We start from the raw sequence: 115343 nt of genomic DNA on the forward strand, positions 1-115343 counted from the left end.
CTCGTTAGCTGTTTTTTGAAAACAGGCCTAAAACGAGGGGCTTCTTAATGTAAAAGGGTGAAGTAACTTAATTTAACACTTAGTTCTTACCCGTTGATTTGGCTTTGTTTTTAGCTTTCTGGTTTTCCTTGAATTCTTGCCCTGATCGTAAGGCATGAAACTCGCCAATCAGCGTCCGGATTTTGATTTCATCTAGCGTAGTCAGCTGGCTTTCTACCGTTGCTTTGCGGTTGCCCAACTTCTGCAGCACATAATCAGCATAATCCCAGTCGCGCGGAATCCAGTTCTGGCGCTTCACCCGTACATTTTGCATGAAGGTGATGTAGGCATCACGCATGTGGGTTGGCTTGATGTTCTGAATATTGCTGAAACCACCCAATAACTCTTTCTCCCGCAGCTTTACCTCTTCGGCCTGTAATGGAATTTCATCGTACAGGGGCTTTGATTCCATTTCCTCAAATCTGGTCTTTAGCTCCAGGAACTCGCGCTTAGAGTTGTCTGACAAATTATGAAAACCGCTTTCTATTTTACTTGCATGGCGGGCAAATTCACTCTTGATAGCAGGCCATTCGGCACGGGTAGTAGTAGATATTTTATCAGACTGCAGACGCACCCAATCCTTTAGCTGGCGCAAATCCTGCTCTACCGGCGCTTCCTGTCTTTCTGAATAACTGATAGTGTTACTCTCTGATTCCTGGGCACTTACCGATAGCTGTAAACAGAGAAAAAGAACTACCGCCAACTTTAAAATCCTCCAAATATGCATGCCAAATTGTGTTTAGGGTTTGCTGTTTGTCTTACCAAATGTAAAAAAATTATTACAACGGGTAAAGCATTGTTAACTAAGCAATTTTTAGGCCAAGGGCAAAAGAAGCCTGTTTTATATGGCTGGAGGAAGGAACATTACCTATAATTTGAAGCTAAACTTCTAATTCAAAGCAAGGCGATAGTACTTGTTTTCAGCCTGCTTTTTTGAAAACAGGCTGAAAACGAAAAGCCCCAGCCATAAGAATGGGCGGGGCTTTTCTATGTGAACAATTATTCTCTAGTTCTGCTCCAGTATCTGGAAGAGTTCGTCAAGTTTAGGAGTAAGAATTATCTCAGTACGGCGGTTTTTCTGACGCGCTTCAGCGGAGGTGGCAGGGTCTACAGGCACGTACTTTGACCTACCAGATGGGGTAACGCGTTGTGGCGACAAACCAGCATCAGTGAGAATACGAGTAATTTCTGTGGCTCTGAGTACGCTAAGATCCCAGTTGTCTTGCATACCGGCAGTACCTCTTGAAATTGGCACATCATCAGTGTGCCCTTCTACTAACACATTCACATCAGGCTGGTTTTGCAAGGCGCTGGCCAGTTTTCTAAGCGCTTCTTTCCCTTGATCGTCTACCTTGGTACTGCCCGATTTGAACAGTAACTGGTTAGAAAGCGATACATACACTTTACCGTTTCGCACGTCAACTGAAAGGTCTGACGCTTTGAACCCGAGCAGGGCGTTACTTACCACTTGCCGCAGGTTATTCACCGCCCGGTCCTTCTCATCCAGAATGCGCTGCATTTCGGCCAGACGGGCTTCACGCGCTTTCAGATCGGCGCTTAACTGGTCTACCTGCTGGTTTTTGTTGCTGAGGTTGGTTCTGAGAGAAGCTTCAGTAGAAGCCTTTTCTTTGGCTAAATCTGCCTTTTCTTGGGTAAGACGGTCTCTCTCCGTTTGCAGGCGGGCCTGCTCTGCTTCCAGCTCCGCTTTTTGGCGGTTCAGTTCATCTTGCAGCACCACCAAAGATCTGTTCTCGGCCAATGCCGCCTCGTATTTCTTAGTGGACACGCAGGAACCTAACAGTCCCAAGGTGATAAATGCGGCAAATACAGGAGTTAATATTTTTGTTTTCATAGTTGATAATAGGTTTCTAGTATTACGCAATGCGTTAACTACTGATAGTGGTACGCAGGTACCAAGGCTTGGGTTGAAAAAGCCGCTCCACACAAAAATACTCCAGTACGTTTATACGCTGTTTTAATTCTTCCTACCACAATTCTGAAGTGGGTATGACGTCACTTTAGCCAAATCTACTATCTTTGAAACGAGGCAGACTGGCTACTTCACAAACAATGCCTTTCTTCTCTTTTTTTCATCTCCTTTTACTACCTATTTTTTAAAAATGAGCGCAAAAACAAAATTAACTGTGAACAACAACGGCTCGCTACGTATTGAGGGCGAGTTTATTATAGTAGACCCACAAGGCAACGAGTATAATTTGCAAGGGCGCGAGCTTGTATCTATTTGCCGCTGCGGCCTCTCTAAAAACAAGCCGTTCTGTGATGGCTCGCACAAAGGCCACTTTGAGCACAACGCCGTAGCATTTGACCTACCTCCTAAAAAAGCATAGCTTTTTAGTTCTGAGTCGCGAGTTCTGAGTCTTGAGTCTTTTTTGGTTTCATCGCTTTGTGCCTCTTCCGCCTCAGTTAATTTTGAATTTTTTTTTAAATGGTGCTTTCAAATAACTCTTGCCCGCTACTGACGGCAAAGGGTTGTTTGAAAGCACTATTTCTTAGTTCCTAATAATTAATTCCTCATTCCCATCTGGTTGTATGTCCCAAACTTCTACGGGTTTTAAGCGCGAAATAAAACTGTTCGATGCCATTATGCTGGTGGCGGGCTCTATGATTGGCTCCGGCATATTTATAGTAAGTGCTGATATTGGCCGTTCCGTAGGCAGCAGCGGCTATCTGCTTTTGGTGTGGGGTCTGACCGGCCTTATGACCATTGCCGGTGCCCTTAGCTACGGCGAGCTCACCAGCCTCATGCCCCGCGCCGGTGGGCAATATGTGTACCTGCGCGAGTCTTACGGCAAACTAACTGCCTTTCTGTATGGCTGGACACTTTTTCTGGTGATTCAAAGCGGTACAATTGCCGCTGTGGCGGTAGCCTTTGCCCGTTTTACAGGGGTACTGGTGCCTTGGTTCTCTGAAGAAAATGTGCTGTTAGATCTGGGGGTAATTAAATTCACCACGGTACAGTTGTTGGCCATTGGCTCCATTGTCCTGCTCACTATTATCAACCAGCAAGGGGTTAAAAATGGCACCTGGATTCAGAACATCTTCGGGAGCACCAAAATAATCGCTTTGTTTGCCTTACTCGGTTTTGGTCTGCTTTTGGGCACTAACGCTGAAATGATTGCCCTGAACTTCTCCAACCTTTGGGACGCCCAATCTGTTTCGGTAGACGCTGAATCTGGCGCTATTACCCGCACCACGTTGTCTGGCTGGGCTTTAATGGTGGGCATTGGCACTGCCATGATCGGGTCGCTGTTTTCTTCAGACGCCTGGAACAACATTGGTTTCTCCGGAGATGAGATTGTAAACCCTAAGCGTACCATTGTCATGAGCATGGTTATTGGCACCGCTTTGGTGACCATACTATACATTTTGATAAACGTGGTGTACCTGACCATTCTGCCGCTACAGGGTGATCCCGCTGGTACTGATGCCTTGAGCAGGGGAATTCAGTTTGCCAGCAATGACCGTATTGGTACCGCTGTGGCCGAAGTGATGGGAGGCGCTATTGCCACCGGTGGCATTGCTATTCTGATCATGATTTCCACCTTTGGGTGTAACAACGGCGTAATTTTATCAGCTCCCCGTGTGTATTACGCCATGGCCAAAGATGGTCTGTTCTTCCCGAACATGGCTAGACTGAATAAGAACGGAGTACCCGGTGCTGCTTTGACCATTCAATGCGTTTGGGCTAGCTTGCTTTGCCTTTCCGGCCAGTATTCTGACCTGCTGGACTACGTGATTTTTGCCGTGCTTCTGTTTTACATCTTAACCATTGGCGGAATCTTCATTCTGCGCCGTACCATGCCAGATGCCCCACGACCTTATAAAGCAGTAGGCTATCCGTTTATTCCGGCCCTGTACATGACCATGGCTTCTTTTATTTGCCTTATACTGCTCATTTACAAGCCTAATTATTCGTGGCCAGGGCTAATTATTGTTGGAATAGGTGTGCCCGTCTATTACTTTTTCGGGAAGCAATTCAGAAAGATTCAAGACCCAGAGGAGCAAGAACTGTAGTTTCTGTTTCTGTCCTCCATCTTCTAAACTTCCGCTGTTTTCGAGCTGCTTTCTGAAAAACAGCTCGAAAACAGCGGAAAATATCATCGCCCCTTCAAATCACCTAAACCCTTTGCTGTATGAAAAAAGCTTTACTTTTAGTAGCCACAGTGGTGGCAACGGTTTTCTCCGGTTTACAGGCCGTGGCTCAAAAGACCTATTTGCATTGCGGAGTATTGATTGACGGCAAAAAAGATCAACCACAACGCGAAATGACCGTGGTGGTGGATGGTAATACAATAGTAGCGGTAGAGAAAGGTTACTCAACGCCTGCCGCCGGTGCAAATGTGATTGATTTAAAGAATTTAACCGTCATGCCTGGCCTTATAGACATGCACGTGCATTTTGAAAGCGAAACCAGCCCTACCGCATACTCAGAGGAAATCTCCCTGAACCCTGGCACTATTGCTTTTAGATCAGTGAACTATGCTGAACGCACGCTTATGGCAGGCTTTACCACCGTACGTGATTTGGGAGGCAGCGGAGTGAATGTTCAGTTGCGAAATGCTATCAAACAAGGGCTTGTCAAAGGTCCAAGAATGTATGTGGTACGCAAGGCAATTTCAGGCACCGGAGGCCACATGTACCCCACCAACGGCTACCGTTCCGATTTGCAGGGCGACCCCGGACCAGCCCAAGGCGTGGCCAACGGACCTGATGAAGGCCGAAAGGCTGTGCGGTACCAGTACAAAAACGGCGCAGACTTAATTAAAATAGCCGCTACGGGGGGTGTATTGAGCGTGGCCAAAGACGGATCTGCCCCCCAGTTTACGGAAGAAGAGATTAGAGCCATTGTAGAAACCGCCCATGACTTAGGCCTTAAAGTGGCGGTGCACGCCCACGGCGCCGAAGGTATGAAACGGGCAATACGGGCAGGCGTGAACTCCATTGAGCACGGCACCCTGATGGATGAGGAGACCATGGCCCTGATGAAGAAACATGGCACCTGGTACGTGCCCACTATTACAGCCGGTAAATCAGTCGCAGATTCAGCTAAGATTCCGGGGTACTACCCACCGCTGGTTACTCCCAAAGCCTTGGCTATTGGTCCTCAGCTACAAGGTACATTCTCAAAAGCATACAAAGCCGGGGTGAAGATTGCCTTCGGCACCGATGCCGGGGTGTTCATGCACGGGAAAAACGCCAAAGAATTTGAATACATGGTGGAAGCCGGAATGCCACCCATGCAGGCCATAAAGTCGGCTACGGTACATGCTGCAGAACTTCTTGGCGCGTCAGACCAGCTGGGGTCGGTGGAAAAAGGCAAATTTGCTGATTTAGTAGCCGTGAGCGGTAACCCGCTGCAAGACATAAAAGTGCTGCAACAAGTTAGTTTTGTCATGAAGGATGGCGTGGTGTACAAGCAGGCAAAGTAAAAAGAGCATTAAATTTATTGCCCCTTTTTATATTAAACCCCTTTTGCTGTATCTTTCTGATCAGTTTTAAATGATTTATGAAAAAGTTAATTATTGCCGGAGCTATCATGCTCCTGAGTTCAGCAGGAGCATTTGCCCAGACAAGTTATGGTTTGAAAGGGGGCTTGAACATCTCATCTGTAAGAATACCAGACAGTAATGTAAAATCGTTGCTAGGGTTTCACGTGGGGGGCTTTACTACAACACAAATTTCTGATCGCTTTGCGTTACAACCAGAGCTGCTGTACTCACAACAGGGGTACAAAGACGCTAAATATGACTATCGGTTCCACTATCTGAACGTTCCGCTTATTTTCAAAGGAACCATTGCCGGTGGCTTACATGCCCAGGTAGGTCCTCAGTTTGGCATTTTACTTAATGCCACCCGCAAAGAAGGCAAAGTATCTGAAGATATCACCAAAAAGAAATTTGACAGCGCTGTAGGTCTGGGGTTTGGCTATGACATGTCAGTTCTGCAATTCTCTGCCCGTTATAACTTAGGCTTGACTGATACGAATGACAATGGCTTAGGCTTCAATGGTTTCACCAATAACGTTTTCCAGCTTTCAGTAGGGGTAAGCCTGTAGGCCAACCTACCGGAACAACTAAAAAGCCCTGTAGAAACAGGGCTTTTTAGTTGTTATAAATTCTTGGGCTACTGCTTTATTACAACATGATTATTTGGCTCAGAGGGAAATTAGTAAGCTTTACAACGTTTACCCGTCAGGGCACTAACCTGACAATCCTCTACCCCCGGAATGGGCACTGTATACCCGTTAGATAGAATAAACTGGTAGAGCGAAGTATGCACAGCCGGATTGGGAAATTGAAAGAAAGAGACAAGGTTATGACTATGCAAAAGTGCGCTCCTTGTGCCTAAGACGAAGTACAGCGGTCGTTCTATTGGCGTCTCATACCGCACCAGATAATTCGATTCGCCCCCTTCCGAGTAGTTGAACACTTCCCCTCCTTCCCAATTCCTCACTTCCTGGATGGACGTGTTCTGAGCAGAAAAATCTTTACTTGTAATCATGTCAGCCCTACCCAATAGTAGAATTGACATAAATAAACAAAGTACCAGAATAGATTGCAGCACTGATAAGGTTCTCTCCATACAACAACTTGTTTTATGTACCTAATCCTACTTAATCAATGGTTGCAATACTAGATAAATTATATGCTTTATCCAAAATATTCAATTTTAAATAAATTTACCAACCTTGCCTACTTTGCTAAATTTGTACTTTAATTACTTGCTTCACTAATGGCTCAAATAAATAAATCAGGTGTAGAGGTTCAGATAGAAGAAACTACCAGCATGGCAGTTATACATGACTTAGCTCATGCCATTTGGTACCCAACCTACCAAAGCATTTTGTCCAAAGAACAGATAGAGTATATGCTGGAGCAAATCTATGCCGTACCGTCGCTTGAAAAGCAGTTAGTCGAAGGACAGGTGTTCCTACTGCTAGAGGAAAATAGACAGCCGGTAGCCTTTGCAGCCTTCTCACTTTTAGAACAGGATGAGAAAGTTTACAAGCTCAACAAAATCTATATTCATCCCGCTAAACAAGGCAATGGCTATGGGGAGCTCTTGCTGGCAGAAGTAATAAAACGCTGCATTGCAGAAGGGGGAAAAATTTTGGAGCTGAATGTACACAGGGAAAATCCTGCGCGGCATTTTTACCAGAAAAAAGGGTTCACCATTCACCAAACTGTTGACATTCCCTTCGGCCCATTTACGTTGAATGACTATGTCATGCGCCGCCCGCTTTGATATCTATCATATAAGAGAAGCAGACACTTGAATTTCATATCCTGATTAGAAGTAGTTATATTTTCATTTGTAGCACTGAAACAGAGTCGTTTACCATATACAAACAGATGCGTAAAACTTTACTGATACTTGCTTTTACCCTAGGCTGCTCCGCCCTAAGTTTCGGCTGGGGCTTTCTGGGGCACAAGGTTATACAGCAGTTGGCAATTTATGCCTTGCCAAAGCAAATGCAGGGCTTCTACCACCGGCACATGGCCTACCTGGTAGACAATTCAGTACGGCCAGATGAGCGACGTAACTCTGACCCCGATGAGGCACCTCTCCATTTTATTGACGTAGATGTGTATGGCCCAAACGCGGTGAATGAAATGCCGGAAAGTTGGGCCGCCGCCAGTGCCCAGTATCCTATTGATACATTAACGAAATACGGGCTGGTGCCCTGGCATGTGGTGGAAATGAAGAAACACCTCACCCGGGCGTTTCAAATGAAAAATTCTGACAGTATCTTGTTCTATTCTGCTGATCTGGCCCATTACATTCAAGATGCCCACGTGCCCCTGCACACTACAGTTAACTATGACGGACAATTATCTGGGCAGCCCGGGCTGCATAGCCTTTGGGAATCAAAGTTGCCGGAACTCCACCTGAACCAGTACTGTCTACAAACCAAAAAAGCCAGCTATTTACAAAACCCTGAACACCAGATCTGGGAAGTGGTGCGGGCTTCACATAAGCTATTGCCAGAGCTGCTGGCCCAGGAAAGAATTGTCTCTGGTGATTTTACGGACCAAACTAAATTCAATGTGACTGAGCGCAATGGCCGCACCCGCAAATATTACTCAGATGAATTCGCCAAGGCCTATCAAAAAGCTTTAGGCAATACAGTACAGAGTCGCATGCAGGCTGCCGCAGCACAAACGGCCTCATTCTGGTACACTTGCTGGGTAGACGGCGGCAAGCCAGACTTAGAGGCACTTCTCTCCTCTCCGCGCACCAAAGCTGAAGAAAAGCAACTCAAGAGAGAACGCAAAGCATGGAAAAAAGGAAGCCTGCAGTCCGAAGATCTGCTCCTGACAAAGCCCCGCTCCTAGCCTTGCTATTTCATTCTGTTTTAGCGCTGTTTTTCCAAAAACAGCGCTAAAACGATTACACTATTTCTCAGCTGCCTCAGAGGTTCCTGCCTATAATGTGGTGATTATCCCGTACTTTTGCCGTCCGCTGAAAAATCATCATAAAGAGAAGACATGCATATCGCGATTGTTGGAAATATTGGAGCTGGTAAAACTACGTTAGCCACTAAACTGGCGCAGCACTTTAAATGGGAAGTGTTTCTAGAAGCTGTTGACGATAACCCTTACCTCAAGGACTTTTATGAGGACATGCCCCGCTGGGCGTTTCATCTGCAGGTTTTCTTTCTGAACAGCCGCTTTAACCAGGTTCTTCAAATCAACGAGAACAAAACTGGGGTGGTACAAGACCGTACCATTTATGAAGATGCCTATATCTTCGCTAAGAACCTGCACCAGTCAGGTATGATGAGCGACCGCGATTATCAGAACTATTTCAACCTTTTCCAGTCAATGACCAGAATGGTGAAGGCGCCTGATTTGCTGGTGTACCTGCGGGCAGATTTACCTAAACTAATTGGGCAGATTCAGAAGCGGGGCCGTGACTACGAAGACAATATTTCTTTGTCTTACCTCAAAAACCTGAACGAGCACTATGAGCAGTGGATCAACGGCTACAACCACGGCAAACTGCTGGTGATTGACGTGAACAACATGGACTTCGTGAAAAACCCTGAAGATCTGGGCACTATCATCGAGCGAATCAATATTGAATTGTTCGGTCTGTTTTAACAACTACTTCCTCATTCAATAAAGAAGCCTGTTTTGAGCTGTTTTTTGTAAAACAGCTCCAAAACAGGCTTCTTCGCTTCACTGCGTACACATATAGATGTTAAGGATTAAGCAAAAAGAGGTGTATAGAGATTACAACAGAATTACTTGGTGAAGGCTACACACTCTCTAACCACTCCTTAGCCTGGGTAAGATCTCGAAAAAGCTTGACTTCACAGTCAGGGGAAAACCTTTTTTGCAGATCCTGGGCAGGGGCCAGATCGTGTAGGTCACGGGAAACCACCATTGAAAAGTACCGAAGCCCCGCCGCCACTGCCAACGGGAGCCATTCATACTCCAGCCAATCGTTGGCCTCTGCCCAATCACCGGTTACGTCGCTTTTGTCGTTTAATATTTTAGGGCAGTGAAAACTTTGCTGCAGCTCAAGATACTTCTTGGCAACGGCAATGGTATCTTCAGAATTGATATGGCCACACCATTTAATGTAAAAGAAATCTTTGTGAGGGTAATGCTCAATTCTAATTTGCGCATGTAAATTCTTAATTTCCCAGGTAGCGGCCATAAACCTTTGTGTCTTAACTACTGCACTTACACCAATTTTATAGTAATAGTAATCTCTCATTCCTGGCTAGACCTAGACAGGAATGAGAGAATAGCTTTCACAACTATGCAGACAGAAATTAGGGGGAGCACTATTCTGAACAGCGTTTTTACTACCAGCTCTCTTTGCTTTAAAAACTAAACTGATTTCTTCTTTTGTTTATAAAAAAAGGATCTTCATCAGTTAGTATTATAACTTTTTGGCTTATAAGTATTTATACGGGTTTGTTCATTACATGTTGTTGCCCTATCTGCCAATAACAGCCTTATTGTAATGCCGCATTTGCCACCCACCCTGTTTCTCCGGCTGGGTTCTTTACAAGCAAATGATCTTGGTATCTTGCTAATACACGCACAGTAGTATCAACGGGCAGTGTTAATTTGGTGGCCGCTAAAGAATCTGAGGCATCTAGCAAAGGAGTCTGTTGCCGCAAGCGCACTGTTTGCAAAGGTTTGTCAAGGGGCTCCACCAGACTTCCCGACACATACCCCAGTTGGCCATCTGGCAGTTCTACTTTAAACCAATTACCGGAACCAGCCAAAACCTTTACCGGTGCATGTTGTGGCAGTGTACCTAACGCAGTAGCCGAGGTGCTGGGCGCCTGCCTTAGGGTTACATTTGATCTGGCCACCCGTGTCCAGTTTCCGAAGTGGCGCTCATCTACCTGAAGCTCGCTGGGCTTTGCCCTGTCCTGGTGTACATACGGGTAAGGATCTACCGCACCCTGACCAAACCTGTAAATACCAAAGTGCAGATGCGGCGGTGTGGTACGGGCGTTGCCGGTGTTGCCTAACAAGCCCAAAGTGTCACCTACCTGTACGCGTTGTCCCGGCTGTACCAACTGACTGTCTAAATGGGCATAATAAAGGCTTTGCCTTCGCTTATTGTCTGAAAGCCACACCACTTTACCGCCAATGGGCGTGGTGTTCACTCTGGTTACGGTGCCGTCTACTGAGGCTACTACCGGGGTGCGGCGCGGCGCGAAAATATCTATGCCTTCATGCCTACGGGCTCCGGCGTCACGGTCTGCCCCCCAAAAGCTCTGTATGGCACGGCTGTCGCGCCCCTGCACCGGGAAAGCCAGCACTGGCATGGTTTCAATGGTTACGGTGTACTGCCCACTGCGCAGTAATTCAGGCTGCACTCTTAAAATATGCGGCAGTTCCTCCTCTATTTCATAGTCAAACCCAGATCCGGTTGTGTCTGCGTTGGCTACATGGTTGGGCTTGGCTGGGTCAGAAGCATTGGCTTCAAACAAATCTACAAACAACTGTGGCGCTTCTTTACCTTGTGACTGTACCCGTACCGCTACTTTCTGCCCCCGCTTCACAGTGAATTGGTAGCTTGTAGCCTTTGGTTCGGCGGCCGGGAAATAGCCTGTTTCTTTAAAGGGCAAGGTAATAGTGGCGGGAGTTTGCAAGGCTCGTTCGCCGGCAGATATCCATTGCTGCCCCATGGCGGTTTGGTCTAGCTTGGCATCTTTCAGGCGGCTCAGGTACCGCTCATAAGGCGTCTGTTTCTTCAATATGCCTCGCAAGGTTTTCTCGGGGCTACACCCCGACATGAGTAAAAGGAAAAGAAAAAGGGTACAGCAAACAGACGTAACTTTAGCGTGATGGTAATTCAGAAACATGGCTCCTTCTTTTAAAACAGATAACCCGGCCAAGCAGCATTAGGCTACCTAACCGGGTTATCTTTACGCAAATAGTTTGTAGAAGTGCCGCTTTTCTATTCTTCCTCCACCAAACGCTGGTGCGGGTGCTGGTAATTGCGCGCCTCCTGCTCTTCAATCACTTCATAGGTATCTAGCATCAGGTTAGGGTTGTCTGAGTTAGATCCTTTCACATAAACACCTTCCGGGGTGCGGTAAATGGCATAGTTGTGCAGGCCAAACGGAAACAGGTTATTGCTTCTTATTTCTTTGGCATACGTCAGGTCAAGCTCCTGTCCTCCGGTAGCGGTCACCAGGTAGCGGCTATGGTCAGTCATATGTATACTTTGTATCGGAATTAATGAGAAGGCACTACCTGCGGCTGTTGCGCCAACCACAACTTAGCCTCTTGCTCTGAGGCAAAATGCCGGTTCAGGCAAATACCTACCTGGTTTGACATATCTTCTACTGTCTCTACTGCCAGCTGGGTAAACACATTTTCTGGCACCACAAGTGCAATGTAGACAAATTGACCTGGCGAATTTTGGGCTAGCTGAGGAATGATGGAAGTAGCCACCCATTTTTGATCTTCTGGCGCCACAATACCCATTTCCCGTACATCTACATGTACACGGTGCGTAGGGGTTTTACGCATACTGGCCACTATTCTTTCATTAGCATCTCTGAACTCAGCGGAGCTACCTTTGCGCTTATAACGCAGAAACACTGCCTCCAGCACCTGGTCATAACCGGTAGCGGCATAATCATCTTCAGTGTGAACAATTTTTGCCATAATAAGAGATAGAGAAAAGTGTCTGATTTCTTAGCTGTAAAATAACCAGTGCTACTAGTCATTTTCAGCTTGTTTTCTTAAAAACAGGCCGAAAACTCAAGTCAATAATGAATTTGTAAAGTAGCTGATTTTTAGTGAATCTGACAATTTAATCTTCGTCAGCGAAGTTCGCGGCTTCCATGACTGTTATAAGGTCTCCTATTTTCACACTACCCGCTGACAAGCTAATCAGGTGCATTCCAAAAATCACTTTACTTCCTTTTTTCTGGTAAGTGCTAAGGGTTTGCAGGGGCTCAGGTCCAGACTGGGCAGTAGACTGGTCAATAGTAGTAACATGGCAACGGCCGCAGGGCTTGGCCCCGTAAAACAGCACGTCTCCTATTCTCACGGTTTTCCAGTTTTCCTCATTATGGGACTGGCCACCGGTAAACACAAAATTAGGCCGGAACCTGTTCATGGGCACCGGCTTCTCGAGCCTGCTGTTCAGGTCATTTAAAGACTCCTGCCCAATGACCAGGTACGGGTACCCATCTGCGAAGCTTACTTTTTCATTGTGCTTGGCGTAGTTAGGGTCTATCATCCGGATGGAATTGTCAGGCATGTACACCAACCGGCAGCTTACCCCCAATGCCTCGGTAAACCAGGCATTGGCCTCATGGCTCACCATAAACGCGAAGCAAATATCATCCCACACGGTTACCAAAGTAGAGCGGGTGCTAGCAGTTTCATAAGGCACCTTTAACGGTGGCAAATCCTTGGTTTTATGGGTCACCACCAAGCCCTGCTCATCTAACGCCACTTGCAGCAACGCCATTTCTGGCAACTTACGCTGGGTCATGAACAAGCCGCTGTCGTCAATCAGCATCCATCTACGGTCATACTTCAGCCCCCGCTCCTCCACCTCTGCCGAGGTAAGGGAAATTCCGCCTAAAGACTTGATCGGATAAATGTAGATTTCGCTGAGTACTAACGTTGACATACTGCTGCTGCAATTAAAGTATTGGTAGCCAAAGGTAGGAATTGATTCTTTGACCGTAGAAAATTTTAATGTTAAGTAACTTGTTTTCTTGATAAGGCAATGCTGCTTTTAAAACGTGAACAAGCCGCTTTAGGATTTGTACTTTGGGCACAAATTAAGACGAATCTGCCACCGCTCCATGATTTTTTTGCTAAGATGATTGGCAAAACTGGCAAAAGCTGTAATTTAGGAGACGGAAAACAAGAGGAGCGCACGGCATGGGGATTCGTTATCAGAGTTATCAGGAAGAGATTTCGTTTACGGTTAGCACTAACCGGCCACTTACCCTGTTTGAGTTTAACCGCCGCCTGCGCGAGGAAATTGAAAACGCCCTGCCGCACCGGTACTGGATTATTGCGGAAATCTCTGAGTGCCGGGTACATCACCAAAGCGGACACTGCTACCTCACACTCACCGACAAAGAGCCCGGCTCTAAAAGTACCCTTACCGCCCAGGCCCGCGGCACTATCTGGAAAAGACAATACTCAGAAATTGCCTCATATTTTGAGGCCCAGACGGGGCACCCGCTTAAAAGCGGCTTGAAGATCTTGTTCAACGCCAGCCCAAGGTTTCATGAACTGTATGGCTTCAGCCTTGATATTCATGACATTGACCCCACCTATACCTTAGGTGACTTGGCCCGGCAGCGGCAGGAAACCATTGACCGCCTGCAGAAAGAGGGCCTGATAGAGCTAAACCAGAAGCAGTCCTTACCCTTGGTTCCGCAGCGCCTGGCCATCATCTCCTCGCCCACTGCCGCCGGCTACCAAGACTTTGTTGCCCAGCTGGAGAAGAATCCTTTTGGCTACGCCTTCAGGCTTACCCTTTTTGAAGCCAGCGTGCAAGGCGCAGAGGCGGTATCTTCTATCAAAGCAGCCTTGCACCGGGTCTCTATGCAGCGGCAAGCGTTTGATGCGGTGGTGGTGATACGGGGCGGTGGCTCCCAAACCGATTTGCTGTGCTTTGACCATTACGAGTTAGCCGCCACTGTGGCTCAAATGCCGCTGCCTGTTTTAACGGGTATAGGCCATGAGCGTGACGAATCTATTACCGACTTGGTAGCCCATACAGCTTTAAAAACACCAACTGCCGTAGCTGCCTTTTTGATTGACCGCCTAAACGAGTTTGAGGCCACGGTAGAGGAATTCTTTCTGCGCATAAGAGAGGCAGCCTCTGCCCTAACCGTTGCCGAAGAAAGACGAATAGGCCAGGTAGCCACCCAAATCCAGCAGCGCACCAACGTGTACCTGCAGGCACGGCAGTACCAGCTAGAATGCCAGACCCGTACCCTTTCTGATAAGCCCCAGAAGTTCTTAACCGAAGAGCAACGGCATATCATGTGTGAGGAGATGAGACTAACCAACTCAGTGCAGCAGAGCCTGCGGGCCAAGGAGGCCAGGCAGCAGCAATATGCCCAAGCCCTGGAAAGCAGCAGCCAGAAGAAAGTGAACTCTGGTCAGCGGCACCTCACCCACCTGGAGCATTGCCTGCAGCATGCCGCCGAACAAAAACTGCAAAAGGCGCGCCTGGCGTTCCAGACACGGCAGCAAAGGCTGCTGTACGGCGCCAAAGACCAGCTCCAGATCAAAGGGCATCAATTGCAGTTATTGGAAATGGATGTACGCTCCCATGACCCCGAGATCATGCTCATGCGTGGCTACACCCTTACCTACGTAAATGGCAAGCTGCTCAAATCTATTGACCAGATAAAACCCGGAGACAAGTTAGAAACACGCCTGCTAGCCGGTTCAGTTGAAAGTAAAGTAACCAAAGTAAAACAACCAGACCTTTTTGATGGAATTAAAAATTAGAAATTATGAATTAGAAATCCTTCAAGAGGCAAGGATCACCTAATCTAAATTCCCAACATTTTTAATTTCTAATTTTGAATTTTTAATTTACCGCTATGACCGCCCCAACTTATAAAGAAGCCACTCAGGAATTGGAAGCCATTTTGAAGGCCATTGAAAACGACGATGTAGATGTAGACGAGCTCACCCAGAAGGTGCAGCGCTCCTCTGAGCTGATCAAGCTTTGCAAGCAGAAGCTGCGCACCGCTGAAGACGCCATTAATCAGGTATTCAAAGACATTAACTGCGAAGACCCTAAAGCAGAATAACAGTACCACCTGTTTTAGACCTGTTTTGGCCAAAACAGGCCTAAAACAGAAAAGGCAGCCTTTGCAGGCTGCCTTTTCTGTTACATTAAGACCCTAGTGAGGTTACAGGTGAATGATTGGATCTGGATTGCCATCCGGATCATTTTTCACGAAACCGCTGGTGTTTGGTTTGCCACCTGTAATAAGCATCACGCCCGCTGCATGCGGAGTTGCCATAGAAGTACCAGAGATGGTGTTATATCCGCCGCTCTTCCAGGTAGACTTAATGCTGGAACCTGGTGCGCAGAAATCAACTGGTGGGTTGCCATAGTTTGAGTAAGAAGCCCAGGTGTCAGTATTGTTCATGGCCGAAATGGTATACACATTCACCCCGTTGGCACGGGCCGGAGAGTGATTGTTCGCATTGTCAGACTCATTACCGGCAGCCAGACAGAAGATCACGCCACCTTTAGCTGCATTGATCACGGCATTGTCAAGCGTGGTAGAAACACCACCGCCAAGGCTCATGTTGGCTACGTCGCCGGCTTTCCCGTTTGCGGCCACATAGTCAATACCTGCCACTACGCCAGAGGTAGAACCGCTTCCGCGTGAGTCAAGCACTTTTACACCAACTACAGTAGCGTTATACGCCACTCCGATCACTCCAATAGAGTTGTTTTTAGCGGCTATAGTACCTGCCACGTGGGTTCCGTGTCCGTTACCGTCTTCAGCGGTACCGGCATCTCTGCCAGAGGTAAAGACAGAAATACTACGGGCCACATCTACATTCAGGTCTGGGTGATCCAGGTCAACACCCGTGTCAATTACCCAGGCGGTTTTGCCGGTACCGTCAGCGTAGCCTACACGGGCAATGCCATAAGGAATTTCCTGGGTTGGTTGTGTCGTTCCGCCGCTGCCTGGTTTGGCTAAGGCAATTACCTTGTCCTGCTCAATATAAGACACCCGGCTATCGCGGCGTAGTTTGTCTACTTCAGAATCGGTTAACTCTGCCGTGAAACCTTGCAGCGCCTTGCCGTAAGACTGATCAATTTTCTCTGGGCTAATGCCTCGCTCACGCAGAATCTGCTGACCAAAATTACGGACCTTGTTTAGTCTTTCTGCATACGGAAGGCTTTGCGCCAGGCGCAACTCGCTTTCGTTTTTCAACACAACAATGTAACGGCCGGCAATTAAAGAACCGCTGTTGGACTGGCCAATCAGTTCTTCTGGTTGTGCGGCATCTTCTACCTGCTCACAGCTTTGGAAGGTAAGAGAAGAGGCAATTACAGCAGCTCCTAGCAGGAACTTGAAGGGGGGGATTTGAAAGTATTTTTTCTGCATACTAAAGAGGATTGTTTGAAAGGTTGGTAATTGATTTTTGCAGGGTCAAATGTTATCCAATTTAGAAATTACTTTTAACAGAAGCAACAGCAAATCTTCATATCTTTCAATTATTTCACACGTATAAAGCCCTCATATATAGAATTTTTATATATTCCCCCTCACCATTCAACACTCTTTTTATTAAAAATTACAAAGTCTGAAATGTTAACTCTTTTTGCGCCGCGCATAACAGTGGCGCGGCTTCTTTGTGTTTTAAAGTGTTAGCCTTTAGTTTTACATGACAACCTACTCTTACTACTATGCCTGTATTGCCTGCCTCAAAGTATGCTTCGGTCACTTATATATTAGCACTGGCTCTGTGTTTTTTTGGTTGCCAGCAGGAAAAGTCAGACCAGACTACGGCAGCCACCTCTACTCCGGCTCCAGCACCTACTCCAGCCCTATTGACTCAGGAAACGGCCCCAGATACCTTGGCCGCCTATGCGCAGGCGCACCCCAATGACACCTTAGTTCTCATTAGTACCCCGAAAGGCGACATCAAAATCAGACTCTATAAAGACACGCCGCTGCACCGCGCTAATTTTGTGCGCTTGGCCAAGTATGGCTTCTTTGATAAGACAGTCTTCTTTAGGGTAGAGAAAGACTTTATGATTCAGGGCGGCCGCTCAGATTTTCAGACCATGCAGATTGGAGGCTATAAAATACCCGCCGAGATCAGACCCCACCATTTCCACAAGCGGGGCGCGGTTGGCATGGCCCGTTATGATGACGAACAAAACCCAGAGAAAATGTCGTCTAGCCGAGACTTTTACATTGTACAGGGCCAGAAATACAAACCTTACGAAGTAAAAGGGTATATGCAGGAATTCAACCTGAACCTCACTCCGGCTCAGCAGCGCGTGTACCAAACCGAGGGCGGCGCCCCAAGCCTTGATCAGCAGTTCACGGTATTTGGCGAAGTGATAGAAGGAATAGAAGTGGTGGATAGTATTGCCGCTGTAGAAGTAGACGAGGTGAAATGGCCACTAAAGGATATTGGCATGAAGGTAAAGGTGATTAAGTGATTGGTATTTCACATCAAAGGCAGTGAAAGGGAATGTTTATACAGGAGTGTCCACGCATTCCTAATTCTCCCCTTATCTGAGGGGCTGGGGTGGGCTCTTTGAATTCTACATCTTCAACGGTCATCCTGAGCGCTAGCCAAAGGATCTAACGAAGACGTTCTGTAGCAGGCGATAATGCTTCTGCCACCGCAGTTGGACAGGTCGCGACCTGTCCGTACATCATCTTTTTTCCCGCTGCCGAGCTGGCGTGGGTTATGCATACCCAAGGCCTCACAAGACAGCCCTCTCCGTCTCTTTGGCTCCGTGCGCTCACGGCCGCGAGGCCCCGCCCTGTGGATTCGCACTGCCCTTTTCACTAGACCTTCGATCTTGCCTAAAGGCACCGCTCAAAGCGAGGCGCTCATCCCCACGGCTGGTATTAGTTCCAATTCTGCTGCCTGTGTTGCTCTTGAATTTCGATTGTTGGTTTTCTGCAGCTGTAGTTCCTGGGTAGAGTCACTCGCGCTCCGCGCATCTCTTTTTCTTTTGGTTATAGAGAACTTATTGCCTTTTTCCCCACACTTTCTAGAATCTGTGCTTACTATCAATCAGATAAAAGGCAAATTCTTTAAGGCTGTTGTTGATTTCTGCTATTATAGCCCCAATGAAGCACAAAACGCACCTCATGGCTGAGGTGCGTTTTGTGCTTGTTTTTGAAAAAACAGGTCTAAAAGAGACTACCAAATATGGATTCGTTCTGCTTCGGGGCGGTACATTTTATTGCCGGGGCCACAGCCGAAAGCCTCATAAAACTGCGGCATGTTAGACAGTGGGCCGTTAATGCGGAACTGCGCCGGTGAGTGCGGATCTGTTAACACTTGCTGGCGCAGATAGCTGGCGGTGGCGTTGGTGCGCCAGATTTGTGCCCACGCCAAAAAGAAGCGTTGCGCAGGCGTAAAGCCATCTATTTTACCTACGTTCTTATTTGCTATAGCTTTCTGCAGGGCAGTGTAGGCAATGTTTAACCCTCCAATATCGGCTATGTTCTCGCCCATGGTTAATTTACCGTTTACATACACACTGTCCAGCGGCTGGAAAGCACTGTACTGCCGGTCTACCAGGTCGGTTCTTTCTTTGAACTTCGCTTTGTCTTCGGCGGTCCACCAGTCGCGCAGGTTGCCTTGGTGATCAAACTGGCTGCCTTGGTCGTCAAAGCCGTGGGTTAGCTCGTGGCCTATCACAGCACCCATGCCCCCATAGTTCACGGCGTCATCGGCGTTGGGGTCAAAGAAGGGCGGCTGCAGAATTCCGGCCGGAAACACAATTTCGTTCATGCTAGGGCTATAGTAGGCATTCACGGTAGGTGGCGTCATGCCCCACTCGGTGCGGTCAACCGGCTGCCCCAGCTTGCTTACGTTTTTGTTATAGTTCCAGAGAGCGGCGCTCAACATGTTTTTGGCATAAGAACTCCGGCTGATCTCCAGACCAGTGTAGTCTTTCCACTTATCTGGGTAGCCAATTTTCACGGCAAAGGAATTCAACTTGGTCAGAGCCTGCTGCTTGGTTTCCTCGCTCATCCAGTCTAGGTTTTTCACGTGTTCCTGGAAAGCAGTACGCAGGTTGTTCACCATTTCCAGCGCTTTTGCTTTGGCCTCAGGCGAGAATGTTTTGTCTACGTAGGCCTGACCTAAGGCTTCGCCAATGGTGTTGTCAGTGGTGCCCAGCACCCTTTTCCAGCGGGGCTGCATTTCTTTGGTGCCGTTCAGGAACTTGCTGTAGAAGTTAAAGCTCTCCTGCACAAAAGCCTGAGGCAGGTAGTTGGCGTAACTGCGTACCAAATGCCAGCGCAGGTATGTTTTCCAGTCAGAGACCGGCACTGAGGCAATCATGGCGTTGGCTTCTTTGAAAAACTCGGGCTGGGCTACAATCAGCTCATCTACGGCGCGGGTGTTGAGGTTCCGCAGCATGGTAGACCAGTTAAAGTTAGGAGCCAGCTTCTGCAGCTCTGAAAGCATCATTTTATTGTAAGTGGCATACGGGTCACGCTGCTGCACACGGCTCATGGAGGCCTTGGCTAGTCTGGTTTCCATTTCCACCACTTTAGCGGCGTTACGTTTGGCAACGGCCTCTGCATCGCCGAGCAGCTGGAACATACGCGCCACGTGCTGCTGGTACTCCTCTTTCACGTTCTGTGAACGGGCATCTGACTTCAGATAATAATCGCGGTCAGGCAGACCCAGCCCCGCCTGCCGAATGGTGGCAATGTGCTGAGTGCTGTTTTTGCGGTCTTGGCCCACGCTAAAGCTAAACAGGGCGGCGCTGCCAATTCTTTTTTGCCGGGCAATGGTTTGTAATAAGGTGGTGCGGTCTTTTACGGAATTAATGAGCTCCAACTCCGGCTTAAGGGGTGTTAACCCTGACCGCTCAATGGCTACGGTGTCCATTCCGGCGGCATAGAAGTCGCCTACCAGTTGCGTTGTAGAACCTTGGGGGGCATTGGTTTGGGCTGTGGCAGCCTCTACTACTGCGCGCAGCGTGGCGTTGTTGTTATCACGTAGCTCGTTAAAGCTTCCCCAGCGGCTCTCAGAAGGCGGAACGGGGTTGTTTTTCAACCAGCCGCCGTTGGCAAACAGGTTAAAGTCTTCACAGGGAGACACGCTGCGGTCAAGGTTGTTCATGTCTAGCCCCACGCCCTTCACCAAAGGCTCAGAGGGACTGGCGGCTACTGTTTGGGTGGCTGTCTGCTGAACAGACGGTTGGCTGCAGCCCACCAGCATTGCGCCGGCTACTGCGTTGGCCAACCATGTCATTCTGCTTTTCTTCATCAATAGGTTAGAGTTTTGTGAAGGGTAAAAATAAAGATAAAAGAAGGGAGTTCCTTCTAAGAAACAACTAATACTTCTCTGCATTTCTATACAAACAGAGCAAGAGGCACCATGTATACCTGCGCTTATACGAGCAGCGGAAACATCAAGATTTCGGCTACCTGGCAAATTATGCTGACCAAGTGCCAAGTACTAATTGCGCGGGTAAGATATGCCCCTGAATAGCCAACGGTACCATATGAGCTGTTTTAGCCCTCTTTTTCAGAAAAGAGCGCTAAAACGGAGATTTATCTGTCTCTCTGCATTCATAGAACGTGGCGAAGGGCTTCAGCTCTGGCTTTTCCTCAATGGCTTTGGCATAAACCAACGTAAAGCTGGCCCCAAAAAAGAAAATCATAGCCGAGTAAAAGATAAACAGCAGCAGCACCACTACTGACCCTGAGGTGGCATACAGGGTGCTCAGATCACTGTTTACGAGCAGGCGCACCATGGCTAATTTCCCTATCAAGAACAAAAATGCCGTTAGTCCCGCCCCTACCCAAATAGCCTTAGCCGGCATGTTGGCAAAGGGCAAAAAACGGAGAATGATGGCAAACCAGGTTGCCTCTACACAAAAACCAAACACTCGGTTGAGCAAGTGAATCAGGTGCAGCTGAAAATCTACGCTCCAGATGGTGTAGCGGTCATTGATGAAAGCAAACGTGGTTTCCAGTACCAGAGAAGCCAGAAACAGCAATCCGCTGGAGAAGATAATCAGCAGCGCCCTGAAACGCTCCCGCAGCGCCCGTTTGATATGCTCATCTTTTTTAAGCCGGATGCTCCAGAGCTGGTTAACGGATTTCTGAATAACAGAAAACAGTGTGGTGGCTACAAATGTCAGAAATACAAAACTGAGGGCGGCCAATCCGTTGCCTTGCAGGCTCACAAAATTAGTGAGGATTAACTCCACCTGGCTCGCCACGTTCTCCCCTACCAACTTTGCCAGCCGCTCAAATAGCTCGCCGGTGATCAAGGCATCAGAGAATAACGTGCCGAACACTGAGATAAGCAGAATGAAAATGGGGGGCAGGGAAAAGAGCGTGAAAAAAGCCGCCGATGAGGCCAACCGAAGCGGGTCATTGTGTTTAAACAATACAAACGCCTCTTTCAATAACTGAAGAAAAGCCGGAATTCTTGACCAGAATTTTGTGGACAGGGTAACAAGCATCAGGCACAATACGCAAAATCTTGTTTTCTGGCTGAAATTTAAAAAACAGATCAAAAACAGCAAATGCCACTCATAGAGCTTCTGTAGCCGAATAATTAACCGTTAGCTAAACGGTTAAAACGTTTATAAACGTTTAGTAAACGGCTACGTACTTGCTTCCCTCAAGCACCTTTCTGCTTATTAGTAAATTTTTACGAGTAACAAAGCTAGTTTTTTAAGCTTTAAAAGGCATTTTCTATATTCTGTTGCGAACCTGCTGCCTAATATGTATATTGAATAAGTAAAGGCGGGACGCCCTTGAAAAAGAAACCGGATCCTAACGGACGGCACCACCTTCACCTAAATTGCAGATAGTGGGAGTCCGACTCCTTTTAGCCGGTAGTTGTATGGTATTGAAAAATTAAAAATGAAATTAGCTCCGCTCAAATCTGAAATTCTTAGGGCTAGATTCGACACTTCGTTTACTGATGAAGAATATAGAAAAAGGTTCGGTTTGGTAATCCAACAACAGGACAGTAGATTAAAAAGTAGCGGTGCCTCAATGCCTGAAGATGTAATTCTGGAATGGGACGACTTTGTAAAAGAATTGGAGGACGGCTACCATGACTGCCCACCAGAATACGATAATGACCTTGACTTAGCCCGTAGTTGGATAGATGTCCTATATTCTTCAGCAGAGTTAGCCAATTTCAATGAACACCAATCTTTCAAAAGAATTATCGACAGGATTGACGAGAAGTTTTTAGAATTAACGCAAGAAATGCCACATATACCGAGTGACTGGCATTGGACACATAGACGAGCATTGAAAAGAGCTGGACGCGAATATGCAGACTTCATAAATATCCATTGGGAGCAACGGCATGGAGTAAGAGTTGAAGTAATTGATTAAAAACAACACCATACAACATTGTATAAAAATCATGCTTCGGCCGACGGCCTAGCACGTTTTTTATACTAACCGTTGTATGGTATTTAAATTATGAAAAAGCCTTTTCTTTTGTTCAGCTTCCTTTTCATTTCTTTAGTGGCTTTTGGTCAAAGAACTGACTATGGCAAATTATTAGAGCAAGCAAAGACAGGAGAAAGTATAACTACAAAAACGAAGGATTCTGAATCGACAATCACTTACCTAGGGACTATCAAGAATGAAAAGGGGAAAGTGGTTTTCTTTGTTGTAAAAGAGTTTATTAGGATTCAGGCAGCTAAACAAAAGCATGGACGCAGCACAATCCTATTTTTCGACAATCAAAAGAATAAAATTGCTGAATATCGAGTAAACCTTCCTGACGAACTGCCAAAAAAACTAATAAAGAACATTCTTTACTTTACAGCGAAGGATAGTAAAGGCAATAGGATAGAACATCAACAAGAAATTAGCATAACTCTACCAGAATATATTTGTGTTAGTTCAGAAGAGTGTTTCAACAAAAGTTAGAAAGAAAAACACCATACAACAACACCTAAACGTCAGTCTCGGCCGACTGCCTCGCCCGTCGTTTAGCTTAGTCCGTTGTGAGTAATGAAATCTAGAGACAAATAATGAAGGCTTTCTTAATATTCATTTTTATTATATTTCTATATGCCTGTTCGGACAACTCTGACCAAAAGGTTAATGGAAATATAAAAGAACCATCTACGGAATCAGATGAAAGAAAAGACGAACCTGAAATTGCTAAAGGTTTGATTACCTTTAATTCTGTGGACAAGGCATTTGTTGGAATGGATATCAAAGACCTTTTGGAGACTTATAAAAATTACCAACTTCTTGATACTCCAGCATATTATTTTGAGATTGATAGTGAAGAAAGAGAATTAGTCATTGCAAAGGACAATAAGCCATTAATGTTTGTTTGGTCTAAGGATGATGAGGTAGTAGAACTTTGTGCAATATCACCTTCATTAAGAACAAAAAGCAATCTTAGGCCTGGAATGACTATTAAGGAAATCAAAGAAATTTATTCAGATATAAAAATGTCGCAAGATATAGTTACAGGAAATACTGAATCCATTTATATTCCACAGGAAAAGGTGGCATTATGCTTTTTTACTGAACAAAAAACGATTGGAATCTATAAAGACTCTGATGAAACAGGGCCAATGACCAGCGAATTTAAGAGTGACACTTTTAGAGTAAACTATATCCAAACAAGGAAATAAAAATCACTTCTCACAACAAGGTGCATAACCCATGCTACGGCCGACGGCCTTGCACGCCTCATGCACTATACGTTATGGGTAATCAATAAAATATGAAATCGTTTCTATTAAGCTTCATTATCCTTATTCTAACTGCAATTTCTGCAACTGGACAGAATAACCCTTTTTTGGCTTTAGCTTATGATTCTTTAGTTATTTACGACTTTAGCAGTAGTGACGGAGTAACCGAATTCATAAATATCATCGACAAAGATGGAAAGCTGGCAAGTACGGTGACAAAATCTGTAAAACTAAACAAGCAGTCCGCTAAAGAGCTTTCAAAAATGTTGGGTTCCAAAGCATCTTACGGTCAAGGTACTGCCTCATGCTTTGACCCACATTTAGGAATAGTCTACTATAAAAAGGGCAGGCCAGTAGCGCACGTTGACGTTTGCGTGAGTTGCAACAAGTTAAGGTCCAACTTAAGAATTCCTGCAATGGAGCAGGGAAAGCAGGGCGAAGGAAAAGAAATATATTACATCAGGAACGGATTGAGCAAAGCATTCCGAAAGTATATAAATGCTTTACTATTAAAACACGGATTTTCTAACCAAATTAAAGAAGGCTCGGCTTTTAACTAAAAAATGACAACCCATAACAACAGCTAAACGCCAGCCTCGGCCGACGGCCTCCGCCGCCGTTTAGCTTAACCGTTATGGGCAATAAATAAAAAATGGAATCTATAGAACTAAGAGAAAGACTTAATATTTACTTTAAAAACTTAAAGCACTATGTTTTAGGGACTATTCTGTTTTTCATTTTCTTAGTTGCATATTCCTATTTAGCCGAAATAACACATGAGACAAATAGTTACTTAGGCTTACCTGAACTTGCTCTAAACTTTTTCAAAGTCATTCTTATATTAGTTCCCCTCTACTTGATAGGAAAGATTCATATACAAATCGGGAAAAGTTTATTTAGAAATAACAGAAAAGAATTTCTACTAACCCTACCTATTTTAACAGTGTGGACATTTACACTAGCTTTCAAGCTTTATGTGAATGAAGCTATTTTCAGTGAATTTGGCGGATACGGAAGAGGGATTTCGAAAGGTTATAAAGTCCTAAATTATTTCCTGTTTTCTTTATGGACTACGATATTTTGGTGGGAAGTTTACTATAGAGTAATAACCTTTTTTCAAAGAATTAACCTTATTCGCACAAAATAAAAAAATTACAGCCCATAACAAGGTGTAAATGGCAGCTATCGGCCGACGGCCTTCGCCGCCGCTTATACTGACCGTTGGCATTAACCTTATATAAAGGGATCAAATATAAATGGCAACAAGGATAAGCATTCGACTTACAATAGTCTTTTTTGTCATTTATTCACTAATAATGACTTTCGGATCTATATTTCTTTTGACATTTGGAGAAACAAATAGAGTTAAAGAATTTATTCTTTTTATGTCTAGCATACCCTTCGATTGGAACGAACTAATAGTTAAATCAGGAATAATTTGGCTTTTTATACATATACTGTTCTGGACTATTTTGTTCTTTATCTTCTCATGTACAGTGGAAACATTACTAAAGAAATGGAATAGCAATCTTAAAAATAGATAAATTGAAAAACGGCAAAAGCCAACAACACCTAAACGCCAGACATCGGCCGACGGCCTTCAGCCGCCGTTTAGCCCAGTCCGTTAGCAAAAATATTATGAAACAAATTGCACTTATAATAACATTATTGATTTTAGGTCTAAACCTTAATGCCCAAGACTTTAAATTTAGAGATAACATAAACAGAGATTCTTTATTTGATGCCTCAGTTAAAGGGTTACCTGAAGAAAAGAAAAAGGAATTCAGAAGAATGTATAAGAATGGGAATGATGAGGAAAAAGAGTTTTTGTTATTTATGATTTCAATGCCTATTAGCAGTAAAAATAAATTAATAGAAAACTATGAAAAGCACAAGGTTGAAATTGGAAAAATTAAAGAAGAATATTCAAAGCTTGTACCTGAAAAGCACATTGTTTATATAGAATTCGAACCTGCCAGCAAAATATTAACAATACCTGAACAAATTACAATAAAGATATACAAAGCTAAAGATGATACGGCTAAAACTCACACGTACGATGGTCAAAGGAATGACAAATTAAAAGTGGTGTCACAGAATTATAATTTAAAACCAGATTCAAAAGAACTTGAATATATAATAACATCACTAGGTTGGACCAAACAAACCTTAGTCAAAATAAAGGAATTGCTGGATAGGGTAAATTGTGTTTCAATAGAAAACGGAGAGGTATCAACTATTGGATTTGCTAGAAGTGGAATGGGAAAATATTCTTATAAATTATTTGACAGTCAACTGACAGAAAATCAAAAACAAAGATATAATAATGGTTGTGAGTACATTTTTTACAAGGACAATGTTGTTTTAGAATATGGTGGTGGAGCCATTGGGCCTCAATGTTTTGAAAAAGAGTAAAAAAAATACTTTTGCTAACATTGAGTGAACATCATGTCACGGCCAACGGCCTCGCACGTTGATTACACGAGGAAGTAAGGCATTTAAATTATGTCTAGAAATACTTTAATTAAAAATCAAAATACATGAAACTGTTATCATTCCTCCTTTTTATTATTTTTTCGACAACTTCACTAAATGCTCAAGAGACTTTAGATGTCACTAAACATACAGATTGTGAAATATTTCCTGAAAAAGGAAAGTTTGATGCGGAAGAACGGCTGAAAAAAATTAAAGAACTTGGCGGTCAGCTTGTAACGGTTTACTCCGTTAGAGGCAAGGACAACAAAATTAAGACTAAATATACAGGAAGAGTAGATCTAAGATCAATAGATGATAGCAAGTTGTCTTTAGACACACGCACTAAGGTCTTGGTGGTGGCCATCGATCATGAGGACGGAAGGAAGGCCTGGTTTTTCCCTCTTACTTATGACAAAAATTTTAGAATCTATTTGGCAGAATGTCTCGAAAAATAAAATGCCCTACAACATCAGCTAAACGACAGCCTTCGGCCGACGGCCTCGCCCGCCGCTTACACTAGACGTTAGGGGTAAAATCAAAAATGATAGTTTGGAATCTCTTAGAACCTTTCTTACAGTTTTATTATTCCTATCCAGCATTTCATATGTGTTTGGGCAAAAAACTGTCAAAGGGAGAACAATAGATGAAAATTTAGATGAACTTCCAGGTGTCCAGATATACAGCAAGGATACTGTCCTTTTAGGAGAAACTGACAATGATGGATATTTTGAAATCAGTATTCCCAAAGAAACAATAAACCTGAGTTTTGGCTTCATTGGATACGAAACCGCTATTGCATCAATTCCCGACACCTGCAATTACCTTGAGGTTATTTTACTTCAAGGCACCACCTACCACTACAAGTCCAGTAAAAAAATAGACCGTCTTCGTAAAAAAGAATTCGACAAACTTCCTGAACTGCATAGGGCAGCAAAGAGCAAGGGCCTCTTCGTAAGAGAGTATCCATGTTACCGAAAAGAATTTGAACCAATCAAACCAAGACTTGATGAAATTAGCAAGCACCTAAAGGCAAAAAGGCAAGAAAACAGAAGACGTTTCAAAGCCTTGGCAATTGGAGATACTATAAGGATTCCGTTTAGTGGCAGCTTCCGTTCTGACGGGACAAACAGAACCGCTTTGACCGTTTTCTCATATGTAGTAGGTGATAGTGATTTCAAGTGTTTGATAGAGGCAGTTGTTCTAGATAAAAACAAGCGTAAGAATGGGTACAACCTAGTTTACAAAGTTACAGGCACCAATCTATGTAAATACGATTCAATAATTTACAACGGAAAGGATGTAGTTCCAGGAGAAGTACTTACTCACAACATGAAGTATTTCAAAATCTTAACTAAATAAATACAATTGCCAAAACTGTGTAAAAGTCATGTTACGGCCGAGGGCCTCGCTCGCTGTTGATACTAACCAGTAGGCGTAATACCAAAAGCTCTTTAGGATTGAATGTATATTGAAAAGTCTAATGAGAAATACGATAAAAATTCTGCCTATAATATTTTTTTGCTCTCACTTCTCTTTTGGACAACATGTTCAATTGAAAAGGCTTGACGGTAGAAAGATAACATCAGTTGAAATTGACAGCACAATTCTTCAGCTAATGGATAAAGCTGATGTTACTGGGTTGGCATTAACAATTATCAATAACAATAAAATCGGTTACACTAAAGCCTACGGTTTCAAAAATAATACTACAAAAGCACTGTTAGATACCTCTACCGTTTTATATGGAGCGTCTTTTAGTAAAGCTGTTTTTGCCTATTTGAGCCTGTTACTTGTTCAGGAAGGCCTATTAGACTTAGATAAGCCGCTTTATCAGTACCTCGACAAACCCTTGACACAGTATGAAAACTACATGGAGCTTTCAGGTGACGACCGATGGAAACTGATAACGGCACGTATGTGCCTCAGTCATACGACAGGTTTTCCGAACTGGAGATTCCTAAATGCAAAAACCGGCGAATTTGATTCTGATGGAAAACTAGCTATTTATTTTACCCCTGGCACTAGGTACGCCTATTCAGGAGAAGGTTTTGCATTACTTCAATTGGCAATTGAAAAAATCACTGGACGGGGCCTGGATGAATTGGCAGAAGAAAAGGTGTTCAAGCCTTTAGGGATGCGAAGAACCAGCTATGTATGGCAGCCGCATTTTGAAAACAATTATGCCATGGGGCACGATGAAACCGAGACACTTTTAGGAAAGAAAAAAAGAAAAAAAGCAGGAGGAGCTGGTTCCTTAGAAACTACAGTTGCTGATTATTCACGATTCATAGAGAATATAATGCAGGGAAATGGTCTTAACAGGCGCACCAGGAAAATGATGCTGACACCTCAAATACAGATACACTCAAAATATCAATTCCCCACAATTACTGAAGAAACCACTTCAGATAACAAAGCAATAAAATTATCTTATGGGCTTGGCTGGGGTCTTCTTAGCAGTAAATTTGGAAAGGCCTTTTTCAAAGAGGGACATGATGAAGGTTGGCAGCATTATAATATCAATTTTATTGACAAAGGAATTTCTATCATTATAATGACGAATAGCTCAAATGGGGAGAAAATATTCAAGGAAGTGTTAGAACAGTTAATTGCTGACACCTTTACTCCGTGGGAATGGGAGAGGTACTTACCCTACAACTTGAAATAAAAGTAATAAAGTACAAAAGCCTAACAAGGTGCATGAGGCCGTTAGGTGCAATACAAAAAACGATTCTTCCCGAAAAGAAACATGAACTTTTAAATGATAAAGTCAATAATAATCGCATTTGCCTCTTTAATCATTATATCTTGTACCTCGATAAAAAAAGAGCATTCAAAGGAATTTGTAAATGCTCAAAAAGAGATGACAGAGAAATTAGCTGAAATTAGCAAAACTACATGTTTTAACGGATTTGGCGTAGCACTGGTAAATGACAAAGAGATATTATATCAAAATGGATTCGGTATCACCAACTTTGAAACAAAACAAAAATATGATGAAAGTACTGTTCAGAATATAGCATCTGTCTCCAAAACTTTTATTGGCATCGCGATACTCAAAGCGCAGGAGTTAGGGAAGCTAAATTTAGATGACCCAATTAATGAATACCTTCCTTTCAAGGTAATAAATCCTTATTATCCTGAGACACCTATTACAATTAGGCATTTGGCCACTCATACTTCCTCAATAAACGATACAGAAGGATATTTAACTAATGCAGTCGTATTGAAGGACACAACAAATCTTACCAATAATCTTAAAATAGACATTTCTCCAACTAAGTTTAATCCGCCATCTGCAAAAATATCTATTGAAGAATTCTTGATTAACATCCTTGGCTCAAACGGACAATGGTATTCGGAAGAAGTATTTTTGAAAAAGGAGCCTGGTAAGCTTTTTAATTACTCCAATATTGGTTCAACACTTGCAGCATTGGTTTTGGAGAAAGCAACAGGAACATCTTATGATAAATTAACAACCGCATATATTTTGGAACCGCTTCAAATGAATAGTTCTGGCTGGAGTTTTAATACAATTGACTTTTCAAATTACACCCATACATTTCAAAATAAGACAACACCTTACCCTTACTACTCGCTAAATACTTATCCAGATGGCGGAATGTTGACTACCGCAAATGATATGAGTAAATATATCTTAGAATTAATGAAAGGATATTTGGGGAAAGGCACTCTTCTTTCAAAAGAAAGCTACAATGAATATTTTACTCCACAACTGAAGGCTGAGAATTTCATAGATAGAAGCACAAGTGAATATAGTGACGAATACAATATGGGAATAACTATGGGGTTCGGCTCTACTGGCAATTTTGGTCATACAGGTGGCGACCCTGGTTTGTTTTCAGTTATTTGGTTTGACAAAGACAGCAAAATAGGCAGATATTTTATAGTAAATACCGAATGCGATAATAAAGAATTTGGCAAAAGCCAAAAGGCAATTTATGACTTAATAGATGAGTATTCTATAAAGCTTAATGAATTGAGTAAAGCAAGAAAATAATACTACACCCAACAACAGCTAAACGCCAGCCTTGGCCGACGGCATCAGCACACAGTTTAGCGCATTGTCTATATCAGACGCTGACCATAAGTCCCACAATATTTTTCATAACAATCTAAAACTATAAGAATGAAAAAATGCACTTCCGCAATTCTGACGATTCTCTTACCTTTCTTATTCAGCTGTTCAGAAGTAACCGGAGAATTTAAATACATGTATAGATTAAAGAAATCTATAACTGAAAAATATGAAACCGATAAAATAGAAATAAACATCAAAAACAATAGCGAATTGACTGTATCACTTCTTGACCCAAAGTTTAATGAGTACAGCCCAGCTAAAAAAGAACAAATTTCCCTAGAAATCGGAAAGCTAGCGCAGGAACTCAGAGAAGATAAAGAAACAATAAATTCAGGTGTGGTGAATTTCCGCGATGAAGAAAATTATGGTATTGCAAAAACCAGCAGCACGCAAACCTACCAAATGTACGAATAGATAAACCCACGCCCGACTGGGTATAAAAACAATGCTGATTCTGGTCATAAATTAAATCGTCAGCGCTCGCTTGCAACGTTGCGGTCATTCATAAGAATAAATATGAAGCAGCTTCTCTTTCTCATATTCCTTTTGTTCTCGTTGCACTCCTATGGACAAAACCTAAAAAAGCTTCTTTCGGCGGCTGAATACGACTCTGTACAATCTAGCCGAACGGTCTATAAAGTCATTGACAGGAAAAGATCAAAGTCTTTTGAAGGATATGAAGGCACCATAGGTATTGTACAACTCAAGAACAAGCTGCACTATTTCTTTATAGGAGAGGCAAAGAGGTTTGGCGCCAGTGGCAGTCTTATAGCAACAATGAAATCAGATAGCCTAGGTTATCTACTTTCTTACCTTGAAACTAACTCTCAGGATGGGGTAATTCTAGATTGCGTTTATGAATACAAAAGAATAAATGGCAAATTGTATAGAATAGAAAAACTAAAGTTGTATTACGGGCCAGACCAGCTCTGGGAAGTTGGACAGAGGTTCTTGAAAATGACTGATGAAGGGATAGGAACCAGATTTGCCTCACCACACAAAGCTTATGGTGTGTGGACGTATTACACCAGAAGCGGAGAGATTGAGAAAACAAAAGATTTTGGAAACCTAGAATAAGAATTTCTGCTAATATTGGTGCATAAGCTAAACTTAGGCAGAGCGTTGGCAAACATAATATTTATATAAATGGAAAGAACTTTACCCTTAGAAAAAGGTGAAATAGTATTAAGTGAAGAGAAAATCACGATCATAGACAAGGCAAAAACAGAAAAGTACAGAAGAATCACTTTCTCAGCCATCTGGACCGTCTATGGTATCTTGTCGGTATTGAGATACATGAAAACGGGCGACGAATTCTTGCTATGGACAGGAAGCGTTATCGGGCTTTTACATGCAGCGGTTCTTATCTATACCTTGTTTAGGACGACTAAAGGCGAAATTGACCTTCAGGAAATTGGAATGGCTATTTTCAAAAAAAAGAATGGCAATGAGTTTCTAGACTTAAAGTTGAAAGGTGGCGAAAATAGACGCATCAGTAAAATAGAGCCTGTCTCTGATGAACTTAAAGCTTTTTTTATTGAGAAGAAAATAAAGGTGCAATAGAGTTACGCTTGGCAACAAGGCAAGATCGATAATCTTAAGATAACACCTCCGCCCGCCATTTAGCCAGATGTGTTGGAAATAATTCGTTTGACATGAAATTGTTCGGATTCCTCAGTAACAACAAAGACACTACGTTCAACATTACTGAGCCCGACAGAGAGTGGGTGGAAGACAATTTCAAGTGGCTGATTCAGGCTTACGGCTACCCGAGCAGGCAAAGCCAGCAGTTATTGTTTAATGAAACTTTATTCCCCAATACGTTCAAAGCGCATAAGATAGATGTACAAGATATAGTAAACGATCTGGCTACAATTCTACTTTTAGACCCTACAAAAATCAGCTTTGAATATGTAGAAGACTTACGCGATTCATTTGCGACTCCCTATGAAATAGACGGTGAATTATTCGAAACCCGTACAGAGATCGCTGAAGGCAACTACAGGATCTATGTTGCAAAAAGTCTGCTACAGCACCCGAAACGGCTAATTTTCAGCCTGATCTTTGAGTTTGTCAAAATACGGCTAACGGAGAGCCGGCTGGACTTTGACTCAGGCGAAGACACCAGCCTGTTTATTTACCTGGCAGGCATTTACTTTGGTTTTGGTGTCATACAATCTCAGTACATGATATACAGCGGTGCATCAACCAATGGCCTTTGGCACTCTAACTGGCGCTTTGTAGCCGGAATACCTGAGGAAGTAATGGCTTTTGCTCTTGCCACCTATTCAAAACTGATAGAGCAGAACAACCCCCAATGGAAAACTGAACTCCCGCAGGGCCTCAACGCTAAGTTTGAGAAAGCAATGGCTTATTTAGATGAACACCCCAGTCCCTTATATTCTAAAGGAGAGCTGGAAGCACATGACCTACTCAAGCAGTCAATAGACGAATATGAAAACAACGACTTTGATTCGGCTATCTCTACGCTACAGAAAATCTTGTTCCTCACAAATGACGAGCTGCTTAAGGCGGAGGTATACAATGATATTGGCTACAACCTGACCCGAAAAGGAGAATTTAAGTTAAGCATTTCCAATTATTTAAAGGCCCTTGACATTGAACCTAAGCATAGTATTGCCAGTGACAACCTGGCCTATTCTTTTATTAGATTAGGTAGATTAGAGGAAGGGAAACATTATATTGACCAGGCAATTGCTACCATGAACAATGACCCTGCTTATTCCTACCGGAACCTAGCTTTATACTATCAAGCCACTGGAGAAAGTGAACTGGCAGAAGTAAACTTCCGGTTAGCTTTCAAGAACATGGCTAAACCGGTTGATATGCTGAATCAGCATTACGGTGAATTTCTCATTGCCCAAGGCAGAGAAGAGGAAGCAAGGGCTTTTCTAGATTCTCCGTCCTGATTTATACATATATTTTAGTTAACCCATTTTACAATCAACCATCACATTTTATGAAAATCCTAAACAGAAATTTCAAACCACTACATCTTCTTCTTGGAGTAATTGCTATTGTGGTATTGATAGATATAGCCAACGCTGGTTTTCTTTTTGGGAAGTGGCTTAAATTCATTCTAGAGTAAAATAACAGAATGCAGAGGGCTTAGCAGAAGTAATCTTTTCGAGACTGAATCAGAGATAAATAGCCTTAACCGGGATACAAAATTCAGCTACAAAGAGGCGTTTTAGGGCTATTTTTTGAAAAAACAGCCCTAAAACAGAAAGGGATAAGATGGTAGTACATACTTTCTGGTCCACTACCTGCAAACTCTGTTTCAAGGAATTACAAGTCTTCAAAGAGCCATAGCGCTCCTACAAAGACAAAGGAATATTTTCGCCTCCATGAACTCTCTATGAAGCAGGAACTCTTAGAAGTTCTCTACCAGATTTCCTTTTGAAAATACTCCAGCCCTCTCTCCAACCAAAAAACTCTATACCTAACCTAGAAGAGCTTTATACATGAATGCATTATTTAATTGCATATCACAATACCATCCAATCTCTTTAGGTGCATGGAAAGCTCTTTCCAGAGCATTAACGCAGGTAGAAGTTTCAAAGAATTCATTTTTGATACAGGAAGGAATGGTATGCAACCATTTATACTTTCTTGAACGGGGCTGTTTGCGTGGGTACTATATGCTTGATGGAAAGGAAATCACCTATTGGTTTGGCTTCGAAAATAACTTCGTTACTTCTTTCTACAGCTTCATTTCTCGAAAGCCGGGTGTAGAGAACATACAAGTTTTAGAAGACTCCACCTTGTGGCGAATTAGTTTTGAAGCGCTGAACCAGTTATTTGATCATCATAATGACCTTGAGCGCCTAGTAAGAATAATAAATGAGCAGTATTATATCAGGTTAGAAGAGCGATTAATGGGCTTACAGTTCAAAACAGCTCGGGAGCGGTATGAACAGCTCATAGAAACCTCGCCGCATATTCTCCAAAGAATCTCTCTGGGCCAGATTGCATCTTACCTGGGTATCAGCCAGGAAACCCTGAGCAGAATAAGAAGCCAAGTATAAGGCACCTCCGTTTTTGACATAAGTCAAAAGAAAGGATTCAGGACTGGTATACCTTTGATTCATCACTAAAAGAAAAAGAAAAATGAATCAGAAACCATCCAACGCATTTGTGGCCGCCTCCTGGGCTACTTTACTTACTGGTATTACAGCCTATATGATAGGGCTGTGGAATGCAGAAATGATGCTGAACGAAAAAGGCTATTATTTCACCGTATTAATGTATGGTTTGTTCTCAGCTATCTCTCTCCAAAAAAGTGTGCGCGACCAGCTAGAGGGAATTCCTGTGACCAATATCTATTACGGGCTTAGCTGGTTTTCTACCATTCTAGCGGTAGTGTTGCTGACCGTGGGGCTTTGGAATGCAGATTTACTTCTTAGTGAAAAAGGGTTCTATGCCATGTCATTCCTGCTAAGCCTCTTTGCTTCTATTGCGGTGCAGAAAAACACCAGAGACAGTTTAGTAAATGAAGAACCCGTGAAGAAAAATGCTGAGGTATATTAACTCCGTGGCAGAGTCTAATGAAAGTGGGTAAACCAAAACACAACTGCACAGCTCCTTTTCAACACATCATTACTGGGCAATATCAGCTTCATTTCTTAACACATAGATAATGAGATAGTAGAAAAGTTTAAATACCTTAGGGTCAATTGTGTAAGTGGCATCTTCGGCTGATCTACCGCCTAATATTAATTGAGCTGTGCCTTTATTTTACCACCTAACAAAGCAAATATTTAGGTAAATAGATATCAAACTTTCCCCATGAAAAATATCCTCACCCTACTTCTGCTAATATGTATTTTCTCCTGCAAAGACCATCAGGACGAGCCACAGCCGGTTCCGGAAATACAGCAGCTCACCAATCATACAAAAAATATATATCAAGTGCGAATAAGCCCAGATGGGTCCACTATTTTTTATACTATCTATAAAAACCAGCCCAACGGAGATTTACACACAGAGATCTACTCCATTAAATCTGACGGGAGTAATCAAAAAAAGATTCTCACTTACCCGAACCATCTCTCCTATGCCCCCATAGTTTCAGCGAACGGAAAATTACTGGCGTTTGAAACCATGACCTATGCCAATTCTGGAAATGTTTCTGATTTGCACCTTGTCAATTCAGACGGTAGTAATCTTAGAAAAGTAATTAGTGCCAACACTACTTTCTTTCCCTATTCTTTTGCAGATGATGACAAAACCCTTGTTTATGGTAAAAACATGAGTATTGGCAATTGTTCCTGCAACACTATCTGGAAAACGAACCTGAACGGCACCCAGAACAAAATGATTAGCAGTAAAGGAGTGGTAGTAGATGTAACTTCAGACAAAGAACTATTTTTAGTAGATGATTACGTGGGTAACGCTTACCTGATGGATGCAGAGGGAAATAACTTTACAAACTTGGCCCCTGCAATTCCAGTTAAAATATCTCCTCTTAAAACGTTTGTTGCTCTTAGAAAGAGTGTCACCGCAAGTGGTACAACCAATCCCACCCTCCCTCAGTCATGGCAAGTTTTTGGAAGTGGTATGAGCGGTACAGACTTCAAGCAACTTACCACCTCCACTGCACAAAACTATCCAATAGATTTTTTCCCGGATGGCTCCAGAATACTCTTTACCTCCATGGATTACTCTGCACCTGATAAGTTAGCCGAACTGTATTCTGTCACCCTTGATGGTTCTGAGGTAAAACGCCTGACAGATAACGAATTCAGGGAAACTGCCATAGGCTTTTTGGAAAAAAAGAACAAAGTCTTGTTTACCTCTAGTAAAGACGGCAAGGTTAATTTGTATGTTCTAAACCTCAAAGAATAGCTTTTTCTAAAATTATCTTCAGAGTTTGTATAGAAAGTACGTGCCATTCTAAAAACAATAGAGTACAAAATGCATGAATTGATAGATTTAAGCCAGGAAATATTTTCAGGTATGCCTGTTCATAAAGTTCTTCCAGAGGTAACCATCATTATGCATAGTTCGCACGAAGAATGGGAGGGCATTGCTGACTCGCCACACATTTCCCCCAGTGTAAACAAGTTGGAGTTTAGTGAACATACTGGCACCCATGTAGATGCTTTGAGTCACATGAGCCGTCAAAACAGAGGGCAATCTATTGAAACCATGCCCCTCTTTATGTTTTATACAGAAGGAATATGTTTAAATTTTTCACAGAAAGGTCTAAGGGAATTAATAGAGCCAACAGATCTAGAAGCAGCTTGCATGAAGGACGGGCTTGAAATCAAAAATGGCGACACCGTACTACTATACACAGACCATTATAGAAAACACTATCCAGGAAAAGAGTGGGCAAATGGGCCTGGCATAAGTGCAGAGGCTGCCAAATGGTTAGGGAATAAGGGCATTTCTGCTTTTGGGGTAGAAACTATGGCTCCTGGCGTTTCTGGCGTTAGCAACAAGGAAGTACACAGAATTTGTGGAGAGCTTGGGTTTACCCACTATGAGAACTTAATCAATCTGCATCTTCTGATTGGCCGTGGTAGATTTCGGTTTATTGGTCTTCCGTTGAAAATTCGAGGAGGAACCGGTTCTCCTGTTAGGGCGGTAGCAGTATTTGAAGAATAACAGTAATTCCTCTAAAAACTTAGATACTGACGAAAGGAGGATTTTACGTAAACACGTGGTCATTGAAAATAGCTTGTACATAACTAAAAACCCTTCACCAATGGGAGTAAACAAAAAGCTGTCAGCTGAACAACACAAGGAACTGTTAAGTACACTGAAAAGCCGCTTTGAAAAGAACCGCAACCGCCACCCTTCTCTTGAATGGACTAACGTACAAACAAGGCTGGAAGCTTCTCCTGAGAAACTGTGGTCGCTTTATGAAATGGAAAGAACCGGCGGCGAACCAGATGTAGTAGGTGTTGACGAACAGACGGGAGAATATATTTTCTATGACTGCTCCCCCGAGAGCCCCAAAGGCCGAAGAAGTATTTGCTACGACCGCGAAGCGCTCGAGTCAAGGAAAGAACATAAACCGGAAACCAGCGCCTTAGACATGGCAACTGCCATGGGCGTAGAGATATTGTCTGAAGCACAATACCGCGAGCTACAGCAATTCGGAAAATTTGATGCCAAAACGTCCAGCTGGATTCAGACACCTCCTGACATCAGAAAACTTGGCGGGGCTCTTTTCGCTGATTTCCGGTACGGCCACGTTTTCGTGTACCACAACGGAGCACAATCATATTACGCCGCCAGAGCGTTCCGAGGCTCGTTAAAAGTATAACAGCTTGCTTTTGAAGCATATGTTTTCTCTTTCATGCCTGTACGGCTTGTAATGTTCTCTTGCGGAGCAAAGCCAAATTGCAACAGATTATTTGGGAGGTACGCTTTCCTAGGACCACAAAAATTAATTCTGAAATTTTTCATCCTCCCCTATTGCCAATCCGTAAAGCTTTATTAACTTTGAATCGCAAAGTACTTTAAAATGAATCAGCAGCAAGAACAATTAGCAACCCTGCACGAGATCCGCAACATAATGGATCGCTCTTCGCGGTTTATTTCTTTAAGCGGACTTTCAGGTATTTCGGCGGGGCTTACGGCACTGGCCGGGGCGGCAGTGGTGATGTGGTACTTGAGTGAGCAGAACATTGCCTATGGTGCAGACAACAACCTGACCTTGACCCAAGACGCTCTTTTGTTTTTGCTTACAGTGGCACTGGCAGTATTGGTGGTGGCGCTGGGGTTAGCCTCTTTCTTTACCATAAGGCGGGCACATAAAAACAACCAGCGCATCTGGGACAATCAATCAAAACGGTTAGTTCTGAACATGGCCATCCCCCTGTTTGCGGGTGGGGTCTTCTGCGCGGTGTTACTGTATCATTCTATTTTGTACTTAATTGCACCCACTATGCTTGTGTTCTACGGCTTGGCTCTAGTCAACGGCAGCAAGTATACGTTTAGCGACATTCGGTACCTGGGCCTATGTGAACTGGCACTGGGATTAGTCTCCGGCTTTTTTGTAGGCTACGGGCTGCTGTCGTGGACAATTGGGTTTGGTGTGCTGCACATTGTGTACGGCGCGCTGTTGTACTTTAAATACGAACGGTAAACACCCTTTGAAAACGTTTCTTGACAATATAAATAAAGCGTTTGAGAGCCGCGCGCGGTTAGGCATTATGTCGGTGCTGATGGTGGAGGAAAGGGTGGATTTCAATACTCTGAAAGAAACTCTGCAACTCACCGACGGGAACCTGGCCAGCCATTTGCGCGCGCTGGAAGAAGCGGAATATCTGCGCGTGGAGAAGCAGTTTGTGGGCCGCAAGCCCAATACTACCTACCTCGCCACCAATGCCGGCCGTGAAGCTTTCAAAGCTCACCTGGACGCGCTGGAGAAGTTAATTTTGAGCAACCGCCAAGGCGACTAATTTTTTTGCACCCTTACTTTGAAATACAAAGAACTTTTAATAATTATCAATTATCATCAAAATCTAAAAATCATGACACTTCAAAACAATCACTCTGCCCAAACAAGCCCATCATTTGCGACTCCAGTACTAGTGGGCGCCGGAATTGCTTTATTGGTCATCTTATTCTTTGTGCTTGGGGCAGACACTCCTAGTGCCTACGGGGATTACTGGATGATTAGACCTTTGATTGTTACACCACTGGCGGGGGCAACAGGCGGCGCCTTCTACGCATTTATGATGTACCAAAGTACCCGCGGTTTTAACAAAGCACTGGCTATTTTATTAAGTGTGTTGGTATACTTGGTTGGGCTGTGGCTAGGTATTGTGCTTGGGTTAGATGGCACTATGTGGGACTAAAAAGCGAATAGACAGCATCATTTTTTTTCAAGCAGAGGCACCTGTTTTAGGTCTGTTTTTAGAAAAGCAGGCCTAAAACAGAGATACTGAGAAAGTAAGAACATTGCACAAGCTAAAGACACTTTCGCATCAGGCAAAATGAACAAACCCATGAAAGAACAAATACTTAATCACCTAAATAGTCCGGGCCAGTTAGAGAAGCTGTACCGGACAAACAAAACCAGTTTCAGGCAGGAGTTCAGCAGTCTTTACCCGCAACTGAGCGGCAACGTGCTAGCCGATTTCTGGCACGAAAGGCTGAACTACGAATCAGATGCCATTTCCTGGGGAAGCCGAAAGGAGTTCCTGTTTGTGGTGCTGCTCGCTTTTGTAGCTGGGCTGTTGGTAAAAATCCCCTCCTTCTTCCCTGTTGATGAGGAGTATTTCTTCCCACGCAACATCAGTTTTCTGGTACTGCCCTTCTTAACGGCCTATTTCGCCTGGAGGAGTAACCTATCTGGTAAAAAGATAGCGTTTGTCTGTGCGGTTATTCTGGTGTGCCTGCTGTACATTAATTTCCTCCCCAACAATAACCAAAGTGATACACTGATATTAGCTTGTATTCACTTGCCATTGTTGCTGTGGGTGGTGCTGGGGGTATCCTTCTCTGGCAATGAACTCAGGGACTACAAAAAGCGATTAAGCTTCCTGCGCTTCAACGGCGATTTAGCGGTTATGTCAGCCATGCTAGTTATAGCTGGCGGAATTATGACAGCCATTACTATTGGGCTATTCTCTTTGATTGGGTTCAGCATTGAAAAGTTTTATTTTGAGTATGTGGTGGCGTTTGGTCTGCCTGCCGTGCCCATTGTGGCTACTTACTTAACCCAATCAAACCCGCAGCTGGTGAACAAAGTATCACCGGTCATTGCCAAACTTTTCAGTCCGCTGGTACTGGCCATGCTGGTTGTTTACCTGGGCGCCATCATCTTCTCGGGCAAAGACCCATACAACGACAGAGAGTTCCTGTTGCTGTTCAACCTGTTACTCATTGGAGTAATGGCTTTGATTTTCTTTTCCGTAGCGGAAAGCTCTACCAAATCAACTTCTTCCTCGGCGATTTGGATTCTGCTTCTGCTGTCTGTCGTGACGGTGGTAGTAAACGGCATTGCGCTGTCAGCTATTACCTTCAGAATCTCTGAGTGGGGCATTACCCCTAACCGGTTGGCGGTGCTGGGCGGCAACTTCTTAATCTTGGTGCACCTGCTGTTAGTAACTGTCATGTTGTTCAAAGCCACCATCCGGAAAGCCGCAGTTACAGAAGTAGGTAGAGCCATTGCCGTGTACCTGCCGGTGTACTTCGTCTGGACAGTGATAGTGGTTTTCCTTTTCCCGCTGATTTTCGGGTTTAGGTAAGGGAAATGATTGTCTTCAAGGCTTAATCCTATGTGCACATATTCCTGTTAAGTCCCCTTTGAAGGCCCGGGATGACAAGGACTTGAGAGGAACCTTCAGAAACAGCCCATTATGGCGCGGAAGTTACTTCCGTGACTTGCAAATCAATATCCGAAAGTCCCGGAAGTAACTTCCGCGCCATAGAAAGGAGCAATTTATTCTCCCTACGAGATAAGCTACAAAGGGGAAAAGAGTGCCAGTTATTTAGCCTTAGTTATGCTCTGTTTTAGAGCTGTTTTTCAGAAAGTAAGCCTAAAACGCAGGCAAGTACATACGCTTAAATCAACAAGTAACTTTCAAAGTTCAATTTCACTAAGTAGAAGCTTAACTAAAAATCAATGGAAAAGACAATTAACATTTCAAATATCATCAGCTGGGTTTTCGCCACTCTTCTGGTTATTGTTGGAATTCTGAACATTGTTTTGGTGCACCCCATTCCAGGAGCGGTTTATCTTATCCTCTCTCTCCTATACTTCCCACCTACTTATACTTGGCTCACCGAAAAGTATGATTTCTCCATTCCGGTGCTCATCAGAATTGCGCTGGCTATTGTTCTGACCATGTTTACCTTGGGTGTAAGTGACTTGGGAGATATAATTGACAAGCTGTAAAGCAAGAGGAATAGACCCAATAGCAAATGAACATTTCTGCCAAACTCGACCAACTGCATTTACAGGCCCGCGGAAACAAGTGGCTCTATATATTTGCCATATTCCTGAGGTTTGCCTTGGCTTTCGGTTTTATTACCTCTGGCATGGTGAAGGTGTGGGGCGAGCGGTTTACGGTATTGCCGGTTAGCCACCCCATGGGTAATTACCTGGAGGCGCTGTTCCATACCGGCTATTACTACACCGTGATAGGGGTAATGCAGGTAACGGCGGCGGTGTTGTTGCTCTTTCCTAGAACGGCACTTTTAGGAGCCGTCATTTATTTCCCTATCATTCTGAACATCTGCATTCTGTCGCTGTCGGTGCGCTTTGAGGGTTCTTTTGTCTCCTCGCCCCTAATGGTGTTTGCCAATTTGTACTTGCTTTGCTGGTATTACCACAAGTGGAAATACATACTGCCGATTAATAGACCTTCTGTTGAGAACGAGCTGCCCCAGTGGAAAGACTTAAGCAGCAAGTTTCCCTTTAAGTTCTTCGCTGGGTCGTTTGGAGCAGTTGCCATGGTTTTTCTTGTATTCTTCTACGGCTATGACATCATGCCTCGCAACACCACAAGAGACTGCTTAAGTCAGTGCGAAGACAGCCCCAACCCCCAAGCGTGCCGTGACTTCTGCGACTGTATTCATAAACAAGGTCAGCCGCTAAAAAAATGTCTTGACGCTTATCATGTTGCCCTGCCGGAGTAGCCGCTTCGTTTGTCTATTTTTTTGCAATTCAACTTTGTAATTCAAAGAACTTTTAAAACTCAAGAAAACCTCTAATTTTCAACTAATATTAAAATGAAACAAGAAACTAATTCCTCTGCCAAGGCTTGCGCCAAGGGTGGTCAAACCCCAAAAGGGTACGCCTATAACTGGAACCTTATTATACTTGCCTCTATTCTGCTCGCTTACATTTTAAGCGGGGCGCCTGCCAAAGCCCAGAACAAAACAGATGATGTAGATAAGATTTTCAGTTGGGCCACCAAAGAAACTCCTGGGTGCGTGTGCGCCATTACCCAGAACGGGAAAGTAGTGGTAAACAAGGCCTACGGCTTAGCAGATTTAGAGCGGGAAGTACCAATGAACACAAATGCCATTTTCGACATTGGCTCGGTACGGAAGCAGTTTATCGCTGCGGCGGTTCTACAACTGGTGGAAGAAAAGAAACTTTCACTTTCTGAAAACATCCATAGATACCTTCCAGATCTGCCAGACTATGGTCATAAGGTAACCCTTGACCACTTGCTCACCCACACGAGCGGCATCCGGGACTGGACCGGCCTGATGCCTTTGGCCCAGGGAAAGCCAGAAGCCTTAGCTCTCATTCTGCGCCAGCGGGGTCTCAATTTCAAACCTGGTGAGGAGTTTTCTTACTCTAACAGCGGCTACGTATTGCTGGTGGAAATTGTGGAACGAACAGCTAAAACGCCCATAGCCGAATTCCTGCGCCAGCGTCTGTTTGAGCCGTTCGGCATGAAGTCTACTTCTTACGTGACGGATATGACCGCCGTGGTGAAAAACAGAGCCCTTGGCTACGAGAAGCAGAAAGACGGCTGGAAACTGGACATATACCTGGGCAATGACCGCGGTGGCGGAGCAATACTAAGCACCGCTAGTGACTTACTTCTCTGGAACAATGCCCTCCACAGCGCTCGTCTTGGAACCTTTGTAACCGAAAAACTGCAGGAACCGGCCCAGCTGAACAATGGCAGAAAGCTCGGCTACGCCCGTGGTTTATATTTAGAGACCTATCGTGGAGTAAAAGAGGTGTGGCACTCTGGCGGCGCGGCGGGCTATCACACTTGGTTAGGCAGCTTTCCGGAGCAGGGTGTTTCCATTGCGGTGGTGTGTAATTCAGACGCCAAGCCTGCCTCCGGTTTGGCAGAGCGTGTAGCCGATTTATTTGTGAACTATTCAGCTCCGCAAGATCAAATGGCCGGACCACCGCCCGCTGTTACAGGTGAAGCGCTGGAAGATGCCAAATCTAATGCCGGACTTTTCTTCAACGAACAAACCGGTGAATCGCTGCGCCTGGTAATAGACCGCGACCGCCTCCGGATAGCGGGCGGGCCAGGTTTGGTGCCTGTGAGCAAAGACCGTTTCAAGCGCTGGGGAGCTTTCGTACAGTTCATGTCACAAGACGAGTTTGAAATCAACTTTCTTTCGCCAGACAAATTTGAACTGAAGTCTATGGAAGGCCAAGTGACGAAATACCGTCGAGCTAAGCCATACTCTCCTTCCGCCGCTGAATTACAAGCCTTTGCTGGTCGGTATGCCAATGATGAAATAGGTTCTTTTTTAGACATGGCCATTGGCAAAGAGGGTTTGACGGGAAGTGCTAACGACGCCCAAAGCTTCCCCTTAAAAGCGGTGGAGCGTGACACGTTCCAATTAAGCGGTATGACCCTACGTTTCGTGCGGGACAAAGGGGGTAAAGTAGTGGCCATAGACTACAGTAACCCAGTTGTGCGCAACATCAGATTTACCCGCGTGAATGACCTGACCAGCCGCCGGTAACCTCAGCAATTCAAAAAGGACATCCTCTGGCAGTGTTTCACCTTTTCCAGGTCATCCTGAGCGCAGCCGAAGGATCTAACGAGGAGATACTTTCTATTAACTGCTTTGCTATGACTCTAATGAATAAGAAATGCGCTGCCTGGCTAGTTCTTTTCCTTTCATCCTCCTTACCAGTTGGCTTCAAGAATCTAATATGCAGGATGCTACAGGGATGTCAGCTCTGAATTAATCCTAGTTAGATCCTTCGGCTGCGCTCAGGATGACCAGGGGAAGAGTGGCAGCCAAACGCCGTAGCTCATGCCCCTAGTACGAATGCAATTAGGGGGCATCTGTTTTCGGTCTCTTTTTCATAAAACCGCCTGAAAACAGGAATTATAATCCGATTCTCCTGCACTAAAAAATCATCAACCATTTTAAAACATCATTATGAAAATAGACATCATTATAGCCTATGTGCAACGGTATGAATTTGGGCATGAACGGGACTTTGTACCCCCAATAACAGGTATTCATTTGGCCGCCATTACCCCTGCGGAGCATGACGTGCGGGTGTTCCATCAACAGATTGACAAGCTGGACTATGAAACCGATGCCGATGTCATTGCTATTTCTTTCTTCAGTGGCTTTGCGGTGGCGGCGTATAACCTGGCGGTGGAGTTCAAGAAAAGAGGCAAGCTAGTGGTAGCGGGAGGCCCTCATGTGACATATTGCCAGGAAGAAGCGCTCACCTACTTTGATGCCATTGTCACCGGCGAAGCAGAAAACGTATGGCCCGCTCTCTTGCAAGACATTGAATACGGGCAGCTGCAACCTATCTATGCGGGTTCACCATGTGACATGACCAACTTACCCACACCCCGCTATGATTTGCTGCCCAATCGGTTCTTCATCAAGAAAGTGATTCAAGCCACCCGCGGCTGCCCGTTCTCCTGCTCCTTCTGCACGGTTCCTTCGCTGAATCCCGGGTTCAGACTACGGCCAGTGGAGGATGTGGTGCGAGACGCCTCCTATGATCAATTCCCGCATTGGTGGCAACGGAAAATTGTTTGGTTCTGGGATGATAACCTCACCATCAAAAGACCATACATCCGGCAGTTGCTCACAGAAATGGTTCCCTTAAAAAAGTGGTGGCTCACCCAAGCCAGCATGGATATTGCCAAAGACCCTGAACTGCTGGATTTGATGAAAGCCTCTGGCTGCATTGGCGTTTTTCTGGGCATTGAATCGTTTGGAGTTGAATCGCTGGCTGATGCGAACAAGAAGCAGAACAAAATAGCGAACTACAAAGAGGCTGTAAAGGCTATCAGGAAAAGAGGCATTGCCGTGATGGCAGGTTTCATTGCCGGATTTGACCACGATGACGAGCAGAGCATCATCAACATGGCCGACCAGCTCATGGAAATAGGCATTGATGTTCCGTTCCTCAGCATCATGACGCCTTTCAGAGGAACTCCTATCTACACCAAACTTGAAATGGAAGGCCGCATGCTCCCTGAAAGAAGCTGGAATTTTTACAATGGTTACAACGTGGCATTTAAACCCAAGAAAATAACCCAGACGCAGTTGCTAGAGGCCCATAGAGCGTTATGGAAGAAGTCTTTTTCGCCCCAGTACTCCTTCAAGAGAATTCTACGCGGGGCGTTTACTTTAAGATTGGGCGCTTTTCTCATGTCCTTCTTCATGAACTCTTTTTACTCCTTGAAGCGGGTAAGAAAAAACTACCCCATTGACATGAGCAAGCGAGTAGATTTCATAAAACTAACGCAGCCCCTGAAAACAGCAGAAAGGAAGGTAGCCTAAACAGACTATGTACTCAAACAGGAGAGTAATGGCTTCCTTAATTACTCTATTACCGTTCAACTAAAACCCCTCGCCTAAACATATGGTTTTGCACGCATTCCGTCCCCCTTTGAAGAGGGTTGGGGATGACAAGGATAGCTGAGGAGGCAAAAAGCTTTATTTAATTGCTTTCCCATAGCTCCCTATGGTTCGGAAGTAACTTCCGCGCCATAGTAGATAGTATCGTCTGCCCTTAATTCTCCTATTAAAAAGATTACTCCCACCTCCATTCTTTCCTTAAAGATGAGCTGCAAAGGAGACGATCATTCTATTTTGGGGCTGTTTTTCAAAAAATGGCTCCAAAACGTAGGCACAAGCGGACGCTTGCGCCAGGAACAAAACATCAAATCTAAACAGCTTTGATAAAAAGAAAAGCTACTGCTTTACGCCTTACCCCTTCACGTGCCTTACCATTAGCTTCAACTGCAGGCGTACAATTTCCCCCATAGTTTTGCATTGGGAAAACTCATTATTTTTATGGTGTTCGGCCAGGGCGGTACGGAGTTGGTTTACTTTTTCAGGGGTGGAGATGGTGTCTTTGCGCATGCAGTCCACCAGATCTTTTAACCTATAGCGGGCGCTCCTGATGCGGCGGAACAGCAGTGTGCGTTCCTCGTTCTGGTACTGCTTCTGGGTTTCGGGGTGCAGCCATTTGGTGCAGAGCTCCACTATGGGGTTGTTGTCTTTGAAGTACTGCGGCAGGTACATGGTTTTGCGCCCTTCGTAACTCTGCTGGTCAAAATCGATTGGCCGCACGCGGTACTGCTCTTCCTCAAAATCAGGGGTAATGACCACCACGTAATTATAGGAACGCATGTCGCCCAGCAGCAGCGCGAAACAGCGTTCGTTGAACTTCACAAACTCCTTGGCCATGCGCACCTTGTTCAGGGTAGGCTGGTGCAGGTGGTTTTTGATAAACTCATCGCCGGGTATGCCTGCAATGTGCTCTTCTATCAAAGAGGCATCTTGTACCAAATAATTAATTCGGTTCGGTGACAATACGTGCTCCAGTTCCAGGCCATAAATTCGGGAGGCATCGGCGCGTTTGAAGTAAAAATAGTCGAAGTTATCGTTGAGCAGGTTTACCACCCGTATCCGGAAAGGGTGCGAATTGCCGAAGGTGCAGTAGTCTACCCGTTGTACTGACAGTTGGTCCAGCACGCTTTCATCTCCGCCAGATTTTAGCTGCACGTAAATGCGCAACAGCCCATTATAGATTTCCTGCATTTGCCCCTGCTCATATATAACCGTCTGCCAAAGAGTGTCGTGTCCCCGTTTGTCAAAGAGCGGATAGGCGTCTGTAAAGTGAAGCAGATCCTGGTAAGAAATAGGCAGCGGGGCCTCGCGGTCATACTCGCGCAAGTACTTCCTGAGCGGCTGCCCCACAGGGTAAAATTCTTTCTTTTTAGAAATATTATTAGGGTCTGGTAACTGGGGCATTTATAAAATACTGCTTACGTTTCTGTTTTAAGCCTATTTTTCAGAAAATGCGCCTAAAACAACTATTGAAAAGAAATTTAAACTGATTAAATGAATTCAGCTAAAGCAGTTCTTTGGCAGGATCCCAGAAACGACGCTCAAAATCAACCACCTGATTGTCTTTCACCTCTACCCCTTCCCGCTCCAAATGCTCCTGCATGGCACTATAACTTTCAAAGTGCTGTTTACCCGTGAGCAAGCCGTTGCGGTTTACCACGCGGTGCGCCGGAATTGGTTTGCCGTTGTGCATGTGCGAGGCAATGAGTGCCCAGCCCACCATACGTGCAGACCCTTTTGAACCCAGGTAGGCGGCAATGGCACCGTAAGAGGTTACCCTACCGGTTGGTATCAGGTTCACAACTTCATATACATCTTTAAAAAAGTTGGTCTTGGTGGAGTCTGGTGCACCTGTTTTAGCCATAGCTACTATTAAAATATTGAGAGAAAACAGCTTATTGAATAAAATTATTCTATTTGCAAAAAATCTACACTGGCATTTAAACCTTGACAGTGTTTTTTGGTCTTATTTATAAAAGTAGCCAAAAAACGAAATAATTTTACACCCTGACGTTTTCAGTGAGAGCTTCTCTTACAAAAAACGTCAGCTTTTTCTATTATATATACCCAAAAAATCCCCTAGCGGAATGAAGAAATCGATTTTGTTACTATTGGTAGTTGTTTTAATAGGCTACCTGGTATACAACAAAGTAGCTGGTTCAAATAACGAGAATGCAACCTCTGGCCCACCCCGTGGCCCTATGTCACAGAAAGTAGCCGTTAAACTGTTCAGGGTGAGTCCTGAAGCCTTTCAAGATAAAATAACTGCCACCGGTACTGTTCTCCCCAATGAAGAAGTAGACCTTAGAAGTGAAGTCTCAGGCAGAATCACCAACCTCAATTTTAAAGAAGGAAGCCGCGTGCGCAAAGGTCAATTGCTGCTTTCAGTAAACGCTCAGGAAATGCAGGCTCAGATAAACAAACTGGAGTCTAACCGCAAGCTGTACCAAGACATGGAAAAGCGCCAGCGCACCCTCCTGGAGAAAGAATACATCAGCCAGCAGGAGTACGAGCAGGCCCGCAACCAACTGAGCACCACCCTAGCTGATTTACAGGCTCAGCGCGCGGCTCTGGCCAAGGCCTACATCAGAGCACCGTTTGACGGGGTCATTGGTTTGCGCCAGGTGAGCGAAGGCGGCTACGTTACCCCCACCACCCCCATTGCCAAGTTGGTAGACATTAGCCCAGTAAAGATTGACTTTGACATACCGGGCCGTTACGCACAGCAAGTGAAAGTTGGCGACAATATTAATTTTTCCATTGAAGGAGACCCCAAAGCCTACACTGCTCAGATCTACGCCATTGAACCTAATATTGACCCTACTACCCGCACCGTACAAGTGAGGGCCCGTTACAGCAACCAAAACGAAGAAGTAAAACCAGGTGCTTTCGTGACGGTGCAAATTTCACTCAAAGAAATTGCAGAGGCCATTCTTATTCCTACTGAAGCTATCATTCCGCAGGCTTCTGGGCACCAAGTGTACTTAGCCAAAGATGGCAAGGCCGTGCCGAAAGAAGTAAAGATTGGCTTACGCTCTGAGAGCATGATACAAATCTTGGAAGGCCTGCAGCCGGGCGACTCTGTTATTCGCTCAGGTATTCTGCAGGTGCGCCCAGGTGCTGCTTTAGACATTCAGGAAGTAAAATAAGTAAGAAATCAGCAGGCTACTTTGTATCGCTAGCCGCTGCTTTCTGTCATCATTCCCCCATGATTAAAATTTAATAATGGCCACATTTTCATCTATTACCATAAAACGCCCGGTACTGGCCATCGTGATGAGCATTGCCATCATGGTGTTCGGCTTTATTGGGCTTAGCTCTTTAGGGGTGCGGGAATACCCCAGCGTAGATGCCCCTATTGTCAACGTATCTACCTCCTATACCGGGGCCAACGCCGAAACCATAGAGTCTGAAATCACAGAGCCTATTGAGGAAGCCCTGAACAGTATTGCCGGTATCAGAACCATCACCTCCAGCAGCAGCGAGGGCTCCAGCCGCATTACGGTGGAGTTCAACCTGGAAGTAGACATGGAGGCCGCCGCCAACGACGTGCGCGACAAGGTCTCTGGGGTGCAGCGCCGCCTACCCGAAGACGCTGAGCCTCCCACCGTGTCTAAACAAGACGCCGATGCGAACCCTATTATCTTTCTAGGAATCCAGAGCAACACCCGCTCATTGCTTGATCTTTCTGATGTGGCCAATACGCTGTTTAAAGAGCGGTTGGAGACCATTCCAGGGGTAAGTACCATCAATATTTGGGGTGATAAGCGTTTTTCTATGCGCCTCTGGATGGACCCAATCAAGCTTTCCGCCCTGGGTGTTACCCCTACCGATGTTAGAAATGCTTTGGCCAACCAAAACCTGGAGTTGCCCTCCGGTAGCATTGAAGGAACCAACACAGAGCTTTCGGTACGTACCATGGGCCGCATTTCAACGCCTGAGCAATTCAACAACCTGATCATTAAAGAAGACGCCAACCGTTTGGTGCGTTTTAGAGATGTTGGCAATGCGGAATTAGCTCCTGAAAATGAGAAAACAGTTCTGAAGATGGATGGTGTGCCCATGGTGGCGGTTGTACTTACTCCCCAGCCTGGCTCTAATCAAATTGAGATTGCTGACGAGTTCTACAAACGCCTGGAGCAGATAAAAGCAGACGCGCCCAAAGACCTGAATATGTTCATTGGCTTTGACAACACCAAGTACATAAGAGCCTCTATTGCCGAAGTACAGGAAACCATTTATGTGGCGTTTGGACTGGTTGTGATTATTATCTTCCTGTTCCTGCGCGATTGGCGCTCCACCCTTATTCCAGTCATGGCCATTCCGGTTTCTTTGATTGGGGTGTTCTTTATCATGTACATCATGGATTTCTCCATCAACGTGCTCACCTTATTAGGCATAGTACTGGCCATTGGTCTGGTGGTGGATGATGCCATTGTGGTGCTGGAGAACATTTACGCGCGGGTAGAAAACGGACAAGACCCCATGAAAGCCGCCAAAAAAGGATCTGAGGAAATATTCTTTGCAGTTATTTCCACTACCATTGCCCTGGCGGCAGTATTCTTGCCGGTTATTTTCTTGCAGGGTATTACCGGCCGTCTGTTCCGTGAGTTTGGTATTGTGGTGGCAGGCTCGGTGATTATTTCTTCGTTTGTGGCCTTGTCACTTACGCCCATGATGTGCTCGCGCATTTTGAAGCACCGCGAACGCCCCAACTGGTTCTACCGCAAAACGGAGCCTTTCTTTGAGTCACTCACCAGTGCTTACCGAGACAGCCTTGAGTCTTTCATGAAGTTCAGATGGGTGTCCTTCATCTTGGTTATACTCACGGCTGGCGGAATCTATTATTTCATGAAAACATTGCCATCTGAGTTGTCTCCAGACGAAGACCGTAATGGCCTGCGTGTGAACGCCACCGGCCCCGAAGGTGCCTCGTTTGAGTTCATGGACGCCTATATGAACGATCTGGCACAGCTGGTAAACGACTCGGTGCCTGGCTTGTCGTCTATTACTTCCCTTACCCGAACCTCTAACTCTGGTTTTGTACGCTTGCGTTTGGTAGCACCTGACCAGCGGGAACTGAGCCAACAGGAAATAGTTGACAAAACTTCTGCTCTGATCAGCAAGGTACCCGGCGGACGCGCTTTCGCCTCTGGTGACAAAGGCCTTGGAGGCGGCCGTGGAGCCGGGCAGCCGGTGCAGTTTGTGGTACAGACGCAAAATTCTGATAAGTTGCGCGAAGTGATTCCGCAGATCTTAGAGGAAGCCCGCCAAGACCCTACCTTCCAATTTATAGACGTTGACCTGAAATTCAACAAGCCAGAGCTTCGGGTTGAAATTAACCGGGCCAAGGCAGAGGCCATGGGCGTATCGGTACGTGACATTGCCCAGACCCTGCAGGCTGGCCTGAGCGGTCAGCGCTTCGGGTACTTTGTGAAGAACGGCAAGCAGTATCAGGTCATTGGCCAGGTAGCCCGTGAAAACCGTAGTGCTCCCCTAGACTTGCGCACCTTGGCGGTTAAAAACAAAAACGGCGAACTTATTCAGCTTGACAACTTCATTACCCTTTCTGAAGAAAGCGCCTCGCCACAGCTGTACCGCTATAACCGCTTTAAAGCGGCCACATTTGGCGCCACCTTGGCCAAAGGCAAAACCGTTGGCGACGGTATAGCTGCCATGGAAGCCATTGCAGACAAAGTTTTGGATGAGTCGTTCCAAACTTCATTGGCTGGTCAGTCGCGAGACTTCGCTGAAAGTGCCGACTCTTTGTTATTTGCCTTCTTGCTGGCTTTAGGTCTCATTTACCTGGTGCTTTCTGCGCAGTTTGAGAGCTTCCGAGACCCAATCACGATCATGTTAACAGTGCCGCTGGCCTTGGCCGGTGCCTTGCTGTCGCTCTGGTACTTTGACCAAACCCTTAATATCTTCAGCCAGATTGGTATGATTATGTTAGTGGGTCTGGTAACCAAGAATGGTATTCTGATTGTGGAATTTGCTAACCAGCAGAAAGAGCAGGGTCTGCAAAAGATTGATGCCATCAAAGAAGCCGCCGCATCGCGTTTCCGCCCCATTCTTATGACCAGTATGTCTACCATTTTGGGTACGTTGCCTATTGCCCTGGCCTTGGGTACCGGTGCTGAGAGTAGGGTGTCAATGGGTATTGCTGTGGTAGGTGGATTGATTTTTTCTACCGGATTAACCCTGTACGTTATTCCGGCTATCTACTCTTACCTGTCTTCCAGCAAGGCGAACATTATTCGGGAAGACCACGAAACCTCTAAACCGGCAGTGGCCTAAGCTGTTTTTCATCTGTTTTTCAGAATTTGAGCTAAAAATGAACTTATATAAAAAGTTATCTGCCTTGGTAGCGGTTGCCGTGCTCACGGTAACTGCCGCTTCGGCACAAGAATTCCTTACCCTGGAGGAGGCCGTGCGCATTGGGCTAGAAAAAAATTACGCCATTGAAATTGCCCGCCGAAACGTAGAACTTGCCCAAAACAATGTAACGCTTGGGAATGCCGGTTTTTTGCCTACTGTAGATGCCCGCGCCACCCGCACCTTTGATAACCGCGACAGCCGCCAAGAATTTGAAACCAATCCGGCCCGTGAGGTCAGCGGAGCCAGATCAAATTCTCTGAATTCCAGCCTTAACTTTAACTGGACAATCTTTGACGGCATGGGCATGTTTGTGAACCTGGACCGTTTGCGCACCCTTAAAATTTCAGAAGAGTTATTGACCAAAGCCACCGTAGAAACCACTGTTGCTGATATTTCAAATGCCTATTATGAAGTGGTTCGGCAGGCGAAAAAAATTCAGCCCCTCATAGACGCAGTTTCTCTTTCGGCTGAGCGGGTAGAGCTTATCAGAGAACAGTATCGTGTGGGTGTAGCCGCCAAAGTTGCTATTTTAACCGCCGAGGTAGACTACAATGCTGACCGCACCGAATTGCTCCGGCAGCAGGAAAACCTTAAAACTGCCCAAATAAACCTAAACCAATTGCTGGCTCGCGATCCGGATTTGGAGTTCAACGTCATTGATACTATTCAGGTCATCACTTCCCTTGAACTAAACGAGTCACGCATACAGGCACTAAACCAAAACCCCGCCTTACTAAGAGCGCGGGTAAACCAGGAACTGGCAGTGCTAGACTTAAGAAGCGCCCAGGCCTCCCGTTTTCCTGTCTTGGGAGTTACCAGTGCCTATGTATTCAACCGTTCTGAGTCTGAGCCACTCAACCCTTTCTCCCCTATCAGCAACCAAAGCAAAGGGTTCAACTATGGTCTTACACTCGCTGTACCTCTGTTCAACGGGTTTAACCGCACTCGACTAGCTCAGAATGCCCGTATTTTAATAGAAACAAGCCGAATTGCCCTTAGTCAAACCCAACAGCTAGTAGAATCTGACGTGGCTAGAGCTTATAGCCGTTACCAAAATCGTTTAAGAATTCTGGATCTGGAGGAAAGCAACATTCAGTTGGCCCGTCAGAATGCTGAAGTAGCCATGGAACGTTACAAGTTGGGTCTGCTGACTGCCTTGGAGCTGAGGGAAGCCCAACGAAACCAGCTGGTAGCCGAGAACCGCCTCATTGACATTCAGTTTGAAGCCAAAGCCGCCGAGATTGAGTTGCGGAGATTAAGCAGCACCTTGGTCATTGAAGGGGTAGCTCAATAATATTACTTAAAAGATTGAAACAAGAGCGTTTTGAGCCTGTTTTCTAAAAAACAGTCCCAAAACGCTTCTTTTGTTTACCCGTACCCTAATTCATGCGGAACAACCTTGCCTACTCAGCCCTTAACTACTTTGGAGAGTCAAACCTCGATCGGGTCCACTTGCTCCGGAAAGACGAAGCTTGGATAGCTGCCCGCCTGCAGGACCCTGAAACCATTCTGGTGCCTTTTCAGGGAATGAAGCCACTGCTCACAGCCGAGAACCAATTACAGTTGGTACGTTTAGCGCAAGTGCAGCTACAAAATTTAGCTCAGCCTCCAATCCTCTTAGGCCTCCGCCATGACAAAGCCTATTTTGCCATTGATGTCACCAATGCGCCAGAAGTACCGTTGGCCGGTGGTGTATACCAAGAACTGCGGGAGGCCACGCTTCAATTAGCCCGACCTGACAGCGGTTTGCTGGCCTATGCCAAAGCCATACTCTACTGGAACCGGCAAAACCAGTTCTGCAGTGTTTGCGGCTCCCCTACACTGTTCTCAGAGGCGGGACACGTTCGCAAATGCAGCAATCCGGTTTGCAACACCTCTCATTTCCCCCGCACCGACACTGCTGTAATCACCATGATCACCTGCGGCGATAAAGGCCTACTGGCCCGGCAAGCATCTTGGCCTGCTGGTATGTATGCCTCTATTGCAGGGTTTCTGGAACCCGGAGAAACCCTGGAAAGCGCGGTAGCCCGTGAGGTGCTGGAAGAGACCGGCCTGAAAGTACATCATGTGCAGTATCATTCCTCCCAGCCATGGCCTTTCCCGGCCTCTATCATGGTTGGGTTCATTGCTGAGGCGGAAAGTCCTGATCTTATCATAGACCCGCAAGAAATTGACGATGCCCGTTGGTTTACCAGAGAGGAAGTGAAGGAGTTGGTGGCTGCCGGCGAATTATCTCTTCCGCCCGCACTCTCTATTTCTTATAGACTGATTCAGGATTGGCTAAATGGATAAAATCTTGGCCTACCCCATACAAAACAGCTCCTGTTTTGAAGCTGTTTTTGTAAAAACAAGCCCAAAACAGGAGCTGCACAATTGATTAACAATTAAGCTGCTAGATAAAGCACAGGGCAGGCTTAAGACTGATTTGTTTTCATCTGCTCTCTTAACTGCTTTACCCGGTCTTCGAACAATGCTGGGGTTTCTTCCTTCACCACTACCTCTCTGAACAGCTCCATCAGTTCCGGCTCGTGCTGGGCACGTTCACTCTTGCGCACATCTATGTACACTAACTTAGTCCAGAGAATAGATTTCAGCTTTTCTTTCTTCTCGTCAAGCATAATGTGCTCCACCAGCATGCTGGTATCATCTACCCGCCTAATACTGGTTTGGATAGTTACTAACTCACGTACACGAGCCGGTTTCAGGTATACAATCTGGTTCTGCCCTACTACCCAGGCACGACCCGTTTTCCGGAAGAAGGCGTGAATGTCTAAACCATAGGCGGCTTCTACCTGGTCTTCACGCTCGTTCTGGAAGTAGTTTAAAAAGGCGCTGTTATTTAAATGACCAAAGGGGTCACAATGATCAAACCGGATGCGGGTCTGGCTTTCCAGCACCGCGGGTTTAGGGGTTGAATTCTCTGCTAGCATAGCTCAATTCCTTTTATTGTAGGTTTCATAGCAAAGGAAAACCATTCGATATCAGTAAGCAACTTTCCACGCGCCTCTCTGTAGTCATTGAAAGGAAACATATCCTCCATAACCTCATCATTCCAGCCCAAGTCTCAGTTTCCGGCCTTCTTTCCTGAAAGTAGACCGAAAACAATATACCGCACTAATAAAGCCCCGTGTTATCGTGTTTTGTGTTTAATAACACCGCTTCCTATCTCTTGCGCCGTTAGAAAATAGGAGCAACAGTCTTGTGACACTTCTAGACTATTAGAGTCAGCATTTATTTTATTTTGCCCATTCTAGAACCGTTTAATCTGAGAAGTGATGGTTGAATCGGTGATTTTATCATCATCTGCTAATAGCAAAGCTTTACTCAGAATCACCGACAGCCCGTTATCGCCTTCAAAAGGCAGGAAAATAGTACCGGTTACGTCTTTTTTACTTCGGTCTGGCACAATGCACAGGTATTGGTCATTGGGTTCCATGAGAATGTTGGTGCTGCCCAAATGGATTTTATAAGTTCTCAGTTTGCCCTTCACCACCAGAAATTTGTCTTTGATTTCAGCTACTTTCGCTACTTTCAGGCGGGGCAGTAATTGGGTCAGAATCTCTTTTCTGGTTTTCGCTACCTCAGACAAATCCCCGAAGGAATACGCTTGCCAATAGTCACGATAAGCCGGTACCCCGCCGCTGTCTTGCCAGGTGGGGTCATTGCCAACGGTGCACACGCCCACAAACAAGTCTACGTCCCGCATTACTTCTGAGAAAACTACCTTCGGGACACTGATTAACTCCACTACCTGATTTGTTTGCGTATTTACAAACCTTAACTGATCGGTGGCAATATAGTTCCAGATGCCGGTGTCGTTGAAAGCATCGTCGGCGTTTACCTCATTTACCCAATACTCTGCCAGCAGATTATAATCAGGAATATGGCAGGAGGCGGCTTCATTGTAACGGCCGTCGTCATAGGCTCCCATCAAGGCGTATTTCCAGCCCCTTATTTTAGCCAGCGAATTAAACTGGTGCTGTTTCAGGAGGTGGGCGGCCATGCGGTTGCTGTACACTCTGGTGTTTACTTCGGCATCGGTGAGCAGGTACACCTCGCGGTACGCTTGCTTGAACGGCTGCAAAATCTGATGCTCTACCAGAAACCGCCGCCAGGCTTCAATCTCTGAGATAGTAGCCATGGCCGGATGCCAAAGCCGCACCATTGTCTCTGGCCCGGCTTCTGCTATTGTCAGTTCAGATGTGCGCCATGCATTGTTGAAAAAGAAAACATTCTGGCTTACTCCGTCTTTCTCAAAAATCCAGATAAGGCGCTTGGTTAAGTAAGAAAGTAGCCCGTGGCTTACATAATACTGCTGAAAATACTGCCAAGTAAAAACCCTTTCGGCTTTAAACATGCGGTCTAAGCGGTCGCGCTGCGCGCTCAGGGTTACTTCAATTTGCTTGGCCGTCTCCTTAATCTGCTTAAGGGCAACGGGCTGCTTTTCCTTCACCGCGCTAGGCACCGATTTCTGCGAACTGCCATCGGGCTTAAACCATTTCAGTTCCGTTTTACCCACTCCGGCAATTTCCAGAACTGCTTTAAAGTTTTCCAGTTCATATTCTATATGCCCCTCTTCCAGCCCGTACTGGTCTACCGCCAAATCCTCAATTTCATGCACCGAAATGCCCTGTTCTTTGGCTGCTTCCTGTAAATACTTCTCAATCAGGTTTTGAGTACTGGACTGCCTGATGCGGAGCTTCAACCTAGACAAATGACTGATTCCTTCCAGCCCTTCAGACTGATACAGCGTGTAGAGGCAGGCGTTGCCAACGGCCGCAGCAGCCGGGCCTTTCCCCGGTATCTTCCGGTAAGCTCTTTCTGCCAGTCCGGCAATAGTGGCCAAAGCGGTACGGTCGGTGAGGGAAGCACACAGCCAGACTAGGCCCTTTATGGCATCTACGTTTGGCGAAGAAAGTAAATCATAGGTAGTGTGGGTGTAGGTTTGGCCAGCGTGGGTATAGGTATGCACCAACTCATTTTCTTTGAGATGGATAATAAACTTAAACCAATCCAGCACCACTTCTTTAAATGTATCGGCCCCCAGCACTGTCACTAAACCTTGGCCCTCCTTCAGGTACTTCTGCGTGGGCTTGCCGCCAGCTGCTTTTTGCGCATGCACTAACAGACTATACCAATGAGGTAATTCTTTTTGTGGCCGTAGTTTGATGATAGGATTGGCGTAATCAGAAAACTTGTCCTTCCCTAAAAAGTACACAGGTTTAACTTCCTCCTTTTCTTCCCCAGTGCTCAGCAGCCCGTCAACCTTACTCAGATACTTGGTTCTTTCTTTTTCAAAGTTGCTGTACTCCTTTTTTTCCAACTCCGCCTTTAAGGTTAACAAAGTCGCTTTTACCTTTTCTGAGATGACTTTCCCTTTGGTGTTTCTTTCTACCTGAATTAAGAAGTACCCTAGTGGCCAATGCAGGAGGGAGGGCCAGGAGTATCTCTTATAGTTGAGAAAGTAAGCAGCCAAAGAAACGATTTGCTCATCTGAGAGGGAAAGTTTTGCCCGTAATATACTCTGCAGAATCAGGTATTGAATCACATTCCGGTGGTAGCCGGGATTATTTGTACTATAGGAGCCACTTCTACTTTGCCACTTATGGATTTCATAGATGCAGTATAACAATAGGTCTACTTTCTCATTAGCCGAGAGAGAAGCTATCTGCTCTTGGTAAACCGACAGTTCACTTAGCTTCACGCTCCAGAAGTGTTGGTACTTCTGCACCGCTTCTAGTCGTGTTGCTTCTATTATTTCTTCAAAGCAATTTTCAGCTGAAGTCTCTGCACTATCAGTTGAAGCCCCTGAATTAGAAAAAGCTTTCTTCACGAAATCTAAAATTCCCATATCAATTAGCCTCCTACCAGCGGGGTTAACTTCAGGAAACTCACCGTGGTGGAACCGTTCAGCAGAACTTCTTCGTCCAGAGATTCAGACTGTTTGTTGTCTACCAATACAAAGTAGCCGTTGTTCAGAAAGGCGTCTAAGGCCACGTACACCTGCTTTTCTGGGTCAATTTTCTTTCTTTCCTTTAGTTTATAGCCGTTGAGCATGGCTTCGGAATCGGTAGGTTGCACCAGCCCGTTGTAATACTGCGGTAGCTTCTTGTTGTACTCTTCCACTTCCTTGTTTACCCTGGCCTCTATGATGTCTTCTACAGTAACCAGTTCATTCTGCAAGGCAAGCTCCATCTGATGCAACACCTTCCCTGGGAAAGTCTCGTCTTTTATGGTGAGGGTATAGGCCATGAGGGAATTATTTGTGTTTTAAGTTAATAAAATTTTGTAAAACCTTTATCTCACGATTTATTAAGAACTAGGGGCGAAGAAACAATGCTATAACTCATATGCAAATTGCTCCTGTTTTAGGTCTGTTTTTCTAAAAACAGGCCTAAAACAGGAAAGCCCCTCCTAGTGGAGAGGCTTTCCTGTTTACTAAAATTAAAACTAATTCTTCAAGGCCTGCCACAGAATCTCAGCGGGGTGCAGTGCCTTTTTGGCGGTGCCGTCTTTAATCTGGTGGCGGCAGCTGGTACCGGCAGCGGCTATCAGGGTTTCTGGGGCAGCATTGCGTACTGCCGGGAACAGCACCAGTTCTCCTATTTGCATTGACACGTCATAGTGTTCTTCTTCATACCCAAACGAGCCCGCCATGCCACAACAACCTGAAGGAATCAATTCAACCTCATAGTTTTGAGGCAACGACAGGATTCTCTGCGTGGGTGTAAGCACCTGCAATGACTTTTGGTAACAGTGACCATGTAGTTTAATGTGCTTCTTTTCTTGCGTGAACACAGATGAATCAATTTTTCCGTTTTCAACCTCTTTTTGCAAAAACTCCTCTAAAAGGAAAGAATTAGCCGCTACTTTACGGGCGGCAGGCACCAAGTCAGCAGGCACTAAATCAATGTATTCATCGCGTAGGGTTAGTATGGCCGAGGGTTCAATGCCAATAATCGGCGTTCCGTTTTGCATGGCTTTGCTCAAGAGCTGCACATTCTGGATAGCTATTTTCTTGGCGTCACGCACCAAACCTTTTGAAAGGTACGTACGGCCGCTTTCCAGGTGCTCAGGAATCTGCACTTCATAGCCCAGAGCAGCTAATAGTTTTATAGAAGTTTGGCCAATTTCTACATCATTAAAATTGGTGAACTCATCACAGAACAAGAAGACGGTTTTACCCTGGGGTGCCCCCTGCCCTGCCCGTTCTTTCTGCCACTGTTTAAACCAATTCTTCAGGGTGATCTTACCAACCTCTGGCAATGAACGATCTACTGCAAAACCAACGGTTTTTTTGATCAGCTTGCTCGTAACCGAATTATTGATCATGAAATTGTAAACACCAGGTACCACTGAAGCCAGCTGCTGCATTTTGGTGAAGTTACCTACCATGCGGGTGCGCAGCGGAATACCGTTGGCGTCGTGGTAGTGCTGCAAGAATTCGGCTTTCATTTTAGCCACGTCTACGCTGCTGGGGCACTCGCTTTTACAGGCTTTGCAGCTGAGACACAGATCCATTACTTCTTTGATCTCTTTATGATCAAACTTATTGATCTTGTCTGAGTTGGTCAGGAACTGGCGCAGAATATTGGCGCGGGCGCGGGTGGTATCTTTCTCCTGGCGGGTGGCCATGTAGCTAGGGCACATGGTGCCGCCGCTCACGTGGGTTTTGCGGCAGTCGCCGGAACCGGAGCATTTTTCGGCTAGCCGTAGAATTCCTTCCTGGCGGGAGAAGTCAAACAAAGTTTCTACCGGAATAATCTGCTTCTGCTGCTTTTCTTCATAGCGAAGAAACTCGTTCATAGGCGGTGTGTCTACAATCTTGCCCGCATTGAAGATGTGGTTCGGGTCAAAAATCTGTTTTACCTCTTTCAGAAGCTCGTACACCTCCTGCCCCAAGGCAGCTGGAATGAATTCGCCGCGTAAACGGCCATCGCCGTGCTCGCCACTCAAAGAGCCATTGTATTTTTTGACTAACTCCGTAGTTTCTGCCAGCACCTGCCGGAACAGTTGTTTGCCCTCATTCGTTTTGAGGTTGATCATGGGCTCAATGTGCAGTTCACCGGCTCCGGCATGAGCGTAATAAGAAGCCTGAAGGTTATGTTTCTCTAGCACCACTTGCAGGTCTGCTACATACGCAGGCAAATCTTCAGGACTCACGGCACAGTCTTCAATCAAATTCACGGGCTGCAAGTCGCCGGGTAAGTTTCTTATAAGGCCCAAGCCTGCCTTGCGTACATCCCACACCGGCTTCGTTTGCGCGCCTCGTACCACGGGATAAGCATAGCCTAAACCAGCAGCTTTTAAGTCGGCAATAAGCGCTTCGGCTTTTTGGGTGATCGTGTCTTGGCTATCGGCCATGAACTCCACCATCAACAATGCCGCCGGATCACCTTCAATGAAAAAGCGGTTAGCGTCATAGGTAGGGTGACCCTTGGTGAAGTCCATGATGTATTTATCCACCAATTCAGAAGACATGGGCTGGTGCCGAAGAATGAGGATGTTGGCTTCTAAAGCCTCCAGCAATGAGTTAAAATGAACGCACACCAATCCTTCCTCTTTCGGCGGAAGAGGGATCAAGTTTAATTTAGCCTCTGTCACGAAGGCGAGCGTGCCCTCGGAGCCTGCCAGCAGCTTGCACAAATCAAGCGTAGTTTGTCCTTCAGGGCCAGCACCTTCATCTACTAAAAAATCAAGTGCATACCCGGTGTTGCGGCGGGTAAGTGTTTTCTTAGGATAATTTTTTTGAATTATTGCGCGGTTATCTTGATCGCTGATGAGGCCATAAATTTTACGGTAAATAACGCCTTCCATATTTGGGAGAGCCAGTTTCTCCTGAAGCTCCCGGTGGGTTAGTGGCTTGAACTCCGCTTCAGAACCATCGCTCAGCAATACTTTTGCAGAGAGTAAGTGGGTTCGGGTATCTCCCCAAACAATAGAATGTAGGCCGCAGGAGTTGTTGCCGATCATGCCGCCCACCATAGCACGGTTGGCCGTTGAAGTCTCGGGGCCGAACAGCAACCCATGCGGGCGCAGAAATGCGTTGAGGTCATCGCGTATAACGCCTGGCTGTACATTAACCCAATGCTCGTCAGTGTTTACTTCCAGCACCTTAGTAAAGTACTTAGAAATATCTACCACCAAACCGTTGCCCACTACTTGCCCGGCCAAAGAAGTACCGGCCGCCCTAGGTATAAGGGTGATGTTGTGCTGGTTAGCAAATTTTATCAGAGCCCTCAGGTCTTCCTTTGTTTTCGGAACGGCCACCGCCGTGGGCATTTCCTGATACACCGAGGCATCAGTGGCATAGACACGACGTTGAGCCTGGTGCAGAGAAGATTCCTGATTATAATATAGTTCTCCAGCAAGAGAAGCTTCCAGTTCAGCGAAAGCTGATATAATAGGGGCGGTTGTCATGTAATCAATTCTTATAACACAAATATAGGCATGCCAGCCACGATATTTAAGAAAAACCTTAAGTCTTTAAACTTGGTTATATTTTTAAAAAACTGGATAAATAATGTCTTCTATTAGAAAGACAGCTTAAAATCTAGAGCTTAGACAGCTCAAGGAAAAAACAGTTGAACTACAGAATTATGTGAGAGGAAAAAATCTACTCTACCAGAAACTTAACACGGCTTCCGTAGGCTAATTTACTCACCATTTGCCCCGTTTTCGGGTTCATGAACCGCACCTTACCCATTGCCTTCAATTTTTCGAAGGCTTCAAAATAATTAGCCTTACTATAAGGGGTACCCACATGGTGCTTTTCATAAATTTTCTCTAACCTCATGCTGTTGTACAGGCTAGCTTTTTTGGCTAAATCCTCCACCAAATTCACCATGGAATGCTTTAAAAATTTATGATACTCCGGCACCAGCAACCTTAGAGGCTTCAGATTTGCTCCCATCAAAGGCACTCCATCTTCCTGATACTCTGAATACCCTAGCAGAAGCTCTTTAAAGCGGGCGTGCAGCAATTCATTTTTAGACACATAGAGCAGGTAATAATCTGTTGAGTCTTTTCCGGGTGCGTTGATTCTAAATTTAGTGGTAAAAAAGCCTCTTTGGCCCAACGCCTGCACCAACCCAGCCATGATGGCCTCTTCTTTTTTTGACGCATGCCCTTCCTGCTGAAGGATACCTTTCAACTTCTGAAAATGCGCCTCGAATAGACTGTTTATATCTTCAGCACTCTGGTTTTTGATAGCTTGTTTAAGTTTTTTAGGATCTAACAGCAAGAGACAATCTACATATTCAAGTTCAAGCGAATGAAGCGATACTTCTTGAGAATATTTGTAGCTGAAAGGCTCAGCGCAGAGCAAAGAAGGTACTGTAGCTGACATGTGCTCCTTCAATTGCTGTCTCTCCGCCTTCTGGCTGACGAATACCGGCTTATGCTGCAGTGCTTCGTACGCATTTAATTCTAATACCTGGCTCTCCAATGCTTGCAGCGCCCCTTTATTTGCATCAGAAAAATAAGTAGAGAGTGATTTATGCAGGCCCATCCTAAAGCCAGCATCCACAAAAATACTTTTCAAGATTTTGAGGGAGGAAACTTCTTGTATCTCCTTTGTTTTAGCGGCTCCAGCATTCAAATCTATGAAGAGGCAAGACGGCTCTTCAGAAGTATCTTTCTGCGCCTGCATCACCACTTCTCCCCATAAAGGCAAAAACTTGGGCAACAGCTCTCCTTTAATCTCAGACGAACTTCTCTTCTGCTTAAAAAAATGATTTGGCTCTGTACTGGTCACTTATTCAATTGCCAACTAACACATTTTATATCAATGATAAGGGTAAACCATACCTAAACAGGCTTCAATTCTTATCATCTGAAATACTTACAAAGTTACTTCTGTTTTTGCTGTAATCTACATAAACAAGGCTAAAAATTTTAGCAAATATTATCTATACAGATGAGCAAAAAACGAAAATTCTGATTCTTTTCATCTTCAAACTTTAGAGCCCCTTCTTTTGAATAGAAGACTAGCAAGCGTCACTGACTTTGATTATATCAAATATTCCTAAAAATATCAGTATTTCCTTGCTATAACTTTTAAAGCTTTTAATTGCACAAATATAACACAACCTAAAGCCCTTTACTCGAACAAACTAATAATCAATACTTACCATTAGATATTATTGATACTAACAAACAACTTATTGGATTATAGCTACAAACAGATAAAACAAAGACTAATATTATGTAGATTTGTTATTGAATTTTAATTAGCCTAACTGTGTTCAACTGGAGCAATTTTCAGCTTAAAGAAATTCCTACAGTACAACTCATTTTGTTAAATTAAAAAGGTAGCTCTGCATGATAAACCTTTACACAGCTCTTGCTAGAGCCATTGAATTCAAGCGACTGCTAATTGGAATGCTCTCAGGAGTGATTCTGCTAGCTATCTTACTATTTGGTATTTCTTATCATCTAAAGAAAGAAAATGAATTGTCGCAGTGGACCCTACACTCACAGGAAGAGATTTATTTGATTGAGAAAACCATTTCATTAGCTAAAGACTATGAAACTAGCGCACGTGGTTTTATCATTACTAACCAAGACAAATACAAGCAACCCCTCACTGAGGCTTCTAAACAACTAGAAAGTGTATTGCTGCAATTGGAGGGTCTCATGGCAGACGATGTCCAACAAAAGCAAAACCTTGACTCTCTTTCCTATTATCTTAGAAAAAAAGTTAGTTTCTCTAACCTGGCCATTCAAGTTCGCAGGGAACAGGGCTCTGAAGCAGCCATGGATCTGATTTATAATCAGAACAAGAACCTTGGCCTCGTGTACATGAATAAAGTGCGCACGATTGCTGATGCAATGCACACCCGTGAGGCACAGGTACTGGAGCACAGAAAAAGTGAAAGTGAAAAAATTAGCCAGCGAACAAACAAGATTCTGTCTTTTTTCACCGCCTTTTTTGTTTTGTTGCTACTCTATGTGCTCTGGAAAAGCTGGCAACAAGAAAAAGCAAGAAGAGTTGCTGTAGAAAAAATAAAGCAACAAGAAGAGCATTTCAGAGCCTTGATTGAGAATAACAGTGAGGCTATATTTTTACGCGACAAGAATTTCAACTTTACATATTGCAGTCCGGCAGCTGAAAGAATTTTAGGTTTTTCCAGAGAGGAAATAACAACACCAGGCTTTAAACTCTCTCTACACCCCGGCGATGAGGAACAGATTCTTCAGCTGAAAAACGAAATACTGCACACCCCCAGCCACTCCATCAAAGGAAAAATAAGAGTAAAACACGAGGCAGGACATTACATCTGGCTGGAGGGAGAAACGAAAAATTTGCTACACCAAGAGAGTGTTCAAGCTATTGTATCAAATTTCACAGACGTAACAGATCGTGTGTTAACAGAGCTTGCAGCACAAGAAGCAAATGCTCTACAGGAAAAAACCGCCAACAACTTAAGCAGAATCATGGCATCTTCTCTGGATGTCATTTGCACGATTGACGCCGAAGGCAGATTTGCGCAGGTAAGCGACGCTTCAATAAATGTTTGGGGCTATAAGCCAGAGGAAATGGCTGGCCAGCTTTTCATGGATTTTGTGGCGGAACAAGACAAAGAGTTAACGGCACAAGTGGCTGCCATTATTATGGCCGGCACACCCGTTACCACCTTTGAAAATAACTATGTACGCCCCGACGGTAGTCTTGCTCCTGTACTTTGGTCAGCTAGATGGAGTGAAGAAGACCAGGTTATGTACTGCATCGCCAAGGACGCCAGAGAAAAAAGGGAACTGGAAAAAGCGTACCTGGAGGCAGTAGATTTAGTCAAGGAAAGTGAAGCTGCTTTGGCGGAGGCACAGCGTATTGCAAAAACCGGATCATGGAGCCTTGACTTAGCGACCCAAAAGCTTTTTTGTTCAGAAGAATTGTACAATGTCTTTGGCACTGATAAAGAGCATTTCACCGGCACCTTTGATTCTTTCTTAAGCTTTGTTGATGAAAGCGAACATACCCGCGCTCGTGAAACCACCGCAAAAGCCGCTACAGATGGTGAACCCTTTGATATAGAGTACCCCATTACTACCGGAAAAGGAGAAAGACGCACTATACAAGTAAAAGGAAGCTGTCAGAGAAATGATGAGGGGCAGATCTTCAGGTTGTACGGCACAGCGCAGGACATTACTGAAATCAAAGAATCTAAAAATGCCATTCTGGCCTCAGAAGAGAAATACAAGCTCTTATTTTACCAAGCACCTCTGCCTAAATGGATCTATGATCTAGAAACGTTAGAAATAATTGATGTAAACAATAGTGCCGTTGCGCATTACGGCTATAGTCGGGAAGAATTTCTGAGCATGACTCCTAAAGATCTGCGCCCCGCTGAAGACGCGCCAGCTGTACAACGCACCACGCAAGGTCAAGACACCGGAAGAGGGACTTACCGACTTGGTTTATGGAAGCATGTTAAAAAAGATGGCACTATCATATTTGTGGAGGTTTCCGCCCACAGTTTAATGTATGACCAGCGCAACTGTCTTTTGGTGGAGGTAAATGACGTAACTCAGCAGGTAAAGGCAGAACAGGAACTAAAAAAGAGCAACGAACGATGGGAAACGGTTTCTAAAGTAACTTTTGACGCCATTTGGGAGTGGGATCTGAAGACTAATGAACTGATATATGGAAAGAATTACCAGTTCCTCTTTGGCCACTGCTCCGAAAACAGTAAAGAAAATTTTCAGACCTGGCAGAATCACCTGCACCCAGAAGACATAGAGAGGGTTAAAAATAGTTTAGAGACCTTTGTTCAAAGTGGTGAAAGTACCTGGCAAGAAGAATATCGCAAATTGAACATACAGGGCACCTATGCCTACTGCCATGACAGGGGCATTTTGATTAGAGATGCAAAAGGGGAGCCCGTGCGCATGATTGGTGCTTTACGCGATGTGACGGAAAGCAAGTTAGCAGCGGAAAACCTGTTAATGGAAAAGAACTTTTCAGAAGCGCTTCTAGAGGCTACCCCTGATGGCATTGTTGGCTTTAATGAGAAGGGTGAGATCATTATTTTCAATAAAAAAGCGGAAAGCCTCTTTGGCTATTCTCAGGATGAGATCACCGGAACCCCTCTTACGGCCCTGCTGCCTCAGAATACACACGCCGCTCACTATGACCGAAGAGATGACTTTTTCTCTAACCCTTCGGCCCAAAAACTAATCGTAAGCAGCCGTGAAATGATAGCCGTCCGGAAAGACAAAAGTGAGTTCCCGGTAGATGTGCGGCTTAACTTCCTGCATTCTTACAAGGGTAAAATTGTTATTAGCAGCGTTAGGGATATCACCCACAGAAAGCTGGCGGAGGAACAACTGAAGGAATCAGAGAAAAACCTGAAGGCAATTTTGAGCAGCTCCCAAGAGGGCATTTACTTGCTTGACTTAAACTATAAGTTAGTTTTACTTAATGAGCATGCGCACGAAATTATTCTTCGGGGGTATGGAGTAGACTGCAAATCTGGCGACCATTTCCCTTCATTGTTTGACTCTGATCTTAACGGTAAACTGAAAGAGATCTTTGAAAAAGTTATCACAGGCAAAAATTGGGAATCTGACAGACCTATTCCGCTAGATGGAGAAATAGCGCACTATCATTCGCTATATTTTCCGGTGAGAGATCATGACGGCAATATTATTGGCATTTGTTGCTCTTCAAAAGATGTCACAGAGAAAAAGAAAACAGAGGAAGCCATTCTATTAGCTAACGCCGAGAAAGAAGAATACCAATACCGCTTTAAAGCTGTTTTAGACTACTCTCCGCAGGCCATTCTCATTAAAGACCTGGAAGGAAACCAAATATTTGCTAACAAGGCCTTTAAAGCCATGTTTGGTCTGAACCAAGATCAGGATATACATTCAGAACTGCAGAAGGTTTTTGAAAATGAAATAGCAAAAGCTGAATTTCTTGCCGCAGAAAAGCCTGGTAAATCTGATACTCTGTTAGCGAAAGTGTGGGCGCAAAAAGTGACGCTTCCTGACGGGGAAACGCTGGACATGGAGATCATGAAGTTCCCTCTTTATGACCGTCAGGAACAGCTGTTTGGTATAGGCACCATTTGCAAAGACATTTCTGAGCAGATCAGGCACCAGCAACAACTTATTGAGGCACGTGAAAATGCTGAAAATGCAGAGCGTCTGCAGGAACAGTTCCTGGCTAACATGAGTCATGAACTGCGTACCCCTATGAATGGTATTATTGGCATGGTGAACTTGTTACTCACCTCATCCTCTTTGCAGCCAGACCAAAAAGTGCGTCTGCAGGTGATCAGACGCTCATCAGACACCTTGTTAAGCCTCATTAATGACATTTTGGATCTTTCTAAAATCAAAGCAGGCATGCTTACCATTGAAAAGGTGAATTTTGATTTCAATGAGTCTATTACCGGCACTACTTTAATGTTCAAAGAGAGAGCCAGAGAAAAAGGAGTCAGATTAAATGTTTCTACTGATCCTTTTATTCCGAGAGTACTGTCTGGCGACCCGCACCGCCTGAACCAGATATTGAACAATCTTCTAAGCAATGCCATCAAGTTTACAGACAAGGGCACCATACGCTTAGAGGCATCATTAGTAGAGGAACATGAGGGGCAGGCCATTGTTGAATTTATTGTCAGTGACTCTGGTATTGGTATTGACAGCAACAGACTTCACCTCATCTTTGACAATTTTGCACAAGCAACATCTGATATATCCAGTAAGTATGGTGGAACTGGTTTAGGGTTGGCCATCACCAAAAGGCTTATTGAGATGCAAGGCGGTGAAATTCATGTGGAAAGCACCATAGGCCAAGGCACTACCTTCACTTTCCAAATCCCTTACAAGATTAACACTGATGTTGATGCCGTTGTCACTCCCTATCATAAAAGCTTAAACACTCCTGTCAAAAAGTTCTACAACGGCAAAAGCGCTTTGATTGTGGAAGACAATGAGATAAACCAAGTGGTGTTGGCATCAAGTCTCAAGCAACACTACATGGATTTTGTCATTGCCAATAACGGCCAGGAAGCCATTGACATTTTGGAAACTGGAGAACGTTTTGACATCATCTTCATGGACCTGCGCATGCCTATCATGGATGGTTTTCAGGCTACTGCTTACATACGGCAGAAGCTTTATCTGTCTACACCTATTGTGGTACTGACTGCTAGTGTCTTAAGAAATGAGCGGGAACGCTGCTTGGAGATTGGTGCATCAGACTATATGGCCAAGCCATTCGCCATGTCAGACCTGGCTCACGCTTTAGAAAAATTCATTTCGTTCGATGAGCAAACATCTAAAAGCATAGCAAAGACTCCGTCTTTTGTCACTAGCTATACAGGTACCTCAGATTCTCCGTTTGATATAAGCCAATTGATGGAACTGGAAGACCCTGATTTTATCAGGCAAATTTTCAATCTCTTTCTTGAAAAGGTACCGCCTTACCTACAGGAACTCAAGCAGAGTTTTGGTGCCGGCAACTGCAAAGATTTTCTAGAAAAAGCCCATAAACTTAAAGGCAGCCTGTCATCAGTAAGAATAGACGGAATGTTCCAGTTACTGCTCTCTATGGAGGAAAAGGTAATGCAAGAAGACAGCTTAAAATCTGTGGAAGATTCGCTAAACAAATGTCTTTCTTTATATTACAGCCTCATACCTGAAATCACTTTAGAAGTTGACAAGCAGTTGATTGCCCTAGAAGCCAAAATTTAAATTAAGATGAAGATTTTAATTGCTGAAGACGAGCCTATTACCTTAGCTACCATGCAGTTCAGGCTTAAAAAAGATGGGCATGAAGTACTAACGGCCAATAATGGGCAAGAAGCCTTGGCGCTATTGGCTGAACATACGCCCCAATTGGTGATTACAGATATTATGATGCCCTTCGCCTCTGGTTTAGAGGTACTTACTTATGTTAAAAAGTTACCAACTCCGGTGCCCGTAATTGTGCTGTCTGCCATGGGTCAGGAAAATGTGGTGGTTGAAGCTTTTAATCTGGGGGCAGATGATTATATTACCAAACCATTCAGCCCCAATGAATTAGCCCTAAGGGTAAGACGTTTTACTCTAAGAGCCTCTTAAAGCGGCGCACGTGTTCTCAGCTAAATTATGACTAAGCTTTAGCGTCTATCAGGTACACTTTTAAAACCCAATGCTATGGTTCTTCTACAGACAGAAACATTAGTGAGCCCGCGCTTCTTCTATATAGCTATTGCGGTTACCTCTGCCATGATATTCATGCTCGTAGTAGCAATGTTGTTGCTCTTGCTTCTAAAAAATGGAAGTACCAAAAGGCAAAAAAGATTACAGGCACAGTTTAAAGACTGGTTAGTTGGCATTGTGCTAGAGGAAACAGAAGAGCACCACCACAAATTTGAGGTCCCGCAAGAGATTAAGGATCTTTTGAAGAATAGCTTTGCCCGGCAGGTGTTGTTACAGGAGTTGAAAAATTTAAAACAAAGCCTGAGCGGTCAACCAGGTGAAAATCTGGAAAAACTGTACCGCCAATTGGGCTTTCGCACTATCTCATACAACAACCTGCACAGCAGCCATTGGCATTTGAAAGCCAGAGGCATACAGGAACTTGCTGTAATGCACCAGACTGACCTTATCTATGAGATAATTCCCCTGACTAACCACAAGCACCCTGGCGTGCGCATGGAAGCCCAGATTGCCATGGTGTTTCTAAAGCAATATGAAGGTCTTCAGTTCTTTGAGAACTTGCTCTACCCTCTTACAGAGTGGCATCAGGTAAAATTGCTGCAGTTGTTAGCCAGTTATCCAATACCTTCAGAAGAAACAATAGTTAAATGGTTGCATTCTTCTAACAACAGTGTAGTTCAATTTGCTCTAAAGTTAATTGGGGAACAACACGCTAGTTACTTCCAAGAAGAAGTGATTGCATGCCTGAGCCATAAAGATGAAGTGGTAAGACGCCAGGCCATTGCCTGCTTAGGCGAAATCCCTTCGGCACCTGCCGCTACTGCTTTAACAAAGTTGTTTAGTCATGAAACAAGCAAAGACCTACAGATGACAATTCTGGCAGAATTGTTAAAAACGGGTACTGCCGATGAAATTCCTTTCTTGCACGAATTAAAACAGACTGAGGATATTGACATAAAAATGGCGGCCGATAGAGCTATCCATTTTTTAAAAAACCAAATGGTAGCTTAACCAAGAGCTAGAAGATCAGACAAGACAGAGGCAGATAGATGGAGCACTTGTACAACGTTTTTAATTACGGCTTGTTGGGCTATGCCGTGACGATGCTCAGTTGCTATTTATTTTTAGGCACATTGGCAATTGCTGAGGCCATTACCTACCTGCGCAAAAGCAAGCTCACCGATTATAACCTTTTGGCCTCTTCTCCTTATGCGCCTACCGTAAGTATTCTGGCCCCCGCTTATAATGAAGGTGCTAATATCATAGAAAACGTTCGGTCGCTCCTGAGCATTTATTACAACCACCTGGAGCTGATTGTGATCAATGACGGTAGCAAAGATGACTCTATGGCCAAACTTATTGAGGCCTATCAACTGAAGCCTGTTCAGATCAACTACCACCAACGGCTAAAAACTAAAAAAGTAAAAGCAGTATACAAAAGCACCAATCCAGTTTATAACAAGCTGGTGGTGATTGACAAAGAAAACGGTGGAAAAGCTGACGCCCTAAATACTGGTATCAACCTGGCAAGCCACCAGTACCTGGTATGTATTGACGTAGATTGCATTCTTGAACAGGATGCGTTACTCAAGCTCCTGAAACCTTTCATGGATGATTCTGACAAGAAAGTAATTGCTACCGGCGGGGTAGTGCGTATTGCCAATTCATGCTTGTTTGAGAACGGTAAACTGGTAGAAGTAAATTTACCTAAACAGTTTCTGCCCCGGGTACAAGCCCTAGAGTATATCAGAGCCTTTCTTTTAGGAAGAATGGCCTGGAGCCGCCTAAATGGATTGCTTCTTATCTCTGGTGCCTTTGGTGCCTTTGACCGTAAAATTGCCATTGAAGCCGGCGGCTATGACCACAGTACTGTTGGAGAAGACATGGAACTGGTAGTAAGGATGCGCAGGTACATGGCTGAACGCAAGGTACCATACAGAGTAACCTTCATTCCTGACCCGCTTTGCTGGACCGAGGCTCCGGCTTCTTATAAAATACTGGGACGCCAACGAAATCGTTGGATGCGTGGCACTATAGAAACCCTGAAAATGCACCGAGTTCTTTTCTTTAACCCACGGTATGGTATACTGGGCATGCTAAGCTACCCTTACTGGTTCTTTTTTGAATTTCTGGCTCCGGTGATTGAATTCTCTGGCCTAGTCATTTTTGTTGTTTTGGCGGTAGCCGGGCTTATTAACTGGCCTTTCTTTTTAGCCCTCACTGGCTTTATTATTCTTTTTGGCTGGCTATTCTCCATATTTGCTATTCTTATGGAGGTAGCTACTTTTAACCAATACAAGAAGAAAGGGGAGCTTGGTAGTCTTATTGTCACAGCCCTCTTAGAACCCATACTGTTTCACCCCTTTGTGGTGTGGTCTTCAATAAGAGGAATAGTGGATTTCCTGCGCAAGCGGAATAGTTGGGGAGAAATGACCCGGCAAGGCTTTGGTGCCCCAGCAGCCAAGCCCCAAGTAAAAGCATAAGCAAAGCTGCTACTCCCACTATAGCTTATCTACACAAACTCGTTTTGATTTTACTTTGTTTAGACCTGTTTTAAGTAAAACAGGTCTAAAACAGGCAAAGCTAATTTAGAACCGGAGCTGATAACCTGTAGAGATATTATATTGGTTGCCCTTCATTTCAGGCTGATATTCACCTCTCTCAAATGCCAATGATAGAGAGAAAAGATGCCTTTGCGCCACCGAGAATCTGTAGCCAGCACCTATCCTATACGTTTCTAATTGATATACATTATTTAGCCGGTTTACCTGCATCCGGTCATCAGGAGATACCCCTTTGCCCAGCGTGAAAGTCAGATAATCATCGGCTCCTTTAAGATAATACCTCGAAGTAAGGGCATAAGACAAGCCAATGCCATTATTGGCCGTTGACAAAAAGGTTCTTCCATTAAACCAGAAGTTACGGTAGTATTTCCCTGCCGAGAAGGTATAGACCCAAGTACTACTATAAAAATTCAAATAACGGAAGCCTCCCTCCGCCTCCCAGGCTTTTGGCAGATTAGCATACAAGGAAAAGCCTGCGCGCAGTTTAGGAAATACAGGCAGATTTGCTGAATAGCCAAGGCTGGTGTATGCATAAAAAGTTTTGGATATTCTAGGGTAGGCCTCACCCTCTACCTGCACACCTCCCCTGCCATACCGGTTGCCATAGCTTACCCTACCAGTAAAAGTTCCTGCGGCGGCTTGCCTACTGTATTCTGTCGTTGCCAAGTGCCATGGGTTTGAGAACTGCCGGTCAAAGTACGTATACTCATACGTCACTCCTATTCTGTTGCCAAAACTGAACTCCCTCAATAAGTTAGCCAAAGCCCGCAACTCATTTTGCTCCGGATGCACCTGCAGCACACTGTCTGCAAAGGCAAACGCCTCTTTTGTTTTAGCCAACACCGCCAAACTTTTTGCTTTGCGTACAGCAAGACCCTGTGAATTTGGGTGGAATGTTAGCCCCTGTGAACTTACTGCAAGCGCCTGAGCATACTTCTTCTCATAGATGTATACATCCGCCAGAGCCTGGGCGGCATCTTCGTATTCTGGGTTGAGCGAAAAAACGTGCTGCAACACTTGTAAAGAAGAATCCGGTTGGTTATTCCAATAGTATAGCCGCCCTAAGAAAACCCTGATTTCATGATAGTCCGGACTTAGCTCTAGTGCTGTATTGCTTAACTTTATTGCGCCCGAATAATCTTTTTTAGAAAAGGCCAATTCTCTTGCCTGCTTGTAATAGACTTCTGCAGAAACAGTTTGTGCTACCAAGGGTTTGCCAGTAAATTGGCTCAACATTAGTAAAAACAAAGCGGTTACTACTCTTTTGGTAAAGTGTGGGCCAAGGATGAAACTAGAGGGCAGGGAGAATGTAAATAGAAGCATTGGTACTATAGTAGACTTCGCACAACTAAGGTACGAAATAACAGCTACTTTCCTTTCTTACAATCACGCTTAGCCTCATATTACTTAATGCGCCTCTGCTCCTTGAAAAATTCAACCCAACGGTTTGCATGCTCCGGTAGCTCCTCAAGCTTCCGAAGTACTTTTTTTGTAGCAAAATTACCCGAGCCAGCTTCTTTGTTTTTGTGGAGACAATAACGAAATATTAGATAATCTTGACTTGGTGCTTGTTGGCAACAACTTATCTTTTTGCTAGTTCACTTATCAGTGCGAGAGCAACTCAGTTTTATTAAAACCTGCAGTTCCACCCTGACTTGTACGATGGTAAAATTAGGCCATGCCTCTCGCCTTAAAATAGATACCACCGAAACTATTTCATAAATCTCATACAAGTGCGGCTTCAACAACCTATCTTTTTTCAATAGGATCTTTTAAAAAAACGGCTGTACGCCTAAAGAATTCCGGCAGAACTACTCTGGCTCCAGAGTATTCATTTAAAGACTTTTATATTCTTTTCCTCCGCTTTTCAATGGGCTTGCTACAGTTTAAGCCGCCTACCTATTCGGCACAATGGTGCTTGAGAGAACTTTATCAGCCCAGGATTAGTTATTTTGCAGCACAGACACAATGTTACATAAAATATACTCCCTTTACAGGTACATATTTTAAGGCAACACGTACTGCATAAAATAAGAGACTATAAAGAAGAATGGATAACACCTTTGGCTTACCGATAATTCCTGATAATGAAGAGCAGAGACTGGCAAAACTGCGTAGCCTAAACATAACTGAAGAGTACCAGGAAGACGGGCCATTTAAGCATATTGCCGCCATGGCGACGCGCATGTTTAATGTGCCAATTGCTTTAGTAAACCTAGTAGAAAAAGAATACGTTTGGACAAAGTCAAGCGTAGGCTTGGATCATCCGCCAACAGTTCCAAGAGGAACCAGCTTGTGCTCGCTAGCCATACTGAATGAAAATACCACTGTTTTTGAAAATGCCATGAACGAGCCTTGCCTGTTAGCGAACCCAATGGTTCACGGAGATTTTGGGCTTAGGTTCTATGCCGCTGCCCCTCTTACCACATCAGACGGAATAAATATAGGAGCTCTCTGCATCATTGACAAAGAGCCTAGGACCTTCTCCGCATCAGAGCAGAAAGTCTTGGAGAACCTTGCCTCAGTAGTGATGGATGAGATAGAGAAAGGCAGAAGCTAATAAAGAAGAAAGGTTCATGATAATACTGGCCAGACATTTTGACCCCCAAACATTGGGGTTGAAAGTAAAAACAAAAAGCCTCACCGTTTCTGGTGAGGCTTTTTGTTTTCTGCACTAATAGGGAATTTACCTCAAGAGACAGAAAATCAACTGCCCCTGCGAGATAAACCTTCAATTAAGTTGCGTAGAGGGATATATTAAACAAAGATTACAATTACCACACGCACTGTATTTTACAGCTCAAATGCCACAAGCCTGCCCTCTTTCCATGACTCTTCTGAATGCGGTAGTGGCTGGCCAAAACTATAGAAAGGCTTGAAAGTAGAGGACCTCATAACACATCGGGTGTGAAAGAAAATGTTCTTAGGGTGGCTGGAGTTTTGTAACTGGGCTAAATTCTGTTGCCGCATCTGTGTTGACTTATCTCAATCTATGGAAGCCAAGAAAATTTTGTCCAGAAGGAGTGCCGAAATACATTGAGAAACAGGCACTTCCTCTGAATTCACTTTGCTAAAGGTGCTGAAATTCCTATCTTGTGTATATGAGAATCAGGCTGCTCATTTTTCTTCTCCTAATTTTTATGACTGGTTGCTATGGCGACAAGGTGGAGGAAGAACCTACGCCAACCACGGAGCCCTTCCAGCCCCAGCTGCCCAAGCTTGAAAGACCAGATATTATTTTAAATGAGTTGGCAAAAGGCGAATTCCACAACGGAGCCATTTCCGCCGTTGTTGGAGTCATCCCTAACAGCCCACCCAGGCAGTGGATATTTGAGGCAGATGCCAATAAAGGCAGGATGAAATCGGTGACCCGCATTAATACCACCTACCGTTGCGAAGAAACCAAATTCACCTATAACTACCACCCTTCAGGGCTTATAGATGAGATTGTCTCCGTAAGAGCAGACACATGTCTTCGATCCACCGTTAAATGGTATACAAATACAATTACGAGGAAGGGCTGCTAGTGGGCATAACTGGAATATCTTACCTCAACAGCCCCACTGCCAAAGACGAAACGTATTACGTAGTCGATAATTATTTTTCCTACTACCCCAACGGAAAGGTGAAGGACATCTATTCGAACTTCAGGTCCGCCTTCCACACCTGGGAGTACGGGTTCCAGAGGATATCCTTCGTCTACGACGACAGGGGCAACATTAAAGAGGTATGGAGGCAGGAGTACCCCGATGAACAGTACTTTGAAAAGTATACGCTGGAATATGATGAGAACCTCAACCCGCTGAAAGGCTTCTACGTGGTCAGCAGCGTACAGTCTTCCCTTCCCGGCGTGGGCTATGCTGCCGCCTTGGGTCCTAGGTTCCTGTCCAAGAATTGCGTGGTATCAATAAAGACCGAGAGAGTAAACAATTCCCGCCCACCTTTCTTGGAGTATTTCGACCATAACTCCTCTGCAGGACGGGTAGTAGACTTTGGGGAGGCTGAAAGTACCGCACGGGGTTACCGCTACCTAGTCTTATATTGAAAGAGCTAGATTGGGAGCCTTTCCCCAAAGGCTTAGCACTTGAACTAAAACAAAAAGCCCTGTAAGTAAAAACTTACAGGGCTTTTCTCTATTCACTCGCAGAGAGAGAGGGATTCGAACCCCCGGACCCGCAAAGGTCAACGGTTTTCAAGACCGCCGCAATCGACCACTCTGCCATCTCTCTAAATGTGTCACAAAAGTAAGCTATGAAATTGAACCTGTCAAGAGGTAACCGCACAAATTTTATGTTTTTAAGCTATTTTTTTCAATCCTTTTCTTTCTCCACCAACTGACCGGCAAGTGGGCACATACCAAACTTATTGTATTTCTGCTCTTTATCAGCACCTAGCACAGCTATTTTTAACGCCACCTTATAATGCTGCCTGTTCACTGGAAGAACAAATATTTACTGGCACCTCGTCTTTATTTTGGCGCTGCAGGTAGGCAGGGCCGCTAAGGAGAATTCTTTAAACGGTATTCAAAACAAAATCAAGTCTGTTTTTGACCTGATTTCAGGAAAACATGCTAAAAATACAAGGCGGCTATTTTTCTTTTTGCAGGCGTTTTGTGAGTGAATCAATGCTGATGTTCACCTCAAAGCCAATAATGAGGCTCATACAGACAAAATCAAGCCACACCATTAAACCAATCAAGGCCCCGATAGAACCATAGAATTTGTTGTAAGAGTCAAACTTACCAATGTATAGGGAGAACAGCCAAGACACCAGAAAGATCAACACTGTGGCCACCACCGCACCTGCACTTACAAAAGGCCACTTATCATGCACCGCCGGCACATAATAGTAAATCAGAGAAGTAGCCAGAAAGAACAGCAGCATTACAGCTATATACTTCACCGAGACAATAAGCCCGTAGGTAAAGGACTCAGTTACTACTTCATAAAAAACCAGCGCATCTAATATGTAGGTACCGAAGAAAATAGCACCAATTGCCAGAAATAAAATAATGGCCAAAGCCACCGTAAGCGCAGTGGCAATTAACCGTTTGCGCAGGTAGCTGCGCCGACGGAAAGTCTCGTACTTTTTATCGAAGGCATCTAGCAAGCTCATAATGCCATTGGTGGACAACACCATCGCGAACAAAAAACCGAACGAGAGGAGGCCGCCCCTGGGTTTACTGATAATGTCTTCAATGGTATCAGCGGCGGCGTAGTACATTTCCGGAGGCATTATATCATAGAGCAGCGTCAGAATATCGCGGTCCAGGTGCCCCACCGGTATATAGGGTATGAGGGTAAACAAAAAGATGATGGTGGGAAAAATGGCCAGCGTAAAGTTGAACGCCATGTACGCCGACCTTTTGGTGAGTGAGTCACGCTGCAATTCCTCCAGCATTACGGAGAGCACGTGGTAAACAGACACCCGACCTTCTACAAAGCGCATGCGCTTTAAGAACACAATCAGTTTGCGATATTGTCGGTGTTGGTACAGGCGCTCAGTTAAACTCATCCGGTAAAGTGTGGGTCCAGTTTCAGGTGAATGTCTTGCGGTATGGGGGTAGGCCTTCCGGTTTTCATATCAACGAACACCATCATGGTCTCCCCAATATTTAAAAGTTCTTTGGCCTCGTTATAGACTTCGTACTCAAATAATATACGGGCTCCTTTTGGTCTCTCCTTCAGAAACAACTTAACCGTAAGCAAATCGTCATAGCGGGCTGGCCTGATGTACTTGCTGCGCATCTCCAGCACCGGCATCATGACACCGGCTTTTTCCATCTCCCTATAACTGATGCCCAACTGACGAAAGGTCTCGGTGCGGGCTACTTCATAGTAGGCGCCGTAGTTGCCGTAATAAACATAGCCCATCTGGTCAGTTTCGGCATAGCGCACGCGTATAGTTACTTCAGATTCAAACACAAATCAACTCTTAATGCTCCTAGCCTTCATGTTCTCAAAAGGCTAACCTAAATACTTCATAACAAGCCTCTGCTCTACAGCCTAGACCCTGTCACCACTTTACTGCGCCAAATATACTTTAATTAAATTTTACCGGTTGGGCCGGAAGCTTTTCATCAGGGTTATACTTGGCATTCATCCGTTTGGCATTCTCCTCTACCGTATCTTTGAAACCAGCCTCTTTACGACGCTTATTAATGTTTACGGGGTCTTTTATTGGCCAAACAGCCATAGTTCCGTCCTCTGTCAACATACTCGTGGCCTGCGTTCCATATTTCTGTTTCTTACCGGTGTACATGAGCAGGCGGTCTTCCATCATGGCGGCGTATGTTTTATTTGCTTCGCCTAACTTCACCTGTTTCTGCATTTGGGGCAGGTATTGCTTTATAACTTTAGCGGGTGCATGCTGCACCACAAAAAACAACCCGTTGGCCGCCTTCTCCCCTATTTTGCTCTGCGGAAGCCAACCGTACCGTTGTAAAATAGCCAACACCTTTACCTGATTTACCGAGTCTACCCGCTGCATCTCCCGGAAGAAATCATTCATGTCTTCCGGCTTCACCGCACCCATTTTCATTCTGATGCCTTGGTCTACCTCATAAATACCCTCCAGTACGGTGCGCAATGAATCATACGGAATTGGTTTCTGCTGAGCATGACCTTCATAACCAGTCACAAGAAAAATAATCAGAAAGCAAAATTTGAGCAGATGGTTCATGAGCTAAAAAGGTTGGGTGCAAGATCTGTTTTGGAGCCGTTTTTGTGAAAACAGCTCCAAAACAGGCACTATTTATTTCATGATTTTGCGGGCGTTCAAAGCAGCATGAAACTGACGGGCATTGGCACGGTGCTCTGCCTCATTTGTAGCGAAGGCATGGTAGCCGGAGAAGTCTGCTTTGGCGCAAAAGTAGATGTAATCATGCTCTTCTGGATCAAGCACAGCCTTCAAAGAAGTAATAGAAGGTAAGTTAATGGGTCCAGGGGGCAGACCTTTGTACTTGTAGGTATTGTATGGCGAATCAGTTTTCAGGTGCACATTCAGCACTCTCCGGATACCGAAATCGCCGGTGGCGTACACTACGGTTGGGTCAGCCTGCAGCAGCATTCCTTTTTGCAGTCGGTTCAGGTAAACTCCGGCTATACGCGGACGCTCATCAGGGTGCATACCTTGTTCAGCCTGTACAATAGAGGCCAGAATCGACACCTCCTTAGGAGATAATCCGAGGTCCTGGGCTTTGGCAAGACGCTCTTCGGTCCAGAAAGCATCATATTCTTTTTTCATCCGCTCCATCATTTCGGTAGCCGAAGTGGTCCAATACATTTCATAGGTATTAGGGATGAACATGGTCAAAATGGTAGTGGTGTCGAAACCCAGCTTTTGGGTATATTCAGGGCTGTTCAACAATGAATCTATTTCAGCCGGGCTGGCATCAATAAACGTACTTAGCTTGTTAGCCAGATCTTTTTTCAGGCGCACATTGCTATAAGTAAGCTTAACCGCATCTTGATCACCGCTGCGCAGTTTGCGGATTAAGTGATAATTGGTGGCTCCGTCTTCCAACTCATAACGTCCAGGCTTTACCAGATCAGGGTACTTCATAAGCTTAGCCATTAGCCTAAAAGAAAGCTTGTCTATGATTACTCCTTTGTTTTCTACAGAGTCCATGGCTTGCTCATAAGAGGCTCCTCTTGGTATGAGCACGTACACCGGATCACCTTTCACCTCCACGTTCGGGGTGTACACAATCTGGTATGCGTAATAAGAGAAGCACACAAATAAAAACATAGCCACCACCAAGACGTACGTCCACTTGCTGGTCTTGCGGGGCTGGCGCGCTCTGCGAACAGAGGGCTTTCCGGTAACATTCAATTCTGACATAGCAGACAAAGATATAAATTTAATGAGTGAATGAGTGAATGAGTGATTGAACGAATATTTAAATCTCAAGAGCTTGTTTCTGGATTCAACAGTTGGCAAAACGCTCAACATTCTTTCAGGCTTAAAATGTTAGTTTAGGATTTTGTTTTAGGTCTGCTTTTGGAAATTCAGCCTGAAAACGCAATTTTTGAAATATCCGTATGCAAGTGGGAGGCATTTAAAACCTATTCTTTCATTCTCACATTCACTCATTGACTCCATGCAGGCAACTCTACTTAGAATTCACCCAGACAACCCTCAACCTAAAGCCATTGCCCAGGCAGTAGACGTACTAAGGAAAGGCGGATTAGTGATCTACCCAACTGACACTATTTATGGCTTGGGCTGTGACTTGCATAACCTGCGGGCAGTAGAGCGGCTTTGTCAGATAAGGGGAATAAATCCGGCAAAAGCCAATCTTTCCTTTATTTGCCATGATTTAACGCACATCTCAGATTACGCCAAAATCTCTACCCAGACCTATAAAGTAATGAAGAAGGCTTTGCCCGGCCCCTTTACGTTTGTGCTGGAGGCCAGCGGCAAAGTGCCAAAGCTGGGCGGCTCCCGAAGAAAGACGGTAGGTATCCGTATTCCGGATAATAACATTGCCCTGAAGCTGGTGGAAGAACTGGGTAACCCTATCATTTCCACCTCTATTCACGACGAAGACGAGGTGATAGAGTATACTACTGACCCCGAGTTGATTTATGAAAAGTACCGTAATCTGGTAGACTTAGTTATTGACGGCGGGTACGGCAACAACGTAGCTTCTACCGTTGTCAACTGTGAGCACGATGAATATGAAGTGCTCCGTCAAGGCGCGGGTGAAATTGATGAGTATTTGTAGGAAGTTCTAAGTCGAGAGTCCTGAGGTTTGAGTCGGAGGAAATGTTGAATAGGAGAAGCTTAGGCTCTTCTAAGTTTAACCTACTTCGTTAGCTGGTGCAGAACCACATATAATCGCCCCTGTTTTAGGCTTGTTTTTTCAGAAACAAGCCTAAAACAGGGGCGATTATTTACTGCGCCTCCACTGCTCCGTAGGCAGCGTAATACTGCTGCACAAGTTTTACCATTTCTTCGAAGTCGCACTGCAGGGCTTGGTTTGAAAGCGCCAAAGGAGTTCCGTACGATTTTTGGTTCAGGCGCATGATCTTTTGTTTGAAGAAGTTTTCTTTCCTGATGACTTCTTCTGGGTTTTTCACGAATACCAACAGGTAAGGAGTATTTACAATTACTCTTTCTTCAAGACCTGTTACCTGCTGCCACCGAATTAGTTTACCAGCAATGGCACTTGAATTGTCCCTAATTCCGTGCTGGTCAAGTACCAGACCTGGTCTGTTGTCGAACAACTTGAAAAGACCGTAGCCACCGCACAACAGCCCGAAGAAGGCAAAGCCGGCCATGGCAACTCCCCTGAACAAGGTAGTGTAAGCATAATCTTCTGCCCTGTCCCAGATAAACCAGCAAGCCAATACAAAGGCAATGCACAAAAGCAGCATTTTTACGCTCTTTTTCTTGCTCAAAGGAATATCTAAGGGAGGAAGCGAAGCCATATAAACCAATGTTAAGAACTTTGACTACACAAAAAACTTTTTTCAGTAGCCATATATTTCAGCAATCTACGCGAATTCGCCACAACAGGTCAACTTCTGGAAACTATTGAAGAAAGAAAGAACTTTTCTCTTAACTCAGTACATTGAGGAAATCTGCACATCCTTACCATTTAAGCATCTAACACTAACACGGCTAGAAATAATCTGCCATAATACTTACCCAACTTCAAACTTATGCCACTTATTAATTTGCCAATAAAGCCAATTGACTGCGCCTAACAATTGGTAAAGATGTAACAAAAAAGCAGGCCGAAGAGATGAAAACATCCTCGGCCTGCTTTTCTAACATAGTTAGAAGGTAACTACCACCCTTTAAACACTTGCTTTAATCTGCTTTTTTGAAGAAATCAGAAACTATTTCATAAGATCGTAAGCGGGCGGCATGATCATACACATTGCAGCCAATCATGATCTCATCTACTCCGGTTTCGTCCTGAAAAGCCTGCAGTTCTTCTTTCACTTCTCTGGGTCCACCTATAAAAGAGTAGCGCAACATCTGCTGTACTGCGTAGCGTTCGTTTGCATCCCAAAGGCCTTCCATGCTTTTTACCGGTGGCTGCATTGGCCTCGCGGTGCCACGTATCACGTTCAGGAAAGACTGGTAAAGCGTAGTAGAAAGATGAATAGCCTCTTCATCAGTATCAGCGGCGATAACGTTCACACAAGCCATGGCGTACGGTTCCTTCAATTCCCCAATAGGTTGGAAACTCTCGCGGTACACTTTCAAGGCAGCATGTAATTGTGCTGGCGCAAAATGGCTGGCAAAAGCATAAGGCAATCCCAAAATTCCGGCCAGCTGTGCTCCGAATGTACTGGAGCCTAGAATCCAGATAGGCACGTTTGTCCCTTCACCCGGTACCGCCCGCACCTTTGCCGATGGGTCGGCTGGCCCAAGGTAATTCTTCAGCTCCACCACATTTTGCGGGAACTCATCTACTGAGCCTCTTAAATCTCTTCGTAACGCCATGGCTGTGCCCTGGTCTGTACCCGGAGCGCGGCCCAAGCCTAAATCAATTCTATTAGGGTACAAAGAGGCTAGGGTGCCAAACTGCTCTGCCACCACCAGCGGCGCGTGGTTCGGTAGCATAATTCCACCGGAGCCAACTCTTATTTTAGAAGTAGCCCCAGCAACATGACCAATTAAAACCACTGTGGCCGAAGAGGCAATGCCAGCCATGTTGTGGTGCTCCGCCATCCAGTAGCGGGTATAGCCCCAACGTTCCACGTGCTGCGCCAGGTCTGCGGTGCTTTTAAATGAATCTAAAGCGGTTTTATCCTGCAGAATGGGTACTAAGTCTAAAACTGAAACGGGTATATCTGCTAATTTTCTATTGCTCATGGTATAATTTCTTTTCGTACTACTTCTTTTACGAAAGCCCCTTTAAAAGTCGAAAGTACGCCCAGAAAGTTCTCTTTTTCTGACACAGTCGCGTTACCTCCGGGAAACCTAGTAGCGTTTTCGGGCTAATTTTGGAAAAACAAGTTTAAAACACGGGAAGGTGAGTCCTGAGTCATGAGTCGCGAGTTATGAGTCATTAAAAAAATATAGAATAGAAACCATACCCTCCTTAGCCTATCCTGCGGGAGCGGGCAACGCAGTGCCAAGGGCACGTAGGCGCTTAGCGGGAGCACGAGACGCAGGTTCTAGTTAGTAGTAGCCACAGAAGCTATGGAACTTCGCACATTGGCCAGGTGGTAAATTTACTGAAGCCCCTCCTGTTTGAGCGGCAGCGAGTCAGGGGCTTCTTGATTCTTTTGGTTACTTTTCTCATCAAGGAGAAAAGTGACAAACCTAAGCAGGGAGAGATGCAGATTGAGATGAGGCAGAAGCGGCTGTGGGAGCAATAGTAATTTAGGCTGTTGGTGAGAACAAGCAACAACGGCGGAGGGTAAAGCAGGGGCAAGAGAAAAAGGCTTCGTTAGATCCTTCGGTAGCTACGCTAGCCCTTTTCGGCTCTCGCCTCAAGAATGCTCAGGATGACCGCAAAAGAGAAGGACCAGGAATGCGTGTATCTACTGGTGTAAACATCCCCCTTCGCCCCTGTCAATGGGGAATATTGGGAATGCGTGTTTCTGGAATAATGAAATGGCTATATGTGAGAATTGACAAACCATGCCACACTTCAGATAAATCCCTATACTTGCAAAGAATCAATTCTACCGCATGCACTTACTCACCGAAATCCATTACCTCCCCAGCATCTTTTATTTTCAGAAAGCTTTTGAAGCAGATGAACTTATTTTTGAAGCCCACGAGCATTACCAGAAACAGAGCTACCGCAACCGCTGTCACATCTTAACAGCCCAAGGGGTATTACCGCTTACCGTGCCGGTGTTGAAAGGAAACAGTAAGACTATCATCACGGAATTAGAGATTGATTACACACAGCGGTGGACGGACATTCACTGGCGTACCATCAGGAGCGCCTACGGCAACGCTCCTTTCTTTGAGTACTATGAAGACTATATTTTGGATGTGTACGCGCAAAAACCTAAATACCTTTTCAGGCTGAATATGGAATTGTTCAAACTTTTCGTTAAATTCCTGAAGCTAAACAAACCCATTAGCCTTACCCAAACGTATGTGAACACGTACGAGGCACCGGTGTTGGATTGGCGCGGGGTTCTTCACCCCAAAAAGGAGCCTGACAATTTGCGCCTTATGCCATACCGGCAGGTGTTTGGCAAACAATTTGCATCAAATCTGAGTATACTGGACTTGTTGTTTAACTTAGGCCCAGAGGCATCTATTTACCTTCAGAACCCCGCGGCTTTCTGTTGAACATTTGCCCTACTCAGCTTGTTTACAATATAGCGCGAAAGCCTTGGCTACAACCAGTTACAGCAGACGCACAACAATATTTTACTAGACTAGACTACATGGAAGCCAAATTCTCAAATAGAGTGAAAGAGGTGATCTCTCTCAGTCGCGAGGAAGCCATTCGCCTGGGCCATGATTACATTGGTACCGAGCATTTGCTTCTGGGAATGATACGCGAAGGAGAAGGCACCGCCATATCTTTACTTAAAAAACTGGGGGTACCTATGGAGGAGCTTAAGTACGCGCTTGAGCAAGCCACCAAAAACACCGCCAGCCCTAATACCAATATTACCGGCAGCATACCGCTGACCAAACAGACGGAGAAGGTCCTGAAAATAACTTACTTGGAGGCAAAGATCTTCAAGTCAGACATCATAGGTACAGAACACCTGTTGCTGTCTATTTTGCGGGATGAGGATAATATTTCATCGCAAACCTTAGCCAAATTCAACGTGAACTATGAAGCCATCCGGGATTCGTTAGACTATCATGCTAACAACCCACTCGCCTCTTCAGATACCGACGACAACGACGACAACGACAAACTCTTTGGCTCTTCCTCTAAGGGAGGCGCTGGCGCAACCGCCAAGAAGGGTGCCGAAAAATCCCGCACCCCGGTGCTGGACAACTTCGGTCGTGATCTCACCAAGCTGGCTGAGGAAGGCAAACTTGACCCAATTGTAGGTCGTGAGAAAGAGATTGAGCGCGTGGCCCAGGTACTGAGCCGCCGTAAGAAAAATAACCCAATCTTGATTGGTGAACCAGGGGTAGGTAAAACGGCTATTGCCGAAGGTCTGGCCCTGCGTATTATTCAGAAAAAAGTGTCTCGCGTGTTGTTCGGCAAGCGCGTGGTTACATTAGACCTTGCCTCATTGGTGGCAGGTACTAAATACCGCGGTCAGTTTGAGGAGCGCATGAAAGCCGTGATGAACGAGCTGGAGAAATCTCCGGACGTAATCTTGTTCATTGATGAGCTACACACCATTGTAGGTGCTGGTGGAGCATCTGGTTCGCTGGATGCCTCGAACATGTTCAAACCTGCTCTGGCTCGTGGCGAAATTCAATGCATCGGCGCTACTACGCTAGACGAGTACCGTCAGTACATTGAGAAAGATGGTGCTTTGGCTCGTCGTTTCCAGATTGTGATGGTAGACCCTACCACGCCAGAGGAAACTATTGAGATCCTGCACAACATCAAAGATAAGTACCAAGATCACCACCACGTAACGTATTCAGACAAAGCCATTGAGGCCTGTGTTAAGTTGAGTGACCGCTACATGAGCGATCGTTTCTTACCAGACAAAGCTATTGACATTCTGGATGAGGCCGGTGCACGCGTTCACATCAACAACATAGTGGTGCCAGATGACATCTTGAAGCTTGAAGAGCAGATTGAGAACATCAAGGACGAGAAAAACCGTGTGGTGAAAAGCCAGAAATACGAAGAGGCTGCTCAACTGCGCGACAAAGAGAAAAAACTTCTTGACCAACTTGACTCTGCTAAAAAGAGCTGGGAAGAGGAAACCAAGAAGAAGCGTTACGCCGTGAAAGAAGAAAACGTGGCCGAGGTAATCGCCATGATGACGGGTATTCCGGTAAAACGTATCGCGCAGAAAGAAAGCTTGAAGCTTCTGAACATGGGCGAAGAGCTGAAAGGCAAAGTAATCGGTCAGGACAAAGCGATTCAGCAGTTGGTGAAAGCCATCCAGCGGACGCGTGTTGGCCTGAAAGACCCAAAACGCCCAATAGGCTCATTCGTGTTCTTAGGTCCAACTGGGGTAGGTAAAACTGAGCTTGCTAAAGTTCTGGCTACTTATCTGTTCGATAAAGAAGATTCTTTGGTGCGCATTGACATGAGTGAGTACATGGAAAAATTCAGCGTATCTCGCTTGGTAGGAGCGCCTCCGGGCTACGTTGGGTACGAAGAAGGTGGTCAGCTGACCGAGAAAATCCGCCGCAAGCCGTATTCTGTGGTGTTGTTGGACGAGATTGAGAAAGCGCACCCAGACGTGTACAACCTGTTGTTGCAAGTGCTGGATGACGGTGTGTTAACCGATGGTTTAGGCCGTAAAGTTGACTTCAGAAACACCATCATCATCATGACCTCCAATATTGGAGCGCGTGATTTGCAGGACTTCGGAGCTGGGGTTGGTTTCGCTACCAAAACCCGCCAGGAGAACATGGACGACATCATGAAAGGCACCATAGCGGCTGCTTTGAAGAAAACGTTCTCTCCTGAGTTCCTGAATCGTCTGGATGATGTGATTGTGTTCAACTCATTGGCCAAAGAAGATATCCATAAAATCATTGATATCTCATTGAGCAAGTTGTTGACCCGTGTGAAAACGTTGGGCTATACCATAGAAATCACTGATGCGGCCAAAGATTTCGTGGCCGAGAAAGGATATGACTCTAAATATGGTGCCCGTCCGTTGAACCGAGCCATCACCAAATACATGGAAGATCCAATTGCAGAGGAAATCTTGAAAGCTGAACTAGCTCAGGGAGACACCATTGTGATTGACCATGAAGAAGGAAAAGAGGAGCTGAAGTTCACAAACCGTAAAGGCAAAGATGTAGCTCCAGACACTTCTGATGACATACCAGACGTTACTGATTCTTCGTCTGAAGAAGAGGAAACAACTAAGTCAAGCGATAAGAAGAAAGACTAATTTCTAATAGATATTAGAAAGGCTGGCAGACAATCTGTCAGCCTTTCTTGTTTTAAAGCTATTTTCTGGAAAAAAGGCTAAAAACTGACCTCCCAATATTAAACAATTCTGATTTACTTAACGGGAACCTCAACGTAGCCACAGCGTATTTATTACATTTTCTTTTTCTTTCACATAAGAAAGCAGAACAAAAATTTTACACTGGCCTAATCTTTTCTAAATTTGAATCCTTGTACCAACATTAAAAGCCTCAATGTCTGACCAGAATATACCAAACAGCAAATTTGAGATATTAGACCGCAAGAATGCCGAAGCCCTTTTAGGTGGCGGACAGGCCCGCATTGATGCCCAACACAAAAAAGGTAAGTTAACCGCCCGCGAACGCATAGACCTTCTTTTAGATGAAGGTTCCTTTGAGGAAATCGGCAAGTTTGTCATGCACCGGTCCAAAGATTTTGGGCTAGATAAAGAATACTACTTAGGCGATGGAGTGGTTACCGGCTACGGTACAGTGAATGGCCGTTTAATCTATGTGTTCTCCCAAGACTTTACCGTATTTGGTGGCTCCCTTTCTGAGACCCACGCTGAGAAGATTGTAAAGATCATGGACCTTGCCATGAAAAATGGCGCACCGGTTATTGGGCTAAACGATTCAGGCGGTGCCCGTATTCAAGAAGGTGTGGTTTCTTTAGGTGGCTACGCCGATATCTTCTACAAAAACACCTTGGCCTCAGGCGTTGTACCGCAGCTTTCGGGTATTATGGGACCTTGCGCAGGTGGCGCAGTCTACTCCCCTGCCATCACAGATTTTATTTTGATGGTGGAAGACACCTCCTACATGTTTGTGACCGGCCCTAACGTGGTAAAAACAGTAACACATGAAACTGTAACGTCTGAAGAACTAGGCGGTGCCAGCACCCACAGCACTAAAAGCGGCGTAACGCATTTTTCTTGCGCCAATGAGGTGGTCTGCATTCAAACCATCAAGCAGCTGTTAAGCTACATGCCCCAAAACTGCGAAGAACTTCCCCCTTCCCTGCCTTACGAAGCAAAGGAAGATGAGACGCGTGAGGTTCTGAACACCATAGTACCAGACAACCCGAACCAACCATATGATATCAGAGAAGTGATTGAGGGAATCATAGACACTGATACTTTTTTGGAAGTTCACAAGAACTTTGGGGAAAACATAGTGGTAGGCTTTGCTCGTTTAGCGGGCCGCAGCATTGGCATTGTGGGTAACCAACCGGCCGTTTTGGCTGGTGTGTTAGATATTAACGCCAGCACCAAGGCCGCCCGCTTCGTGCGTTTCTGTGACAGCTTCAATATTCCACTACTGGTATTGGAAGACGTTCCGGGCTTCCTGCCCGGAACCGACCAAGAGTGGCGCGGCATCATTACCAACGGTGCTAAATTACTTTATGCTTTCTGTGAAGCCACGGTGCCAAGGGTAACGGTAATTACCCGCAAAGCGTATGGTGGTGCTTATGACGTGATGAACTCAAAACATATTGGGGCAGATTTAAATTATGCTTGGCCAACCGCCGAGATTGCCGTGATGGGAGCCAAAGGAGCTGCTGAGATCATCTTTAAACGGGAGATTGCGGCCTCAGAAGACCCAGAAGCTAAGCTAGCCGAAAAAGTTGCCGAGTATCAGGAGAAATTCGCCACGCCATACAGAGCCGCCCACCGCGGATTCGTAGACGAGGTGATTTATCCGTCTGAAACCCGCACCAAACTGATCAAAGCTTTTAAAATGCTTGAAAATAAAGTTGACCAACTACCCAAGAAAAAACACGGCAACATACCGCTGTAGAAAAGATTAAGATGTTACACGTTGACGTAATGTTAGAAAGAGGGAATCAAACATTACGTCTAACGCCAAGCATCCCTATCTAACATTGAATTACATATTGCCTTTGGGTTGGTCTAGACAGAGCAAACCAACCGTAAAGACTACACTAACGAACAACTACAAACGGAGAACGCTCTGCTCCACCAATGAAGAAAGCTATGAGAGAAGAAAGCTTCAAATTTTTAGAAACTTACCTCAACAATGCCGCACCTACCGGCTTTGAGTCATCGGGTCAGAAGCTGTGGCTAGACTATGTAAAGCCATACATAGATGAGTACTTTGTAGATACTTATGGCTCTGTGGTAGGAGTCATTAATCCCGAAGCAGAATACAAAGTAGTCATTGAGGCACACGCCGATGAAATTGCCTGGTTTGTAAACTACATCACCCCAGAAGGCTACATTTACGTACGCCGTAACGGTGGTTCAGACGCATTAATTGCCCCATCTAAACGGGTAAACATACACACCAGCAAAGGCATGGTGAAGGCTGTTTTCGGGTGGCCTGCCATTCACGTTCGCAAAGTAGAGCAAGACAAAGCCCCTACCATGGAAACAATCTTCTTAGACTGCGGCGCCGGCAGCCGTCAGGAAGTGGAAGATATGGGCATACACGTAGGCTGCGTAGTTACTTTTGATGATGAGTTATTCGTAATGAACGACAAATTCTACGTAGGCCGTGCGCTAGACAACCGCATTGGTGGATTTATGATTGCCGAAGTGGCCCGCCTGTTGAAAGAAAACGGTAAAAAACTGCCGTTCGGATTATATATAGTGAATGCGGTACAGGAAGAAATAGGGCTTCGTGGCGCAGAGATGATTGCCCACCGGATCAAGCCTAACTTGGCCATCATTACAGACGTGACGCATGACACCCAGTCGCCTATGTACGAGAAGAAAACCAACGGTGATTTGCATTGCGGAAAAGGTCCAGTGCTCACGTATGGTCCTGCCGTGCAGAACAATGTGCTGAACATGCTAATTGACGTGGCGCAGAAAAATAATATTCCGTTCCAACGCGCCGCCGCCACCCGCGCCACCGGCACCGATACCGATGCTTTTGCTTATTCAAACGAAGGGGTAGCTTCAGCGTTAATTTCTTTGCCACTAAAATACATGCACACCACAGTAGAAACTGTACATAAAGATGATATTGAGAATATCATTCAGCTTTACTACCAGTTCTTACTCCAACTGGAGAGCGGCCATGATTTTCGCTACTTGAAATAACCCCTTTTTGACCTGTTTTTCATAAAACAGGCTAAAAATAGAAAATACGAAGACCTGCCGGATTAAAAACCCAGCAGGTCTTCGTATTTTTAAACACAGCTGTATAAGTGCTTCTGCCTAATGGAACTTTTGACGCCACGCCTGCTCCTCCGCGAGTTCAAAGAAGATGACTGGCATTTTACCAACTTATATGAGGCCGACCTTAAAGTAATGCGTTTCCAGACGCAAGAGGTTAGAGATTTTAAAGGCAGCCAAGAGTATATTCAGCAGTGTATAGCTGAAGCGAAGGAAGAGCCAAGAACCCTCTTTGACCTTGCCATTGTACTGCGGAGTACCGACATGTTAATTGGCAAAGTAGGCATGAAGGTAGATTATGATGCTGAAGAAGCCGCACTCTGGTACATTTTAAACAGAACCTACTGGAACAAAGGGTATGGTACTGAAGCCGCCCAAGAGCTGCTCAAATTTGGCTTTGAAGAACTGCACTTGCACCGTGTCTGGGCCGACTGTGACCCTCGTAACATTGGATCTTACCGCATCATGGAGAAACTGGGCATGCGCCGCGAGGCTCATTTTCGTGAAAATATTTTTATCAAGGGCGAATGGTGCGACTCTTTGGTTTACGCCATTCTAGACCATGAATGGCAACATAAAATCATACCTTCCTGAATGCGTGCACCATAGGTATTGATGCTTAGGTAGTGAAACTGAAACTTTTTAATTGTATTTTAGCTTTCATACCCTAAGCATTGTTATGCTGGCTTAAAAAACCAGAAAACAATTCACCTATAGAATGGTTAAATCTATAATCCTATGATTCTAGAGAACACACTTATCAAATTGGATTATAATCCGGCCAAAGACCTGCTCTTCGTGGAGTGGCCTGACCAGAACACCTATTCACTTTATGAGTTCAACCATTTGCTGGAGAAGGTACTGAATACAGTAAAGTACTATGACATCAGTTACTTACTTATAGACGCCCGCCAAACCGTTGACGCCATTACGGAAATAGAGTATATGGATGCGGCCATAAAATTTCTGGAAGATTTGTCTCATACCCGAGTGAAAAAAGTAGCTCGTCTGGTAACTGATAATATTAACAGAGAAAGACAAATCAAAGAAATAAGCAACAAAACTAACTTGTCGCTTGAGTTTCAGACTTTCGCCAGCTTAGAAGTTGCCCAAAGCTGGTTGGTTTCAAAATAGTTAACTACCTGCTGGCCTACTTCTGATAACTGCTGTTTGAATCAGTAGCGCATGTGTTTGAATCAGTAGCACATGTAGTAAACCAATCACTGTTTTTGCTCTGAATTTTAAAATTCAGGCCTAAATCACATTTCTCTAGAGTTGCTTTACACCGACCACATGAACCGCCAGATCACCTTAGATCAGCCGCCACAGCGGATTGTATCTTTGGTGCCCTCCCAAACGGAACTGCTGTTTCATTTAGGTCTTGGGGAAAAGGTGGTGGGAGTAACCAAATTCTGTATTCATCCTAAAGAACAAACAAAGAACAAAACAAAGGTTGGAGGCACAAAGAACTTCAAATTTGATGTAATTAAGGAACTGAAGCCAGACCTTATCATCGGGAACAAAGAGGAAAATTATCAGGAAGGAATTGAGGAACTGGCGCGCCACTACCCAGTGTGGATGAGTGATATCTATACTTTGGATGACGCTTTACACATGATGAAGTCTGTAGGAGAAATTACGGGCACGCAAGAAGAAGCGACAGCACTAACTCACTCACTTCAACTACAATTCAGCAATTTAAAGCCTGCTTCACCCCCAATCAGTTCCGCTTACTTTGTTTGGCGTAACCCGTACATGGCTGTAGGTAATCATAATTTTATCGATCATCTGTTAGGGCTGTGTGGCTTCTCAAATGAGTTTAGCCATTTATCTCGTTACCCCAGTATTTCAGCAGAACTGCTGCGTGAAACGGACCCAAAGCTAATTTTACTTTCTTCAGAGCCCTATCCGTTTTCAGAAAAACACATACATGAATTTGCTGCCATTTGCCCTGATGCGGTAGTGAAAATAGTAGATGGAGAGTTGTTCAGTTGGTATGGCAGCAGGCTTTTGCATTCAGTGCCGTACCTCAACAACATAGTGAATGAAGTGCAGGCTCACTTAGGTTCTACAAAATAATAGCTCATCTGCTGCGTGCAAATGAGCTATTATTTCTAGAAAGGTAACTTAATTTTTAGCAATCAATTGGGTCTGTACCTTCTGTATTTCTGCTAAATGTTCTTGTAATACAGGCAGAATCTGGTCAATAAATCCCTGAATCTCCGGATCGGTTATCTTCTTGTCTGCTTCTTCATACATAGATATCACTTCTTGGTGAGCAGTGATTTGAACTGCAGCAAAGTTTTGGTCAAACTCTGTACCTTCTTTTTCTTCCAGTCGGTTAATTATACTCTTTTTATCAGCCGGCATTTGATCAGGCAGCTGTACGCTTTTGCGGCGGGCAATAGATTGCAGCGCCTCACTGGTACGGGTATGCACATGCACCAACTGTTGTCCAAAACCTCCCACCTCACCATTCTTGCTTTGGTCTTCGGCCATCATGCCGGCGGTAATTTCAAAGAGGTCGTGCGCCAGGGCTTTCTTCAGGAACTCCTGTGTTTCGGCAACTTCTGAACCAGTGTTTTCCTCATCGCTCTCACTACATGCGTTAAGGGAGGCACAGCTCACCAAAAAGATCCAGACAAGTACCCATATATTATTCTTTTTCATAGTCTTATTCTGTCGCTAATGATATTTCTCTTTCAGGAAGATCTTGTACGGCAGAGAAACAGCCATGTTTTATAAATACAAATAAAAACATCAATTATTAGCAATAACACAATTACAAACTTATTTATATACAATTCTGCTATCAAACACAACATAGATTTTCTACAGCTTATGCCCCTGAAAACATAAGGCGCCCACCTTCTCCTTCTGAACAACAAGCACAATTGTTACTCATAAAAGTGAATCTGAAAACTGTGTTACAACAAAGAAGCCTGCTGATATCAGCAGGCTTCTTTGTTGTAAAGCTTAGCAATGGTGACTACGCTTTATTTTCAAAAATCTATTGCACTTCCTCCACCTCAAAACCTGCTTTTTGCAATTCCTCCCAGTACCGCGGGTACGACTTCCGTACTACTTTTGGTTCTTCCACCACCAACGGCAGTTTCAACGCCAACGGTGCAAAGGCCATGGCCATGCGGTGGTCTTCATAGGTATGCACTCTCGCTTCGTTTTCAGGCTGTTTTTCTAAAATCAGCTTAAAAACGTCAGGCTCTACTTCAGTTAAAGCAGCACCAAATTTCTGCACCTCGTTCTGCAGCGCAGCAATACGGTCCGTTTCTTTGATCCGAAGGCTTTCAAGACCTGTCATCTCTACCTCTACCTTTATACCGGCGGCTAAGGCGGCTACAGTTTGAGCAAGATCTGGGCAGTCAGAGAAATCTATGCGTTCTGGCTTCTCCTCTTTTGGCTGTTTGGTCAGGCGTACCCCATTTTCAGTGAATTCTGTCTTCACCCCAAAAGGTACCATGAGCTCGGGCAGTACGCTGTCGCCTTGCAAAGAGTTAAAGCGAAGTGCAGGCAGAAACACATCGGCTTCCTGGGCCAAGGCAGTCATGCTATACCAGTAACTGGCCGCAGACCAATCTGACTCAACGGTAAACTCCTTGGCTTGGTACTTTTGAGCCGGTACTGAAATATGGTTGCCTTCAAATTTTGCCTGCACGCCAAAATGCGCCATTTGCGCCAGAGTCATACGGATGTAAGGCGCCGAACTGATCTTCCCCTCAAGTGTTAACTCCAGCCCCTGCGGTAACAGCGGACCAATCATGAGCAAGGCTGAAATGTATTGGCTGCTGATGTCGGAGCGTACACTCAGTTGATTGGTTCCGGTGCCCGAAAAGCCTTTCATTCTCATGGGTGGGTAACCTTCTTCGCCTAAATATTCGATGTCAGCACCTAACGTTCTTAAGGCATCTACCAACACACCTATTGGCCTTTGGCACATGCGGGGGGTTCCCGTGAGTACCAGTTTCTGGCCAGTGGCTGCGTAATAGGCGGTTAAAAAGCGCATGACGGTTCCGGCATCTTCGGCACTTACCTCTTCTCCAGCAGGCGTAGATAAAATACGGTTTAGAAGCTGGGTATCGTTGGCGTCAGATAAGTTATGTATAAGGAAATCTTCGCCCGTAAGGGCTCTGATAATAAGGGCACGGTTAGCCTCACTTTTAGAGGCAGGCAGGATTGCGGTCCCGCTCAACTTGCCCGTAGGGTGCGACACGCGCACAGCTGCGGCTGACATCATAGGGTTTGGTAATAGCGCAAGGCATTTTCAACCTCGCTCAGGGTAACAGGTTTATCATACACGGCTACGCCGATTTTTTCTAAAAGAGTGCAGTTAATGGTAGCCCCTGAATTCTTTTTATCGTGCAGGCAAAGAGCAGAGATGGCGGTTAATTCAGAAGCCTCAATCTTCACCTTCTCATAAATTGAAGAGATAAAGGTTTCTATCTGCTCCAGTTCCTGCTGCGAAAGCAGACCTTTCTGCACCGATAGCCATGCCTCACATATCATACCGGCGGCAATGGCCTCGCCGTGCAACAGCATTTGGCTTGGCTTCTCCAGAAAGTAACTTTCTATGGCGTGGCCAATGGTGTGACCAAAGTTCAGAATCTTGCGCAAGCCGTTCTCCAGTGGATCTGCCGTTACAACTCTGGATTTAATTTCAATGGAATGGCGGATAAGGTCGGTCCAGTCTTCGGTGAACATACCAATGTGGCGCTGCTGCTGGAACATATCACCATCGGTTATAAGCCAATGTTTGATTACCTCAGCGTAGCCCGATTTCATTTGGCGCAGGTCCAGTGTCTGCAAGAATTCAGGATTCACCAGTACCGCCACGGGTTCTTGAAACACGCCAATGTGGTTCTTGAAGCCCATGAAATCAATACCCGTCTTACCACCCACACTCGCATCAACCTGAGAAAGCAAGGTGGTAGGCACATTCACAAACCGGATTCCTCGTTTGTAAAGGCTGGCACAGAAACCACCTAAGTCGGTGAGAACGCCGCCGCCTAGGTTCACCAAAAGGCTCCAGCGGTCCAGCCCCTGCTCGGTCAGCTCGCGCCACACATGCTCACAGGTTGCCAGGTTTTTGTTTTCTTCGCCGCTCTTAATATGAACTACATGGTGCCCCTGCGGCAGCGAATTTTTTAGTAAAGGGTAGCAATGCCGGTGAGTATTTTCATCTACCAGCACCACTACCTTTTTAAAGGCACGGTTCTGCAGCAGCTCTTGTAGCTGCTGTACTGCTTCTTTGCCTATGAAAATTTCTTCGGTCAAGGTAATCTGAGTTTATTTTATGTTTCCGGCCTATTTTTCTTAAAACAGGTGGAAAACAGAATAGGTGATACCAAAAAGGAACAGTTTTAGCGTTTACGGAACGAAAATTTCAGATAAACACTACAGAGCCACTCATTTTGACAATACAGAGCACAAGGTACTGCCAACTTAGCAAAAGAAGGCAATAAAGAGCAGAAGATTTTTAATATGTTCTTCTAAAACATAGGTACAGGTGCAGTAAACCTCAATAGTTAAATAACACTTACCTAGTTTGCTTTACCATTTCATATTTCAATTTGCCTTGCACCAGCTTCATCTTTATAGTGTCCTCAATAGCCTCAAATAGAGAAAGCGTATCACCGTTAATTCTATAGGCATAGCACACCTGTTGCTCTGCCTGCAAATTGAAACAAATTTGGTCAAGATCATTGAAAGGACCAGCCACAAAGTCTGTGAGTACATAATATGTTTCAGCCCCTGAAAGTCCCTCTATAGCTCCGTTATCGTTCATTATGACTTTTACCGGAGCGTCGCCCTGCTCTTGTTTCAACATGTAAGAACCCGAAAACAGTTTTTGATTCACCACATGCTGTATGCCCCAAGCGGCATCATTATCTGTTTGTTTAGCACTTACTTTTTTGAATTGGGTTTTGCCTAGCAATTTGTTCCCCGCAGTGTAATGATAAAGGTACAAGGCAGTGTCTTGCGCTGCTGTTTCATACCCTAATTCATACCTGTTGGTCCGCTCTTTGTAATCTGGAATATTTGTTTTGAGGCTGGTAGAAGATTGGCCTTTCTTAAAGTAAAGCATAAAGCTATACCCTTCATGATTGTTCAAGCTTGACCCCACCTCTAAACTATCGCTTCGCAAGTTATCTGTGATAATAAGGGTCGTTAGGTTTTCTAACTTATGAGATGAGGCTATGGGAGATTTTGTCTTCTCAATGTCCTGAATATAATCACTCAGCACCCACACTCCATTTATAATTGGGGAGAAGTTCCTTCTCAAGCTATCTGCCCCAGTCATTACGCTGGCATCTGAAGCTTTGGTTACAACAACATCAGCGGTAGTGGAAGCACCTTCTCTACGACCACAAGCACTCAAGACAAAAGCACAAATAAAAAGTATAGGAAAAAGGTGGGGGTTCATATAGAGGGATCCTGAAGACTAGCTGGCCATTAAATTATATCTACCGGCAGTGTTGATTTTATTCTATTAGATTAAAAAAAGAAAAGTTGTGAGATAAATAGAGTTGTTTTAGCCCTCCTTTTCAAAAAGTAGCCCCAAAACGCTACTCTTCCTCCTTCTTTCCGCTCACCACCTCCGTCTGTACCCTGATTGATTCTAGGTGAATGAGTTCATACAGTTCTGCGGCAAATTTTGAGTTAACCTGCATCTGCCTGGCCCACTCTTTTCTGGTGTCAAAAATGCTTTTCCAGCGCTCGGGCTGCAGTACGGCAATATTGTTCTGCTTTTTGTCTTCGCCTATTTGCTCTACCAAACGTATGCGGCGGGCCAGAGCTTCTATTATTTCACGGTCAGCGCGGTCAATTTTCTGCCTTAACTCCTCGGTACGGCTAATAAAGGCTTGGTCTGGCAGGCTACGAACCTGTAGTTTAGCTAAGATATCACCCAACACCTGCGGAGTAATTTGCTGCTCGGCATCAGACAAAGCTTGAGCAGGGTTAGGGTGTGTCTCAATCATCATGCCCTCAAAATCTAAATCCAAGGCCTTCTGACTGATAGGAAAAATAAATTCTGGTTTACCCCCAATGTGGCTAGGATCTACAATAACGGGTAAGAAGGGGTACTGACCCTTCAGCTGAATAGGAATTTGCCAAAGCGGCTGGTTCCGGTATTCAGAGGGCTCATAGCTGGAGAATCCGCGGTGAATGGCAGCCACATCCTTCAGCCCCACAGCCCAAAGCCGCTCAATAGCCCCAGCCCATAAACTCAGATCTGGGTTAACAGGGTTCTTCACCATTACAGGTACGTTCGTTCCACGCAGGGCGTCTGCTAACTCCTGTACTGCAAACGGGTTTACCGTGGTGCGGGCGCCAATCCAGAGTACATCAATGTTATGCTTAAGCGCAGTTTCTATGTGGTGCGGGCGGGCTACCTCCGTGGCTACGGGCATACCCAACTCCTGCCGTACTTCCTGGAGCCACTGCATCCCCTCAGCCCCTACCCCTTCAAAAGTACCAGGCTTGGAGCGCGGTTTCCAGACACCAGCCCTGAAAATGTCTACCTGCAGGTCTTTCAGCTGCCGGGCTGTTTCCAGTACTTGGTCACAAGATTCGGCACTGCAGGGTCCGGCTACCGTTAAAGGCTTGCGGCGCAGCTTGCTCAACTGGTGAAAATAATTGTTTTGTTTGCTGTGTTCCATGGCCTTAAATCCGTAAGCGTAGTAGAAAACTATTTTAAACCTGCTTTTCAAAAAATAGGCGTAAAATAACTAACAACCGTTTTTACGTTATCTTTGTACGCCCTAAAATAGCACCTAAAAAGATGAATCCCGCACCAAAAGTCTCTTTTGAAAACACTGCCATTGCGTTTGCCGATAAATCTGACGCTGAACTGTATAAAACCTATCTGCTTTTTGCAGCCATGAACAACAATTCATTGGTGAAAATGGGAGGTGGCTTCATGAAAAAAGCGCTTGCCTGGAACCTGCCCGTTAAGTTTGTGATCAAGAAAAGCATTTTTGAGCAGTTCTGCGGAGGTGAGACCATTCAGGAGTGTAAGCCTACTATAGAAAGACTAGGAACCTCTCACATTGGCACTATCCTGGACTACTCTGTTGAAGGCGAAAGCAACGAGGCCAGTTTTGACCATACGGTGCAGGAAATTATTTCCACCATAGAAGTAGCGGCTACCTCAGACCACATTCCCTTCTCCGTATTCAAGGTAACGGGCGTAGCCGATCCGGCGCTATTGGCCAAAGCACAAACCACCTTTGAACTGAACCAAGATGAGAAAGCTGCCTTAGGAAGAGCTCGAGCAAGAGTAAAAGCAATTTGCCAGCGGGCATATGAGCGGGGTGTGCGGGTATTTATAGATGCCGAGGAAAGTTGGCTGCAGGAAACCATTGACCAGCTGTGCTATGAAATGATGGAGCTCTTCAACCAGGAGCGCCCTATTGTCTACAATACTTATCAGCTCTACCGCCACGACCGGCTTGAGATAATTAAGCGCGACTATGAGCGGGCCTTGCGGAATGGCTACTATTTGGGCGGCAAACTGGTGCGTGGAGCTTATATGGAAAAAGAGGCTCGCGTGGCGCAGGAAAAAGGATACCGCAATCCCATAAACCCCAGTAAACAGGCAACCGATGATTTATTTAATGAGGCTCTAAAATTTTGCGTGGAACATATTGACCGTATTGCCATCTGCTCCGGAACCCATAATGAACAAAGCTGCTACCTGCTCATGGACCTGATGGAACAGCACCATATCTCACCAAATGACGAGCGCATTTACTTTGCCCAGTTGCTTGGCATGAGCGATAACCTTTCCTACAACCTGGCTCATGCCGGTTACAATGTAGCCAAATATGTCCCCTACGGTCCGGTAGAAGCAGTTATGCCGTACCTTTTACGCCGTGCCGACGAGAACACAGCCATAGCCGGACAAACTAGCCGCGAATTTTCATTGGTTAAAAAGGAACTGGAGCGGCGTAAGCGGCAACGTGCCTAACCTATAATAAAAAGAAAGACCTGTTTTTCGCCTGTTTTTTGGAAAACAGACGAAAAACAGGTCTTTTTGTAGCTGGTACAAATAAAAAGCGTCTACTGCGCAAGCCGCAGAAGACGCTTTTCATCTTAACCTAGTGGTATGCTAACGCATACCGGCTAATTACTGAACTGGAGCTACAGTAGTATCAGCAGAAGCATCAGTAGTAACTGCAGCTGAATCACCTTCTAAAGTAGTAGGCTCAGCAGTTTCAGTTGTAGCTTCAGTAGCAGCTGCATCAGTAGTTTCAGTTTCAGCTGGTTTAGTCTCGCAAGAAGCGAAAGCGAACATACCGGCAACTAGGGCAAGAGAAAATACCTTTTTCATTTTGAAGATTTTTAAAGGGTTTTAGCGTTAAATTCACCCTTTATACCACTACCCCCGAAGAGGTAACCCAGTATTTTTAAATATTTTTTTATTTTTTTTCTTGGGTTACTAATTCGCTGATTCTGTATTAAATGATGAGCATGAGTAGTAAGGCTTTTGTGACCGATGCCGACATTATCAGAGGTATTCTGGACGAGGACGAGACAGCTTTAAGCAGGCTGTACAAACTCCACTTCCCTATGGTGCTGTACTTTGTACAAAGCAACAACGGAACAGAAGATGATGCCAAGGACATCTTTCAGGAGGCGGTAATTGTTTTCTATGAGAAAATCAGAGCCGGTCAACTGGAACTCAATTGCCAGATTAAGACGTATTTATATTCCATCTGCCGTAGGCTGTGGTTAAAAAGACTGTCGCGCAGCAGCAGGTTCAGTACCGGTCTGATTGAAGACACTGAGGCGGAACTGACTGATGCGCAGGAAGACGCAGATCAGGCAGAGCAGAACGAACTGAAGTTTACCGCCATGGGCAATGCCCTGGCCCAGTTAGGAGAGCCCTGCAAAACACTACTTGAAGACTTTTATATAAGGTCTATGGGTATGCCAGAGATTACCGAAAAGTTTGGTTACAACAACGTTGACTCTGCCAAAAACCAAAAGTACAAGTGCTTGATGCGCCTGAAAAAGCTTTTCTTTTCAGATTATCAGCAACCCTGATGAGGAAGCCAGCATAGAAATTACATACATCCTGCCAGGATGAACTATATATGAGTGACAGGGAATTATTAGAATTTATAGAGCGGTATCGCCAACACCAGGTGACATCTGCTGAACGGGCGGCTTTTGAAGAGCGGCTGGCCACTGACCCTGCCTTTGCCCAACGGGTAAAAGAGTTTGAGTTATTCTCCTCTACCCTCTTTGCGCACGGTAAGCAGTCTCAATTCAGAGAGAAGCTTAACCACCTCCATAGTGAATGGAAGGCTGAGAATGTGGTGCCTGTTGTTGCGCCAGTTCGCAGACGCACACCAATGCAACAGTTCATGAGCCGCTATGGCGCCACCATGGGCGTGGCCGCTACAGTGGCCATTGTTACTGTTTTCAGTAGTTTGTTAGGCATGGAAATGTGGCGTTCTGCCACTCAGCAAAACGCTGCCCGTTATGTAGAACTTCGCCGTGAGGTAGATGCGCTTAAGAGAAATCAACGGGCATTGGTAAAAGATGTTCTTTCTACCACCAAACCGCCAGTCAACCCCGGCCAGTTCACTGGCACCGGATTCGCCCTTACCTCAGACGGTTATTTTGTGACCAGCTACCACGTGATTGAGGGAGCGGACTCTTTGATGATAGAAAACAAACTGGGTATTAAATATAAAGTAGAAGAAATCTATTCTGATCAGGTACGTGACCTGGCCCTGCTCAGAGTGATAGACACCGCCTTTACCGGATTTGGAAAGTTGCCATACTCCTTTAAACAAAAAGAAACTGATCTTGGAGAGCGCGTCTTTACCTTAGGCTATCCACGTGAAGACATAGTTTATGGTGAGGGTACCCTCAGCTCACGCTCAGGAGTATACGGTGATACTGCTTCTTACCAGATCTCGGTGCCTTTGAACCCTGGTAACAGTGGTGGCCCTTTACTAGATGACCGAGGCAACATGATTGGGGTAATCAGCGGTAAGATGTTAGGAGTAGATGGTGCCGCCTTTGCGGTGAAATCAGCTTACCTGCTTTCTCTGCTGGAGCAGCTCCCGGAGAATAGGTTACCACAGCCGGTAAGACTTCCAAAGGTAAATACGCTGGCTGGTAACCCACGCCCCCAGCAGCTGAAAAAGCTTCAGGACTTTGTGTACATGGTGAAAGTATATAACTAAATACCAGGCAGCTACTGCTGCAAATGAAGGTTTAAAACAAGAAAGCCCGCGCCTGTGCGCGGGCTTTCTTGTTTTAAGTCAATCGTAACCTATCTAATTATAACTCGTTAATCTTACCATCTGACTATCAGATAGCCGCTAACCACGGTTAAGCTATTACAACTATGTTACACTTACTTAATATTAAACAACGAGCTATGGAAAACCACACTGGAAACACCGGGAATTCCCGCATGATGACGGGTATGTTCAGAGATAGAGAAAGTGCAGAACGCGCATACAACGCTTTACATTCACGCGGCTACACAAAAGACGACGTGAACGTAATTATGAGCGATGATGCCCGTAAGCGCCACTTCGCAGACAACAGAGACAACGACACTGATCTAGGAAACAAAGCTCTTGAAGGAGCCGGAGCCGGTTCAGCCATTGGTGGTACTTTAGGTGCTATTGTAGGTGCTATTGCCGCCATTGGTACTTCAGTTGCCTTACCTGGTTTAGGTTTGGTTATTGCTGGCCCGTTAGCAGCTGGTTTAGCTGGTGCTGGTGCTGGTGGTTTAACTGGTGGCCTATTAGGTGCCTTGGTTGGTTCTGGTATTCCGGAAGAACGTGCCAAAGTATATGAGTCCGGCATCAAAGAAGGTAACATTGTGATGGGCGTGACCCCTCGCAACCAAGCCGATGCCGATTATTTCGAAAACGAATGGCGTACTCACCGCGGTGAGCACATCTACCGTTAATCAAAAATAGATTAAAAAGAAGGGCCAGCTGTCATAGCTGGTCCTTCTTTTTTTTGCCCAGTTACCTTTAAGTGTTTTTAAGCTGTTTTACCAAAAAGAAGCTTAAACCAGAGACTCAATTACACTTACTTTAGGCTTTAAAATTTTTCACTTAAGAAAAGTGGCTTCAGTGGAAGCCGGATCACAAAATTCTGTCTTGATACAAATTTCAAATAAAAATTCCTGGCAGTATAACTGCCAGGGATTTTTATTTGAATATGCCGCAAGCTTTATTTTAACTCCAGCCTTATCGGGAGGGTCATTCTTACAGGTACTTTGCGGCCATTTTGCACTCCCGGTTTCCAGCGGGGCATCTTTTTCAGAACCCTAATGGCTTCTTCTTCGGTGCCATAGCCTAATCCTTTTAAAATGGTGATATCAGCCACTTCGCCATTAGGCATGATGACAAAGCTGGCTACCACAGTTCCTTCTATGCCATTTCGTTGGGCGCCACCAGGGTAGCGAATGTTTTTACTTACAAAATCCATGAGTTTAGCCATTCCTCCGTTAAACTCTGGCATTTGTTCTACAACTACAAAGGGTTCTACGTTAGAGGTTCCGGTAGAAGTACCAGCCCCGTCTCCGTCTCCTATACCAGTACCTGTTCCGGTACCGTCGCCAAGTGCAGGATTGTCAATGGTGGCGGGGCCGTCTCCATCTTGAGTAGCAAGGCCAGCGGTAGACTGGGCAACCGTACTTCGGTCAGGAATGACATCAGTCACGTCTTTTTTATCATCTACCACTTTTGGAGTGGTGTCTTTGATAGTGGCTACTTTCTTGCCGCCGCTTTCTGGCTGCTCAACCGGAGGGGTCACTTCAGGTTGTACAACCGGCAGCTCTTTATAATCATACCAAATAGGTGTTGTTGGATCTGCCTTTGGCACCACCACCTCATCGCTTCCAAACAGCTTTCCTACCAGAATGGGTAATGAAAACAGCAAAGTGAACATTGCAATTGCCATCAGTAGGGCTTGCCCTATGTGCCGAGGGTACAACTTCCGCAACAGATAAGCTCCGTAGGCTTTGTTACGTCCTTCAAAAATGATGTCTTGAAGGGTGGCCGGATAAGCTGTTTTCATTTCCATAGTGTTTGAGGTTTAAGTGTTACATTGGTTTAAATAAGATTTTTATGACGGTTCGACTTGAGTTTTATTAAGGGTTACGTGCAGCCTTAGTTTTCAGTTAGTCTGCATGCCTACTATTTTAACAAATTATAAAATGATATCAAAGCGCTGGAGCTACATTCTTTCAAAAATCAACTACAAAAAGTTAAATTCTGGCACTTTTCTGTTTTCTTACATTTTATTTTATAAATTAACAGGTTGCTTACACCTTATTGGGGTTATTTTCGTTATACAGAGTACTGTATGCGCTAAAACAGGCACTACTTTTGTTATATACTTGCCGACTTTATCACATTGACATATGTTCTCACTTAAAAATAAACTGGTTGCCTACGGTGCCGCTGCCTCAGTGGTATTTGGCATAGCCTCCTATAAACTACTGGAAAAAGATGGCCCCACCCGTGACCAGAAAAATGAAGTTCTCACCCAAGTTCTGATCAGAGGTCTGAGCTCGGCTCACTACTCTCCGGAGCGTTTGGATGATAATTTCTCGCAGAAAGCATTTGACCTGTACCTGGAGCGCCTGGATAATAACAAAAAGTTCTTGCTGCAGTCTGACGTAGATAAGCTAATGGCTTACCGTACCCGTCTGGACGATCAGATTCAGAGCGGATCATTTGAGTTTTTTGACCTTTCTATGCAATTGTTCAAAAAACGAGTACAAGAGGCCGAAAGCTACTATAAAGAAATTCTGGACAAGCCCTTTTCATTTGACAAGGAGGAAACCATTGAGGTAAAATCTGAAAAGTTAAAATACGCCACTAGTCAAGCCGCTTTAAAAGAAGAGTGGCGCAAATATTTAAAGTATCAAGCCCTGATCAGAGTAGCAGATGCCGTAGACAGTCAGGAGAAAGCTGATACTACGGGAGCTACCCAACCTAAGAAAACATTTACTCAAATTGAGGCCGATGCCCGCAAAAAGCTTCGTGAGAATTATGATGAACTGTTCAAGCGGATGGGGCAGTTTGAGAGTGAAGACTGGCGTTCAACCTATCTTAACTCCTTTGCCAATATCTACGACCCGCATACTGAGTATTTCGCACCAAAAGAAAAAGAAGACTTTGACTTTGAATTCTCTGGCCGTTTAGAAGGTATAGGTGCGGTTCTGACGGAGAAAGACGGAGTAATTAAAGTTTCTGAAATCACTCCGGGAAGCCCTTCTTATATGCAAGGAGAATTAAAGCCTGGTGATGCCATTCTAATGGTGGCCCAAGGCGACAAAGAGCCGGTTGATGTGCAGGGCATGCGTCTGGACAAAGCGGTATCTTTAATCAGAGGCAAAAAAGGTACAGAAGTAAGATTACACGTTAAAAAGGTAGATGGTACCATGAAAATCATCTCTATTATAAGAGATGTGGTGGTACGCGAAGAAGGTTATGCCAAATCGTTACTGATAAAAGGCCAGAAGCCAATTGGGTATATTCACCTCCCTGCCTTTTATGCTGACTTTAAAAATGCCGGTGGGCGCAACAGCGGTAAAGACGTAGCTGCCGAAGTAGCAAAACTGAAGCAAGAGAACGCTCAGGGAATTATTCTTGACTTGCGCAACAACGGGGGTGGCTCACTGCAAGACGTGGTGGACATGGTAGGCTTATTCATCAAGTCCGGACCAGTAGTACAGGTTAAATCTGCCAATGGCCCTGCCGCCGTGCTAGAAGACCGCGATGCGCAGGTGCAGTTTGGTGGGCCGTTGGTGGTGTTGGTAAATGAAAACAGTGCTTCAGCCTCTGAAATACTTGCCGCTGCCATTCAAGATTATAAGCGTGGTATTATTGTGGGTTCTTCTACCTACGGAAAAGGTACTGTACAGCAGTTCTTTGATTTAGACCAGGTGCTACCTGCTTCCTTTGACGCTGTTAAGCCGCTAGGTCACTTAAAGCTGACTACTCAAAAATATTATAGAGTAAGCGGAAAAACGGTACAGCTAAGAGGTGTTACGCCAGATGTTGTTCTTCCGGATACGTACACTTACCTGAAGTATGGTGAGAAAGAGCAGACCTATGCCCTTCCGTTCGATGAAATTCAACCGGCTAAATTCACAGCTTGGAACAACCCTTCCTTCCCGATGCAGAAAGTAGTAGCCTCTGCCAAAAACCGCGTAAAAGAGAGCCCAACTTTTTCATTGATCAACCAAAGTGCTTTGCGTTTGCAGGAAAGAGTAGAGAATACCACTCGTTCATTAAAGCTTAGCACTTACTTGGCGCAGGAGAAAAAGAATCAGGAAGAGGCCAAAAAATTGGAGACTGCCCGTAAAAACATTCCGCAGCTAGAGGTAGCTACTTTGAAAAACGATGTTTCTAAACTTGCCGCAGACACTGCAGCTTCTGCCAGATTTGAGGCCTTCACCCGCAATGCGAAGAAAGATCTTTATATCAGAGAGGCAGTTGCCATTCTTCGTGATGGATTATAATCATTAAAAATTCTAAACTAAAAGAGCCGCTGTAAAATTACAGCGGCTCTTTTTTTGCCTGTTTTTCTAAAAACATGCCTAAAACAGATATTGTGCATTCTTCTGTTATCTGCCCTTCATCTTCTCCAAGGCTTGCTCTATATCTTTGATAAGATATTCTGGTTCCTCTAGCCCTATGTAGAACCTCACCAAGGTAAAAGGCAGTGAAGATTTATAGTTACCCGATTTATAAGCTGCAGCAGCCGGATAAATCAAAGACTCATGCCCACCCCAAGAAGCAGCCATCAGAAAGTGTTGTAAGCTGTCACAGAAAAGATCTACCTCTTCTATTTTGTCTGTTTTAAGCCGGATGGTAAACTGACCAGTATTATTCTTCATCTGCGCTTTAGCTAACTGGTACTGGGGGTGTGCCGGCAGAAAAGGCCACATAATTTCCTCTATTTCCTCTCGGGTTTGCAAGTATGCCACTACCTGTCTGGTAGTTTGGGCAATCCGCTCCATCCGGATGGGCAATGTGCGTAGTCCGCGCAAAAGTAACCAAGCATCATGCGGAGACAGCACTGCACCTAAAGTCATGAACTCAGTTTCAAAGATCTTGTTGATCATCTGGCGGGTTCCACACACAACCCCTCCCATGGCATCGCTGTGACCACCAATATACTTTGTTGCCGAGTGCACCACCAAGTCAATTCCCATGCTTGCCGGATTCTGGAACAAAGGGCTTGCAAAGCTGTTGTCTATGACGGTGCAAATTCCACGTTCTTTTGCCAACGCTGCAATGGCGGCAATGTCTTGCAGCTCAAACGTAAAAGAGTTGGGGCTCTCTAAGAAGTAGAGTACTGTGTTAGGTTGGGTTGCTGCCAAATAATTAGCAGGATCAGTTCCGTCAACCATTGTCACTTCTACCCCAAAACGGGGCAAGAACCGCTGCATCAGTTTATTCGTCCACGTGTAAGGCTTTTTCACACACACCACATGGTCTCCCGCTCTTACCTGAGAAAGCACCGCTGCAGACACCGCCGCTATACCACTGCCAAAAGCAATGGCATGTTCAGTTCCTTCCAGCGCGGCAATTTTCTTCTCCAGCATATCCACGGTTGGGTTGTTGCCACGGGTGTAGAAATCTACCTCGGCTTCATGCTGCAGAGCATAGCGCATGGCTTCCACGGTACGGCAGGCAAAGTTGCTGGTCTGAACAATAGGTGGTGCCACTGCATTGAAATAGCTGTCTCTGTCTTCACCTAATTCGTTTAGAATGTAAGAAATGTCCATATAAGGCAGGCTGAAATGGTTTCTTACTTCTACTCTATGTAGCGCAACGGAGTTACCATTCATGTAAAGGCAGTAAAAACAAAAAGGGCGGTGCTGTTGCACCGCCCTTTTTGTTTTATTACAAATAAGTATTAGAATTTATATCTAAGACTTGCCTCTACTTGCGGATCAGGCTTAGCTACACCATTTGCTTCTTTTGTGATGTCAAAGGAAGTCATGAACTGGAACTTGTCATTAAGGTTTACGCCGGCATTTACTACTACAGGAGCAGATTTATCGAATTGGCCACGGTAAAACAAGCCACCCACCAAAACTTTATAATTAGCCAAGGCTCCAGCTTGAATATTTGTTTCAGCACCTGAATATAAAGCACGATCTACTAAGAAAGATGGAGTGATGCTTACCTGATCAGCCAAGTTGAATTTATAGCCTGCCGTCAAAAACATTTCTCTTACATCTTCACGTTCAGCAGTCTGTGATAAATTGAAAGTAGGCTTCAATAAACTAGTGAAACTAGCCCCAGCATAAAAATCACGATGGTTCAACCAAACCCCTAAGTCAATGTCTGGTCTAAGATCATTGTCATGACCAACCATACGGCGCCCATCAGGCCCTGCTGGCAACTCATACAAATCAACGTTCAAATATTCGGCTGCCAGTTGGGCACCTATGGCAATACTGCTTTGCTCGCCTAAAATAAATCTCTTAGAATAGGTCAAACCAAACTTTCCGAGCCAGAAAGCATCAAATTGGTCATACATCATCAGCACGCCTACTCCATTACGAGTGGTATCTCCCACTTGCCCTTGATACGTGGCTATGACAGACAACGGAGCCGAAGATGACTTACCTCCAATAGAGTTAAGGTGTGTGGTCAAGCCTAAGACTCTCTTCCCCTCAGCACCGGCATAGGCTGGGTTAAGATAAAAGTAGTTTTGATGGTAAAGCCTGGGTACCATGGTTCTTTTAGGTACCGTTTGAGCTTCTGCAAGACTAGCTCCGAGCATTACCAGCCCAAAGGCAAGTATTCTTTTCAACTTCATGGATATATACTAAAAAAGAAATTCAACAATAGAAGCCAGTATATGGCTTGCCTATAATAGCATTGTTTTGATGATCATTAAACTGCGGAGTAGACTTTAAAGTTCATCTCAGTTCTAGAAGGTATAATTAATTAATATCCATAAGCTACATCGTCTCCTCTAGGGTCGGCGCCTCCTTCCCATGTTCCGTTGGGTAATCTCACTATTCCTTCTACCCTTCCAAATTTGCCACGGTTGCGTATTTGGTGCCCAATTTTTTGTAAAGTTTCTCTGACCTCTGGCGTAAGCGCTGCTGCCTCTGGCTGAATGTGGTCTGGCAACCACTGGTGATGGAACCGCGGTGCACTTACTGCAGCCTGCATGGTCATGCCATGGTCTATCACGTTAAGTATAGTTTGGAAAACAGAAGTGATAATGGTAGAACCGCCAGGTGTGCCTACAATCATGAAAAGCTCTCCGTCTTTTTCAAGTATGGTTGGAGTCATAGAGCTGAGCATTCGCTTACCTGGAGCGATGGCGTTAGCCTCACCACCTAATAAACCAAACATATTCGGTACACCAGGTTTTGCGCTAAAGTCATCCATTTCATTGTTCAACAGAAAGCCAGCACCTTCTACCACCACTTTAGAACCATAGTTACCATTCAATGTAGTGGTCACAGAGGCTGCATTTCCCCATTGGTCTACAATAGAATAATGCGTGGTCTGGTCACTTTCCTTCGCCATAAAGTCGCCGGCCAATACCTGTACCGAGGGAGTAGCTTTGTTCATTTGTACAGTAGCCATGCGTTGGCGCAGGTAGTCTTGGTCTAGCAGCTTTTCTACAGGCACCTTATAATAATCCGGATCACCTAAGTAAGTTGCTCGGTCAGCGTACACCCGCCGCTCCGCCTCTACCATAACATGTACTGTGTTTGGCTTCTGCCATCCCCAGGCTCTTAAGTCATAAGGCTCCACCATTTTGAGCAGCTGCAGCAAAGCTAAACCGCCGCTGGAAGGTGGCGGCATTGAAATTACTTTATACCCTCTGTAGGTGCCAATTACAGGGTTACGCCAAACAGGCTTGTATTCTTTCAGATCTTGATGGGTGATTATTCCACCGCCGCGTCTCATTTCTTTCACAAACAAATCAGCAGTCTCTCCTTCATAAAAACCTGCTCTACCCTTGTCTCTGACACGCTCTAAGGTACGAGCCAATTCTGTGAGCGGCAGCACATCACCAGCTTTCCAGGGAGTATTTCGTACCAAGTGAGGGTTGAACTTATTGGCTTGAATAAACTCCTCACGGGTTTCATTCAAAGCATTTGCCTCCCGCTCAGTCAGTACTACCCCCTTAACAGCTAAGTCTATAGAAGGCTGAATTACTTCTTTCCAAGGCAGTGTGCCTAATTTCCGGTGTGTCTCCACTAATCCGTCTACTGCACCCGGTACGCCTACGGCCAAATGTCCTAATGTACTGGCCTCTGGCAGCACATTGCCTTGGGCATCAAGATACATGTCTCTGGTAGCTGCAGCGGGTCCTCTTTCACGATAGTCTAAAGAACCAGTTTCTCCGTTATTCTTTCTGTATACCAAAAAACCGCCACCACCAATATTTCCGGCTACCGGAAAAGCAACGGCCAAGGCAAAGCCTGTAGCTACCGCTGCATCATAGGCATTGCCACCCTTCTTCAATATTTCCAAACCAATTCTTGACGCTTCTGGGTGCGCACTTACTACCATGCCCTTAGAGGCAATAACACCTCTTTCTCCTTGGGCTGTGCTTACTGTTTTTTGACTGGAAAAACGGCAGCCCACAAACTGAAGCAGCACCATTACCAGCAGGAAAATATTTCGAAACAAAGTGGGGTTCATACGTTTTGGATGTCTTTTTGAAAAACGGCTTAAAAACAATGGCAACTAATTAGTACCTTCTGAAAAAGCTGAGCAAAGAAGGTACAAAGAAGATGTCTCTTATTGGCCAAATAACTTGAAAAGCGGCTAAAGTAACGTATTATTCAGCGCATAAAAAAGCCTGCCCATTAGAATTGAGCAGGCTTTGGTTTCACTTTTTGACGTGCTAGTTCTTCACTATTCTTACCTGATAGGTATTGCCTGCGGCCTTTACCCTTACCAGATACATGCCAGCTGCCGCTGCACTTAATTTTTGGTTTAAACGGTTAGTTACGGCATCAGCGTTGCCGTTAGTTTTCAGAAGAACCTCACCTGTAAGGGAGTATAACTGCAACTCAAATGCCTTACCCCCCATTCCGGAAGGCAAAGCTAACTGTACTGTTCCTGTAGATGGATTTGGGTATACCTTGAAACCAGCCGCATAGCTCTTATCTTCAATACCGAGTGGTCCCGTAAAATTGAAGCGTGCCATAACAGGCAAGTGGTCTGAGGTAGTACTGGTGTAGTAATCAGCGGAAGACGCATTCACTATGTCAAACGGTATTACTACACGGGCAGAATTGGTGATATAGTAATCCTGCAGCTCGTTTGAATACATGATATGGTCTATTACATTATCACGGGTTACGTATGAGCGCAGGCCTGCTTGGCTCAAAGGCATACTGGCAAAACGATACCGGTTCACATCATCTACAAAAGATTGATAAGTAGAGGCCGTGGGACTACTAATGTCTGCCACCGTAAAGTCAATGTCATCATTGTAATCTCCCAGCATAATGATGTTTGCGGTTGGGAAGTAGCGGTCCAAAGAATCCTTCAATACCTGCACGTCTACTCTTCGGCGGTTGTAGGCGTTAAGTGCTACTTCAGGGGAGCCGCTCTCGTTCGCCTTGGCATGAATATTAATCAAATGAATCCGTTTAGAAATGCCGTTAATGGTGGCATCTACCTCCAGAAGATATGGATATCTTCCGCTGGCCCAGAAATTCTGGATACCCGTAGTCCCCTGCAGCAAATATCTCCGGTGCACTTCATTTACTGTAGCTCTTTTATAAAAATAAGCCACCTCCTGGCTATTATTGGCATACGCCGACATAAACCCGTCGTACGCTGGCAACAAAGCTTTAAGCTCATTGAAAGCTGTTTCATTTGAGATCTCCTGAAAAGCATACACATCGGCGTCCAGGGCTTCTATCACTTTCTTCACGTTATCCCGCTGCAGTGTTTCATTGCTGGGCCCTTGGCCGGTAGAGCCGAACCACTCAATGTTCCAGGTAACTACGTCAAACGTTCTGTCTTTATCTAACACCGAGGCGGTAAGATATCCAACTGTCTGGTTGAGATTTTCGGCTGCGAAAGTAACTGGTCCGGCAAAAGCTTTATCGGTTACGTTAGGCGCAGTAAAGCGAACAGTAAAGGTGTTCGAAGCCCCCTCTGCCTGTGTAAAGGTTATACTCCGAGAGAAATCTGTACCGTTTTTAGACAAAATGAATTGCTCAGGCGCTTCTAAAGTCACCTCAGAATGTAAACCATTGATGTTGAAAGTAAAAGTTTTATCTACGGTTGTGCCCGGCGCAACAATTCCGAAATCAGCGTTGGCCAAATAGTTTAGGCTACTAACCAGGCTTGCGGGTGGCATTGTGTTGGAATTTGTGATGGCAACATCATCAATGGTCCATCTGGGAGCTGCACTAGTTGTAGAGTTGTAGACAAAGGCAATGTACACGTTGCTCTGCTTGAAATTAGAAAGATCAACATTCAAGGTCTCCTTCCATACATTGGAATTCTCTGCCGGAAACTGACCATTCAACTCTGCCCAAGTAACTCCGTTGGCAGTAGGGCTGCCTGTGCCGCTGTAATTAGTAGATACCATCAGTTTTAAAGGAGCTCCAGCAAATGCTGTTCTGGACCAGAAAGAAAGTACCGGATAGGTGTAGCCGCTACTTAAGTCAACTGGAGGTGAGATAAGCCAATCTTCGTTTGTTTGATTTCCTCCGCTGAACCCACTCATCTGCACGGCATTGCCAGTTTGGCCAAAGGTAGTGCAGCTCCAAGTTTGGGCGCCGGTAATGCTGTATTGAGTCCAACCGCCAGGCAATGCAGAGCTGCAGGCATCGAAATTTTGAAAATTAGGATTATACGCAGTGCCAGACAACGTCACTGTTACCTCTTGCGCTCCGGCAGAAGTATGCGTAATAGTACCCGTGTTATCAGTCGTACTTTCCGGGGCAAAACGAACATAGACTTTCTGCGCCGCAGCCAGTTCTGCCTGTGTATAAGTCAAAGATGCGGTTCCGTAGTTAGTCTCCTCATTTGTTTTAGAAATTTGATAAGGCCCGTTTACTGATACTGTAACAGGTCCTTGTAAATACATAGCTGACAAATCATACCCTGCTCCGGCTGACTTTCTCATTGTTTCAGTAAGCGGAAAGGTCAGGGAGCTTTCTGAGGTGCTAATGGTGGGTGTACCCGTTGCTGAGGTGGTGAAAGTATAACTAGAACCGGATATACCTGCGAAAAAATTACCAGAGACATCTTTGAATGCCCTGTTGTCAACAGTTGCCGTGTATGTAATACCAGGTTGTAAGGCAATATTCTTAATGATTACCTGCTCACCATTGTACTCCACTTCTGGATCTGTCGCACTTCTGGAGATACTTCCACCGTCCCAGCTGAGCGTTACCTGCCCCGTTCCAGCTAAAACTAATTCGCTAAAGTTCAACACAATGTCAAGTTGGGTAGCCACGTTAGCTGCTCCATTAACCGGTGTAGTAGAAATAAGAGAAGGAGGAACATTGTCTACGGCACTATAGGTAGGGGTTACCGTTAGGTCATCAAGGGCATACATTCCGTCATTACCAACATCATTGTTGTCTGTCCACCTGAACCATACGATTTCACCAGAGCGCAAGAGAAGATCAATTGCACCATTGATGGCAGTTTTATTAGTATCAGCATTTCCATTTATAGCCGCTGCCGAAGATGAACTTACTTGTTTTTCAACTAGATTAAGCGAAGACACAGCCACCCAGGTGCCGGTATTTAAACTTGTGGCATTGGTACTGTATTCAAAGGTGACTACCTCATTTACATCTGACGCGCTACCGGTTTTCCACTGTTCCATTACCCCAGCTATGCTCAGCCTGGTAATATCATTGTTGGTGCCGTTGGTAAAACTCACGCCAAAGGCTGGAATTGTAGTTCCGGAGGCAAGCGAACCAAGGGCACGGTCAGATGATCCCGTTGCACCTACATTGTACACGTTACCACTGTTACTGTCACCATTTGACACCTCCGGCGACAATCTTTCACCTACCGTACCGTTACCAGACATTCTTATGGCCGCCCAACCCGTTGGCAAGGTGGTGGTGCTCCCCATTCCATCAAAATTCTCTGTATAATTACCTCCGGAAAGATTAATCTGCGCCAATGCATCAGGCGAATATGCTGTCCAGATTAAACCAATCAGAAGTAAACTAAGCTTTTGTAGTTTTTTTACCATCACAACTTGGTTAATATTTAAATAATACAGACTAACTCCTCTGCTAATCCTATTTAATAAATACGGTTCCTGTCAAAAAAATCCGCAAGCAGAAAAAAATATCTGTCACCAATAATCTATTGCGTATTCATTATCAGCAACTTATCAAATAACAAAACAAGTTACCAATGCCGCATGAGTACAACCTGAAGATAACATTTAAAGAGTGGTAACCGGCATAAAAGAAAAGCCACCTGGTTACTCCCCAGGTGGCTCCTCAATATTGTTTGCTGAATTTTATCAGCTAAGAAATCTCAATCGTTAGTTTTTAATGATTCTGGTCTGGAAAGACTCTCCGTTGCCATCTATACGTACCAAATAGATACCTGCAGCAGCAGCGGTTAATTTCTGAGCAAGCTCAGCATTTAAAGTCTGCTCAGAACCAGCAGCTTTTAAAAGAACTTTACCATCAAGGCTGTAAACTGTTAAGCCTACATTTCCTTTAGCAGCAAGGCTGGCAGGTAATTGTAATTTGGCTACACTAGTAGTTGGGTTAGGATATAACCCTATGTTACCTGCTCCAAATTCTTTTACGCCTGTAGTGGTAGAGCCGTTAATGACAATATTGTCAAACCCAAGACCATCTCTTCCTCCACTTGCACCACTCACTACTACTTCATAGGTTACCCAGCGCAACTGCACGATTGGCTGATTCTCGGCTGCATCTGGCAACGTAACAGATATTTCCTGCTTAGCATTGGCTACTCTATCAACACTGCTATAGTCGCTATCTGCTACTTCAATCCAATCACCGGTCTCACCTACTCTATATTGTAAGGTTACGCCGGCAGACCTTGGCTGGTCATGAATGAGATTTATCTCATAAGCTACCGTTACGTCAGAATAATTTGTTGTGTTAATAGCGGTAGCCAACACACTAGCTCCGGTAGTTGAATTACCAGTCAATTGAATGTACAACTGATTGTTTTCGTTATTATAATAGTTGTAAACACTTGAACTACTAGTTTGAGTAGTAGTCACAGCAGAAATAGAAGCATCAGCAGATACGGTAGTAGTTAGCGCTGCCTCCTTGCTATTCTTAGCAGGAGAAACCCAAGCTGCGACACCTGCCGGAAGCGTGGTACCTGCTGAACCCATTGAATTAAAGTTCTGCTCGTATGGCAAAGTTTGAGGGGCAGGATTTGTCTGTGCAAATGCATCTAAGCCATTTACTAGTGATAAGCCAGCAGCTAATAAGAAACCTAATTTGTGTAAGGGTTTAACCATAAAAATAAGTATTTAAGTAAATGTTCAAGAGCTTTATATGTATTGAGGCAATAAGCTTACTGACAACCGTTCGCACTAATACAGATAGGCAAAAGTAAGTATAACACCCGTTCTTACCATTAGCCATAAGTTAATTTTATGTAAAAATTTTGCTTATAGCTATTCTTGTAAAACACACAGTATTTCAATGCTTTTTTATGAGAAGATCATAACAAGACAGCCTTACCATTGTATTTCTTACAATGCGTTCAGTTCTTCTGATTCTTACAAGAGCAAAGGAGAGAAAAGCAAGGCAGTATTACGTGTAAAATCTTCGGCAACAATGAAGAAATTAACCCTTGCCTCTGACGATTAGATTTGTAACATCAGGGAATTTGACTGACAAAACCTGTCATAAAAAAAGCAAGTCTTCAGGTATACTCTGTAGACTTGCTTCTAACCTTGCCAATTAACAAAATTTTTTAGTTGGTTTTCACCATTTTCGTCTGAAAGCTTTGGCCGGCGCAATTGATTCTTACTACATAAACCCCAGCTGCCGCTGCATTTAATTTTTCAGCTAACTGTAAGTTCATTGCATTCTCAGAACCAGTGGCATTTAAAATCACTTCTCCGCTCATGCTGTAAACACTCAGGTCAATGTTGTTATTAGCCGCTAAACTAGCAGGCAATTTAAGCTGAACCGCCCCTTGGGTAGGGTTAGGATACAGACTTATGGTACCTGCTGCAAACTCTTTTACTCCT

Annotated in this window: 100 protein-coding genes and 1 tRNA gene (1 of these 101 running past the window's edge); 61 read left to right on the forward strand and 40 right to left on the reverse strand. The window is 44.9% G+C overall.

The window, feature by feature from the left end:
- Positions 1-79: 79 nt before the first annotated feature.
- Together A8O23_RS06290 and A8O23_RS06295 are read right to left on the reverse strand one after the other, a co-directional pair.
- Complete coding sequence (locus tag A8O23_RS06290; protein WP_066618316.1) at positions 80-766, reverse strand: hypothetical protein; 687 nt, start codon at positions 764-766, stop codon at positions 80-82.
- Positions 767-1045: 279 nt separating this feature from the next.
- Positions 1046-1891: an OmpA/MotB family protein gene (locus A8O23_RS06295; protein WP_066618318.1), complete on the reverse strand. Its 846-nt coding sequence runs from the start codon at positions 1889-1891 to the stop codon at positions 1046-1048.
- 268 nt (positions 1892-2159) lie between these two features.
- Here A8O23_RS06295 and A8O23_RS06300 point away from each other — a divergent pair, with 268 nt between their 5' ends.
- The 4 genes from A8O23_RS06300 (at position 2160) to A8O23_RS06315 (ending at position 6115) form a co-directional block, all read left to right on the forward strand.
- Positions 2160-2387, forward strand: a complete 228-nt coding sequence (locus A8O23_RS06300; RefSeq protein WP_066618322.1) for a CDGSH iron-sulfur domain-containing protein — start codon at positions 2160-2162, stop codon at positions 2385-2387.
- Positions 2388-2589: 202 nt separating this feature from the next.
- Positions 2590-4074 carry an APC family permease gene (locus A8O23_RS06305; protein ID WP_066618334.1) on the forward strand — a complete coding sequence of 495 codons (1485 nt, stop codon included), beginning with the start codon at positions 2590-2592 and terminating at the stop codon, positions 4072-4074.
- Positions 4075-4193: 119 nt separating this feature from the next.
- The gene (locus tag A8O23_RS06310) at positions 4194-5489 is read left to right on the forward strand and encodes a metal-dependent hydrolase family protein (RefSeq protein ID WP_066618335.1); all 1296 of its coding nucleotides are present in this window, start codon (positions 4194-4196) and stop codon (positions 5487-5489) included.
- A 77-nt stretch (positions 5490-5566) separates the two neighbouring features.
- Positions 5567-6115: a porin family protein gene (locus A8O23_RS06315; RefSeq protein ID WP_066618337.1), complete on the forward strand. Its 549-nt coding sequence runs from the start codon at positions 5567-5569 to the stop codon at positions 6113-6115.
- Positions 6116-6225: 110 nt separating this feature from the next.
- Here A8O23_RS06315 and A8O23_RS06320 read toward each other — a convergent pair whose 3' ends face one another.
- A complete protein-coding gene (locus A8O23_RS06320) occupies positions 6226-6642 on the reverse strand; it encodes a hypothetical protein (RefSeq protein WP_153042097.1) in 417 nt (138 codons plus the stop codon).
- Positions 6643-6792: 150 nt separating this feature from the next.
- On the opposite strand from A8O23_RS06320, the gene A8O23_RS06325 reads away from it, so the two are divergent.
- The 3 genes from A8O23_RS06325 to A8O23_RS06335 all read left to right on the forward strand — a co-directional run bounded on the left by A8O23_RS06325 (position 6793) and on the right by A8O23_RS06335 (position 9164).
- Positions 6793-7305, forward strand: coding sequence for a GNAT family N-acetyltransferase (locus A8O23_RS06325; protein WP_239693354.1), 513 nt, complete (start codon positions 6793-6795; stop codon positions 7303-7305).
- 107 nt (positions 7306-7412) lie between these two features.
- Positions 7413-8396 carry a zinc dependent phospholipase C family protein gene (locus tag A8O23_RS06330; RefSeq protein WP_066618341.1) on the forward strand — a complete coding sequence of 328 codons (984 nt, stop codon included), beginning with the start codon at positions 7413-7415 and terminating at the stop codon, positions 8394-8396.
- 153 nt (positions 8397-8549) lie between these two features.
- Positions 8550-9164, forward strand: a complete 615-nt coding sequence (locus A8O23_RS06335) for a deoxynucleoside kinase (RefSeq protein WP_066618343.1) — start codon at positions 8550-8552, stop codon at positions 9162-9164.
- A 157-nt stretch (positions 9165-9321) separates the two neighbouring features.
- Here A8O23_RS06335 and A8O23_RS06340 read toward each other — a convergent pair whose 3' ends face one another.
- The 5 genes from A8O23_RS06340 to A8O23_RS06360 all read right to left on the reverse strand — a co-directional run bounded on the left by A8O23_RS06340 (position 9322) and on the right by A8O23_RS06360 (position 13188).
- Positions 9322-9786, reverse strand: coding sequence for a hypothetical protein (locus A8O23_RS06340; RefSeq protein ID WP_082882932.1), 465 nt, complete (start codon positions 9784-9786; stop codon positions 9322-9324).
- A 244-nt stretch (positions 9787-10030) separates the two neighbouring features.
- A complete protein-coding gene (locus tag A8O23_RS06345; protein ID WP_153042098.1) occupies positions 10031-11398 on the reverse strand; it encodes a M23 family metallopeptidase in 1368 nt (455 codons plus the stop codon).
- 95 nt (positions 11399-11493) lie between these two features.
- Positions 11494-11754, reverse strand: a complete 261-nt coding sequence (locus A8O23_RS06350; RefSeq protein WP_066618347.1) for a hypothetical protein — start codon at positions 11752-11754, stop codon at positions 11494-11496.
- A gap of 20 nt (positions 11755-11774) precedes the next feature.
- Positions 11775-12209: a hypothetical protein gene (locus A8O23_RS06355; protein ID WP_066618349.1), complete on the reverse strand. Its 435-nt coding sequence runs from the start codon at positions 12207-12209 to the stop codon at positions 11775-11777.
- A gap of 148 nt (positions 12210-12357) precedes the next feature.
- Complete coding sequence (locus A8O23_RS06360) at positions 12358-13188, reverse strand: MOSC domain-containing protein (protein ID WP_066618352.1); 831 nt, start codon at positions 13186-13188, stop codon at positions 12358-12360.
- Positions 13189-13445: 257 nt separating this feature from the next.
- Between A8O23_RS06360 and xseA the strand changes: the two genes are divergently transcribed.
- Positions 13446-15038, forward strand: coding sequence for an exodeoxyribonuclease VII large subunit (xseA, locus tag A8O23_RS06365; RefSeq protein ID WP_066618357.1), 1593 nt, complete (start codon positions 13446-13448; stop codon positions 15036-15038).
- Between the two features lie 95 nt (positions 15039-15133).
- Positions 15134-15346 carry an exodeoxyribonuclease VII small subunit gene (xseB, locus tag A8O23_RS06370; RefSeq protein ID WP_066618359.1) on the forward strand — a complete coding sequence of 71 codons (213 nt, stop codon included), beginning with the start codon at positions 15134-15136 and terminating at the stop codon, positions 15344-15346.
- 102 nt (positions 15347-15448) lie between these two features.
- On the opposite strand, the gene A8O23_RS06375 is transcribed toward xseB, so the two are convergent.
- The gene (locus A8O23_RS06375) at positions 15449-16666 is read right to left on the reverse strand and encodes a S8 family peptidase (protein ID WP_066618361.1); all 1218 of its coding nucleotides are present in this window, start codon (positions 16664-16666) and stop codon (positions 15449-15451) included.
- A 302-nt stretch (positions 16667-16968) separates the two neighbouring features.
- On the opposite strand from A8O23_RS06375, the gene A8O23_RS06380 reads away from it, so the two are divergent.
- The gene (locus A8O23_RS06380; protein ID WP_082882933.1) at positions 16969-17733 is read left to right on the forward strand and encodes a peptidylprolyl isomerase; all 765 of its coding nucleotides are present in this window, start codon (positions 16969-16971) and stop codon (positions 17731-17733) included.
- 113 nt (positions 17734-17846) lie between these two features.
- Here A8O23_RS06380 and A8O23_RS21565 read toward each other — a convergent pair whose 3' ends face one another.
- From A8O23_RS21565 to A8O23_RS06390, 3 genes are all read right to left on the reverse strand, one after another.
- On the reverse strand, positions 17847-17993 hold the full coding sequence (locus A8O23_RS21565) for a hypothetical protein (RefSeq protein WP_161486700.1): 147 nt from the start codon (positions 17991-17993) through the stop codon (positions 17847-17849).
- Between the two features lie 456 nt (positions 17994-18449).
- Complete coding sequence (locus tag A8O23_RS06385; RefSeq protein ID WP_066618363.1) at positions 18450-20537, reverse strand: M13 family metallopeptidase; 2088 nt, start codon at positions 20535-20537, stop codon at positions 18450-18452.
- Positions 20538-20811: 274 nt separating this feature from the next.
- The gene (locus A8O23_RS06390) at positions 20812-21744 is read right to left on the reverse strand and encodes a YihY/virulence factor BrkB family protein (RefSeq protein ID WP_066618367.1); all 933 of its coding nucleotides are present in this window, start codon (positions 21742-21744) and stop codon (positions 20812-20814) included.
- Positions 21745-22150: 406 nt separating this feature from the next.
- Between A8O23_RS06390 and A8O23_RS06395 the strand changes: the two genes are divergently transcribed.
- From A8O23_RS06395 to A8O23_RS06530, 27 genes are all read left to right on the forward strand, one after another.
- The gene (locus A8O23_RS06395; protein ID WP_066618377.1) at positions 22151-22636 is read left to right on the forward strand and encodes a hypothetical protein; all 486 of its coding nucleotides are present in this window, start codon (positions 22151-22153) and stop codon (positions 22634-22636) included.
- 90 nt (positions 22637-22726) lie between these two features.
- Positions 22727-23182: a hypothetical protein gene (locus A8O23_RS06400; RefSeq protein WP_066618379.1), complete on the forward strand. Its 456-nt coding sequence runs from the start codon at positions 22727-22729 to the stop codon at positions 23180-23182.
- A gap of 104 nt (positions 23183-23286) precedes the next feature.
- A complete protein-coding gene (locus A8O23_RS06405) occupies positions 23287-23904 on the forward strand; it encodes a hypothetical protein (RefSeq protein ID WP_066618382.1) in 618 nt (205 codons plus the stop codon).
- Positions 23905-23996: 92 nt separating this feature from the next.
- The gene (locus A8O23_RS06410; RefSeq protein ID WP_066618388.1) at positions 23997-24524 is read left to right on the forward strand and encodes a hypothetical protein; all 528 of its coding nucleotides are present in this window, start codon (positions 23997-23999) and stop codon (positions 24522-24524) included.
- 92 nt (positions 24525-24616) lie between these two features.
- Positions 24617-25111 carry a hypothetical protein gene (locus A8O23_RS06415; RefSeq protein ID WP_066618391.1) on the forward strand — a complete coding sequence of 165 codons (495 nt, stop codon included), beginning with the start codon at positions 24617-24619 and terminating at the stop codon, positions 25109-25111.
- A gap of 491 nt (positions 25112-25602) precedes the next feature.
- The gene (locus tag A8O23_RS06425) at positions 25603-26379 is read left to right on the forward strand and encodes a hypothetical protein (protein ID WP_066618396.1); all 777 of its coding nucleotides are present in this window, start codon (positions 25603-25605) and stop codon (positions 26377-26379) included.
- 125 nt (positions 26380-26504) lie between these two features.
- Positions 26505-26894, forward strand: a complete 390-nt coding sequence (locus tag A8O23_RS06430; protein ID WP_066618398.1) for a hypothetical protein — start codon at positions 26505-26507, stop codon at positions 26892-26894.
- Between the two features lie 94 nt (positions 26895-26988).
- Positions 26989-27798, forward strand: coding sequence for a carboxypeptidase-like regulatory domain-containing protein (locus tag A8O23_RS06435; RefSeq protein ID WP_161486701.1), 810 nt, complete (start codon positions 26989-26991; stop codon positions 27796-27798).
- A gap of 121 nt (positions 27799-27919) precedes the next feature.
- The gene (locus tag A8O23_RS06440) at positions 27920-29107 is read left to right on the forward strand and encodes a serine hydrolase domain-containing protein (RefSeq protein ID WP_066618406.1); all 1188 of its coding nucleotides are present in this window, start codon (positions 27920-27922) and stop codon (positions 29105-29107) included.
- 93 nt (positions 29108-29200) lie between these two features.
- Positions 29201-30460, forward strand: coding sequence for a serine hydrolase domain-containing protein (locus A8O23_RS06445; RefSeq protein WP_066618413.1), 1260 nt, complete (start codon positions 29201-29203; stop codon positions 30458-30460).
- 129 nt (positions 30461-30589) lie between these two features.
- Positions 30590-30955: a hypothetical protein gene (locus A8O23_RS06450; RefSeq protein WP_066618416.1), complete on the forward strand. Its 366-nt coding sequence runs from the start codon at positions 30590-30592 to the stop codon at positions 30953-30955.
- A gap of 363 nt (positions 30956-31318) precedes the next feature.
- On the forward strand, positions 31319-31618 hold the full coding sequence (locus A8O23_RS21410; protein ID WP_153042099.1) for a hypothetical protein: 300 nt from the start codon (positions 31319-31321) through the stop codon (positions 31616-31618).
- 69 nt (positions 31619-31687) lie between these two features.
- Positions 31688-32104 (forward strand): hypothetical protein, encoded by a 417-nt coding sequence (locus tag A8O23_RS06460; RefSeq protein ID WP_066618422.1) that lies wholly within the window; start codon positions 31688-31690, stop codon positions 32102-32104.
- A gap of 92 nt (positions 32105-32196) precedes the next feature.
- A complete protein-coding gene (locus A8O23_RS06465; RefSeq protein WP_066618424.1) occupies positions 32197-33471 on the forward strand; it encodes a tetratricopeptide repeat protein in 1275 nt (424 codons plus the stop codon).
- A gap of 555 nt (positions 33472-34026) precedes the next feature.
- A complete protein-coding gene (locus A8O23_RS06470; RefSeq protein WP_066618426.1) occupies positions 34027-34590 on the forward strand; it encodes a Crp/Fnr family transcriptional regulator in 564 nt (187 codons plus the stop codon).
- Positions 34591-34672: 82 nt separating this feature from the next.
- A complete protein-coding gene (yiaA, locus tag A8O23_RS06475; protein ID WP_066618436.1) occupies positions 34673-35092 on the forward strand; it encodes an inner membrane protein YiaA in 420 nt (139 codons plus the stop codon).
- Positions 35093-35350: 258 nt separating this feature from the next.
- The gene (locus A8O23_RS06480; protein WP_066618438.1) at positions 35351-36409 is read left to right on the forward strand and encodes a TolB family protein; all 1059 of its coding nucleotides are present in this window, start codon (positions 35351-35353) and stop codon (positions 36407-36409) included.
- Positions 36410-36478: 69 nt separating this feature from the next.
- The gene (locus A8O23_RS06485) at positions 36479-37174 is read left to right on the forward strand and encodes a cyclase family protein (RefSeq protein ID WP_066618440.1); all 696 of its coding nucleotides are present in this window, start codon (positions 36479-36481) and stop codon (positions 37172-37174) included.
- A 100-nt stretch (positions 37175-37274) separates the two neighbouring features.
- On the forward strand, positions 37275-37838 hold the full coding sequence (locus A8O23_RS06490; RefSeq protein WP_066619474.1) for a DUF4256 domain-containing protein: 564 nt from the start codon (positions 37275-37277) through the stop codon (positions 37836-37838).
- A 201-nt stretch (positions 37839-38039) separates the two neighbouring features.
- Positions 38040-38663, forward strand: coding sequence for a hypothetical protein (locus A8O23_RS06495; protein ID WP_066618443.1), 624 nt, complete (start codon positions 38040-38042; stop codon positions 38661-38663).
- Between the two features lie 7 nt (positions 38664-38670).
- Positions 38671-38979 (forward strand): winged helix-turn-helix domain-containing protein, encoded by a 309-nt coding sequence (locus tag A8O23_RS06500; RefSeq protein ID WP_066618450.1) that lies wholly within the window; start codon positions 38671-38673, stop codon positions 38977-38979.
- A 72-nt stretch (positions 38980-39051) separates the two neighbouring features.
- Entirely contained in the window at positions 39052-39378 is a 327-nt protein-coding gene (locus A8O23_RS06505; RefSeq protein ID WP_066619475.1) for a potassium transporter KefB, read from the forward strand.
- A 150-nt stretch (positions 39379-39528) separates the two neighbouring features.
- Positions 39529-40773, forward strand: a complete 1245-nt coding sequence (locus A8O23_RS06510) for a DUF4153 domain-containing protein (RefSeq protein WP_066619476.1) — start codon at positions 39529-39531, stop codon at positions 40771-40773.
- A 377-nt stretch (positions 40774-41150) separates the two neighbouring features.
- On the forward strand, positions 41151-41423 hold the full coding sequence (locus A8O23_RS06515; RefSeq protein ID WP_066618456.1) for a hypothetical protein: 273 nt from the start codon (positions 41151-41153) through the stop codon (positions 41421-41423).
- A 26-nt stretch (positions 41424-41449) separates the two neighbouring features.
- On the forward strand, positions 41450-42166 hold the full coding sequence (locus tag A8O23_RS06520; protein WP_066618458.1) for a hypothetical protein: 717 nt from the start codon (positions 41450-41452) through the stop codon (positions 42164-42166).
- Between the two features lie 93 nt (positions 42167-42259).
- Positions 42260-43978, forward strand: a complete 1719-nt coding sequence (locus A8O23_RS06525; RefSeq protein WP_066618459.1) for a serine hydrolase domain-containing protein — start codon at positions 42260-42262, stop codon at positions 43976-43978.
- Positions 43979-44404: 426 nt separating this feature from the next.
- Entirely contained in the window at positions 44405-45778 is a 1374-nt protein-coding gene (locus tag A8O23_RS06530) for a B12-binding domain-containing radical SAM protein (protein WP_066618463.1), read from the forward strand.
- A gap of 429 nt (positions 45779-46207) precedes the next feature.
- Here A8O23_RS06530 and A8O23_RS06535 read toward each other — a convergent pair whose 3' ends face one another.
- Both A8O23_RS06535 and A8O23_RS06540 read right to left on the reverse strand, forming a co-directional pair.
- Positions 46208-47257 carry a hypothetical protein gene (locus A8O23_RS06535; RefSeq protein ID WP_066618466.1) on the reverse strand — a complete coding sequence of 350 codons (1050 nt, stop codon included), beginning with the start codon at positions 47255-47257 and terminating at the stop codon, positions 46208-46210.
- A gap of 100 nt (positions 47258-47357) precedes the next feature.
- A complete protein-coding gene (locus A8O23_RS06540) occupies positions 47358-47717 on the reverse strand; it encodes an MGMT family protein (RefSeq protein WP_066618468.1) in 360 nt (119 codons plus the stop codon).
- Positions 47718-47940: 223 nt separating this feature from the next.
- Here A8O23_RS06540 and A8O23_RS06545 point away from each other — a divergent pair, with 223 nt between their 5' ends.
- From A8O23_RS06545 to nudC, 4 genes are all read left to right on the forward strand, one after another.
- Entirely contained in the window at positions 47941-49002 is a 1062-nt protein-coding gene (locus A8O23_RS06545) for an efflux RND transporter periplasmic adaptor subunit (protein ID WP_066618470.1), read from the forward strand.
- Positions 49003-49078: 76 nt separating this feature from the next.
- Positions 49079-52150 carry an efflux RND transporter permease subunit gene (locus A8O23_RS06550; RefSeq protein WP_066618471.1) on the forward strand — a complete coding sequence of 1024 codons (3072 nt, stop codon included), beginning with the start codon at positions 49079-49081 and terminating at the stop codon, positions 52148-52150.
- A 37-nt stretch (positions 52151-52187) separates the two neighbouring features.
- The gene (locus A8O23_RS06555; RefSeq protein WP_066618480.1) at positions 52188-53525 is read left to right on the forward strand and encodes a TolC family protein; all 1338 of its coding nucleotides are present in this window, start codon (positions 52188-52190) and stop codon (positions 53523-53525) included.
- Between the two features lie 92 nt (positions 53526-53617).
- Positions 53618-54523 carry an NAD(+) diphosphatase gene (gene nudC, locus A8O23_RS06560; RefSeq protein WP_066618483.1) on the forward strand — a complete coding sequence of 302 codons (906 nt, stop codon included), beginning with the start codon at positions 53618-53620 and terminating at the stop codon, positions 54521-54523.
- Between the two features lie 122 nt (positions 54524-54645).
- On the opposite strand, the gene A8O23_RS06565 is transcribed toward nudC, so the two are convergent.
- The 5 genes from A8O23_RS06565 to A8O23_RS06585 form a co-directional block, all read right to left on the reverse strand.
- Positions 54646-55161, reverse strand: coding sequence for an acyl-CoA thioesterase (locus A8O23_RS06565; protein WP_066618486.1), 516 nt, complete (start codon positions 55159-55161; stop codon positions 54646-54648).
- A gap of 320 nt (positions 55162-55481) precedes the next feature.
- Entirely contained in the window at positions 55482-58082 is a 2601-nt protein-coding gene (locus A8O23_RS06570) for a DUF4132 domain-containing protein (RefSeq protein WP_066618489.1), read from the reverse strand.
- Between the two features lie 5 nt (positions 58083-58087).
- Complete coding sequence (locus A8O23_RS06575; RefSeq protein ID WP_066618492.1) at positions 58088-58483, reverse strand: hypothetical protein; 396 nt, start codon at positions 58481-58483, stop codon at positions 58088-58090.
- Between the two features lie 198 nt (positions 58484-58681).
- Positions 58682-61651, reverse strand: a complete 2970-nt coding sequence (locus A8O23_RS06580; protein ID WP_066618494.1) for an FAD-binding and (Fe-S)-binding domain-containing protein — start codon at positions 61649-61651, stop codon at positions 58682-58684.
- Between the two features lie 196 nt (positions 61652-61847).
- A complete protein-coding gene (locus A8O23_RS06585) occupies positions 61848-62918 on the reverse strand; it encodes a class I SAM-dependent methyltransferase (protein ID WP_153042100.1) in 1071 nt (356 codons plus the stop codon).
- Positions 62919-63553: 635 nt separating this feature from the next.
- Between A8O23_RS06585 and A8O23_RS06590 the strand changes: the two genes are divergently transcribed.
- The 4 genes from A8O23_RS06590 (at position 63554) to A8O23_RS06605 (ending at position 71868) form a co-directional block, all read left to right on the forward strand.
- Positions 63554-68935, forward strand: coding sequence for a PAS domain S-box protein (locus A8O23_RS06590; RefSeq protein ID WP_066618498.1), 5382 nt, complete (start codon positions 63554-63556; stop codon positions 68933-68935).
- 6 nt (positions 68936-68941) lie between these two features.
- A complete protein-coding gene (locus A8O23_RS06595; RefSeq protein WP_066618500.1) occupies positions 68942-69304 on the forward strand; it encodes a response regulator transcription factor in 363 nt (120 codons plus the stop codon).
- Between the two features lie 75 nt (positions 69305-69379).
- Entirely contained in the window at positions 69380-70396 is a 1017-nt protein-coding gene (locus A8O23_RS06600) for a HEAT repeat domain-containing protein (RefSeq protein ID WP_066618503.1), read from the forward strand.
- 38 nt (positions 70397-70434) lie between these two features.
- The gene (locus A8O23_RS06605; RefSeq protein ID WP_066618505.1) at positions 70435-71868 is read left to right on the forward strand and encodes a glycosyltransferase family 2 protein; all 1434 of its coding nucleotides are present in this window, start codon (positions 70435-70437) and stop codon (positions 71866-71868) included.
- A 105-nt stretch (positions 71869-71973) separates the two neighbouring features.
- Here A8O23_RS06605 and A8O23_RS06610 read toward each other — a convergent pair whose 3' ends face one another.
- Positions 71974-73158 carry a YaiO family outer membrane beta-barrel protein gene (locus tag A8O23_RS06610; RefSeq protein WP_161486702.1) on the reverse strand — a complete coding sequence of 395 codons (1185 nt, stop codon included), beginning with the start codon at positions 73156-73158 and terminating at the stop codon, positions 71974-71976.
- A gap of 841 nt (positions 73159-73999) precedes the next feature.
- On the opposite strand from A8O23_RS06610, the gene A8O23_RS06615 reads away from it, so the two are divergent.
- The 3 genes from A8O23_RS06615 (at position 74000) to A8O23_RS06625 (ending at position 75994) form a co-directional block, all read left to right on the forward strand.
- Positions 74000-74509, forward strand: coding sequence for a GAF domain-containing protein (locus tag A8O23_RS06615; RefSeq protein WP_066618514.1), 510 nt, complete (start codon positions 74000-74002; stop codon positions 74507-74509).
- Positions 74510-75089: 580 nt separating this feature from the next.
- Positions 75090-75476, forward strand: coding sequence for a hypothetical protein (locus A8O23_RS06620; RefSeq protein ID WP_153042101.1), 387 nt, complete (start codon positions 75090-75092; stop codon positions 75474-75476).
- Positions 75440-75994, forward strand: coding sequence for a hypothetical protein (locus A8O23_RS06625; protein ID WP_066618520.1), 555 nt, complete (start codon positions 75440-75442; stop codon positions 75992-75994). The genes A8O23_RS06620 and A8O23_RS06625 overlap by 37 nt, the downstream gene beginning before the upstream one ends.
- 99 nt (positions 75995-76093) lie before the next feature.
- On the opposite strand, the gene A8O23_RS06630 is transcribed toward A8O23_RS06625, so the two are convergent.
- The 5 genes from A8O23_RS06630 to mltG all read right to left on the reverse strand — a co-directional run bounded on the left by A8O23_RS06630 (position 76094) and on the right by mltG (position 79791).
- Positions 76094-76178, reverse strand: a tRNA-Ser gene (locus A8O23_RS06630).
- A 358-nt stretch (positions 76179-76536) separates the two neighbouring features.
- A complete protein-coding gene (locus tag A8O23_RS06635) occupies positions 76537-77463 on the reverse strand; it encodes a YihY/virulence factor BrkB family protein (RefSeq protein WP_066618523.1) in 927 nt (308 codons plus the stop codon).
- Positions 77460-77873, reverse strand: coding sequence for an acyl-CoA thioesterase (locus tag A8O23_RS06640; protein WP_066618526.1), 414 nt, complete (start codon positions 77871-77873; stop codon positions 77460-77462). The genes A8O23_RS06635 and A8O23_RS06640 overlap by 4 nt, the downstream gene beginning before the upstream one ends.
- A 118-nt stretch (positions 77874-77991) precedes the next feature.
- Positions 77992-78630: a DUF6624 domain-containing protein gene (locus tag A8O23_RS06645; RefSeq protein ID WP_066618529.1), complete on the reverse strand. Its 639-nt coding sequence runs from the start codon at positions 78628-78630 to the stop codon at positions 77992-77994.
- Between the two features lie 72 nt (positions 78631-78702).
- Positions 78703-79791 (reverse strand): endolytic transglycosylase MltG, encoded by a 1089-nt coding sequence (gene mltG, locus A8O23_RS06650; protein ID WP_082882936.1) that lies wholly within the window; start codon positions 79789-79791, stop codon positions 78703-78705.
- Positions 79792-80050: 259 nt separating this feature from the next.
- Here mltG and A8O23_RS06655 point away from each other — a divergent pair, with 259 nt between their 5' ends.
- Complete coding sequence (locus A8O23_RS06655) at positions 80051-80677, forward strand: L-threonylcarbamoyladenylate synthase (protein WP_066618532.1); 627 nt, start codon at positions 80051-80053, stop codon at positions 80675-80677.
- Between the two features lie 169 nt (positions 80678-80846).
- On the opposite strand, the gene A8O23_RS06660 is transcribed toward A8O23_RS06655, so the two are convergent.
- Together A8O23_RS06660 and A8O23_RS06665 are read right to left on the reverse strand one after the other, a co-directional pair.
- On the reverse strand, positions 80847-81383 hold the full coding sequence (locus A8O23_RS06660) for an STM3941 family protein (RefSeq protein ID WP_066618537.1): 537 nt from the start codon (positions 81381-81383) through the stop codon (positions 80847-80849).
- A 385-nt stretch (positions 81384-81768) separates the two neighbouring features.
- Positions 81769-82782: an LLM class flavin-dependent oxidoreductase gene (locus A8O23_RS06665; protein WP_066618538.1), complete on the reverse strand. Its 1014-nt coding sequence runs from the start codon at positions 82780-82782 to the stop codon at positions 81769-81771.
- A gap of 825 nt (positions 82783-83607) precedes the next feature.
- Here A8O23_RS06665 and A8O23_RS06670 point away from each other — a divergent pair.
- The 7 genes from A8O23_RS06670 (at position 83608) to A8O23_RS06700 (ending at position 92174) form a co-directional block, all read left to right on the forward strand.
- Entirely contained in the window at positions 83608-84225 is a 618-nt protein-coding gene (locus A8O23_RS06670; RefSeq protein ID WP_066618543.1) for a WbqC family protein, read from the forward strand.
- Between the two features lie 98 nt (positions 84226-84323).
- Complete coding sequence (locus tag A8O23_RS06675) at positions 84324-86936, forward strand: ATP-dependent Clp protease ATP-binding subunit (protein WP_066618550.1); 2613 nt, start codon at positions 84324-84326, stop codon at positions 86934-86936.
- A gap of 253 nt (positions 86937-87189) precedes the next feature.
- Entirely contained in the window at positions 87190-88752 is a 1563-nt protein-coding gene (locus A8O23_RS06680; RefSeq protein WP_066618552.1) for an acyl-CoA carboxylase subunit beta, read from the forward strand.
- A gap of 197 nt (positions 88753-88949) precedes the next feature.
- Positions 88950-90020, forward strand: a complete 1071-nt coding sequence (locus A8O23_RS06685) for a M42 family metallopeptidase (RefSeq protein WP_066619479.1) — start codon at positions 88950-88952, stop codon at positions 90018-90020.
- Positions 90021-90140: 120 nt separating this feature from the next.
- Positions 90141-90689: a GNAT family N-acetyltransferase gene (locus A8O23_RS06690; RefSeq protein ID WP_066618554.1), complete on the forward strand. Its 549-nt coding sequence runs from the start codon at positions 90141-90143 to the stop codon at positions 90687-90689.
- 144 nt (positions 90690-90833) lie between these two features.
- Positions 90834-91229, forward strand: a complete 396-nt coding sequence (locus tag A8O23_RS06695) for an STAS/SEC14 domain-containing protein (RefSeq protein WP_066618557.1) — start codon at positions 90834-90836, stop codon at positions 91227-91229.
- Positions 91230-91388: 159 nt separating this feature from the next.
- Complete coding sequence (locus A8O23_RS06700) at positions 91389-92174, forward strand: helical backbone metal receptor (protein ID WP_066618560.1); 786 nt, start codon at positions 91389-91391, stop codon at positions 92172-92174.
- A gap of 48 nt (positions 92175-92222) precedes the next feature.
- On the opposite strand, the gene A8O23_RS06705 is transcribed toward A8O23_RS06700, so the two are convergent.
- The 5 genes from A8O23_RS06705 to A8O23_RS06725 form a co-directional block, all read right to left on the reverse strand.
- Entirely contained in the window at positions 92223-92765 is a 543-nt protein-coding gene (locus tag A8O23_RS06705) for a DUF4142 domain-containing protein (RefSeq protein ID WP_066618563.1), read from the reverse strand.
- A 340-nt stretch (positions 92766-93105) separates the two neighbouring features.
- The gene (locus tag A8O23_RS06710; RefSeq protein WP_317039526.1) at positions 93106-94347 is read right to left on the reverse strand and encodes a 3-phosphoshikimate 1-carboxyvinyltransferase; all 1242 of its coding nucleotides are present in this window, start codon (positions 94345-94347) and stop codon (positions 93106-93108) included.
- Positions 94344-95384 carry a 3-dehydroquinate synthase gene (gene aroB, locus A8O23_RS06715; RefSeq protein ID WP_066618569.1) on the reverse strand — a complete coding sequence of 347 codons (1041 nt, stop codon included), beginning with the start codon at positions 95382-95384 and terminating at the stop codon, positions 94344-94346. The genes A8O23_RS06710 and aroB overlap by 4 nt, the downstream gene beginning before the upstream one ends.
- Positions 95385-95646: 262 nt before the next feature.
- Entirely contained in the window at positions 95647-96534 is an 888-nt protein-coding gene (locus tag A8O23_RS06720; RefSeq protein WP_153042102.1) for a hypothetical protein, read from the reverse strand.
- A 142-nt stretch (positions 96535-96676) separates the two neighbouring features.
- A complete protein-coding gene (locus tag A8O23_RS06725) occupies positions 96677-97771 on the reverse strand; it encodes a bifunctional 3-deoxy-7-phosphoheptulonate synthase/chorismate mutase type II (protein ID WP_066619481.1) in 1095 nt (364 codons plus the stop codon).
- 122 nt (positions 97772-97893) lie between these two features.
- Between A8O23_RS06725 and A8O23_RS06730 the strand changes: the two genes are divergently transcribed.
- Entirely contained in the window at positions 97894-99081 is a 1188-nt protein-coding gene (locus A8O23_RS06730; RefSeq protein ID WP_066618573.1) for a proline dehydrogenase family protein, read from the forward strand.
- Between the two features lie 159 nt (positions 99082-99240).
- On the opposite strand, the gene A8O23_RS06735 is transcribed toward A8O23_RS06730, so the two are convergent.
- Positions 99241-99444: a hypothetical protein gene (locus A8O23_RS06735; protein WP_066618576.1), complete on the reverse strand. Its 204-nt coding sequence runs from the start codon at positions 99442-99444 to the stop codon at positions 99241-99243.
- 134 nt (positions 99445-99578) lie between these two features.
- Here A8O23_RS06735 and A8O23_RS06740 point away from each other — a divergent pair, with 134 nt between their 5' ends.
- The 3 genes from A8O23_RS06740 to A8O23_RS06750 all read left to right on the forward strand — a co-directional run bounded on the left by A8O23_RS06740 (position 99579) and on the right by A8O23_RS06750 (position 102054).
- The gene (locus A8O23_RS06740) at positions 99579-100160 is read left to right on the forward strand and encodes an RNA polymerase sigma factor (RefSeq protein WP_066618578.1); all 582 of its coding nucleotides are present in this window, start codon (positions 99579-99581) and stop codon (positions 100158-100160) included.
- A 50-nt stretch (positions 100161-100210) separates the two neighbouring features.
- Positions 100211-101314 (forward strand): S1C family serine protease, encoded by a 1104-nt coding sequence (locus A8O23_RS06745; protein ID WP_066618580.1) that lies wholly within the window; start codon positions 100211-100213, stop codon positions 101312-101314.
- Between the two features lie 197 nt (positions 101315-101511).
- Complete coding sequence (locus A8O23_RS06750) at positions 101512-102054, forward strand: hypothetical protein (protein WP_066618582.1); 543 nt, start codon at positions 101512-101514, stop codon at positions 102052-102054.
- A gap of 269 nt (positions 102055-102323) precedes the next feature.
- Here the strand turns inward: A8O23_RS06750 and A8O23_RS06755 are convergent, their stop codons facing one another.
- Positions 102324-103178 carry an energy transducer TonB gene (locus tag A8O23_RS06755; protein ID WP_066618584.1) on the reverse strand — a complete coding sequence of 285 codons (855 nt, stop codon included), beginning with the start codon at positions 103176-103178 and terminating at the stop codon, positions 102324-102326.
- Between the two features lie 340 nt (positions 103179-103518).
- Between A8O23_RS06755 and A8O23_RS06760 the strand changes: the two genes are divergently transcribed.
- Positions 103519-105627 (forward strand): carboxy terminal-processing peptidase, encoded by a 2109-nt coding sequence (locus A8O23_RS06760; protein WP_066618587.1) that lies wholly within the window; start codon positions 103519-103521, stop codon positions 105625-105627.
- Between the two features lie 105 nt (positions 105628-105732).
- Here A8O23_RS06760 and A8O23_RS06765 read toward each other — a convergent pair whose 3' ends face one another.
- From A8O23_RS06765 to A8O23_RS06790, 6 genes are all read right to left on the reverse strand, one after another.
- A complete protein-coding gene (locus A8O23_RS06765) occupies positions 105733-106899 on the reverse strand; it encodes a trans-sulfuration enzyme family protein (RefSeq protein ID WP_066619483.1) in 1167 nt (388 codons plus the stop codon).
- 131 nt (positions 106900-107030) lie between these two features.
- Positions 107031-107942, reverse strand: coding sequence for a PorP/SprF family type IX secretion system membrane protein (locus A8O23_RS06770; RefSeq protein WP_066618590.1), 912 nt, complete (start codon positions 107940-107942; stop codon positions 107031-107033).
- Positions 107943-108073: 131 nt separating this feature from the next.
- Positions 108074-109795, reverse strand: coding sequence for a gamma-glutamyltransferase (gene ggt, locus A8O23_RS06775; RefSeq protein ID WP_192849034.1), 1722 nt, complete (start codon positions 109793-109795; stop codon positions 108074-108076).
- A 205-nt stretch (positions 109796-110000) separates the two neighbouring features.
- Entirely contained in the window at positions 110001-113336 is a 3336-nt protein-coding gene (locus tag A8O23_RS06780; protein WP_066618593.1) for a T9SS-dependent choice-of-anchor J family protein, read from the reverse strand.
- A 300-nt stretch (positions 113337-113636) separates the two neighbouring features.
- Positions 113637-114602, reverse strand: coding sequence for a T9SS type A sorting domain-containing protein (locus A8O23_RS06785; RefSeq protein WP_066618598.1), 966 nt, complete (start codon positions 114600-114602; stop codon positions 113637-113639).
- 461 nt (positions 114603-115063) lie between these two features.
- Positions 115064-115343: the end of a T9SS type A sorting domain-containing protein gene (locus A8O23_RS06790; protein ID WP_066618600.1), read on the reverse strand. The gene runs 791 nt beyond the window's last position; 280 of the gene's 1071 nt are visible here — the last part of the coding sequence; its start codon lies off the right edge, out of view; its stop codon occupies positions 115064-115066.

This window comes from Rufibacter roseus, from assembly GCF_001647285.1.
GTDB classification, from domain to species: Bacteria; Bacteroidota; Bacteroidia; order Cytophagales; family Hymenobacteraceae; genus Nibribacter; species Nibribacter roseus.

What these genes read in the sequence shown, in the direction of transcription:
- A8O23_RS06295 (WP_066618318.1), bottom strand. Translation starts at nt 1,891, where the DNA reads ATGAAAACAAAAATATTAACTCCTGTATTTGCCGCATTTATCACCTTG.
- A8O23_RS06745 (WP_066618580.1), top strand. Translation starts at nt 100,211, where the DNA reads ATGAGTGACAGGGAATTATTAGAATTTATAGAGCGGTATCGCCAACAC.
- A8O23_RS06465 (WP_066618424.1), top strand. Translation starts at nt 32,197, where the DNA reads ATGAAATTGTTCGGATTCCTCAGTAACAACAAAGACACTACGTTCAAC.
- A8O23_RS06325 (WP_239693354.1), top strand. Translation starts at nt 6,793, where the DNA reads ATGGCTCAAATAAATAAATCAGGTGTAGAGGTTCAGATAGAAGAAACT.
- A8O23_RS06520 (WP_066618458.1), top strand. Translation starts at nt 41,450, where the DNA reads ATGAACATTTCTGCCAAACTCGACCAACTGCATTTACAGGCCCGCGGA.
- A8O23_RS06335 (WP_066618343.1), top strand. Translation starts at nt 8,550, where the DNA reads ATGCATATCGCGATTGTTGGAAATATTGGAGCTGGTAAAACTACGTTA.
- A8O23_RS06605 (WP_066618505.1), top strand. Translation starts at nt 70,435, where the DNA reads ATGGAGCACTTGTACAACGTTTTTAATTACGGCTTGTTGGGCTATGCC.
- A8O23_RS06635 (WP_066618523.1), bottom strand. Translation starts at nt 77,463, where the DNA reads ATGAGTTTAACTGAGCGCCTGTACCAACACCGACAATATCGCAAACTG.
- A8O23_RS06555 (WP_066618480.1), top strand. Translation starts at nt 52,188, where the DNA reads ATGAACTTATATAAAAAGTTATCTGCCTTGGTAGCGGTTGCCGTGCTC.
- A8O23_RS06385 (WP_066618363.1), bottom strand. Translation starts at nt 20,537, where the DNA reads ATGAAGAAAAGCAGAATGACATGGTTGGCCAACGCAGTAGCCGGCGCA.
- A8O23_RS06675 (WP_066618550.1), top strand. Translation starts at nt 84,324, where the DNA reads ATGGAAGCCAAATTCTCAAATAGAGTGAAAGAGGTGATCTCTCTCAGT.
- A8O23_RS06315 (WP_066618337.1), top strand. Translation starts at nt 5,567, where the DNA reads ATGAAAAAGTTAATTATTGCCGGAGCTATCATGCTCCTGAGTTCAGCA.
- A8O23_RS06720 (WP_153042102.1), bottom strand. Translation starts at nt 96,534, where the DNA reads ATGAACCCCCACCTTTTTCCTATACTTTTTATTTGTGCTTTTGTCTTG.
- A8O23_RS06685 (WP_066619479.1), top strand. Translation starts at nt 88,950, where the DNA reads ATGAGAGAAGAAAGCTTCAAATTTTTAGAAACTTACCTCAACAATGCC.
- A8O23_RS06345 (WP_153042098.1), bottom strand. Translation starts at nt 11,398, where the DNA reads ATGTTTCTGAATTACCATCACGCTAAAGTTACGTCTGTTTGCTGTACC.
- A8O23_RS06655 (WP_066618532.1), top strand. Translation starts at nt 80,051, where the DNA reads ATGCAGGCAACTCTACTTAGAATTCACCCAGACAACCCTCAACCTAAA.
- A8O23_RS06760 (WP_066618587.1), top strand. Translation starts at nt 103,519, where the DNA reads ATGTTCTCACTTAAAAATAAACTGGTTGCCTACGGTGCCGCTGCCTCA.
- A8O23_RS06395 (WP_066618377.1), top strand. Translation starts at nt 22,151, where the DNA reads ATGAAATTAGCTCCGCTCAAATCTGAAATTCTTAGGGCTAGATTCGAC.
- A8O23_RS06515 (WP_066618456.1), top strand. Translation starts at nt 41,151, where the DNA reads ATGGAAAAGACAATTAACATTTCAAATATCATCAGCTGGGTTTTCGCC.
- mltG (WP_082882936.1), bottom strand. Translation starts at nt 79,791, where the DNA reads ATGTCAGAATTGAATGTTACCGGAAAGCCCTCTGTTCGCAGAGCGCGC.
- xseA (WP_066618357.1), top strand. Translation starts at nt 13,446, where the DNA reads ATGGGGATTCGTTATCAGAGTTATCAGGAAGAGATTTCGTTTACGGTT.
- A8O23_RS06505 (WP_066619475.1), top strand. Translation starts at nt 39,052, where the DNA reads ATGACACTTCAAAACAATCACTCTGCCCAAACAAGCCCATCATTTGCG.
- A8O23_RS06570 (WP_066618489.1), bottom strand. Translation starts at nt 58,082, where the DNA reads ATGGGAATTTTAGATTTCGTGAAGAAAGCTTTTTCTAATTCAGGGGCT.
- A8O23_RS06360 (WP_066618352.1), bottom strand. Translation starts at nt 13,188, where the DNA reads ATGTCAACGTTAGTACTCAGCGAAATCTACATTTATCCGATCAAGTCT.
- A8O23_RS06645 (WP_066618529.1), bottom strand. Translation starts at nt 78,630, where the DNA reads ATGAACCATCTGCTCAAATTTTGCTTTCTGATTATTTTTCTTGTGACT.
- A8O23_RS06665 (WP_066618538.1), bottom strand. Translation starts at nt 82,782, where the DNA reads ATGAGCAATAGAAAATTAGCAGATATACCCGTTTCAGTTTTAGACTTA.
- A8O23_RS06580 (WP_066618494.1), bottom strand. Translation starts at nt 61,651, where the DNA reads ATGACAACCGCCCCTATTATATCAGCTTTCGCTGAACTGGAAGCTTCT.
- A8O23_RS06320 (WP_153042097.1), bottom strand. Translation starts at nt 6,642, where the DNA reads ATGGAGAGAACCTTATCAGTGCTGCAATCTATTCTGGTACTTTGTTTA.
- A8O23_RS06625 (WP_066618520.1), top strand. Translation starts at nt 75,440, where the DNA reads ATGGTATACAAATACAATTACGAGGAAGGGCTGCTAGTGGGCATAACT.
- A8O23_RS06565 (WP_066618486.1), bottom strand. Translation starts at nt 55,161, where the DNA reads ATGCTAGCAGAGAATTCAACCCCTAAACCCGCGGTGCTGGAAAGCCAG.
- ggt (WP_192849034.1), bottom strand. Translation starts at nt 109,795, where the DNA reads ATGAACCCCACTTTGTTTCGAAATATTTTCCTGCTGGTAATGGTGCTG.
- A8O23_RS06535 (WP_066618466.1), bottom strand. Translation starts at nt 47,257, where the DNA reads ATGCCCCAGTTACCAGACCCTAATAATATTTCTAAAAAGAAAGAATTT.
- A8O23_RS06495 (WP_066618443.1), top strand. Translation starts at nt 38,040, where the DNA reads ATGAATCAGCAGCAAGAACAATTAGCAACCCTGCACGAGATCCGCAAC.
- A8O23_RS06405 (WP_066618382.1), top strand. Translation starts at nt 23,287, where the DNA reads ATGAAGGCTTTCTTAATATTCATTTTTATTATATTTCTATATGCCTGT.
- xseB (WP_066618359.1), top strand. Translation starts at nt 15,134, where the DNA reads ATGACCGCCCCAACTTATAAAGAAGCCACTCAGGAATTGGAAGCCATT.
- A8O23_RS06340 (WP_082882932.1), bottom strand. Translation starts at nt 9,786, where the DNA reads ATGAGAGATTACTATTACTATAAAATTGGTGTAAGTGCAGTAGTTAAG.
- A8O23_RS06470 (WP_066618426.1), top strand. Translation starts at nt 34,027, where the DNA reads ATGAATGCATTATTTAATTGCATATCACAATACCATCCAATCTCTTTA.
- A8O23_RS06770 (WP_066618590.1), bottom strand. Translation starts at nt 107,942, where the DNA reads ATGAAGTTGAAAAGAATACTTGCCTTTGGGCTGGTAATGCTCGGAGCT.
- A8O23_RS06660 (WP_066618537.1), bottom strand. Translation starts at nt 81,383, where the DNA reads ATGGCTTCGCTTCCTCCCTTAGATATTCCTTTGAGCAAGAAAAAGAGC.
- A8O23_RS06310 (WP_066618335.1), top strand. Translation starts at nt 4,194, where the DNA reads ATGAAAAAAGCTTTACTTTTAGTAGCCACAGTGGTGGCAACGGTTTTC.
- A8O23_RS06595 (WP_066618500.1), top strand. Translation starts at nt 68,942, where the DNA reads ATGAAGATTTTAATTGCTGAAGACGAGCCTATTACCTTAGCTACCATG.
- A8O23_RS06485 (WP_066618440.1), top strand. Translation starts at nt 36,479, where the DNA reads ATGCATGAATTGATAGATTTAAGCCAGGAAATATTTTCAGGTATGCCT.
- A8O23_RS06755 (WP_066618584.1), bottom strand. Translation starts at nt 103,178, where the DNA reads ATGGAAATGAAAACAGCTTATCCGGCCACCCTTCAAGACATCATTTTT.
- A8O23_RS06750 (WP_066618582.1), top strand. Translation starts at nt 101,512, where the DNA reads ATGGAAAACCACACTGGAAACACCGGGAATTCCCGCATGATGACGGGT.
- A8O23_RS06785 (WP_066618598.1), bottom strand. Translation starts at nt 114,602, where the DNA reads ATGGTTAAACCCTTACACAAATTAGGTTTCTTATTAGCTGCTGGCTTA.
- A8O23_RS21410 (WP_153042099.1), top strand. Translation starts at nt 31,319, where the DNA reads ATGAAATCAGATAGCCTAGGTTATCTACTTTCTTACCTTGAAACTAAC.
- A8O23_RS06290 (WP_066618316.1), bottom strand. Translation starts at nt 766, where the DNA reads ATGCATATTTGGAGGATTTTAAAGTTGGCGGTAGTTCTTTTTCTCTGT.
- A8O23_RS06460 (WP_066618422.1), top strand. Translation starts at nt 31,688, where the DNA reads ATGGAAAGAACTTTACCCTTAGAAAAAGGTGAAATAGTATTAAGTGAA.
- A8O23_RS21565 (WP_161486700.1), bottom strand. Translation starts at nt 17,993, where the DNA reads ATGCATAACCCACGCCAGCTCGGCAGCGGGAAAAAAGATGATGTACGG.
- A8O23_RS06400 (WP_066618379.1), top strand. Translation starts at nt 22,727, where the DNA reads ATGAAAAAGCCTTTTCTTTTGTTCAGCTTCCTTTTCATTTCTTTAGTG.
- A8O23_RS06330 (WP_066618341.1), top strand. Translation starts at nt 7,413, where the DNA reads ATGCGTAAAACTTTACTGATACTTGCTTTTACCCTAGGCTGCTCCGCC.
- A8O23_RS06615 (WP_066618514.1), top strand. Translation starts at nt 74,000, where the DNA reads ATGGATAACACCTTTGGCTTACCGATAATTCCTGATAATGAAGAGCAG.
- A8O23_RS06300 (WP_066618322.1), top strand. Translation starts at nt 2,160, where the DNA reads ATGAGCGCAAAAACAAAATTAACTGTGAACAACAACGGCTCGCTACGT.
- A8O23_RS06390 (WP_066618367.1), bottom strand. Translation starts at nt 21,744, where the DNA reads ATGCTTGTTACCCTGTCCACAAAATTCTGGTCAAGAATTCCGGCTTTT.
- A8O23_RS06730 (WP_066618573.1), top strand. Translation starts at nt 97,894, where the DNA reads ATGAATCCCGCACCAAAAGTCTCTTTTGAAAACACTGCCATTGCGTTT.
- A8O23_RS06700 (WP_066618560.1), top strand. Translation starts at nt 91,389, where the DNA reads ATGAACCGCCAGATCACCTTAGATCAGCCGCCACAGCGGATTGTATCT.
- A8O23_RS06305 (WP_066618334.1), top strand. Translation starts at nt 2,590, where the DNA reads ATGTCCCAAACTTCTACGGGTTTTAAGCGCGAAATAAAACTGTTCGAT.
- A8O23_RS06525 (WP_066618459.1), top strand. Translation starts at nt 42,260, where the DNA reads ATGAAACAAGAAACTAATTCCTCTGCCAAGGCTTGCGCCAAGGGTGGT.
- A8O23_RS06705 (WP_066618563.1), bottom strand. Translation starts at nt 92,765, where the DNA reads ATGAAAAAGAATAATATATGGGTACTTGTCTGGATCTTTTTGGTGAGC.
- A8O23_RS06530 (WP_066618463.1), top strand. Translation starts at nt 44,405, where the DNA reads ATGAAAATAGACATCATTATAGCCTATGTGCAACGGTATGAATTTGGG.
- A8O23_RS06590 (WP_066618498.1), top strand. Translation starts at nt 63,554, where the DNA reads ATGATAAACCTTTACACAGCTCTTGCTAGAGCCATTGAATTCAAGCGA.
- A8O23_RS06690 (WP_066618554.1), top strand. Translation starts at nt 90,141, where the DNA reads ATGGAACTTTTGACGCCACGCCTGCTCCTCCGCGAGTTCAAAGAAGAT.
- A8O23_RS06480 (WP_066618438.1), top strand. Translation starts at nt 35,351, where the DNA reads ATGAAAAATATCCTCACCCTACTTCTGCTAATATGTATTTTCTCCTGC.
- A8O23_RS06450 (WP_066618416.1), top strand. Translation starts at nt 30,590, where the DNA reads ATGAAAAAATGCACTTCCGCAATTCTGACGATTCTCTTACCTTTCTTA.
- yiaA (WP_066618436.1), top strand. Translation starts at nt 34,673, where the DNA reads ATGAATCAGAAACCATCCAACGCATTTGTGGCCGCCTCCTGGGCTACT.
- A8O23_RS06550 (WP_066618471.1), top strand. Translation starts at nt 49,079, where the DNA reads ATGGCCACATTTTCATCTATTACCATAAAACGCCCGGTACTGGCCATC.
- A8O23_RS06575 (WP_066618492.1), bottom strand. Translation starts at nt 58,483, where the DNA reads ATGGCCTATACCCTCACCATAAAAGACGAGACTTTCCCAGGGAAGGTG.
- A8O23_RS06620 (WP_153042101.1), top strand. Translation starts at nt 75,090, where the DNA reads ATGACTGGTTGCTATGGCGACAAGGTGGAGGAAGAACCTACGCCAACC.
- A8O23_RS06415 (WP_066618391.1), top strand. Translation starts at nt 24,617, where the DNA reads ATGGAATCTATAGAACTAAGAGAAAGACTTAATATTTACTTTAAAAAC.
- A8O23_RS06355 (WP_066618349.1), bottom strand. Translation starts at nt 12,209, where the DNA reads ATGGCAAAAATTGTTCACACTGAAGATGATTATGCCGCTACCGGTTAT.
- A8O23_RS06740 (WP_066618578.1), top strand. Translation starts at nt 99,579, where the DNA reads ATGAGCATGAGTAGTAAGGCTTTTGTGACCGATGCCGACATTATCAGA.
- A8O23_RS06540 (WP_066618468.1), bottom strand. Translation starts at nt 47,717, where the DNA reads ATGGCTAAAACAGGTGCACCAGACTCCACCAAGACCAACTTTTTTAAA.
- A8O23_RS06350 (WP_066618347.1), bottom strand. Translation starts at nt 11,754, where the DNA reads ATGACTGACCATAGCCGCTACCTGGTGACCGCTACCGGAGGACAGGAG.
- nudC (WP_066618483.1), top strand. Translation starts at nt 53,618, where the DNA reads ATGCGGAACAACCTTGCCTACTCAGCCCTTAACTACTTTGGAGAGTCA.
- A8O23_RS06670 (WP_066618543.1), top strand. Translation starts at nt 83,608, where the DNA reads ATGCACTTACTCACCGAAATCCATTACCTCCCCAGCATCTTTTATTTT.
- A8O23_RS06430 (WP_066618398.1), top strand. Translation starts at nt 26,505, where the DNA reads ATGAAACTGTTATCATTCCTCCTTTTTATTATTTTTTCGACAACTTCA.
- A8O23_RS06510 (WP_066619476.1), top strand. Translation starts at nt 39,529, where the DNA reads ATGAAAGAACAAATACTTAATCACCTAAATAGTCCGGGCCAGTTAGAG.
- A8O23_RS06545 (WP_066618470.1), top strand. Translation starts at nt 47,941, where the DNA reads ATGAAGAAATCGATTTTGTTACTATTGGTAGTTGTTTTAATAGGCTAC.
- A8O23_RS06410 (WP_066618388.1), top strand. Translation starts at nt 23,997, where the DNA reads ATGAAATCGTTTCTATTAAGCTTCATTATCCTTATTCTAACTGCAATT.
- A8O23_RS06735 (WP_066618576.1), bottom strand. Translation starts at nt 99,444, where the DNA reads ATGAAAAAGGTATTTTCTCTTGCCCTAGTTGCCGGTATGTTCGCTTTC.
- A8O23_RS06695 (WP_066618557.1), top strand. Translation starts at nt 90,834, where the DNA reads ATGATTCTAGAGAACACACTTATCAAATTGGATTATAATCCGGCCAAA.
- A8O23_RS06680 (WP_066618552.1), top strand. Translation starts at nt 87,190, where the DNA reads ATGTCTGACCAGAATATACCAAACAGCAAATTTGAGATATTAGACCGC.
- A8O23_RS06600 (WP_066618503.1), top strand. Translation starts at nt 69,380, where the DNA reads ATGGTTCTTCTACAGACAGAAACATTAGTGAGCCCGCGCTTCTTCTAT.
- A8O23_RS06725 (WP_066619481.1), bottom strand. Translation starts at nt 97,771, where the DNA reads ATGGAACACAGCAAACAAAACAATTATTTTCACCAGTTGAGCAAGCTG.
- A8O23_RS06490 (WP_066619474.1), top strand. Translation starts at nt 37,275, where the DNA reads ATGGGAGTAAACAAAAAGCTGTCAGCTGAACAACACAAGGAACTGTTA.
- A8O23_RS06710 (WP_317039526.1), bottom strand. Translation starts at nt 94,347, where the DNA reads ATGATGTCAGCCGCAGCTGTGCGCGTGTCGCACCCTACGGGCAAGTTG.
- A8O23_RS06765 (WP_066619483.1), bottom strand. Translation starts at nt 106,899, where the DNA reads ATGGACATTTCTTACATTCTAAACGAATTAGGTGAAGACAGAGACAGC.
- A8O23_RS06780 (WP_066618593.1), bottom strand. Translation starts at nt 113,336, where the DNA reads ATGGTAAAAAAACTACAAAAGCTTAGTTTACTTCTGATTGGTTTAATC.
- A8O23_RS06425 (WP_066618396.1), top strand. Translation starts at nt 25,603, where the DNA reads ATGAAACAAATTGCACTTATAATAACATTATTGATTTTAGGTCTAAAC.
- A8O23_RS06440 (WP_066618406.1), top strand. Translation starts at nt 27,920, where the DNA reads ATGAGAAATACGATAAAAATTCTGCCTATAATATTTTTTTGCTCTCAC.
- A8O23_RS06445 (WP_066618413.1), top strand. Translation starts at nt 29,201, where the DNA reads ATGATAAAGTCAATAATAATCGCATTTGCCTCTTTAATCATTATATCT.
- A8O23_RS06375 (WP_066618361.1), bottom strand. Translation starts at nt 16,666, where the DNA reads ATGCAGAAAAAATACTTTCAAATCCCCCCCTTCAAGTTCCTGCTAGGA.
- A8O23_RS06380 (WP_082882933.1), top strand. Translation starts at nt 16,969, where the DNA reads ATGCCTGTATTGCCTGCCTCAAAGTATGCTTCGGTCACTTATATATTA.